The sequence below is a fragment of the Streptomyces hilarionis genome, from assembly GCF_024539675.1.
Taxonomy (GTDB): domain Bacteria; phylum Actinomycetota; class Actinomycetes; order Streptomycetales; family Streptomycetaceae; genus Streptomyces; species Streptomyces hilarionis.
Genome location: NZ_JAHHIT010000009.1, coordinates 42,214 through 132,043, shown reverse-complemented (window position 1 = coordinate 132,043; position 89,830 = coordinate 42,214). Strand labels below are relative to the sequence as shown.

Below are 89,830 nucleotides of genomic sequence, written 5' to 3'. Positions count from 1 at the left end.
CACGCGCCCCGGTCCCCGCCCCCGGACCGTCCTCCGGTCCGCCCTCTGCCGGGGTCCCTGCTCCCGTTCCTGCTCGCGCCCCCGTGCCGGTCCCCGTCCGGGTCGCGGTCGCCTCCAGGTTCAGGAGCTGGACCGCGCTGCGGCTCACCTGGGCGACCAGGGGGGCCGGCAGCCAGCCGGAGGCCACCAGCCGGGCCGCGCCCCCGGGAGCCAGGCGGGCGGACAGCTCGGCGGGGGCCGGCCGTGCGGCCGGGTCCTTGGCGAGACAGGCCTCGACCACGGCCCGCAGCTCGCCCCGCAGAGCGCCCTGCGGGGCTCCCAGCTCGGGCGCCTCGTGCACGACCCGGTAGAGGAGGGCGGCCGAGGAGTCGCCGGGGAAGGGGGGCCGCCCGGTGGCCGCGAACGCGAGGACCGCGCCGAGGGAGAAGACGTCGGCCGCACCGGACGCGCCCCGGCCGAGGATCTGTTCGGGGGCCATGTAGCCGGGCGAGCCGACCGAGACGCCCGTCGAGGTCAGCGAGGCCGTGCCGTCGATCGCGCGGGCGATGCCGAAGTCGATCAGCAGCGGGCCGTCCACGGTCAGCAGCACGTTGGACGGCTTCACGTCCCGGTGCACCAGTCCCAGGGCGTGCACGGTGGCCAGCGCCTCCGCGAGGCCTGCGCCCAGCACGCGCACGCTGTCCTCGGGCAGCGGCCCGCCGCCGGAGGCGACCGCCGCGGCCAGCGAGGGGCCCGCCGCGTAGCCGGTGGCGACCCAGGGCACCGCGGCCTCCGGGTCGGCGTCCAGGACCGGCGCGGTCCACGCCCCGCCGACGCGTCGCGCGGCCTCCACCTCGCGCCGGAAACGGGCGCGGAACTCCTCGTCGAGCGCGAGGTGCGGGTGCACGATCTTGACGGCGACCGTGCGGCCGCCGGCGCTGCGGCCGAGGTAGACGCGGCCCATCCCGCCCGAGCCCAGCCGGCCGAGCAGCCGGTAGGGGCCCACGGTCGTGGGTTCGTCGTCTCCGAGCGGCTGCATGGGCGTCCACCCCTCCCCCGTATGGACCCGCGGGCCCGTCGGCCGTGGCCCGTGGTCCGTGGCTCGTCGTCCGCGGCCCGTGGCCGGATTCCGTGCTCGCGGCTGTGCAGGAGACTACGCAGAACGGGGCTGGAGCAGTTCCACCCTGACGTCGGCGGGGAAGCCCGTCGTGGGGCCGACGCGGCGGGCGAACTCGGTCACGGCCGCCAGCTGGGCCGGGCCGAAGCGGAAGTCCAGGGTGGTGAAGTACTGCTCCAGGACCCGCTCGTCGAACTCCTCCCAGCGGGCCGCCTGCTCCGCGACCTTGCCGACCTCGTCCAGGGAGAGGTTGCGGGAGTCGAGGAAGGCCTGGTGGACCTGGCGGGTGATGACGGGCTCGCGCTCCAGGTACTCGCGCCGGGCCGCCCACACGGCGAACACGAAGGGCAGGCCGGTCCACTCCTTCCAGAGCGCGCCGAGGTCGTGGACCTCGAGGCCGAACCGGGGCCCGTCGAGCAGGTTGGCCCGCAGGGCCGCGTCGCCGATGAGGACGGCCGCCTCGGCCTCCTGCATCATCAGGCTGAGGTCGGGCGGGCAGGTGTAGTACTCGGGCTGGACGCCGAAACGATCCGCCAGCAGGAGCTGCGCCAAGCGCACGGAGGTGCGGGAGGTGGAGCCGAGGGCGACGCGCGCGCCGTCCAGTTCCTCCAGCGGGACCTGGCTGACGATCACGCAGGACATCACCGGGCCGTCGCAGCCGACGGCGATGTCGGGGAAGGCGACCAGGTCGTCGGCGTTCTTGAGGAACTCGACGAGGGTGACGGGGCCGATGTCGAGGTCGCCGCGCACCAGCCGCTCGCTGAGCTTCTCGGGGGTGTCCTTGGTGAGCTCGAAGTCGAGGAGCGTGCCGGTTCTCGCGAGCCCCCAGTAGAGGGGCAGGCAGTTGAGGAACTGGATGTGGCCGACGCGCGGCCGGGTGCGAGAATTGTCCACATCGCGAGGCTAGACCCCTTCGGGTACCCTCGGGACTCCACCCCCCGGGTCAACCCCTTTCAGGGATCTTCAAACATCCGGGTGACGTGATCTTGACCTCTATTGCATCCGGGTGCCTGCGTGCTAGGCTCGCCGCAAGTTGCAGTTTGGTTTCCCTTGCAGTACAGAGCCTGCGGAGCATGTAACCGCGGGCTCTCGTCGTTTTCAGACGTATGCAGTTGTGCGGCACTTGCTTTCACGCTTGCAGGGTTCTGGAGCAGGGCAACCCTTTGGGCCCAAGGAGGGCTTATGGCTACCGGAACCGTGAAGTGGTTCAACGCCGAAAAGGGCTTTGGCTTCATCGCCCAGGAAGGCGGCGGCCCCGACGTCTTCGTCCACTACTCCGCGATCAACGCGCAGGGTTTCCGTTCGCTCGAGGAGAACCAGCAGGTCTCCTTCGACGTGACGCAGGGCCCGAAGGGTCCGCAGGCGGAGAACGTCACCCCCGTCTGATCTCCACACCCTGAGATCGCAGGTCTCTGAGAGCAGTACCCAAGGAGCCCTGTGCCTTTCGGCACGGGGCTCCTGCCTCATGTCAGTGCCGACTCATAGGCTCCCTGCCCATGACCGACACCGCAGCGCCGTCCCCCTCCGCGGCCCCCGCTCCCGCGTTCGTCACCGCCACCCGCGCCTTCTACGACGCCGTCGCCGAGGACTACGCCGAGCAGTTCCGCGGGGAACTCGTCTCCAGGCCGCTGGAGCGGGCCCTGCTGGCCGTCTACGCCGAGCTCGTCGGGGCCGGCGGGCGGGTGGCCGACCTGGGGTGCGGTCCGGGCCGGACGACCGCGCGCCTGGCCTCCCTCGGGCTCGACATGTCCGGGCTCGACCTGTCCGCCTCCATGCTGGCGATCGCCCGGCGCGAGAACCCGGGGATCCCCTTCGCGCAGGGCTCGATGCTGGAGCTGGACTTCCCCGACGGGGCCCTGGCCGGGGTCGTCTCCTTCTACTCCACCATCCACACCCCTGTGGACGAGCTGCCCGCCCTCTTCGCCGAGTTCCACCGCGTCCTGGCGCCCGGCGGCCACCTCCTGCTGGCCTTCCAGGTGGGCGACGAGCCCCGCCGCCACGAGCACCCCTGGGGCCGCCCGGTCACCCTCGACTTCGAGCGCCGCCGTCCGGAGCGGATGGAGAAGCTGCTGGCGGGGGCCGGTTTCACGATGTGGTCACGCACGGTCCGCGAGCCGGACGCCGCCCTGGGCGAACAGGTCCCCCAGGCCTTCCTGATCGCCCGCAGGCCGACCGCCTGATCACCCGGGGCGGCCTCAGAGCGCTCCCGCCAGGTCCAGGGCCGCGATGTGGCCGAAGGTCATCGCGGGGCCGATCGTCGAGCCCGCGCCCGCGTAGCTGTGACCCATGACGGCCGCGCTGGCGTTGCCGGCGGCGTAGAGGCCGGGGACGACCGAGCCGTCCGGGCGCAGGACGCGTGCGCGGGCGTCCGTGCGCAGGCCGCCCTTCGTGCCGAGGTCGCCGGGCACGATCCGGAACGCGTAGTAGGGAGGCAGCCACAGGGGCGCGAGGCAGGAGTCGGGGAGGACGGAGGGGTCCGTGTAGTAGTGGTCGTAGGCGCTGTCGCCGCGCCCGAAGTCGGTGTCGCGGCCCTTGAGGGCGAGGGCGTTGAAGCGCTCGACGGTGGCGCGCAGCGCGGCGGGCGGGACGCCGGTCGAGGCGGCCAGCGCGTCGAGCGTCCAGGCCTTGCGCACCGCCCCCGAGGAGTACCAGTCGGCGGGCAGCGCGAACGTCGGCGCGACGTCCCTGAAGAGGTAGCGGTTGCGGTAGTTCTGGTCGACGACCAGCCAGGCCGGGATGTCGGGGGCGGTGGGGTCGAGGTCGTACATCGTGTGGACGACGTCGCTGTAGGGCCCGGCCTCGTTGACGAACCGGGCGCCGGCCCGGTTGATCATCAGGCCGCCGGGAAGGGTGCGCTCGGCGAGGCAGAAGTAGGGCTCGCCGGGGAGCGGGATCGCGGGCCCCCACCACGCGTCGTCCATCAGCGCGAGCGCTCCGCCCGCGCGCTGCCCGGCGCGGATCCCGTCGCCCGTGTTCTCCTTCGCCCCGACCGTCCACTCGGTCCCGATCGGCTGCCGCTGGTACTGCGCCCGCATCCGCGCGTCGTGCTCGAACCCGCCCGAGCCGACGACGACCCCGCGCCGGGCGCGCAGCAGCCCCGGCACGCCGTCGCGCGTGACGACGACCCCCTTCACCGACGTCCCCTCGACGTACAGGTCGGTCAGCGGGGTGTCGAGCCATACCGGCACCCGGGCCGCGAGCAGACCGGCGCGCAGGCCCGCGGCCAGGGACTGTCCCATCGTGAGCGGCTTCTGGCCGAGCAGGGCGGCCCTGGTCCCCCGGGCCAGGCACTCGGCGGCGACCGCCGCCCCCCTGACGTTCACGGCGGCCAGCGCGAGCCACTTGTAGTCCGCGCTGAACACGACCATGCCCGCCGGCACCGCCATGTACGGCGGGTTCAGACGGGCGAGTTCGGCCCCGAGGACGTTGCCGTCCAGCTGGTCGGGTTCGACGGAGCGGCCGCCGGGCAGGCCGCCCGGCAGCTCCGGGTAGTAGTCGCTGTACCCCTCCATCCAGCGGAAGCGCAGCGGGCTGTGGGCCATGACGTACGCCAGCATGGCGGGCCCGTGCGCGAGGAAGGCGGCCTGCCGGTCGGCCGGGACGTCCGCGCCGACCACGGCCGCCAGGTAGGCGGCGGCCTTCGCGGGCGTGTCCGGCACTCCGGCGGACAGGATGACGGAGTTGTTCGGGATCCAGATCCCGGCCCCCGACCGGGCTGCGGAGCCGCCGAACGTCGGCGCCTTCTCGACCACGACGCAGCCGAGGCCGTGCCCCGCCGCCGTCAGCGCCGCCGTCATCCCGGCCGCGCCGGATCCGACGACCACGACGTCGTACGTGCCGAGGAGGGGCAGGTCGGCGGCGGCCGCCCGCCGGCCGACGGCGGTCAGCGCCAGCCCCGCCCCGGCGGAGGCGCCGAGCACCGCCCGCCGGGAGGGAGGGCCGGCGTGTCTCACAGGGTCCGCGTTCGTGGTCATGGCCGCTCCAGCCCGCCGGGGACGCATGGATGGGTTCGGGTGCGGAGACCGGAATGTCGCGCGGGGGTCTTGTGAAGTCAAGGCCTACGCGGTGGCCGGAACCCACGGCGTCGAGGGGCGGTCCGTCCCGGCGCGGGGGCGGTGGCCGTCACCCGCCACACCCCTCGCACCCGTCCCACGTCTGTGGCACCCGTCCCACGTCTCTCGCACCCGTCCCGTGCCCCTCACACCCCCAGCCCGGCGGGAGCCGGGCCCAGGGGGTCCGCCGTGAGGAGCGCGGGTGAGCGCAGCGCCGTCTCGTACGCCGTCCGCGCGAAGACGAAGGGCCCGAGGGGCAGTTCGCCCCACTGCTCGCGCTCGGGCTGGCGGAAGGAGGACCAGGTGACGGTCAGGGGGGTCGACTCGACGCGGGCCGTCAGCGCCCAGCATCGCCCTATGCCGCAGGAGCAGCCGAGGACGGGGACCCGGCCCGCCGTGCCACGGGCCCCCGCGCGCCCAAAGGGGTCCTCGGGGAGGTCGAGGACGCCCAGACCGTCGTGCTGACGCCAGATCAGCTCGGCCGACTCACGCTCCTGGTCCTCGAACTGGTCCTCCAGCTCCGGTTGCCACAGCTCGCGCGTCGCCCAGGCCGTGCGGGCGCGCAGGTCGACGCCGTCGACGCGCAGGCCCCAGGCGAGCGACGGGCCGCCGTCGCAGGGGTAGTGGAAGAACTCGATGCCGTTCACGGACCGCATGCTTCCCGCGCGCGGCCCGCTCCGCCAGCCCTTTCACCCGGGATACAGGCCCTCCACCTGGTCGGCGAAGTCGCGCATGATCGTCTCGCGGCGCAGTTTCATCGACGGGGTGAGGTGGCCGGCGAGTTCCGAGAAGTCGGTCGGCAGGACGGCGAAGCGGCGGATCGACTCGGGGCGGGAGACCAGCTTGTTGGCCTCGTCGACCGCGCGCTGGAGCACCGCGTTGAGTTCGTCGTCGTCCACCAGGAGTTCGGCGGGCACCGGGTGCTTGCCCTGCATCTGACGCCAGTGGGTGAGGCCGTCGGGGTCGAGGGTGAGCAGAGCGGTGACGTAGGGGCGGCCGTCGCCGAGGACCATGGCCTGGGAGATGAGGGGGTGCGAGCGCAGCCAGTTCTCCAGGGGCGCGGGGGCGACGCTCTTGCCGCCGGCCGTGATGATCATTTCCTTCTTGCGGCCGGTGATCGTCAGGTAGCCCCCGTCGTCCAGTTCGCCGAGGTCGCCGGTGGCCAGCCAGCCGTCGGGGGCCGCGGGCACGACCCCGCCGGCCGCCGGGTCCCAGTAGCCGCGCAGGACGTGCTCGCCGGCGACGAGGATCTCGCCGTCCGCCGCGATGCGGATCCTGGTGCCGGGCAGGGGCCAGCCCACCGTGCCCAGGCGGGGTTTCATCGGCGGCGTGACCGTGGTGGCGGCCGTGGTCTCGGTGAGGCCGTAGCCCTCGTAGATCTCGATGCCCGCGCCGAGGTAGAACGACGAGAGGCGGCGGCCCAGCGGGGAGCCGCCGCAGATGGCGTGGCGCACCCGGCCGCCCATGGCGTTGCGGATGCGGCGGTAGACGAGCGGGTCGTAGAAGGTGCGGGCCGCGCGCAGGGTGGCCGCCGGGCCGGATCCGGTCCCGGTCTTGTGCGCCTCGACCGCCTCGCCGTAGCGGCGGGCCACGCCGACCGCGCGGTCGAAGGACGACACCCGGCCGCTCGCCTCGGCCTTGGCGCGGGCCGTGTTGAAGACCTTCTCCAGCATGTACGGGATGGCCAGGAGACAGGTGGGTCTGAAGGCCGCGAGGTCGGGCAGGAGGTCGTCGGACTTGATGCTCGGGGCGTGGCCGAGCCGCACGCGGGCCCGGACGCAGGCGATCGCGACCATCCGGCCGAAGACGTGGGACATGGGCAGGAAGAGCAGGACGGAGAGCTCGTCGTCCTTCGACTTGAAGACCGGGTAGAGGAGTTCGATCGCGTTGTCGACCTCGGCGAAGAAGTTGCCGTGGGTGAGGGCGCAGCCCTTGGGGCGTCCGGTGGTGCCGGAGGTGTAGATGAGGGTGGCGAGCGTGTCGGGGACGAGCATGCCCCGGCGGATCTCGACCTCGGCGTCCGGGACGCGCTCGCCCGCCTCGATGAGCCGGTCCACGTGCCCCTTGTCCATCACCCACAGGTGGTGCAGGTCGGGCAGCCGGTCGAGTTCGGGGCCCAGGGCGGCCGCCTGGCCGGCCGTCTCGGTGACCAGCGCGACCGCGCCGGAGTCGTGCAGGATCCAGCGGGTCTGGAAGGTCGAGGACGTCGGGTAGATCGGGACGGTGACCAGACCGGCCGCCCAGGCCGCGAAGTCGAGCAGCGTCCACTCGTAGGTGGTGCGGGCCATGATGGCGAGCCGGTCGCCGGGGACCAGCCCCTCCGCGACGAGCCCCTTGGCGACCGCGTGGACCTGGGCGGCGAAGCGTTCCGCCGTGATGTCCGTCCAGTCGCCGTCCGGCCCCTTGCGGCTGAGGACCACCGTGTCGGGGGCGGCGGCCGCGTTGTCGTAGGGCAGGTCGGCGAGCGAGCCGTAGGTCACCGGGCGCGCCAGGGCCGGGACGGACGCCTCCCGGACCGCGCCGTCCAGCCGGCGGGTCTCGGGCTCCACGAGGGCGGGGGGAGCGTCGTGGTCGGCGTACGCCGAGCCGGCGACTGAGGACGGGGTGGACACGGGCGGCTCCCTGGGCGTGCAGCGACGAAACTGCTTGCTGCATGACGTACGTGCTTGGCGCACCGACGCGTTCAACCGGGATGCCCGCCAAGAAGGGGGTTACCGCCGGTTAGGTAGGGGATCGTACGGCTCTCAGGTGTGGGGCGTGTGCGTGTTCCGGGATGTTCCGGGGGCGGGGCTGTGCAACCTCGGGGGTTGTCCGAGCGGCGCTCACGTTCGTTCGAGCACGGCGGTGACGCCCTGGCCGCCGGCCGCGCAGATCGAGATCAGCCCGCGCGCGGGGCCGTCCCGTTCGGCGAGGAGCTTGGCGAGCGTCGCCGTGATGCGGGCGCCGGTGGCCGCGAAGGGGTGGCCGGTGGCGAGGGAGGAGCCGGTCACGTTCAGCCGTTCCCGGTCGACCGGGGCCAGCCCCTGCTTCTCCCAGGCCGCGAGGGTGGCCAGCACCTGGGAGGCGAACGCCTCGTGCACCTCGACCAGGTCGAAGTCCTCGATGCCCAGGCCGGTCCGCTCCAGCATGCGCGGGACCGCGTACGCGGGGGCCATCAGCAGGCCGTCCTCGCCCCCGGCCGCGTCGCCGCGCACGAAGTCCACCGCCGCCGTCTCGTAGGCGGTCAGGTAGGCGAGCGGCTCCAGCCCGCGCGCCTCGGCCCACTCCTCGGACGCGAGCAGGACGACGGCCGAACCGTCCGTGAGCGGGGTGGAGTTGCCGGCCGTCATGGTCGGTTCGGGGCCGTCGGTCCCGAACACCGGCTTCAGCCGGGCCAGTTTCTCGACGGTGGAGTCGGGGCGCAGGTTCTGGTCGCGGGTCAGGTCGCGGAAGGGGACCACCAGGTCGCCGAAGAAGCCCCGCTCGTACGCGGCGGCGAGCCGCTGGTGACTGGCGGCCGCCAGTTCGTCCTGGGCCTCGCGTCCGACGCCCCAGGCGCGGGCGGTGACCGCCGCGTGCTCGCCCATGGACAGGCCGGTGCGCGGTTCGGCGTTGCGCGGGATCTCGGGGACGAGGTGGGAGGGGCGGATGCGGGCGAGCGCCTTGAGGCGGTCCCCGGTGGACTTCGCCCGGCGGACCTCCAGGAGGATGCGGCGCAGTCGGTCGTCGACGCCGAGGGGGGCGTCGCTCGCGGTGTCCGCGCCGCCCGCGATCGCGGACTCGGTCTGCCCGAGGGCGATCTTGTTGGCGGCGGCGATCACGGCCTGAAGGCCGGTGCCGCAGGCCTGCTGGACGTCGTAGGCGGGGGTGCGGGGGTCGAGCCTGGAGCCGAGGACGGTCTCGCGGGCCAGGTTGAAGTCCCGGCTGTGCTTGAGGACGGCACCGGCGACGAACTCGCCCACCACGCCGGGCACGTCGAGCGCGTACCGGTTCACGAGCCCGTTCACGGCCGCCGTCAGCATGTCCTGGTTGGAGGCGGTGGCGTAGGGGCCGTCGGAGCGGGCGAAGGGGATGCGGGAGCCGCCGACGATCGCGACCCGGCGGGCGCGCGGAGGTTCCAGGGGGCTCTTGCGGGCCCCTCTCAGGTAGGTCACCTTCGACGGCTCCGAGGTACTCATCTCGACCTGCTCCTCACCCTTGACCTAGACTTACCCCCGGTAACCTTACTCCGGAGTAAGCAAAAATATCCTGTGCGTCAAGCCCGTGGGAGACGAGACGAACATGGCCGACCGCTACCTGAGCCTCACCGCCACCGCCCCCGGCCGGTTCCTCACCCGGCGGCTGGGCCTTCCGCAACCGGCGGCGCTCAGGCGCTGGTCGCCCGAACACCCCCGTCTCCCCGGCGACTTGCTTCACCTTACGGCCGGTGAGACCGGGATCTGCGACCTCGCTCCGGTCCTCGCCCGCACCGGGCTCCCCCTCGCCGACTCCGCCGAAGGCCGCCCCACGGACGCCGCTCACGCGGGTGTCGTCCTCGACGCCACCGGCGTGCGGGACGTCGACACGCTCGCCGAGGTCCACGCGGCCCTGCACCCGGTCGTGCGGTCGGTCGCGACGAGCGGACGGATCGTGGTGCTCGGCGCGCCCGCGGACGCCGGGGGCGACCACCACCGGGCGGCCGCGCAACAGGCCCTGGAGGGGTTCGTGCGCTCCCTCGGCAAGGAGATCGGGCGCGGCAGGACGGTGAACCTGCTCAGACTGGCCGACGCGGCCGACGCCGAGTCCACCCTGCGCTTCCTGCTGTCCCCCCGGTCCGCGTACGTCAGCGGCCAGGTGATCGCCGCGACGGCCGAAGGGGCCGGAGCCCCCGCCGGCCGGGAGCCCGGGGCCCCCGCCGACCCGGCGCTCCCGCTGGCCGGCCGCACCGCGCTCGTCACCGGCGGCGCGCGCGGCATCGGGGAGGCGGTCGCCCGGACGCTGGCCCGCGACGGGGCCCGGGTCGTCGTGCTGGACGTGCCGCAGGCCCAGGAGGACGCCCGGCGGGTGGCCGGGCAGCTCGGCGGAACCGCGCTCGCGCTCGACATCACCGCCGCCGACGCGGGCGAGCGGATCGCCGCCGAACTCCCCGACGGACTCGACGTGCTGATCCACAACGCCGGCGTCACCCGGGACCGGCGGCTGGTCAACATGCCCGCCGAGCGGTGGAGTTCGGTGCTGGACGTCAACCTCGCGAGCGTGCTGCGCACCACGGACGCGCTGCTCGCGAAGGGCGCTCTGCGCCGGGGCGGCCGGATCGTGGCCACCGCCTCCATCGCCGGAATCGCCGGCAACGCCGGACAGACGAACTACGGCGCGAGCAAGGCGGGGATCGCCGGTCTGGTCCGCTCCCTCGCGCCGCGCGCGCTCGCCGAGCACGGGGTCACGGTGAACGCGGTGGCCCCCGGCTTCATCGAGACGAAGATGACGGCCGCGGTCCCGCTGTTCATCCGCGAGGCGGGCCGCCGGATGAACTCCCTCGCCCAGGGCGGACTGCCCGTCGACGTCGCCGAGACGACCGCCTGGCTCGCCGACCCCGCCTCCGGCGCGGTGAACGGCCAGGTCGTGCGGGTCTGCGGCCAGAGCCTGCTGGGGGCGTGATGACCGGCGCGGTGATCACGCTGTCCCGGCCCCCGTCACTCGGCCCGCTGCTCGCCCTCGGGGCGCTGCGCTCCCCGTTCAAACGACCCCGCCCGGGTGCGGAGTTCCCCGGCGGCGACCGTCTCGTCCTGCCCGGACTGCGCGTGGACCTGGCCCGGCTCGCCGCCTACGAACGCGTCTGCGCCTTCCCCACCGGCGAGGACTCGCTGCCGCTCACCTACCCCCACGTCCTGGGCTTCCCGCTGGCCATGCGGCTCATGAGCGGCCGGGACTTCCCGCTGCCGCTGCTCGGCCTCGTCCACACGTCGATCGAGATCACCCGCCGCGCCGCGCTCCCGGCCACCGGCACCTACGAACTCGCCGTCCACGTCGACCGGTTGGCGCCGCACCGCAAGGGGACGGAGGCGGTCGTCGTCACGGAGCTGCGCGCCGACGGACGGCCGGCCGGCGCCGGACCCGTGTGGACGTCGACGAGCACCTACCTGGCCCGCCATCGCACCGGCCCCGACCCGGCCGAGGGCCGCCCCACCCCCACGGCGGACCGAACCGCACCCGCACCCGCACCACACCGCCCGACGCCCGACGCCGCCCCGACCACGCGCACCCCGGACGTGCCCGAGCCGGCGGGCCCCTTCCCCGGACGGGCCGGGGCCGGTCCGCTGCCCGTGCTCGACGAGTGGCGGCTCGCCGGTGACGTCGGACGGCGTTACGGCTCGACGTCCGGCGACCGCAACCCGATCCACCTGCACGCGCTCACCGCCCGCCTCCTCGGGTTCCCCCGGGCGATCGCCCACGGCATGTGGACCGTGGCCCGCTGCCTCGCCGCCCACGGCGTGCCGCCCGAGGTGCGCGTGCGCGCGGAGTTCCGGGCCCCGGTGCTGCTGCCGGGCACGGTCGTCTTCGCGGCGGACGGCAGCCGCTTCGAGCTGCGCCGACCGGGAGAGGGGGGCCGCGTCCACGTGAGCGGCCGGGTGGACGCGCTCGGCGACGCGCCCTCGGACGCCGTCACGCCCCGCCCTGCCTGAGGGCCCCGCGGGCGCGCGGCGGCCCCGGGGGGCGCGTCGGCGCGGTCCGGGCGGGTGCCCTCAGTCCGCCGGCGGGGTCCAGGGACGGTCGTTCATCAGGTTGCCCAGGCCCGACCAGGCGAAGTTCATCAGGGTGGCGGCCGCCTGGCGGGAGGTGACGCCCGCTGTGGCGTTGGCCCAGGCCGCGAGGGACTCGGCCGCGCCCACCAGGGCCTCGGCGAGTCCGGCGACCTCGCGTTCGGGGAGGTCGGGGTCGATGGGGGTCCCCCCGCACGAGCGAAGCCGGGGCTGGGGGAGGGCCTCGCGGGCCGCGACCATGATGAGCTGCGTGACGAACGCGACGATCTCCTCGCGCATCGCCGCGACCTCGGCGGCGAAGGGCTCGCCGTGCGTGCGGGCCTGGAGGTGCAGGATGGACCAGGCGTGCGGGTGCTGCGCGGTGTGCGCGAAGAACGCCCGCAGCCCTTCCCAGAGTTGGCGGTCGGCGGGCAGGTCCGTGCGGACGCCGACGCGGACCGCCTCGACGAGCGCCTTCGCCTCGCGCCGGATGCAGGCGGTGAAGAGGTCTTCCTTGGAGTTCAGGTACAGGTACACCAACGGCTTGGACACGCCCGCGAGTTCGGCGATCTCGTCCATCGACGCGGCCATGTACCCCCGGCGGCCGAAGGTCTCCACGGCGGCGTCCAGCATCTGCTGCTCACGGACCGCACGCGGCATCCGCTTGGTCTTCACGGCACCCATGCGCACAGCGTAGCCACGGCGGGACGCACCCGGCCCCGCGCGACGGGACGGGGCCCGACCGGCAGAGGGCTCAGGAGGTCTGCGTGCGGCCCTGGGAGGCGGCGGCGTCGTCGGCCGTGGCGTCCTCCTGGGACCGGTTGGCCTCCAGGTTGGCCTTCATGCGGTCCACCCGCCGCACCACGTTCACCGAGGCGCGGTCGCGCTCCTTGCGCAGCACCACGAAACTGATCGGCGCGGAGATCACCAACGACAGCAGCAGGACCCACATGAGGTTGGAGTCGCCGAGGCCGCGCGGGACGACACCCGAGTAGACGAGGCCCCAGACGACCACGAAGCAGCCGGCGAAGACACCGAGGCGCATCAGTGTGTAGCGGAGCATCTCAATCCACTCTTCCGATTCCGACGGGCGGTACCGACACGCGATACCGGCAGGCGAGTCCCAAGGGCCGTCATCCAGTGAAACACGACGGGCCCCCGGTCCCGCAGCCGCCCCCACGGCCGCCCGCGGCCCTCAGCGCAGCGGGAACAGCATGATGACGTCGTCGCGGTCGTCACCCGGGGCGACCCGGATGGCCCCCGGGATCCGGCCGACCTCCTTGTAGCCGCAGGAGCCGTAGAAGTCCTCCAGGCCCAGTCCGCCGCGGCAGGACAGGCGGATCGCGTCGATGCCCTCGAAGCCGCGCGCCGCGTCGGCGGCGGCCGCCAGCAGGTCGCGGCCGTGGCCGCGGCCCTGGTGGCGGGGGTGCACCATCACCGTGTAGAGCCAGACCCAGTGCTTCTGGAGCCGGTGCGTGTTGAAGGAGAAGAACGCCGTCGCGGCCACCTCGCCCGTCCCGTCCCGCCCGACCAGCAGCCGGTGGCGGCCCTCGGCCATCGCCGCGAGGTGCGCGAGGAGCTCGGGACGGACCGCCTCCCGGTCCACCGGCGGGACGAAGCCGACGGCTCCGCCCGCGTTGGAGACGTCCGTCCACAGGTCGAGGACGCCGTCACGCAGGGCCCGGTCGACCGCGGGATCGAGGGTGAAGACAAGGGACACGCCGGGATCGTAACCCCGACGGGACCGCCGCCGCCCTCACACCCGCATGGGCTGCGGGGACTCGCGGCGGGCCGGGTCCGGGCCGTCGTACTCGCGGATGATCTCGTACCGCGTGTTGCGCTCCACGGGCCGGAACCCGGCGTCGCGGATCAGGTCCAGCAGGTCCTCGCGGGTGAGCTTGTTCGGCGTGCCGTAGTTGTCGGCGTCGTGCGTGATCTTGTACTCGACGACCGAGCCGTCCATGTCGTCCGCGCCGTGCTGGAGGGCCAGCTGCGCGGTCTGGACGCCGTGCATCACCCAGAAGACCTTCACGTGCGGGACGTTGTCGAACAGCAGGCGCGAGACCGCGAAGGTCTTGAGGGCCTCCGCGCCGGTCGCCATCTGGGTGCGCGCCTGGAGCCGGTTGCGGACCTTGCCGTCCTTCATGTCCACGAAGTCGTGCTGGTAGCGCAGCGGGATGAAGACCTGGAAGCCGTTCGTCTCGTCCTGGAGCTCGCGCAGCCGCAGGACGTGGTCGACGCGGTGGCGGGGCTCCTCGATGTGGCCGTACAGCATGGTCGCCGGGGTCTTGAGCCCCTTCTCGTGCGCCAGGCGGTGGATCCGCGACCAGTCCTCCCAGTGGGTGCGGTGGTCCACGATGTGCTGGCGGACCTCCCAGTCGAAGATCTCCGCGCCGCCGCCGGTCAGCGACTCCAGGCCGGCGTCGATCAGCTCGTCGAGGATCTCGGAGGCCGTGAGCCCGCTGATCGTCTCGAAGTGGTGGATCTCCGTCGCGGTGAACGCCTTGAGCGAGACGTTCGGCAGGGCCGCCTTCAGCTCGCGCAGCGAGCGCGGGTAGTAGCGCCACGGCAGGTTCGGGTGCAGGCCGTTGACGATGTGCAGCTCGGTGAGGTTCTCGCCCTCCATCGCCTTGGCGAGCTTGACCGCCTCCTCGATGCGCATCGTGTACGCGTCCTTCTCGCCCGGCTTGCGCTGGAAGGAGCAGTAGGCGCAGGACGCGGTGCACACGTTCGTCATGTTGAGGTGACGGTTGACGTTGAAGTGCACGACGTCGCCGTTCTTGCGGGTGCGCACCTCGTGCGCGAGCCCGCCCAGCCAGGCCAGGTCGTCCGACTCGTACAGCGCGACGCCGTCCTCACGGGTCAGCCGCTCACCGGCCCTGACCTTCTCCTCCAGCTCGCGCTTGAGCCCGACGTCCATGCCCACACCTTTCACCGACGACCTGCCGCCGGCTTCCCGACGGCTCTCCTGACCACCCGACCAACCGTACGTCCCCGCCGTCACACCTCTTCCGGCAGCTCCCCGACGCGGTTCTCCCACTTGGTGGAGAGCACGATGGTGGTCCGGGTCCGGGAGACGCCCTTGGTCCCGCTGAGCCGGCGGATGATCCTCTCCAGACCGTCGACGTCCGTCGCCCGCACCTTGAGCATGAACGAGTCGTCGCCGGCGATGAACCAGCAGTCCTCGATCTCGCTCAGGTCCTTCAGCCGGGCCGCCACGTCCTCGTGGTCGGCGGCGTCGGAGAGGGAGATGCCGATGAGGGCGATGACGCCGAGCCCGAGCTGGGCGGCGTTGACCGTGGCGCGGTAGCCGGTGATGACGCCGGCCGCCTCCAGCCGGTTGATGCGGTCGGTGACGCTGGGTCCCGACAGGCCGACGAGGCGTCCCAGCTCCGCGTAGGAGGCCCGGCCGTTCTCCCTCAGGGCCTGGATGAGCTGCCTGTCCACGGCGTCCATGCGAATCGAAGCCTTCCGGTCAGAGTTCCTGAAGAGATGAGAGGTACTGCGACATGCTCAGATGACGCTCACGAGGTGCGGGTTCCGCTCGCGCCGCCCAGCTCGCCGTCCCACCGGCGGTAGAGCCCGTGCGCGGCCCCCGCCGCGTCGAGGACCCGCCCGGCGACGAAGTCGACCAGGTCCTGGATGTGGGTGGCGCCCGCGTAGAAGGCGGGGGACGCGGGCACGACGCTCGCGCCGGCGTCGTCCAGCGCGACGAGGTGACGCAGGGTCTGCCCGTTCAGCGGCGTCTCGCGGACGGCCACGACCAGCGGCCGCCGCTCCTTGAGCGTGACGCTCGCGGCCCGCTGGAGCAGGTCCTTCGACAGCCCGAGGGCGACCCCGGCGACACAGGCGGTCGAGGCGGGCACGATCAGCATCCCCCGCACGGCGTACGACCCCGAGGACGGACCGGCGGCGAGATCCCCCGCGGCCCAGTACCGCACCCGGTCGCCGCTGACGTCGACGTCGAACGCCCCCGGCTTGCCGTCCGCCCCGCGCCCGAGCCATTCGCGCAGGTCGTCCCGCCAGTGCGCGTCCCTGAACGAGATCCCCGTCTCGTCGAGCAGGGTGAGCCGCGAGGCCCGGCTGACCACCAGGTCGACGCTCTCGCCCCCGGCGAGCAGCGCCCGCAGCACGGCGGCGGCATAGGGCGTACCGGACGCCCCGGACACCCCCACGATCCAAGGCACGCGCTGCGTTTCTCCTGCGTTCACACCTTGAGCGTACCGGTGGGCACGGGGGTCTTCAGGACCGGACTACACCGTGAGGCCCCGCACCAGCAGGTCGGCGAGCGCGCAGACGAACAGGCTGATGCCGATGAACCCGTTCGTCGAGAAGAACGCCCTGTTCAGGCGGGACAGGTCGTGCGGGCGCACGATGGAGTGCTCGTACACGAACGCGCCCGCGACGATCAGGAGCCCGAGCCAGAAGAACGCGCCGGCGCCGGTGGCCAGCGCGTACCAGACGAGCAGTCCGGTCGTCACGGCGTGGCAGACGCGCGCCCCCCGGATCGCCGCCGGAACGCCGAACCGGGCCGGGACCGACAGCACGCCGGTCTCGCGGTCGGTCTCGACGTCCTGGCAGGCGTAGATCAGGTCGAAGCCGCCGATCCAGACGCCCACCGCGAGCCCCAGGATCACGGCGTCCCAGGACCACTCGCCGGTGATCGCCAGCCAGCCGCCGATGGGGCCCATCGCCTGCGCCAGGCCCAGGATGGCCTGCGGGAAGTTCGTGAACCGCTTGCCGTAGGGGTAGACCACCATCGGGATCACCGCGACCGGGGCCAGCGCCAGGCAGAGCGGGTTGAGCAGCGCCGCAGAGCCGAGGAACACGGCCACGGCGATGAGCGCGCCCGTCCACGCGTGCTTGACCGACACCGCGCCCGTCACCAGCTCCCGCTGCGCGGTACGCGGGTTGCGGGCGTCGATCTCGCGGTCGATGATCCGGTTGACCGCCATGGCGAAGGTGCGCAGGCCCACCATGCAGACGGTGACCAGCAGCAGTCGGCCCCAGTGGATGTTGCCGTCCAGCTCGAACATCGCCGTCAGCGCCGCGATGTAGGCGAACGGCAGCGCGAAGACGGAGTGCTCGATCATCACCAGGCGCAGGAACGCCTTCGTGCGTCCCGGCTGCTGCGGGAGCGCTGCGGATGCGGAGCTCACAGCCCGTACTCCTTCCAGCGGCGGTCGACCTTGGACGCCGTCTCCGGGTCGGACAGGACCATCTCCGGCCAGCCGCCGTCGCGCGTGTACCCCTCCTCGGGCCACTTGCGCGTCGCGTCGATGCCGGCCTTGCCACCCCAGAACTGCTGGTAGGAGGCGTGGTCGAGGTGGTCGACCGGGCCCTCGACGACGGAGAGGTCACGGGCGTAGTCGGTGTTGCCGAGCGCCCGCCAGGCGACCTCGTGCAGGTCGTGGACGTCGCAGTCGGCGTCGACGACCACGATCAGTTTGGTCAGCGACATCATGTGCGCCCCCCAGACCGCGTGCATGACCTTCTGCGCGTGCTTGGGGTACTTCTTGTCGATCGAGACGATCGCACAGTTGTGGAAGCCGCCGGCCTCGGGCAGGTGGTAGTCCACGATGTCCGGGACGATGATCTTCAGCAGCGGCAGGAAGAACCGCTCCGTGGCCCGCCCCAGGGGGCCGTCCTCGGTCGGCGGCCTGCCGACCACGATGGACTGCAACAGCGGCCGCTTGCGCATCGTCACGCAGTCGATGGTCAGCGCGGGGAACGGCTCCTGCGGGGTGTAGAAGCCGGTGTGGTCGCCGAAGGGGCCCTCGGGGAGCATCTCGCCCGGCTCCAGCCAGCCCTCGATCACGACCTCCGCCTGCGCCGGCACCTGGAGGGGCACCGTCTTGCAGTCGACCATCTCGATGCGCTTGCCCGCGAGGAACCCGGCGAACAGGTACTCGTCGATGTCGCCGGGCAGCGGCGCGGTGGAGGCGTACGTCACGGCGGGCGGGCAGCCGAAGGCGATCGCCACGGGCAGCTTCTCGCCCTTGCGCGCGGCCACCTGGTAGTGGTTGCGGCTGTCCTTGTGGATCTGCCAGTGCATGCCGATCGTGCGCTTGTCGTGGCGCTGGAGCCGGTAGAGCCCGAGGTTGCGGACGCCGGTCTCGGGGTCCTTGGTGTGGGTCAGGCCCAGGTTGAAGAAGGAGCCGCCGTCCTGCGGCCAGGTGAACAGGGCCGGGAGGGCGTCGAGGTCGACGTCGTCGCCGTGCAGGACGACCTCCTGGACGGGCGCGTCCTGGCCCTTCACCTTCTTCGGCGGGACGTGCGTCATCGCGCCGAGCTTGCCGAACGCCTCGCGCACGCCGACGAAGCCCTGCGGCAGCTCCGGCCGCAGCAGCCCGCCGATCTTGTCGCTGATCTCCGCGTACGACTTCAGCCCGAGCGCCTTGAGCAGCCGCCGGTCCGTGCCGAACACGTTCATCGCGAGGGGCATCGACGAGCCCTTCACGTTCTCGAAGAGCAGCGCGGGCCCGCCGGACTTCTGGACCCGGTCGACGATCTCCCCGACCTCCAGATACGGATCGACCTCGGCCTTGACGCGCTTGAGGTCGCCTTCGCGTTCCAGTGCCCTGAGCAGGGAACGAAGATCGTCGTAAGCCATGTGTCCCAGTATCGGCCACCGGCTACCCGGACCCCGTCACCGGGGCCGCCCCCGCCCCGCCGCCGTCTTCCGGGAGAACCCGCCACCATGCTCAGGTATCTGCCGTTCCTGCTGGTCCTGGCACTGTGGATCTACGCCTTCATCGACTGCCTGAACACCCCCGAGGAGGAGGTGCGCGGGCTCCCGAAGGTGGTCTGGGTGATCATCATCCTGCTCTTCGGCGAGGTGCTCGTCGGCCCGGTCGCCTGGCTGGTGGCCGGGAAGACGCGGCACGCGCCGGCGGGCGGCGCCACGCCGTCGCAGTGGCACCGCAACCACCGCACGGAGTTCGTCGCGCCGGACGACAACCCCGAGTTCCTGAAGTCCCTGAAGGACGAGAACAAGAACGAGGACAAGAGGGACGAGAAGCTCCTGAAGGACTGGGAGGCCGACCTGCGCCGCCGCGAGGACGAGCTCAAGCGCCGCGAGTCGGGCGAGGACCCTCAGCCTCCGCAGGCCTGAGCTCGTTCAGCACGAATGGCTGACGGCCTCCACGAAGGCGGCCCAGGCGCTCCGCGCGACGACGATCACCGGGCCGTCGGCCACCTTGCTGTCACGGACGGGGACGACGGAATCGAACCCGGGGGCGACTTCGAGGCAGTTGCCGCCGTTCTCGCCGCTGTAGCTGCTCTTGATCCAGGTCGCCGCGCTGAGTTCGAACCTGTTCATGGTGGCCGTACCCCTCCATCGCGTCGCTGATCAGAACGACGGACTCGCGGGCCGACAGAGCGTCCGCCCTGAGCACATCATAGGTGCGGCTATGACTGGTGAAGACGGCCGGATCATCGTTGAAATGGCCTCGATCCACCGACTCCGAGTACACCCACCGATGGCCGTTGGGCAGCTCGATCAACGACATCGACACGTTGGGGCGCAGGAGTTCCGGGAAGCCCGCTGGAGCCACCTGAATGCGGATATTGGCACGCCGGCCGGCCTCCAGAAGATGCGCGCACTGGTCTCGCATGACCGCCGCGCCTCCCACGACGTGACGCAGGCAGCTTTCGTCCAGAACGACGACGTAGAGCGGGCCGCCGTCAGCCAGGAACCGCTGCTGTCGGCTCAGCCGAGCCCGAACACGTTCCTCGACCTCACGGCCGCTCGTCACGCGTGAGAACAGGGCATGCGCGTACTCCGGTGTCTGCAACATGCCCGGCATCACGCGCTCTTGGTACTCCCAGAGGGACACCGCCTCCGCATCCATCTCCGCCCGACGTCTGAACCAGTCCGGATGCTCCACCTGCGGATACCAGTCGACGCGCCCCCACAGGCGCCCCAACGCCCCGCTCGTGCAGAGCACTTCGTCGCATTTCTTCGCGAACGACTCCTGGGGGACCCGCGTTCCGGACTCCACGCGGGCCACGAGCGACCGGTCGCACGGGATCGCCTTCGCCAACGCGTCCTGCGTCAGCAGCGCCCCCTCGCGAAAGTGGCGCAGCAGCTCGCCGAACAGGGCGGCGTTGGTCGTCACGGTCGTCGTTCCCCTCTGTGACAGGCGTCCACTGTCACGCGCCGGACATTGATACGCACCGTGCCCGCACGCGACGCTCGACACACCCAGAGTCACGAAGTCGGTACGGAGAGGGCACGGACGGGGCATGACCGAAAGCGACGAAAGCATCGCGAGTCAGTTCGAAACAGGAACGGTCGTCTACGACCCTGCTTCGGACAAAGTCGGCGAGTACCGGGGCCAGGCGGGCCCGTACGCGCTGCTGCGTCCGCTCGGCGGCGGCCGGGAGTGGGAGGCCCGACCGGAGTCGCTGCGCACGGCCACCCCCGGCGAACGCCTCGGCGCGGCCGTCCGCGCCGCCAACTCCCGGTCGTTCCCGGGCGCATCCGAGGCCCACTCCCCCGCGCCCGTCCGGGACTGCGCGGCCTGCGCCGATCTGGCCGCCCTGCGCGACGACGCCCGCGCCCGGCACGACGGAAGCGCCGAGACCGACGCGGACGTCCTGCTGCGCCGTCACCAACGCCGCTACCACGCACCCCTGTTGGGGCTGCGGGAGTACGCGCTGGTGCCGGACGTCTCGGCCGGGGCGGAGTACGAGACGTCGTGCACCGAGTGCCGGGCCGGATCCGGGGCCCGGCAGCGCCCGGCAGACGTGGAGGAGTGGCAGCAAGGGCACACCCGGGAGACCGGGCACGCCCGCTACCGCCGGACCGTCGCCGACTACGCGGTGCTCGCCGCACGATGACCGGGTCCGCGCGACGGAGCCCGCCCCACGGCGGCCTCGAAAACCCCGTGGCGGGCCACGGCGACCGCTGCTACCTTTCCGGAAGCCGTGCGAGAGACCGAGGAGGTGGTACCCGTGAACACAACTGCGACATGGGTGCTCTCCTGCGGGGTCACGGTCGGGCGATAGGTCGTCCGGGAGCGCCGACTGCGAGCTCTCCCGAAAGGCACGACCATGCGTTTCACGTCTGAACAGCGTCTCGACGACGGCGTCCTCGAACGCGACTTCACCCTCGGCGACATCCCCGGCGTCCTCTGGACGCCCGCGTCCGCCTCCGAGCCCGCTTCCGCCCCGAAGTCCGCACCGGTGCCGCTGATCCTGCTCGGTCATCCCGGCGGACTGGACCGGATGCGCCCCCGCCTCGCGGCCCGGGCCCGGCACTCGGCGTCGGAGGGGTTCGCCTCGGCCACGATCGAGCTCCCCGGCAGCGGTGGCCGGCCCCGTCTCCCCGTCGTCGAACAGGCGCGCGCCGACCTGCGCCGCGCGCTGGAGGCCGGCGAGCCGGTCCCCGACGACGTCGTCGACCGGCTCGTCCTTCCCCTGGTCGACGAGGGGGTCCCGGAATGGCGGGCCGCCCTGGACGCCCTCCTCGCGCTGCCCGGCATCGACGGCCCGGTCGGGTACTCGGGCGGGGTGATCTCCATCGGCGTCCGGCTGGCCGTGGTCGAGCCGCGCGTCGCGGCCGCCGTCCTGTTCGCGGGGAGTTACGTGCCCCGGGTGATCTTCGAGGAGGCCCGGCAGGTCACCGTCCCGCTGCACGTCCTGCTTCAGTGGGACGACGAGGGCAACGACCGGCAGGCTGCCCTGGACCTGTTCGACGCCTTCGGCTCCAAGGAGAAGGCGCTGAACGCCAACATGGGCGGCCACACCGGCGTCCCCCCGCACGCGGGCGAGGCGGCCGCCCGGTTCCTCGCCCGGCACCTGAGGGCCTGACCCGGGGCGGGGGCCGTCCGGCGTCGCGGCGGACGACGGACGCCGGACGCCGGACGGCCCTCGCCGGCTGGCGGGTCAGAGGCCGATGTCCTCGTGCCAGAGCGCGGGGTTCTTCTCGATGAACGCGCGCATCATCGCGGCGCACTCGGCGTCGTCCAGGAGCATGATCTGCACGCCGTTCTCGGCGAGCCAGTGGTGACCGCCGTGGAAGGTGACCGCCTCCCCGACGACCACCCGCGAGATCCCGAACTGGCGGACCAGGCCCGAGCAGTACCAGCACGGGGAGAGCGTCGTGACCATCGTCGTGCCGCGGTACGAGCGCTGCCGGCCCGCCGCGCGGAACGCGGCCGTCTCCGCGTGCACGGAGGGATCGTCGTCCTGGACGCGCCGGTTGCGGCCGCGGCCCAGCGGCGTGCCGTCCGCGCCGTACAGGGCCGCGCCGATCGGGATGCCGCCCTCGGCGAGGCCGGCCCGCGCCTCGGCGACGGCGGTGGCCAGCCAGGTCCGTGCCGTCGCCCGGTCCAGAAGTTCCATGACCCCATGCTGGGGCGACGGACGGCGCGCGGCAACGCCGGCCACCCGGACCAGCTGACCTGGACGACGGTGGTGTGCGGGGTGCTGTCGGGAGCGCGCTGCTGATGCCGGGTCTGGACGGGGCGGTGCTCGCGGCCCTCCTCATGCAGCTGTTCCGGCTCTTCGACTGCGTGGACGGCGGGGTCGCCCGCTGGACCGGCTTCGGCTTCCGCGCCGCCGAGTCCGGACTCGGCGGGTGGGCGGGGTTCAACGGCTGGGTGTCCCCGGGGCTCGCGACCGCGCCGGGCGTCGTGCCGCTGAAGGCCTCGACCGACCTGGTGGACGTGGCCCGGGCCCGGCGCGGGCTCGCGGTCGCCGACGCGGCCACCGGATCCGTCGGCCCGACCCGCTGGGCGCCGGCCGCCGTCGCCGTCGTCACCTGGCTGATGGCTGCGGCGCACCTGCTGTCGATCCTGTCGTCGTCCCGGCTGCGCTGACGGCGTCCGGACGGTCCGGGCCCGGGCGGTCGAGACCTTCCGGACGGTCCAAGCCGTCCGGGCCGTCCAGGCAGTCCAGGTAGGCGTGCAGCCGGCCCGCGCCCGCGAGCATCGCGCGGGTGCGGGCCGTCAGCGTCCCCGCGCGGGCCGCCAGCGCGGACCGCAGCTCCGCCTCGCTGCCGCCCTCCCGGCGCAGCTCCGCGAGCACCGGCCTGATCTGCGCGAACAGATAGTGACCCCGGCGCAGACTGTGCACGATCCGCGCGTCCCGCACGTCGGACGGCCCGTAGAGCCGGTACCGCGTCCCGCGCTCGCGCGGCGGGGCGACCAGCCCGGCCGCCTCCCACACCCGCAGCGCCGAGGTCCGCACGCCGAGCAGCCGGGCCACCTCCCCGATCCGCAGCCCGCCCGCCGCCCGCGTGCCGTCCGTCCCGGGGGCCTGGCGGGCCAGCTCCTCCATGGCCTCCCCGGTGGCCCGCAGGGCGGCCCGCTCCGCGTGCAGCCCGGCATGGGCCTCGTCGACGAGGGCGAGCGCGCCGGGGACGTCCCCCGCGTGCACGGTCCGCATGATCCGCGCCGCCGTCACCGGCCCGTACCCCCGCACCAGCGCCCGGTACGCCAGCAGCGCCTGCCGGTGTGCCTCCCCGAACACCCGGTACCCGGACTCCGTACGCCCCGCCGCGGGCAGCACCCCCGCCTCCTCGTAGTTGCGGATCTGCTGCGTGGACAGCCCCGCGACCCGAGCGAGATCGACGGTACGCAGGCGTCGGCCGGTCATGGCGGGGCCTCCTGGGGCGGCGAGGGCGGGAGGGAGGGGACGGACGGATCCCCGGGCGACGGACGCCCGGGAATCACCGCCGGCCCGCCAGCCTGCCACTCCCTCCAGGGCGAGGAGCAGATGCTCTACGCGGCCGGAGAGGCCTTCGCGAACGCGAGCGTCCCGCCGAAGCGGGAAAGTCCGTACGGCGAAGGCCGGTTCCCGTGATCCAGGTTCGCTGGTCGCGGGAACCGGCCTTCGCCGTCGTGCGGGTGGGGAGGGGGGTCCGGGTCAGACGCCCGCGTACGAGTGCTTGCCGGTGACGAAGATGTTGACGCCGTAGTAGTTGAACAGCCAGCAGCCGAAGGCGATCAGGGCCAGGTAGGCGGCCTTGCGGCCCTTCCAGCCGGCCGTGGCGCGGGCGTGCAGGTAGCAGGCGTAGGCGACCCAGGTGATGAACGACCAGGTCTCCTTGGGGTCCCAGCCCCAGTAGCGGCCCCACGCGTCGCCCGCCCAGATCGCGCCCGCGATGATCGTGAACGTCCACAGCGGGAAGACGGCCGCGTTGACGCGGTAGGCGAACTTGTCGAGGGAGGCGGAGGCGGGCAGCCGGTCCAGGACCGAGTTGGCGAACCGGCCCGGCTTGCCGCCGGTGGCGAGCTTGTTCTCGTAGGCGTCCTTGAACAGGTACAGGATCGTGGCGACCGCGCCGACGTAGAACACCGCGCCGCAGAAGATCGCGGTGGAGACGTGGATGTACAGCCAGTACGAGTGCAGGGCGGGGACCAGCTGGTCGCTCGCCGTGTACAGGACCGTCACCGCGAGGCCCAGGTCCAGCAGGACCGTGGTGATCAGGAACAGGCCGAGCCAGCGCACGTTCTTGCGCAGGGCCAGGAGCCCGAGGTACACGCCGACGGCCACCGTGGAGAAGGTGATGTTGAACTCGTACATGTTGCCCCACGGCGCGCGCTGCACCGAGGCCGCGCGGGCGACCACGCCGGCCAGCTCGACCAGGAACGCGAGCACCGTGAGCGAGATGGCGATCCGGCCGTACATGTCGCCCTGCTCGTCGCCGCCGTGCGCGCCGGGCCCGTCGGGCACGTCCCGCGCCCCGGCCGTGGAACGCACGACGACCTGCGGCCGCTCCAGGACGGCCGTCCCGCCGTTCTGCTTGACGGTGACGGCCGGGCCCGCGCCCTTCGCCGCGGACTTCGCGTCGGCGGTGAGCGCGGCGGCGGTGCGGCCGACCTTGCTGCGGCTGCCGAAGAGCCATTCGGCGATGTACGCGAAGAAGGCCAGGGTGTAGACGGCCATCGCGGAGTAGATCAGCGTGTTGCTGATGCTCGCGAGATGCTCGTTGGTGGCGGTGGCCAGCTCGGTTGCGGCGGCGAGAGTCATTTCTCAGCCCCTTCGGCAGGTACGGCTTGGGGGTCGGGGGAATCCGAGGGACCGGGGTCGGGGGCCCCGGGGGCTTGGTCGTACAGGCTCCCGGCGAGGTCGCCGAGCTCCTCGGGCACCTTGGCGGACTCGCTGCGGCCGAGGCCCGCCATCTCGACGACCGTGACGCCGTCGTCGCCCTTCACCGCACGCACCCACACCCGGCGGCGCTGGATGAACAGGGAGCCGGCCAGGCCGAAGATCGCGGCGATCGCGCCGCCCAGCGCCCAGCCGCTCGCGGGCTGCTGGGTGATCTGGAAGTTCGCCCACTGCCTGGTGCCCTCGTAGGTGACCGTGCCGGCCCCGCCGGGCAGGGTCATCGTCTCGCCGGGCTTGAGGTTCTCCCTCAGCTGCGCGCCCTTGGCGTCCTTGAACGCCTTCATGTGGGTCTTGTCGAGCTGGTAGACGCTCTTGGGGATGCCCGCGTCGACGCCGAGGTCGCCGTGGTAGGGCGTCAGGTTCAGCACCGGGTTGCCGAGCGCCGGGAAGGAGGAGGCCGTCTCCATCCCCTTGGTGTAGGTCGGCAGGAAGAACGCCGAGATGCCGAGCTGCTCGGTGACGCCCTTGGCGTTGCGGTAGCCGTCGAGGACCCTGATCACGCCGGTGGAGGTGACGTTGGAGTCGAGCGGCAGCAGCGGAACGGCGTCGCTGTAGACGACGTCGCCCTTGCCGTCGCGGACGGTGACGACGGGCGCGTAGCCGTGGGCGGTGAGGTACACCTTCGAGTCGGCGATCACCAGCGGGTGGTTGACCTTGACGACGGCCTTCCGGTCCTTGCCGTACGCGCCCACGCTGTAGGTGAGGGCGGCCTGGTAGGTGCGCGGGGTGCCGGTGTTGGGGCCCGAGGTCTCGTACGTGCCGGTGAACTTGTCCAGGCCGAAGCTGAACGGGTTCAGGTCGTCGGTGCTGAAGAGGCTGCCGGACTTGAAGTCGTTGTACTGGGTGAGGGTGTTGGAGAACCCGTCGCCCTCGACGACCAGTTTGTTGCCCTCGGCCTTGAACAGCTGGCCCCAGGCGAAGGCCACCAGCATCACGATCAGCGCGATGTGGAAGACGAGGTTGCCGACCTCCCGGGCGTAGCCCTTCTCGGCGGCGACGGCGTCCCCGGCGACGTGGGAGCGGAAGCGGCGCTTCTTCAGCAGGGCGAGCGCGGCCTCGCGGACCTGCTCCGGCTCGGCCTCGGTGCGCCACGTGGTGTGGGCGGGCAGCCGGGTCAGCCGCTTGGGCGCGCCCGGCGGGCGGCTGCGCAGCTGGCCGACGAACTGCCAGGTGCGGGGCACGATGCAGCCGATGAGGGAGACGAACAGCAGGATGTAGACCGCGGAGAACCACACCGAGCTGTACACGTGGAAGAGGCCGAGCCGGTCGTAGACCGGCGCGAGCGTCGCGTGGGCCGCGCGGAAGTCGGCGACCTTGGTCTCGTCGGTGCCGGACTGCGGGATGAGCGAGCCGGGGATCGCGCCGAGCGCCAGCAGCAGCAGGAGCAGCAGCGCGACGCGCATGGAGGTGAGCTGACGCCAGAACCAGCGGGCCCAGCCGATCACGCCGAGGCCGGGGGCGGTGGCGAGGGTGTCGGCGGGGGCCGTGGACAGCTGGGAGCCGGCCGCGCCGAGTTCCTGCTCGTCGGAGGCGGCGGTCTCGGTCGGCACGCTGGGCGTGGTCTTGCTCATGGATCAGATCCCCACATCGAAACCGGCGGACCAGGACTGCACGTCCTGCACGAGACGATCCCACGCACCGGTCAGCAGCAGGACCCCGGTCAGGATCATCATGGTGCCGCCGATCCGCATCACCCAGACATAGTGCCGCTTGACCCAGCCGAAGGCGCCGAGCGCCTTGCGGAAGGCGACGGCGGCGACGACGAACGGCACGCCGAGGCCGAGGCAGTAGGCGACGGTCAGCAGGGCGCCGCGGCCGGCGCTGCCCTGCTGGGAGGAGAGGGCCAGCACGGAGGCGAGGGTGGGGCCGATGCACGGCACCCAGCCGATGCCGAAGAGGGCGCCCAGCAGCGGGGCGCCGACGAGCCCGGTCACGGGCCGTCTGTGGATGCGGAACTCGCGCTGGGTCATCCAGGGCATCAGGCCCATGAAGAACGCGCCCATGGCGATCATGAGGATGCCCAGCACCTTGGACAGGACGTCCTGGTGGGCCCGCAGGGTGTCGCCGAAGTAGCCGAACAGCGCCCCGCTGGAGACGAACACGAAGGTGAAGCCGAGGACGAAGAGCGAGGCGCCGGCGACCATCCGCCCGCGGCGGGCGTCGGCCAGGTCCGTTCCGGCGACGCCCGTGACGTAGGAGAGGTAGCCGGGGACGAGCGGCAGGACGCAGGGCGAGAAGAAGGAGACGAGACCGCCGAGCAGGGCGATCGGCACCGCGACCAGCAACGCGCCGTTGAGCACGGTGTCGTTGTAGCCCGTGGCGGCGAGCGTGGTGAGAGCGCTCACGTCACTTCTCCGCGAGGACGGGAGAGATCATGTGGCGCAGCTTCTCCTCGCTGAGGGCGGCCAGCGAGCGGGCGGCGATCTTGCCCTTGCGGTCTATGACCAGCGTGGAGGGGATGGCCTGGAGGCTGAGCGTGCCCTTCTTGAACCGCAGCAGCAGCTTGCCCCTCGGGTCGGACAGGCTGGGGTAGGTGATCCCCTGCTGCTTCTCGAAGGCGAGGGCGTTCTTGTTGCTGGTGTCGAGGGTGTTGATGCCGACGAACTGCACGCCCTGGCCCTTGAGGTCGGTGTAGACCTTCTCGAAGTTCGGCGCCTCGGCCCGGCACGGGGAGCACCAGGATCCCCACACGTTGAGGACGACGACCTTGCCCCGGTAGCTCCTGAGGTCGAGTTGTCCGCCGGCGACGGTCGTGCCGGACAGGTCGGGGGCCGTGTCCCGCTTGCCCTGCGCGACGGTGGAGATGCCGTCCTTGCCCATCACGAAGTTGGTGTCACCGCCGCCTCCCGAGGCGCCCGAGGAGGTGCAGGCGGAGAGCAGCAGTGCGGCGACGGCCCCGCCGACCGCCGTGGTCAGGGCGGCGCGGCGCGGACGGAGCCGGGCGGCGGGCGAGCGCGGAAGGGCGCGGCTGGCGGCACTCATGTGAAAAGTTTCGCATGCCCGTTCTGGGGATCTTGCCCGCCCCCCTTGCGGGGGGAAAACCGCATTTCAGGCGGCGCTAGGGGAGGCGCTGGAGCCGGCTCCGGCGGTGCTGCCGGCACCCGCGGACGAGCCGGAGGACGTGCCCGCGGTGGCGGAGCCCGCGGCCAGGAACGTCTTCCAGCCGCCGGCCGGCTGCTGCCCGACCTCGAGGGTGCGCAGCTTGTCGAGGACCTCCGGCTTCTGGACGTCGATCCAGTCGACGAACTGCCGGAAGGAGACCAGCCGGACGTCCGCGCCCTTCTCCTTCTCGCGCGCGATGTGCTTGAAGGCCTCCTCGACGGCGTCCATGTAGATGCCGCCGTTCCACTGCTCGAAGTGGTTGCCTATGAAGAAGGGGGCGCGGTTCGTCTCGTATGCCCGCTTGAATCCCTGTATGTACGCCTGTGAGGCCTGCTTCCGCCAGCCCGGGTAGTTGTGGGCGGGCGCCTTGGTCGAGTTGATCGACTGGTTGGCGAGGATGTTGTAGTCCATGGACAGCACCTGGAAGCTGTGCCCGGGGAACGGGATGGCCTGAAGCGGCAGGTCCCATATGCCCTGCTTCTTCTTGGGCCAGACCTGGTTGCCGCCCGGCGAGGAGGCGTCGTAGCGCCAGCCGAGCGTGCGGGCGGTGGACAGCAGGTTGTCCTGGCCCAGGAGACAGGGCGTCCGGGCGCCCACGAGCTCCTTGTCGTAGTCGAAGGGCAGCGAGGGCAGGTCGGTCCAGCCGGTGTTGGTCCGCCACTCCTTCACGAACTTCTTCGCCTGGTCTATCTCGCTGCGCCACTGCGCGGGCGTCCACTTGCCGACCGAGCCGTGGCCCTCGCCGCAGAAGTGCCCGTTGAAGTGGGTGCCTATCTCGTGCCCTTCGAGCCATGCCCGGCGCACGTTCGTCAGCGTCGCCTTCACGTGGTCGTCGGAGAGGTAGCCGATGTCGGAGGCGCCGCGCGGGTTGTTCGGCGGGTCGTAGAGGCGCTTCTTCGACTCGGGCAGCAGGTACAGCCCGGAGAGGAAGAACGTCATGCTCGCGCCGTGCTCCTTGGCCAGGTCGAGGAAGCGCGGGAAGAGCCCGTTGCCGACCTCGCCCGCGCCGTCCCAGGAGAACACGACGAACTGCGGCGGTTCCTGACCGGCCTCCAGCGGCACGGGCTTGGCGGGCTGGTGGGGCTGCTTGCCGGTGAAGGACGTCGAGCCGTCGCCTATCGGGCGGGCGGACGGCTTGGGCTTCGGGCTGCCGGAGGAGTCCTTCCCGTCGCCGGAACCGCCCTTGTGGGAAGGCTCGTCCGAACCCGTGAGGCTGCCGCAGCCCACGAGTCCGGCAGCGGCGGCGGCACCGGCGCCGAGTCCGAGTGCTCCCCTTCGGGTGATGGCGCGCATGGCAACCCCGTTCGTCACGTTCTCTGGTGGGCACGTCACCCATTCAGAGGACATGACGAACGAGGAGGTTCCGCCTATACGTCCGGATTCCGTAACAGGGCGGTCGATTCAAGCCACTGTTCGGTCATCAGGTTTCGGTCATGACTGGGTGAGCGGAGCCTACGCCCCGAACGCCTTCCCGCCGCCGGGGGCCCGCCCCTTCACCGGCTTGGCGCCCGCGCGCAGGTGAGCGGGCACCAGGTCGATGGCGGGCTCGGTGTACCCGACGGACACGATCCGGTCGCCGCGGTACGTGAAGGTCGTCAACGACGCGAGCGTGCACTGCCGCTTGCGCGGGTCGTGCCACAGCCGGCGCCGCTCGACGTAGGACCGCACGATCCAGATCGGCAGCTGGTGGCTGACGAGGACCGCCTCGTGCCCGCGGGCCGCCTCCTTGGCCGCGTCCAGCGCGCCCATCATCCGCACGACCTGGTCGACGTACGGCTCGCCCCAGGACGGCCGCATCGGGTTGACGAGGTGCTTCCAGTTCCCGGGCCGGCGCAGCGCGCCGTCCCCCACGCCGAACGTCTTGCCCTGGAAGACGTTCTCCGCCTCGATCAGCCGCGCGTCCGTGCCCAGGTCCAGGCCGTGCGCCTTCGCGATCGGGGTGGCCGTCTCCTGCGCCCGCTCCAGCGGGGAGGCGGCGACGTGCGTGACGTCGCGGGAGGCCAGGTGCTCGGCCACCCGGTCGGCCATCCGCCGGCCGAGGTCGGAGAGGTGGTAGCCGTCGAGGCGGCCGTAGAGGACGCCGTCGGGGTTGTGGACCTCGCCGTGCCGCATGAGGTGGACGACGGTGATGTCCTGGCCGGCGCCGTGGTTGTCGAGGATGCTCATCGCGCGGTGGCCTCCGCAGCCGCTCGGGCCGCCGCCGGGAGGGCGTCGGCGATTCTCTGGACGGCCGCGTCGTCGTGGGCCGTGGACACGAACCAGGACTCGAAGGACGACGGCGGCAGATAGACGCCGTCCGCCAGCAGCGAGTGGAAGAAGGCGGTGTAGCGGAACGACTCCTGCGCCCTGGCGTCGTCGTAGTCGCGCACCGGCCGGTCCGTGAAGAAGACCGAGAACATGTTGGAGGCGCTCTGCAAGGTGTGCGCCACGCCCTCCTTGGCCAGCGCGCCGGACACCAGCGCCTGGATCTGCTCGGACACGGCGTCGACCTTGGCGTACGCGGCGTCGTCGAGGAGTCGGAGCTGGGCGAGACCGGCGGCGGTGGCGACCGGGTTCCCGGAGAGCGTGCCGGCCTGGTAGACGGGCCCGGCGGGCGCGAGGTGCGCCATCACGTCGGCGCGCCCGCCGAACGCGGCGGCCGGGAAGCCGCCGCCCATGACCTTGCCGAAGGTCATCAGGTCGGGCCGCACGCCGTCGATCCCGAACCAGCCCGCCCGGGAGGTCCGGAAGCCGGTCATGACCTCGTCGGAGATGTACAGCGCGCCGTTGGTGGCGCACGCGTCCTTGAGGCCCTGGTTGAACCCGGGCATCGGCGGCACGACGCCCATGTTGCCCGGCGAGGCCTCGGTGATCACGCAGGCGATCTCGCCCGGATGCCGGTGGAAGGCCTCCTGCACGGCCTCCAGGTCGTTGTACGGCAGGACGATGGTGTCGCCGGCCTGGGCGCCCGTCACACCGGGGGTGTCGGGCAGCGCGAAGGTGGCGACGCCCGACCCTGCGGCGGCGAGCAGCGAGTCGACGTGCCCGTGGTAGCAGCCGGCGAACTTGATCACCTTGGAGCGCCGGGTGAACCCGCGGGCGAGCCGGATGGCGGACATGGTGGCCTCGGTGCCGCTGGACACCAGGCGCACCTGCTCCACGGGCTCCACCCGCGCCACGATCTCCTCGGCGAGCGCGACCTCGCCCTCACCGGGCGTGCCGAAGGACGTGCCGCGCGAGACGGCGTCCTGCACGGCCGCGATGACCTCGGGGTGGGAGTGCCCGAGGATCATGGGCCCCCAGGAACAGACGAGGTCGACGTACTCCCGCCCGTCGGCGTCCGTCAGATACGGGCCGGTGCCGGACACCATGAACCGGGGCGTCCCGCCCACGGCGCGGAACGCGCGCACCGGCGAGTTCACCCCGCCCGGCGTGACGACGGACGCACGGTCGAACAACGCCTGCGAGTGGGGCGCATCGTATGAATAGGGCAGTTCGCTCATGACCTGCGGCTTCTCCGACCTTTTCCGACTTGCTGGACTCCGGTTGCCAGTGACCTCCCAGGGTAGGCCAGCGCCCCCGGCGACCCACGGGGGCCGTGCGGGGCGCACCGCCCCTACTGACCGGACGGCCAGTCGCTTCCTCCCGACCGCCGCGCACGCGCTCCGCCGCCCGAGCCGCCGGCCGCTCCACCATCTGCGAAACTGAGTCGGAACGGGCCTGACAGACGTAGCTCTCTGCGACCGTGTGTCGAGGGGCTGCGAAGATCCTGCGGACAGGTGTTTCACCGCACGTTTCGGCGAGCGGCCGTGGGGGAGGTCACTGACACGATGATCGGGTTGCGCGGCGGGGGCCACGCGTCCTAGAAAAGCAGTCGGGTGGAGATATGCATCGCGGTGGCGGACTGGGCGAGGGGACTGACGACCTGGGTCCTCGACGTGCCCGGCGGGGAAGGCACCGGCGCGACGCGGAGGAAGTCAGCGAAGCCCGGCAGACGCAGGCACAGGGTGTACCGAGTGAACCCGAGCGGGTCGACCGGCGAGTCGACCAGCGGGTCGACCGCCTCCGGGCGGGGAGCGGGAACGGTGGTCGGGTGGGGGTGACGTACAAGTACTTCGGCGCGCCCGACGGCGCCACGGCGGCCCGCGTCCCGATCTCGATGCGCCCCGAGGAGCTCGGCGGCGACGAGCTCGGCATGAACGGCATGTTCACCAAGATCAAGCCGGAGACGATGGCCGCGATGGTGCTGACCGGCATCGAAGGCGTCCCCCTCCACAAGGTGCCCCCGCTGGAACTGGTCGTCCTCCACCCCGACTACGCGGTCGTGAAGCTCCCCATGACGGTCGTCGACCCCCTGCGTGACATCGGCGAGGAAGCGGTCGGCGCGGCGGCGTTCATCTGGTCCACGGTGCCGGACCGCGGCGGCCCCCGCGACGCCTTCAACGTCTACCAACTCCTGCACGAATGGCAGGACTTCAGCCACCGCCTGCACGAGGCGGGGCATCAGCCGTACTGCCTGGTGTGGCCCTGAGCGGTTCCGGCGGGGGAAGGCCCGGGCGGGCGTCCCGGCGGTCGCCTCGCGTCCCGCCGGTCCGGCGGCGGTGGGGGCTGCTCGTGCTCGCGGTGCTGGCCGGGTTGCTGGCCATGCACGCTCTGGCGCCCGGCGCCGCCGGCCATCAGCACGTCGGCGGCCGGTCCGTCGCCCACACCGCCGCGCCGCGGACCGCGGTCGACGGGGACGGCGTGCACGACGACTGCGCCGGGGACGGCGGGGGTTGCGGCGGCGGGCATCTCCGGCACGCCGATCCGACCTGCTCGGCCGCCGCGCTGAGCGGGGCGCCCGCGCTGCCCGCGCTCGTTCCCGACCCGGTGGCCGCCCCCGCGCCGACCGGCTCCCTCCGTCCGTGCGCGGCCGACGCGCCCGACGGCGCCCGCGCGCCGCCCTCCCTGGCGGAACTCCAGCTCCTGCGGATCTAGACACCGCACCGCACCGCGTCACGATCGCGACGACGCGGTGCGCCTCGGCATGTCCCGATCCCTTTCCCTCCAGCACAGCAGGAGCTTCAGCATGCGCACCACCCGTTCCCTGACCCGCCGTTCGGTCCTGGCGGCCGTCTCCGTCACCGCCGCGCTCACCCTCGCCGCCTGCGGGGCGGACTCCGACGGCGGCGACGCGGCGGCCTCGTCGTCGTCCACGGCGGCCTCGTCCGCGTCCGCCGGCGCCGTCGGCGCGCACAACCCGCAGGACGTGTCCTTCGCGCAGGGCATGATCCCGCACCACCGGCAGGCCCTGGAGATGGCGGAGCTCGCCGCCGGACGGGCCTCCTCCGCCCAGGTCAAGGACCTCGCCTCACGCATCGAGAAGGCCCAGGACCCGGAGATCCAGACCATGAGCGGCTGGCTCACCTCGTGGGGCGAGAAGGTCCCGTCGACGTCCGACGCCACGGCCGGGTCGATGCCCGGCATGGACCACTCCGGCGGCGGCACGATGCCCGGCATGGACCACTCCGGCGGCGGCGCGATGCCCGGCATGATGGGCGCCTCCGACATGGACGAACTGGCGAAGACGTCCGGCAAGGAGTTCGACGCCCAGTTCCTGGCCATGATGGTCCGCCACCACCAGGGCGCCGTCGACATGGCCGCCGTCGAGAAGAGCAAGGGCGCGTACGGCCCGGCCAAGACGATGGCCGGCTCCGTCGTCACCGCGCAGACCGCCGAGATCGCGGAGATGAACCGGCTCCTCGGCAAGAGCTGACCCGCGGCGGCCGGGGAGGGAGTGGCGCGAGGTACGCGCCGGTCCCTCCCCGGAGGCGGGCGGACGGCTAGCCTCGTCCCGTTATGAGGGGATACGGGGGGATCGCCTGCCGTGTCGACGTGCCGAGGAGGTTCCCATCGCCGGGACGAAACCGGAGGCGACCGCCGCGTCCGCCCCGAGCCAGCCGCCGGAGGCCGACCTGCTGCGCACGATGCTGCGCCGGCCCGAGTACCTCAAAGCGCTGGTCTTCTGCGGCCTGATCGGCGTTCCGGTGGCCCTGATCGCCTTCTGGTTCCTCGTGACGCTCGACCAGCTGGAGCGGCTGGTCTGGACGGACTGGCCCCGGGACCTGGGCTGGTCGCGGGCTCCCTGGTGGTGGGGGTTCCCCCTGCTGCTGGTGGCCGGCGTGGTCGTGGGGCTGGTGGTCTCGCGGCTCCCCGGACGGGGCGGACACATCCCCGCGGGCGGGCTGCACGCGGGCGGGGCCGGCAAGGAGGCCCTGCCCGGCGTGCTCGTCGCCGCGCTCGTCGGTCTCCCGCTCGGCGTCGTGCTCGGCCCCGAGGCGCCGCTGATCGCGCTGGGCGGCGGACTGGCGCTGCTCTTCGCGAGCTTCCTGCGGGCCCCGCAGACGGAGGCGGGCACCGCGCTGCTCGGGGCCGCCGGCGCCGCCGCGGCCGTCTCGGCGCTCTTCGGCAACCCGCTGGTCGGCGCGGTGCTGCTGATGGAGGTGGCCGGGGTCGGCGGACCGCAGCTGTTCGCGGTGATGCTGCCGGTGCTGCTGGCCAGCGGGGTCGGCGACCTGGTCTTCACCGGGTTCGTCCGCTGGACGGGTCTGCGGACCGGCAGCCTCGACATCGGCCTGCCCAAGCCGCCGCCACTGGACTGGGCGGACATCCTGTGGGTGCTGCTGCTCGCGCCGGCCCTCGCGTTCCTGATCCACTGGATCTTCGTGGGCGGCAGGTTCACCGCCGGTTTCGTGGCCGCCCGGACGGTGCGCACCACCACGCTGTGCGCCCTCGGCGTGGCCGGCTGCATCGCCCTCTACGCCGTCAGCACCGGCCGCTCCCCCGCCGAGGCCGCCCTGTCCGGGGAGAACGCGCTCTCCGCTCTGGCGAAGGACCCCGCCGCCTGGTCCGTGGGCGCGCTCGTGGCGGTGCTGGTGTTCAAGGGGCTCGCCTACGCGCTCTGCCTGGGCAGCCTGCGCGGCGGTCCCGTCTTCCCCGCCCTGTTCCTCGGCGGCGCGGCCGGCGCCCTCCTCGCGCCGCTGCCCGGGTTCGGCCTGGTGCCGGCCATGGCGGCCGGGATGGCGGCGTCCGTGACAGCGGCCCTGCGGCTGCCCGTCAGCGGCGCCGTGCTGGTCGTCCTGCTGCTGGGCAACGTGGACACGGTGGCGCTCGTGGTGCTCGCCGGGGTGGTGTCCTTCGCCGTGACCCAGCTGCTGCCGCAGGGGCCGGGCATCCCGGCGTTCAGCGGCCCGTCAGCCGGTCCAGCGCCTCGTCCAGGGTCGTCGCGGCCATGATGAGCGACAGATGGGTGAAGGCCTGCGGGAAGTTGCCCAGTTGCTCCCCGCTGGGGCCGATCTCCTCGGCGAACAGCCCGACGTGGTTGGCGTAGGTGTGCATCTTCTCGAAGGTGTAGCGGGCCTGCGGTAGCCGGTCGGCCCGCGCCAGGGCGTCGACGTACAGGAAGGTGCACAGGCTGAACGTGCCCTCCGAGCCGCGCAGTCCGTCGGGCGAGGCGGCCGGGTCGTAGCGGTAGACCAGGCTGTCCGAAACGAGCCGCTGGTCGATGGCGTCCAGCGTCGACAGCCAGCCCGGACTGCGCGGCGCGATGAAGCCCACCCGGGGCGCGAGCAGCAGCGAGGCGTCCAGGACGTCGCCGCCGTAGTGCTGGACGAGCGCCTGCTCCTTCTGGCTCCAGCCGTGCTCCATGACCTGTTCGAGGATCGCGTCGCGGGCCCGGATCCAGCGCTGGGTGTCGCCCGGCCGCCGGAACTCCTCCACCAGTTTCAGGCAGTTGTCGAAGGCGGCCCAGCACATCACCCGGCTGTAGGTGAAGTCCTTGCGCCCGCCGCGGGTCTCCCAGATGCCCTCGTCGGGCCGGTCCCAGTGGTCGGAGAGCCAGTCCATCAGCCGGGCCAGGCCCTTCCAGCCGTGGTAGCCCACCTGTCGGCCGATCTGCTCGATGCCCTCGGACATGGCGTACAGGGCCTCGCCGTAGATGTCGAGCTGCAACTGCTCGGTGGCCGCGTTGCCTGCGCGCACCGGACGCGAGCCCCGGTAGCCCTCGAAGTGGTCGAGGGTCTCCTCCGTCAGATGGGGGTCGCCGTCGACCCGGTACATGATCTGCAACGGTTCCCCGGTCACGCCCTCGCGGGCCGCCAGCCGTTCGCCGAGCCAGTGCACGAACTGGTCGGCCTCCTCGACGAAGCCCAGGTCCAGCAGGGCCCGCACCGACAGGGAGCCGTCGCGCACCCAGGTGTAGCGGTAGTCCCAGTTGCGTTCGCCGCCCACCTGCTCGGGCAGCCCCATCGTCGCGGCGGCGACCGGGGCGCCGGTCGGGGCGTAGGTGAGCAGCTTCAGGGTGATGGCCGAGCGGTTCACCATGTCCGGCCAGCGGCCGCGGTAGCGGGACGTGCGCACCCAGCGCTGCCAGAAGTCGATGTCGTCCCACATCTGCGCGGTGACCGAGTCGGCGGTCGGCGGGGGCGGGGCCTCGCCGTCGCCGTCGCAGACCGTGAACACGGCGGCCGCCGACCGGCCCGCCTCCAGGGTGACCGTGCCCCGCACGTCGCGCCCGTCGCGCTCCAGCGGGAAGGTGGCCTGGAGGTGGGCGGTCGTGCCCGGGGCCCGGAAGACCGCGCTCGCCGCCGTCCCGCCGCTGCCGCCCGTCGCGCCGTTCGCGCCGGTCAGTTCGAGGGTGTGGTCGCTGCGGGCGTAGTCGAAGCGCGGACGGCACTCCAGGGCGAAGCGCACGGTGCCGCGCACGGTCCGCACGACCCGCACCACCGTGTGCCGGGCCGACGGCGTCCGCTCGCGGATGACCGGCATGTGGTCGATGACCTCGCCGACCCCGTCCGGGGACAGGAAACGGGTCACCACGACGGCGCTGTCCGGGTAGTAGAGCTGCCGACGCGTCACCTCGGAGTGGGTGGGCGCGAACAGGAAGTGGCCGCCGCCGTCGTGGTCCAGCAGGGACGCGAAGACGCTGGGCGAGTCGAAGCGCGGGGCCGCGAACCAGTCGATCACCCCCTCGGAGGTCACCAGGGCGGCGGTCTGGAGATCCCCGATCAGTCCGTGCTCGGCAATGGGCGGGTAGCGGTCCATCTCACGGTCTCCCTCGGGTCGCCCGACGTCGTCTCACGCCGCCTGGGCGCGGACGCGTCCCGCCTCGACGGCGTCGAGGAGGGCCTGGTGGTCCTTCTCGTTCTGGTCCGCGTACAGCTCGGCGAAGGTCGCGAGGGCCCGGTCGAACACGTCGCCGCCGCCGAGGTAGGCGGCGATCGCGATGCGGTCGCCGGAGCGGGCGTGGGCGCGCGCCAGGGTGGCGCCGCACAGCCACGCGAACATGGACATGCGCTTCGGCGACATGTTCTCGGTCACCGCGATGCCCTTCATGTCCCTGAGCTGGCGGACGTAGAAGTCGCGGCGGCGGCCGTCGATGCCCGTGGTGCGCTCCCAGCCGAGGAAGATGTCGCTGGTCGCCTGCATCAGCCGCTGGCCGGCGACGACCCGCTCGCCCTGGGTGCGGAACCCGCAGGCGCCCGCGTAGGGGGCCAGCACGGACTCGTCGGCCTCCTTCGCCTGGAGGAACAGCGGGTCCTCGTCGTCCTTGCCGAGCAGCAGCACGATCCAGCAGCGGGTGCCGACGCTGCCCACCCCGACGACCTTGCGGGCGACGTCGGCCACGCGGTACGTCTCCAGCAGGAAGCGGCGGTCGGACTGAAGGGACTGGCTGTAGCGCTCGACGAGGCGGCTGATCTCGGTCTCCAGGGCGCCGCTCTGGGCCTTCGGCAGCAGGCTCTCGAGGCGGACCAGGAGCGGCGGGTCGTCGGCGATCCTGCGCTCTCCGCCGACGATGTGGGTGAGCTTGTCGAAGACCTGGAGCGTGTCGTTCGAGCGCGCCTTCTCGCGGGTGACGTCCCAGCGCCGGCGGGTGTCGGCGTCGAGGTGCGGGGCGAACGCCTTCTGCAGTTCGTCCGCCTCGAAGCGGGTGTACCAGACCTGGAGGTTGCCCATACCGGCGAACTCCCGCATCCGTTCGCGGTAGGACTGCACGCCGGTGCGCACCACGGAGGCCCGCTCCTTGGCGCTGAAGCCGTTGGCGCGGCCGGCGATGACCAGGCTCGCCGCGAGCCGCTTGACGTCCCACTCCCACGGGCCCGGGTGGGTCTCGTCGAAGTCGTTGATGTCGAACATCAGCCGGCGCTCCGGGGAGGCCAGCAGCCGGAAGTTCAGCAGGTGCGCGTCGCCGCAGCACTGGACCCGGATGCCGGTGCGGGGCGTCTCCGCGAGGTCCGCGGCCATGATGGCGGCGGCCCCCCGGTAGAAGCGGAAGGGCGACTGGCTCATCCGCCCGTAGCGGATCGGCACGAGTTCGGGGAGCCGCTTCGCCGACTGGGCCTCGATGACGTCCACCGGGTCGGTGCGCTTGGGCGGCGGCGAGAACTCGGCGTGCGCGGACCTCGGCACGGCGGTCCGGGCGGACTTGCCGCGTTCGGCGCGCTCCCTCGGGGTGCGGTGGCGCAGTTCGTGGCCGGTGGGCTGGTTCTCGCTCATGGCAGACGCTCCACGATGGGGTCGCCGGGGCGCGGGGAGCGGATGTCGCCGCGGACGCCGACCGGCTGCGGCCGGCGGGTTCACGCCGGCCGGCGGATTCACGAGGGGCCGGCGAAGTCACGGGCGGCCGGCAGGTTCACACGTCCCGAGGCGGCCGAGGACGGGTCGACCGCTGTCCGTCCTCCAACGTATCGCCGGTGGAGGGGCCCGGCGACTCGGGTGGGCCCAGGCGCCGCGCCACCGCGGGTTCGCGGGCGATCACCGCGCCGGCGGTGACGCAGAGGGTGACGGCCACGCACAGCGCGATCAGCCACGACAGCAGCGTGAAGACCGCGCCCAGCGAGCCGTACCTCTGGAGGCTGTGGTTGAGCGCCCTCGGCACGTACAGGTGCGCGGCCGACGTCAGCGCGGTGAGGGCGGCTCCCGTCAGGAGGGCGCCCGGCAGCAGCGGGCGCCACGGCACGCGGGCGGCCAGCAGCAGGTGCTGCGTCCACCACCACAGCGAGGTGTCGGCGACGAACAGCAGCGGCACGCCCAGCCACGGCCCGACTCCGAAGCCGTCCCGCAGGACGCCCTGCACCACGATCATGACCAGCCAGACGGGCAGCCACACGATCCAGCGCCAGGCGGCGGTCCGCGCCGCCGCCTTCGGCAGGCTCCAGGCCCGTTGGCACAGCCGTTGCATGGCGCGGCTGCACGCGGTGGCCGAGATCAGCACCATCAGCCCGCCGACGATGCCGGTGGTCTGGCGCAGATCGTGCGTGTCCCCCGTGAACACCTGCTCCAGCTGGCTCTTGGAGTTTCCGGTCAGCCCGAAGGCCTCGCTCAGGGAATCGGCGAGATGATCGCGCACGGCCTGCGGCGCGACGGCCGCCACCACGAACAGCAGCGGGACGGCGGTGAGGAACGTCTGGGCGGCCAGGCGGGTCGCGGAGTCCAGCACGTTCACCGAGACCAGGTGCGTCACGAGGTGCGTGATGACCGGGAACCGGGACTCGGCCCGGGCGCGCAGGGCGCGCAGCCACGCCCCGGCCGCCGCACCCCGTGCCCGCCATCGCCCGCGGCGCGCCCTGACGGCCGGGCGGTCCCGTCGGGGTCCTGCGCCAGGCTGCATGCTGCCAGCGTGCCCGCAACGGGCCCCCGCGGCCCGTGGCGGGAGTCCGTCCGGAGCCGAACGGGTGAAGCCCGCGCGGCGTGCGGGCGGCGCCGGCCGCGCACCGCGCGAAGTTGTGCCCCCCGGTCGCGCCGATGACGATGAGGAGATGAGCGCGCGCGGCCGCAGGGGCGGCGATGGTCCTTGACCTGGTGGTCATCGCCCTCGCGATCGCGGTCTTCCCACTGTCGGTGACCGCGTTCGTCCTGGTCCTGGCCGCGCGCCGGGGGCTGTGGAAGGGTCTCGCGTTCGTCCTCGCCTGGCTCGCCTGCTTCGTGGCCGTGGTCGCCGCGGTGGTGCTGACGACCGGCGGGAAGCCTCCCGCTCCCCGGTCCGCGCCCTCCACCGCCTCGACCGCCGTCAAGCTCGCCGTGGGCGTGGCGCTGGTCTGGTACGCGGTGCGCCGTCACCGCCGGGGGCCCAGGCCGCGGCCGGCCGGCGGGATGATGGCGCGGCTCGACCGGATCGCGCTGTGGGAGGCGGCGGCGCTGGGACCGCTGTTGCAGCCGTGGGGGCTCGTGGCCGCCGGCGCGGCGACCGTGGTGGACGCCGACCTGTCCCACGCGTCCTCGTTCGCGGCCCTGTTCGGCTACTGCCTGCTGGCCACGAGCGGTCTGCTGGCGATGGAGGTCTACGCGGCGTTCGCCCCCGACGCCTCCCGGGTCCGGCTCGGCAGGCTGCGGGAGTGGCTCCAGACCCACCAGGACCCGGCGCTCGTCGTGCTCCTCCTCGGCGTCGGGCTGTTCCTGGTGGGCCGCAGCCTCTACCAGTTGACGGCCGGCTGACGTCCGCCGGCCGTCGACGTCACGTCACGTCCGTCACGTCGCCCGGCCCTTCCGGGCGGGTCTGCGGGCCGGGGTCGAGGAACTCGCGGATGCCGAAGGCGACCAGCACGATCACGGCCGTCCACAGCACGACCGCCATGGTCGGATAGCTCCAGGTGAACAGGACCACCGCGGCCACCACCAGGATCGCCGCCCCGATCCACGTCTTGAAGCGGTGCACGAACCGGCCCACCGCGCCCAGCCGCAGCCCCGCCGAAGCGGCCACGTCCCGCCCGGCGCCGATCCCCGTGCCACAGAAGTGGCGGACGAACACCGCGCCCCGCGAGGGGCCGACGAGGAACGCGCCCAGGGCCGTGACGACGGCCAGCGCGCCGACCGCCCGGATGCTGGAGCGCAGGAACCGCACCAGCGCGTCGTAGATCGCGCCCGCGGCGTCCGAGTTCGTGCCGGGCGGCAGGTGGTCGAGGTACACCGCGCGGAACACGGCGAGGACCACGCCCAGCAGCACCATGGCGAGGAACACCCCGATCGCCGCCCCGATCAGCGCCCGCCGCCGGTGCACCGCCACGAACACGCCCGCGGCCGCGATCAGCACCGCGACGACCGGCAGCCAGTTGCCGAGGATCTGCAACACCCGCAGGTACGACTTGATCTTGCCGATGTCCTTGCTCTGCACCACGACGAAGTCCGTGTGCACGTCGGGGATCTTCGCCGCCACCGCGAGCCCGGAGTCGACGAGCCGCTGCTTGACCTCGGCGACGACGGGCGCGACGTCGATGGCGACCTGGCCGTCGCGCACCTGCACGGTGCCACCGCCCGAACCGGTCAGCGCCTTGTCGACGGCGCTGTGGGCGCGGCGGTTGGCGTTCGTCCAGACCTTCTCGAAGGCGGGCCCGGAGACCACCCGCATCACGGTGGTGCTCACCAGTTGCTTGAGCCCGCTGTCGATCGGGCCGCTCAGGTTCTTGATCAGGTCCGCGGCCTTGGGCGGCACGCCCTGCTCCGACGCGGCCCGGCTCAGCTGGTCGACCAGGGCGTCCACGTCGATCTGCCGGAGCACGACGTCGGTGACGCGGTGGGTGACGGCCCGCTGGACGTCCGGGTCGGAGGCCAGCGGCGCGACGGTCGCCACGTAGCGGTCGGTGTCGCGGACGATGCTGTTCGCCCAGACCGCGACCACCGCGAGCAGGGACAGCAGGGACGCCACCAGGATCAGCAGGATCGACCCCAGCGCGCGCAGCCAGTGCCTGTGCCGGTGCGGACGGCTCTCCAACTCGCCCAGCCTGCGGTGCAGTTCGTCGAGCTCGCGCGCCTGCTGCGCGATCCGGGTCTCCTGCGCGGAGCCGCCGTAGGGGTCCTCCGGGCGGGGCGGGGGCGCGTCGCTGCCAGTCATGCCTTCGAGGAGACCGTCCGCGGGGCGGGCGGGCGAGCCGGGCGGTCCGCACGGGTGAACGGGCACCGGGTGCGGGGGGCCCGGCCGGGTGATGCAATGACAGTCAGGGGGCGGCACCAGCACAGGCACCAGCACCAGAGGTGAAGCCGTGAGCGAGCAGAGCGACCTGACGCAGCAGACGCCGGCGACCGGGCCGGGCGAGCGGGACGAGCAGGGTGAGCCGATCGACGAGATGGGCCCCGTCGACTACGTGGTGGTGGAGTTCCCCGGCAACCGGATGACGGGCGAGGGCTTCCCGCTGCTGGTCGACCTGGTGGACCGCGGACTCATCCGGATCCTGGACCTGACGTTCGTGAGGAAGGACGCCGACGGCTCGGTGATCGCCCTGGAGATCGCCGACCTCACCGGCGACGGCCGGCTCGACCTCGCCGTCTTCGAGGGCGCGCGGTCCGGCCTGCTGGGCCAGGACGACCTGGAGGCGGCCGCGGCGGCCGTCGAGCCCGGCAACTCCGCCGCGCTGCTGGTGTACGAGAACCGGTGGGCGGCCCCCTTCGCCGCCGCCCTGCGCCGCGGAGGAGCGCAGCTGGTCGCCTCCGGGCGGCTGCCCGTCCAGGCGCTCCTCGCCGCGCTGGAGGCGACCGAGGCCGCCTCGTGAAGCGCCGCGCCGCCTCCTGAACCGCCGCACGGGACGGCCGGGCCGCCGGGTGGACGTCACCCGGCGGCCCGGCCGTTTTCCGCGGGCGGCACGCAGCGGCCCGGCGTGGGCGGCACGCAGGGGCCCGGCGGTGCCGTCGGGCGCGCCGGCGGCGGATGTCCGGGCCGCGCGGGCTCAGGCGCCGCCGCCGACCACCGAGTAGCTGCGCCACGGGGTCTGGCCGGGGGTGAACGGGACGGACATCTGGGTCCCGAGGTAGAAGCTCTCTCCGCCGGTGCGGCCGCTCTGGTCGTCGCCGGCCTTCGTCAGCACGCAGTTCGCGTCGGCGTAGAGCCGCAGGTCGTCGACGGTGTAGTTGCGCACGCTGCGGGCGCCGCCCGGCAGGCGGTGGCAGCCGTCGTCCGGCGGACTCTGGATCTTCACGACCTGTCCGGCGGGGGTCGTGTACTCGACCGTGCCGAGGGCGGAACCACCATTGCTACAACCGGCGACGGCCAGCAGGAGGAACACGGCTCCTCCCGCCCGTCGGCGGGCACGACTGCGACAGATCATGGCGACGGTTCCTCGTCTGTGGGGGAGGCCGGCCAGGAGCCGGGGCCTTCGCATCCCAGGCTGCCGGGACCGGTGGTCGTCGGCATCCGGAGCGGGCCCGGTCGACTGACCGCGCACGGCGGAGAGGAAAGGGCGTGGCGCACGGCCGGAATCGCACGCGTCAGCGTCGCGGTGATTTCCCCGCCACGCGTTCCGGCCGCACCCGTGGGGTGCGGCCGGTAAGGGGACGGCGCGATGCCCGCAGGGCAACCGGTCACATCGCGCGTTCCTTGCGCGGGCCGACACACAGGGCCCAGATCACGAACCCGTCGATGACCATCAGCGTGATGGCCCAGAACGGATACCAGGGCAGCCACACGAAATTGGCGATCAGGTTCAGTCCCGCCACGGTGATGCCGACGACGCGGGCCCACATGGCACCGCTGAACAAGGCCATGCCCGCCAGCACGACCACGATGCCGAGGGAGAGGTGCAGCCATCCCCAGCTGGTCAGACTCCACTGAAAGGTGAAATTGCGGGTGGAGACGAATACGTCGTCCTTCGCGATGGCGGATATTCCCTCGAATATCGCCAGAACGCCGCCGAACATCATCATGATCGCGGCGAAAACCGTCCAGCCGGACACGGCGCCCATTCCCCGGGCGTCGGTCCGGTGCATTCCCGTGCTCTGTGTGGCCATTTGCGGGCTCCTTCAACTGGGCCTCGACGCCGGGACGTCCGCCCGGTCGTGGACACAACTCCAGCGTGCCACCAGTCGGCGTAATCGGCAGATCGGGCGGGAATTCGCGGGCCGCCGCGCACGGTGGTCCAATGGAATGACCTATGGACGAAAGGGGCTGGGCCATGCCGGGTCTTCTTCGCGGAGTCGCGCGCACCGCGGTCGTCGCGGGCACGGCGACCGCCGTCTCCAACCGTGTGTCACGCCGCCAGCAGGGACGCTGGGCGGCCCAGGAGTCCCCGCCGGAGTCCTACGGGACGCCGCAGGGCTACGGGCAGCCGCAGGCCGCGCCGCCACAGCCGCCGCAGTCGGACGATTTCGGGGCGCGGATCGATCAGCTCAAGGAACTCGGCGAGCTGAGGAAGCAGGGAGTGCTGACCGAGGCCGAGTTCGCGGAGCAGAAGCGCCGGCTCCTGGGCTGAGCGGGATCGTCAACTGCCCGGGCACGGGCCGTGGTTGGACACCGCCGCCGGCATGTCAGGATGATGACCCGACAGTCACCCTCCCGGTTCGTCCGGCGGCAGGACATCAGGTCCAGGGCGGAGCCAGGCAGCATGACCCCTCCTCGCGTCGGCGGCGACGCCGACGGCACGTCACCGGCGATCGACACGAGCAAGCCCCACCCCGCCCGGATGTACGACTACTTCCTCGGCGGCAAGGACCACTACGAGGTCGACCAGGAAGCGGCCGAGCGGTTCATCCTCGCGGCCCCGGAGGTCCGGCTGGCCGTGCGGGCGAACCGGCGCTTCATGCACCGCGCCGTGCGGCACGTCGTCCGGGAGGGCGGGGTCCGGCAGATCCTCGACATCGGCACCGGCCTGCCGACCGAGCCCAACGTGCACCAGATAGCGCGCGCCGTCGCGCCCGGGACCCGCGTCGCCTACGTCGACAACGACCCCATCGTCAGCGCCCACTCGCGCAGCCTGCTGGACGACGACGACCACACCTCCGTCGTCCTGGCGGACCTGCGCGACCCGCGAGCCGTCCTCGACCACCCCGACGTGCGCAGGGTCATCGACTTCGACCAGCCGGTGGCCCTGCTGCTGGTGGCCGTCCTGCACTTCCTGACCGAGGAGGAGGACCCGGACGCCGTCGTCGCCACCCTGCTCGACGCGCTGCCGGCCGGCTCCCACCTCGTGCTGTCCCACGCGACGGTCGACATCCACGACGACGCCCGCGAGGACGCGGTGAACGTCTACCGGAACGCCACCGCCACCATGAACCCCCGCGGCCGCGCCCGCGTCCTGCGCTTCTTCGGCGACCTCGCCCTGGTCGAGCCGGGACTGGTCCTCGTCCCCGACTGGCGTCCCGACGAGCCCCCGCAGGCCGACGCCCCGCCGATCGGCATCTACGGCGGCGTGGCCCGCAAGAACGGCTGACGGACGGCGGCCGCGCGGGCCGTCCGGCCCGGGCTCAGAGCCACGAGCCGTCGGGCGGGCCGTCGAGGGTCTGCTCCGCCCAGATCGTCTTGCCCCTGGCGCCGGGACGGGTGCCCCAGCGCCGGCTCAGCTGGGCGACCAGCAGCAGGCCGCGGCCGCCCTCGTCGTAGGTGCGGGCCCGGCGCATGTGGGGCGCCGTGCCGCCGCCGTCGGACACCTCGCAGATGAGCGCGCGGTCGTGGATGAGCCGCAGCTGGACGGGCGGCCGGCCGTGCCGGATGGCGTTGGTGACCAGTTCGCTGACGATCAGTTCGGTGACGAACGCGGCGTCGGTCAGCCCCCAGGCCTCCAGCCGGTCGACCGCGCGCTTGCGGGCCTCGGCCACCGCGGCCGGGTCCGAGGGCACGTCCCAGGTGGCGATGCGGGAGGGGTCGAGCCCCCGGGTGCGGGCGACCAGGAGCGCCACGTCGTCGGACGGCAGCTGCGGGAGCAGGTCGGCGAGGATCTCGTCGCACACCGCGTCCAGCGAGGCGGCGGGCGCGGCCAGGGCCCGGCACAGCCGCGAGGCGCCGTCGTCGACGTCGCTGTCGCGCGAGCGCGAGTCGATCAGGCCGTCGGTGTAGAGGGCGAGCAGGCTGCCCTCGGGCAGGTCGATCTCCAGCGACTCGAAGGGCAGCCCGCCCAGGCCGAGCGGCGGCCCGGCCGGCAGGGCCAGCAGTTCCGCCTCGCCGTCCGGCGTCACCAGCGCCGGCAGCGGATGCCCCGCCCTGGCCAGGGTGCAGCGCCGCACGAGCGGGTCGTACACGGCGTACAGGCACGTCGCCCCGACGTCCCCGGCACTTCCCGCGTCGCCCAGCGCGTCGGTCCCGGTGGCCAGCAGGCCCACCAGGTCGTCGAGGTGGGTGAGCAGTTCGTCGGGCGGCAGGTCGATGTCGGCGAGGGTGCGCACGGCCGTGCGCAGCCGCCCCATGGTGGCCGAGGCGTGGATGCCGTGCCCCACGACGTCGCCGACGACCAGCGCGACCCTCGCCCCGGACAGCGGGATGACGTCGAACCAGTCGCCGCCCACCCCGGCCCGCACGTCGGCCGGCAGATAGCGGGACGCGACCTCCACCGCGGACTGTTCGGGCAGCCGCTGCGGCAGCAGGCTGCGCTGGAGGGCGACCGACGTCGCGCGTTCGCGGGTGTAGCGCCGGGCGTTGTCGATGCAGACCGCCGCCCTGGCCGCCAGTTCCTCGGCGAGGACGAGGTCGTCCGCCTGGAAGGGGTCCGGCCGCCGGTGGCGGGCGAACACGACGACGCCGAGCGTGGTGCCGCGCGCCGACAGCGGCACGGCCATCAGCGAGTGGAAGCCGTAGTCGCGGATGCGGGCGACGCGCAGCGGGTCCCCGGCGACCCACGCGGGCACCGCGCCCCCGTCGATCCGCCGCCGCACGGAACGCCCCGAGCGCAGGCTCTCCACCGGCGGGGAGCCCTCCGGGTACTCGTCCACGTCGCCGAGGGCGAGGACGGCCTCGGGGGCGCCCGGCAGCACCGACTGGTGGGCGACGCGCCGCAGCAGCAGCGGGCCGCCGGCCACCGGCTCCTCCCGCCCCTGCTCGAACGAGGTCAGCAGGTCCACGCTGAGGAAGTCGGCGAGGCCGGGCACCGCCACGTCCGCCAGTTCCTGCGCCGTCCGCGTCACGTCGAGCGTGCTGCCGATCCGGGTGCTGGCCTCCGCGATCAGCTGGAGGCGCTCGCGGGCCCGGTGCTGCTCCGTCATGTCGTGCCCCGCGGCGGCCACCCCCAGCACCCGGCCGTCCGGGTCCTCCACCCGGTAGAGGTGGACCGACCAGGCGTGTTCGCGGGGCTCGCCGGGGGCCCGGGCGTAGTTCTCGACGTACTGCGGCTCGCCGGTCTCCAGGGCCTGCCGCATCCGCCGCTCGACCTCCCGCGACAGGGGCGTGGGCAGGACGTCCGTCATGCGCAGCCCGCGCAGTTCCTCCTCGCTCAGGCCCAGCGCGGCCTGCGCGGTCCGGTTCGAGCGGCGCAGACGCAGGTCGGTGTCGTACACGGAGGTCGCGCAGGAGGGCGACCGCAGGAAGCCCCAGCGCATCAGCGCGTCGTCCTCGGGCCGGGGCGCGGCCGCCGGGGCGCCGACGACCAGCCAGTCGCGGACCCCGTCGTCCCCCGTGCGGCGGTGTGCGAGGACCCTGGCCCGCAGGCGGCGGCCGTCCCGGTGGCGCAGGGCGAGCGTGCCCTGCCATCGGGGCAGCCCGGCCGACGGCCGAAGGTCCGCCGCGGCCGACTCCCCGGCGAGCAGGGTCGCCGCCGGCCGGCCGAGGATCTCGTGCGGGGCGTATCCCAGCAGTCGTGCGGCGCCCTCGTCCCAGCCGGTCACGACACCCTGGTCGTCGACGGTGACGCGTGCGGTGAGCGGCTCACCGCCGGCGTCGGATGCCTCACTCACCTGCTCATCTCACTCTCCGCGCGAAAGCACGCATTTCGGTATTATTCCCACCCCGCCGCGTGCTCAAGCCCGCCGCTTCCCCGTCCGGCGGGCGAGCGCCGGCGTCAGGGGCGGAGCCGGCCGCGGTGCTCGTGGGGGCGGTCGTCGTCCCGGGAGCGGTCCGGGAGACCGCCGCCCGCGGTGAAGCCGATCACGGTGCCGCCGCCCGCGCGGCGGAAGGCGAACGGCGCTCCCCCGTGGGCGAGGGCCACCTCGCGGACGATCGACAGGCCGAGACCGGATCCCGGCAGGGAGCGGGCGTCCGCGGCCCGGTAGAAGCGGTCGAAGACGCGGGTCAGGTCGGCCTCGGCGATACCGGGCCCCCGGTCGCAGACCTCGACGCGCACGACCCCCGGCCGGGCGGGCCCGGTGACGACGATCTCGACGGGCGCGCGGCCGTCCCGGTCGAACTTGGTCGCGTTCTCCACCAGGTTGGACACGGCCCGCTGCAACATCGCCGGCCGCCCGTGGACGGTGGTGTCGCCGCCCGCCCGGATCAGCACCTGCCGCCCGGTGCGGCGCCGGGCCAGGCCCGCGACCTCCTCCGCGACGTCGGCGAGGTCCAGCCGGCGCGGCGGCTCGGCGTCCGACTGGCCGGCCGCGAGATCGACGAGCTCGTTGACCAGGTCGGTCAGCTCGCGGGCCTCCTGGGTGAGGTCCGCGACCAGTTCGTCGCGCGTGTCCGGGGGCAGCTCGTCGATCCGGCGCAGCAGGGAGATGTTCGTGCGCAGCGAGGTCAGCGGGGTGCGCAGCTCGTGGCCCGCGTCCTGGACGAGCCGCCGCTGGTCCTCCTCGGACTGCGCGAGCCGGCCCAGCATGCGGTCGAAGGCACGGCCGAGGCGGCCCACCTCGTCGTGTCCGGTGACGGGCACCTGGACGCCGAGGCGGCGGGTGCGGGCCACGTCCTCGGCGGCGGTGGTGAGGATGACCAGCCGGTGGGTGATGCGCCGGGCCAGCCACCAGCCGAACAGCCCGGCGGCCGTCACGACGGCGATCATCAGGATCAGGGTGCGCTGCTGGAGTGCCCGCAGCAGGTCCTCGGTGTCGCTGAACTCCTGCGCCACCTGCACCGCGCCCCGGCCGCCGCCCAGGGAGACCGTCGCGATGCGGTAGACGTCGCTGCCGACGTTCACGTCCTTGTGGACGGCCATCCCGCCCGCCGCGGGGGCGGCCGCGACCGCGCGGTCGGCGGCCACGACCGGCAGCCCGGGGCTGCCGCCGTCCACGACCGAGCCGTCCGCTCCGAGGACCTGCACGTCCGTGCGGGCCGGCCGCACGATGTCGTGGCCGGGCTCCGCCGAGGAGAAGTCCTCCGGCGCCATCCGGTGGTCGCGCACCTCGTCCCGCAGGTCCTGCACGACCTCGTCGAACACCGACTCCTGGTCGACCCGCACCAGCCGGGCGGCCGCCGAGTACGACAGGACGCCGACGAGCACGGTGACCGCGGCGGTCACGGCCGCGAAGGACACCGCGAACGTGGTGCGCAGCGACACCAGCTTCGGCCGCGGCCGGGACAGCGCCCGGCGCAGCCGGCGCGGACCGCTCACGCCCGCGCCCCTCAGTCCTCCCGCAGCACGTAACCCACCCCGCGCACGGTGTGGATCAGCTGCGGGGCTCCCGGCTGGTCGAGCTTGCGGCGCAGGTAGCCGACGTAGACGGCGAGGTTCTTGGAACCGGGACCGAAGTCGTAGCCCCAGATGCGGTCGTAGATCGTGGAGTGGTCCAGCACGATCCCGGCGTTGCGCACGAGCAGTTCGAGCAGCTCGAACTCGGTCCGGGTCAGCTCCAGCTCCCGCGTGCCGCGCCACACCCGCCGCGCCTGCGGGTCCATCCGCAGGCCGGCCGCCTCGACATGGCGCTCGGGCGACTGCCTGGGGGGCTCGGGCGGGAGCGGCGGCGCGGTCTCGGAGCCGGTGCGGCGCAGCAGCGCCCGCAGCCGGGCGAAGACCTCCTCGACGTCGAACGGCTTGACGACGTAGTCGTCGGCGCCCGCGTCCAGTCCCGCGATCCGGTCGGCGGTCTCCACCAGCGCGGTCAGCATCAGGATGGGCGTCCGATCGCCCTCGGCGCGCAGCACCCGGCAGACCTGGAGGCCGTCGATCCCGGGCATCATGACGTCGAGGACGAGCACGTCCGGCGGGTTCTTGTGGGCCTGCGCCAGCGCCTCGACCCCGTCGGCGACCGCGGTGACCCGGTAGCCCTCCAGGGCCAGGGCGCGTTCCAGGGCGTGGCGGATGGCGCGGTCGTCTTCGGCGAGCAGAACGGTGGGAGGCACCCGTCCAGTCTGCCCTGGCCACCGGCGGCCGGGGCGGCGGGGACCTTCTGCGATCACCCTTCTTACTCGGCTCTCACCGAGGCGCCGGGCGGGTCGTCCGCGCCCGCCCGGCGCTCCTTGCTCACCGTCCGGCCAGCGCCGCGAGCTGTTCGGCGAACGGCACGACCGTGAACCCGCCCGGGGCGGGCTCCGCGGGAGCGGGCGGCACCGCGGGTGCGGAGCGGCCGGCCGTCAGCGAGACCAGCTCCCCCGCCGCCCGCTCGATCCGCTCGGGCAGTCCCTGCGCGCCCCAGTCCTCCGAGGCCGCGTAGACGGCGGTCGGGACGACCACGGCCCGCAGGTAGGAGAAGAGCGGCCGCAGCGCGTGCTCCAGCACGAGCGAGTGGCGGGCGCTGCCGCCGGTCGCGGCGATCAGCACCGGCTTGCCCGCCAGCGCCTCCTGGTCCAGGACGTCGAAGAACGACTTGAACAGGCCGCTGTAGGAGGCGGAGAACACCGGCGTGACCACGATCAGGGCGTCGGCGGCCGTCACCGCCTCCAGGGCGGCGGCGAGCGCGCGCCCGGGGAAGCCGTTGGTGAAGTGGTGGGCGATCTCCACCGCGAGGTCGCGCAGCTCCACGACCTCGACGTCGGCGGAGGCCTGCCGCTGCACCGCCTGCGCCAGCCGGTCGGCCAGCAGCCGGGTGGACGACGGGACGCTCAGCCCCGCGGAGACGACGACGAGCCTCATGCCACGACCTCCTTGGCTTCCTTGTGCGCGAGCAGCGAGCGGTGGGTGGGCGCGTCCGGCACGTCGGCCGGCCGTCCGACGGCGAACTCCTTGCGCAGCACCGGCACGACCTCCTCGCCGAGCAGGTCGAGCTGCTCCAGGACCGTCTTGAGCGGCAGCCCCGCGTGGTCGAGCAGGAACAGCTGGCGCTGGTAGTCGCCCGCGTACTCGCGGAACTTCAGCGTCTTCTCGACGACCTGCTCCGGCGTGCCGACGGTCAGCGGGGTCTGGTCGGTGAAGTCCTCCAGGGACGGCCCGTGACCGTAGACCGGCGCGTTGTCGAAGTAGGGCCGGAACTCACGGACGGCGTCCTGCGAGTTCCTGCGCATGAACACCTGGCCGCCGAGGCCCACGATGGCCTGCTCGGGCGTGCCGTGCCCGTAGTGCGCGTACCGGGCCCGGTACAGCTCGACCATCCGCCGGGTGTGGTCGGCCGGCCAGAAGATGTTGTTGTGGAAGAACCCGTCGCCGTAGAACGCGGCCTGCTCGGCGATCTCGGGCGAGCGGATGGAGCCGTGCCAGACGAACGGCGGCACGTCGTCCAGCGGGCGGGGCGTGGAGGTGAAGCCCTGGAGGGGGGTGCGGAACGTGCCCTCCCAGTCGACGACGTCCTCGCGCCACAGCCTGCGCAGCAGGGCGTAGTTCTCGATGGCGAGGTTGATGCCCTCGCGGATGTCCTTGCCGAACCAGGGGTAGACCGGGCCCGTGTTGCCGCGCCCCATCATGAGGTCCACGCGTCCGTCGGCCAGGTGCTGGAGCATCGCGAAGTCCTCCGCGATCTTCACCGGGTCGTTGGTGGTGATGAGGGTGGTGGAGGTGGAGAGGATCAGCTTGCGGGTCCGCGCGGCGATGTAGCCGAGCATCGTCGTCGGGGACGAGGGCACGAACGGCGGGTTGTGGTGCTCGCCGGTCGCGAAGACGTCGAGGCCGACCTCCTCGGCCTTCTGCGCGATGGCGACCATGGCCTTGATCCGCTCGGCCTCGGTCGGCGTACGGCCCGTGGTCGGGTCCGGCGTGACATCGCCCACCGTGAAGATCCCGAACTGCATGGTCGCTCACCCTCCAAAGTTGTTGACCGTTAAACTACACGGTCCAACAGCGCCCCTGCCACCCCTATTCCGCCCGGTCCCGCCCCCGGCCCGGCTCGGCTCGGGCCCGCACCCCGGCCCCGGCCTCGCGCCCGCTCCCCCGTCACGGCACCAGCACCAGCCGCCCCCGCCAGGCCGCCCTCCGCCAGCCGGGCGTGCGCCGTCGACGCGTCGGCCAGGGAGAACGTGTCGGCCACCCGGAGGGTCAGCTCCCCCGCGTCGACCGCCCGCACCAGCTCCGCCAGCCGTGCCCCGTCGGCGCCCACCTCGACCGCGTCGGTCCGCACGCCCCGCTCGGACGCCGGCCAGGCCTGCGGGATCACCCCCGTGTACACCCCGCCGTCCCGCACCAGGGCCAGCGCCCGCGGGCCCAGCACCGCCGCGTCCAGCACCCCGTCGAACGTCTCCGCGCCACCGGCGAACCGCGTGCCGCCCAGCGACCGGACGAACTCCTCGTCCTCCTCACGGACCAGCGCGGCCACTTTCAGCCCCCGTCGCGCGGCGAGCTCGACGGCGAAGCCGCCGACCGCCCCCGCACCCCCCGTGACCAGCAGCGACTGCCCCGGCGACAGCGCCAGCAGATCCAGCGCCCCGACGGCCGTCAGCGCGTTGAGCGGCAGCGTCGCCGCGTGCACCGCGTCCACCGAGGCCGGCGCGAGCGCCACCGCGTCCGTGTCCACCACCACGTACTCCGCGTGCGTGCCGAGCGGCTTGACCATCCCGTAGTCGAGGGCCACGACCTCGTCCCCCACGCTCCACGCGGAGGCGACGCCCACCGCGTCCACCGTCCCGGCGACGTCCCAGCCGAGCCCGATCGTCTTGCCCGCGCCCCCGAACACCCCGGAGCGGACCCCCGCGTCGACGGGGTTCAGGGCCGCCGCGGCCACCCGGATCCGGACCTGGCGCGCGCCGGGCTCGGGCAGTTCGGCGTCCACGACCTCCACGACCTCGGGCCCGCCGAAGGTCCGCACCACTACTGCACGCATGACAACTCCCTTGCAGGGTCTGCTCCTCGAGGGGACTTCCCGCCCCCTCTCCGTTGCCACAACCCTAGGAAGAGCTACTATCCACGGGGAAGTAGTTACCCGAAGGTGCCTACGTCACCGGCAGGAGAGTCGCCATGGCCACCATGACCGCCGCCCAGCGGCGCGAGCAGGCCCGCACCGAGTACGACGCCTTCATCCGCGGCTGCCCCACCAACCAGCTCCTGGACCGCCTCAGTGACAAGTGGGTGAGCCTGGTCGTCTCCGCCCTCGCCCCCGCGCCCCAGCGCTACAGCGACCTGGCCCGCAGGATCGCCGGCGTCAGCCCCAAGATGCTCACCCAGACCCTGCGCACGCTGGAGCGCGACGGCATCCTGACCCGCACGGTCACCCCGTCCGTCCCCGTCCGCGTCGACTACGAGCTCACCCCGCTCGGGGACAACCTCGCCCTGCTGCTGACGGCGGTGAAGGACTGGGCGGAGACCCACTTCGACGAGGTCCACGCGGCCCGCGAACGCTACGACGCGGACAACGCCGACGCCCGGGAGGCCTCCTAGCCGGGGCCTCGCCCACGAGCCGCCGGCCGCCGCCCCGCTCGTCGGCCGGCCGGCCGCTAGCCGACGAGCGGGACGGCGTCCATGTACGCGTTGGAGGGCTTCTCCACCCTCGTCACGCCCCGCGCGTCGAGGGCCACCCCCGCCGACGACGTCCCCAGCGTGCCGCCCGGATGCCAGGTCCCGTCCACGGTCACCCAGGTGTCGGCCTTAGGCGCCGCCGTCCCGTACACCCGCACCTTCAGCGTGGTCGAGTCCGCCGCACAGCAGCTGATGACGATCCGGGTGAGATACCAGCCGCCCCCCTCGGCGGACGTCACGAACCCGGTCATCCGGACCGTGCGCCCGCTGATCGCCCGCGAACGGTCCTGCTGCACCCGCTGGGTGAACTCGGTGAGCGTGATCGGCAGCGGCGAGGCCGCCGGCAGCGGATCGAAGTCGTCCTCCTGCACCGCCACGACCTTGGCGGGCTCCCGCGAGGCGGTGTACGAGCCGAGCGCGGGCGGCGCGTAGAACAGCAGGCTCAGCACGGGCAGGAACAGCAGCCAGGCGACCCGCGGCACCCGGGAGTGGTCGTGCCCGTGGCCGGCGGCGGCCGGGCCGTGGTCGTCACCGTGGCCGCGGCCTCGGGCGCCGGGAACGGCGGGGCCGCACCCCTCGCCCGGACCGCGATCGTCGCCCTCGCCGTGTCCGCCGTCGCCGGGACCGTGGCCGTCGTCGTCCCCGCCGCGGCCGGAACCGTGGCCGTCGTCGTGGCCGGCGGGCCGGCGGCCGGGCCAGGCCTCCGCCGCCGCCAGACCGATCAGCAGCACCCCGGACACGACCAGCAGCGGCCGCATCCCCTCCTTCACGAACCGCAGGTACTCGTCCGTGAAGAGCGAGGTGCGCAGCAGCCCCAGCCCCGCGAGCAGCAACAGCCCCACCTGCACGAACCGCTTCACAGCAGCACCCCTCCGACCACCGCGCTGCACACCACCGCGACCACGGCGGTGGCCGCCGAGAACCGCACCGCGAAGGCCCGCCCGAACGTCCCCGCCTGCAAGGCGATCAGCTTCAGGTCGACCATCGGGCCCACCACCATGAACGCCAGCCGCGCCACCGGCGAGAACCCGCTGAGCGACGCCGCCACGAACGCGTCCGCCTCGCTGCACACCGCCAGCACGATCGCCAGGGCCGCCAGGAACAGCACCGACAGCCACGGCGAACCCGAGAACGTGTCCAGCACCGACCGCGGCACCGCCACGTTGAAGGTCGCCGCCGCCATCGCCCCCACCACCAGAAAGCCCCCCGCGTGCAGGAAGTCGTGCTGGAAACCGCGCCGGAACTCCGTCCAGCGGCTGTGCCCCGGCCGGTGCCCGGAGTGCCGCACCGCCGGCCGCAGCCACTCCTCCCGGCCCAGCCACAGCCACAGCCAGCCCATCGCCGCCGCCGTCACCAGCGAGGCCACGAGCCGGGCCAGCACCATCCGCGGACTGCCCGGGAACGCCACCGCCGTCGCCGTCAGCACCACCGGGTTCACGGCGGGCGCGGACAGCAGGAACGCGAAGGCCGCGGCCGGGGTCACCCCCCGCCCGATCAGACTGCTCGCCACCGGCACCGACGCACACTCGCACCCCGGCAGCACCACCCCCGCCACGCCCGCCACCGGCACCGCCAGCGCCGCCCGCTTCGGCAGCAGCCGGCCGAAGACGCTCGCCGGCACGAACGCGTTGATCGCCCCCGACAGCGCCGTGCCCAGCAACAGGAACGGCAGCGCCTGCACGGTCACCGCCAGACACACCGTCCGCCACGCCTGGACCGCGGGCTCCTCCAGCGTCCGCCCGACGAGCACCAGCACCGCGCCCGGCACCAGCGCCGCGCCCAGCAGCATCAGCGGCCAGTGCCGCGGCAGCCCCCGCCCCGCACCCGTCTCGCCCGCCCCTTCGGCCGCCACCTCGGACGGCCGTGCCTGCGTCTCCTGCATCCGCCCCTAGACCCGGCCTTCCCGCAACCGCACGACCTGCTCCGCCCCGAACTCCACCGTCCGCCGCATGTGCCGGACGATCACGGCGAGTTCGGCGTCCGCGAGATCCTCGAAGAGCGGCATCCAGTCGCCGCCCAGCCGCTCCCACATCCGCGTGAACTCGTCGGTCCGCTCCGGCACCGTCGCCACGAGCACCCGCCGCCGGTCCGCCTCGTCGCGCTCCCGCGCCACATAGCCCGCCTTCTCCAGCCGGTCCACCAGCCGGGTCGCCGACCCGGTGGTCAGCCCCGTCAGTTCGGCGACCCGCCCCGTCGTCACCGGCCCGCGCTCCAGGACCAGCAGGTTCAGACACTGCAGATCCGTGGGATGCAGCCCGAGACGGTCGGCGAGCGCCTGGTTGAACAGCGCGTAGGCGGCCATGTACCGGCGGGAGACCACGAACAGCTCGTCCAGCAGCCGCGACCGCGCGTTCCCGGACATCTCACCCCTTAGTGGCGCCTGCGTCGACACCGTCCGCGCATCGTACGACGCACCGGTGAGACGGCGGTCGGAAGAAGCAGGCGTCCCCGGGTCCGGCACCGCCGGCGGCGCCTGCCGCCGGTCGCCGGACCGCGCGCGGTCCGACGCCCCGCCGCCCCGCGCCGTCTCCACGTCCGTCGTCACCCCGGACGGCCGGCCCCGCAGCCGCCCTCCACCGGGTGACCACCCCGTCTGCCGACGCCCACGCCCCGCCCACAGGGCGAGACCGGCGGCCGGTCCGGCGTGCCGCCCGCCTATCCTGGCGGCACCGACCCGCCCCGTCCGAGGAGCAGCACATGGCCACCGCCGCACCGTCCGCCGCCTCCCGCATCGCCGTCGTCACCGGTGCGAGCAGCGGGATCGGCGCCGCCACCGCCCGCCAGCTCGCCGCGGCCGGCTACCGGGTCGTCCTCACGGCCCGCCGCAAGGACCGCGTCGAGGCCCTCGCCGAGGAGATCACCCGGGCGGGCGGCTCGGCGGCCGCCTACCAGCTGGACGTGACCGACCGTGCCGCCGTCGACGAGTTCGCGACGGCCTTCAAGACGATCGGCGTGCTGGTCAACAACGCGGGCGGCGCGCTCGGCGCCGACCCGGTGGCCACCGGCGACCCCGCCGACTGGCGCACCATGTACGAGACGAACGTCCTCGGCACCCTCAACGTCACCCAGGCCCTCCTGCCCAAGCTCGACGCGAGCGGCGACGGCGTCGTGGTCGTCATCTCCTCCACCGCGGGGCACGGCACGTACGAGGGCGGCGCCGGCTACGTCGCCGCCAAGCACGGCGCGCACGTGCTCGCCGAGACGCTCCGGCTGGAGATCGTCGGCCGCCCGGTCCGGGTCGTCGAGATCGCCCCGGGCATGGTCAGGACCGAGGAGTTCGCCCTCACCCGCTTCGGCGGCGACGAGGAACGGGCGGCCAAGGTCTACGAAGGCGTCGCCGAACCCCTCACCGCCTCCGACGTGGCCGAGACCGTCGTCTGGGCCGTCACCCGCCCCAGCCACGTCAACGTCGACCTCCTCGTCCTGCGCCCCCGCGCCCAGGCGTCGAACACCAAGGTCCACCGGGAGCGGTGAGGGACGCCCGGCCGCGGCCGGCCCTACGGCGCCTTGCAGCCCGGATCGTCGACGACGACCGCGTGCGCCGGGATGATCACGACCTCGGAGTCGCCGCCGTCGTCCTCCACGTGGACGTCCCGGGTCGTCGCGTAGCCCCGCTTCCCGGGCCCGACGCACTTCGTGGCCAGGTTCCCGAACCCGTCGGGGAAGTTGAACACCTCGGCCGGGGCGTCGTCCCCCTTGCGCCCCGCCACCGGGGCGTCGGCCTTGCCCCGCTCGTCGTAGTACTGCTGCGAACAGCCGCCGAGCAGCACCGCGAGGGCGAGCGCGGCGCCGACGGCCGTCAGCCGCCGCACGACTTGTCCTCGACGATCTGCACATTGGACGGACCCGTCGCGTTCGTCGTCACATACGCCCGGAACCCGTGCCCGACGCACTTCGTGGCGAGGTTCCCGAACCCGTCGGGCATGTTGAACACCTCGGCGGGAGTGTCGTCCCCCGCCTTGCCCTGCACGGGAGCGTCCCCCTTGCCCCGCTCGTCGTTGTACTCGTCGGAACAGCCGGCCAGCGCACCGACGGCCAGCAGCACCAGCCCCGCGCTCCAGACAGCCGCACGCACTCCTGCACGCCCACGATCCATCGCAGAACCCCCGTCACTTCCGTGTCCCCGTCCGCCGGTGTCCCGGTGTCCCGGTGCCCCGGCGCCGGTCCTCGCACCGCCGTTCGAGCGGGCGCGACCGCTCAGCTGAAGACAGCACGACGGCCCGCCCGGTTCCCGCCGCCGGCCGCCGCCCCTGCCCGCTCCTCCCCTAAGGTCCTGCCCGTGGACAGACACATACCGTTCGAGACCCTGCACAACTTCCGCGACCTGGGCGGATACGCGACCGGAACCGGTCACCGGGTCCGCCCGGGGCTGCTGTTCCGCTCGGACTCCCTCGGCAGACTGCGGCCGGACACCCCCGACTGGGACCGCTTCCTCGCCCTCGACATCGGCACGGTCGTGGACCTGCGCCACCCCTGGGAGGCGGAGTCCGCGGGCCGTGTCCCGGAGCACGACTCCTTCGCCTACCACCGCCTGAGCATCGAGCACCGCCCCTACGACCAGGCCGCCGCGACACCCGACGTGGAGCCCGGCCCCTATCTCTGCGCCCGCTACCTGGAGGTGGCCGAGGACGGCGTCGAGGAGATCGCGGCCGCGCTGCGCCTGGTGGCCGAGGCGCGGGGCGGCCTGGTCTTCCACTGCGCCTCCGGCAAGGACCGCACCGGCCAGCTCGCCGCCCTGATCCTCGCCCTCCTCGGCGTCCCGGACGAGACGATCATCGAGGACTTCACCCTGACCGAACTGGCGAGCCGCGCCCTGCTGGACGACTGGCGGGCCCGCAACGACGGCCGCACCCCGCTCTGGCCCGCCTTCGGCCGCGCCCCCGAAGCGGCGATGCGCCTGTTCCTGCGCGAGCTGCGCGCCCGCCACGGCTCGGTCGAGGCGTACGTGACGCACGCCCTGGGCCTCGACGCGCAGGCCCTGTCCGCCGCCCTGCGCGACCGGCTCCTGGAACCCCTCCCCAGCGCCTGGCCCGAGCCCGTGTACCGCAGGGCCTCTCCCGAGGACGCCCCGCTCCTGGTCCGGCTGCGCGACACCGCCGCCCTGTGGCAGCTGGCCCGGGGCATCGAGCAGTGGCGGCCCGGCGAGAAGGACGAGGCCCACTTCGTGCACCGGATGCGCGAGGGAGAGGTCTGGCTGGCGTACACCGGCACGGCGCCCGCCGGCGCCTTCGAACTCTGGTGGGACGACCCCGCCGCCTGGGGCCCCCGCCCGCCGGACGCCGGCTACATCCACCGCCTGATGACGACCCCGCACACCGCCCCGCCCGGCACGGGCCGCAGGATGCTGGCACAGGCCGAGTCCCGCATCGCCGCGACCGGCCGCCCCTACGCCCGCCTGGACTGCCTGACCGCCAACCCCCGGCTGCGCGCCTACTACGAGTCGGCGGGCTACGAGGTCGTCGGCGAACAACAGGCCAAACAGGGCGGCCCGGGCAGCCCCTATGCGGTCACCCTGCTGGAGAAACGTCTCGGCTGAGCGGTGGGCGCCCCGGCCCCGGGCGCTCCGGGGCCCGGGCGCTCCGGGGCCCGGGCGCTCCGGGGCCCGCCCTCAGCCCTTCACGCAGACGACCTGCTTCAGCTTCGCCACGACCTCCACCAGGTCCCGCTGCCGGTCGATGACCTGCTCGATCGGCTTGTAGGCGGCCGGGATCTCGTCCACGACGCCTGAGTCCTTGCGGCACTCCACCCCGCGCGTCTGGTCCTCCAGGTCCTTCGTCGAGAAGCGACGCTTGGCGGCGGTGCGGCTCATGCGCCGACCCGCGCCGTGCGAGGCCGAGTTGAACGCCTTCTCGTTGCCGAGCCCCTTGACGATGTACGAGCCCGTGCCCATCGACCCGGGAATGATGCCGTACTCGCCGGAGCCCGCGCGGATCGCGCCCTTGCGGGTGACGAGCAGGTCCATTCCCTCGTAGCGCTCCTCGGCCACATAGTTGTGGTGTGCGCTGATCTCCTGCTCGAAGACCGGCTTCGCCTTCCTGAACTCCTTGCGGACCACGTCCTTCAGGAGCGCCATCATCAGGGTGCGGTTGTTCCTGGCGTATTCCTGCGCCCAGAACAGGTCGTTGCGGTAGGCCGCCATCTGCGGGGTGTCCGCGACGAAGACGGCGAGGTCGCGGTCGACCAGACCCTGGTTGTGCGGCAGCTTCTGCGCCACCCCGATGTGGAACTCGGCGAGTTCCTTGCCGATGTTGCGAGAACCGGAATGCAGCATCAACCACACAGAACCGGTCGTGTCCGTGCACACTTCGACGAAGTGATTCCCTGATCCGAGCGTTCCCATTTGCTTTGCGGCGCGTTCCGCACGGAACTTGACCGCTTCGGCAATCCCGTCGAACCTCCCCCAGAAGTCGTCCCAGCCCCCGGTGGCCAGTCCGTGGAAGCGGCCCGGTTCGACCGGGGTGTCGTGCATGCCCCGGCCCACCGGGATCGCCTGCTCGATCTTCGAGCGCAGCCGGGACAGGTCGCCGGGCAGGTCGTTCGCGGTCAGCGAGGTCTTGACCGCCGACATGCCGCACCCGATGTCGACCCCCACCGCCGCGGGGCACACCGCGCCCTGCATCGCGATGACCGAGCCGACCGTCGCGCCCTTGCCGTAGTGGACGTCCGGCATGACCGCGAGGCCCTTGATCCACGGCAGGGTCGCGACGTTGCGCAGCTGCTGCAACGCCCCCTCCTCGACCGACCCCGGGTCGGCCCACATGCGGATGGGCACCTTCGCGCCCGGCATCTCCACGTACGACATAACGCCCTCATTCCCCCGAAAATCCTACAGAAGTATCAAGCCGCAAAACCGGCGCCAAGACAGTCGAAAAGGGACGACGGACCGGCATCCACGGTGTCGCGTGCGATACACATTGTCTGCGGGGGCCGCCCCCGTCCGGCAAGCGAATAACCAGCGCGGACACCGGCCCGAAGATCCTGAAGTGACCGTCGAGAGGAGCCGACCGTGCAGCGGAAGGCGTACGTACCCGGCGTCGTGGCGCTCCTCGCGGCACTGCTGGCCGGCTGCACCGGCGGTTCGGACGACGGCGGTTCGACGGACGACTCCAATCCGGGCGAGGCCGGCACGACCTCCGCGGCCGCGCAGCCCGGCCGCTACACCACACTGCCGGAGGCGTGCGGTGTGGTGAGCCGCTCGACCCTCGACTCGCTCCTGCCCGGCGTCAAGCAGCTGCCCGACGAGACGCAGCGCGACACGGCCTACGCGGGCGAGGCGACGCTGACGTACGACACGGACCGCAAGGTCGGCTGCCGTTGGAAGGTGGAGTCCGCGGACGCCACCGACCATCTCCTCGTCGACTTCGAGCGGGTCGTCTCCTACGACAACGCGGTGAGCGACGACTCCCAGGCGGAGGCGCTGTTCGCCAGGAAGGTGACGGCGGCCGACCTGCCGGCGCCGGCCGTGTCGCCGACGGCCGGATCCGCGACGGGGTCCGCTTCCGCCACCGCGACCCCCTCGGCGTCGGGCGCCCCCGCCGCGTCCGCCTCGTCCTCCCCTTCCGCCGCGGGCTCGCCGTCGGCCTCGGCCTCGTCCACCGCGGCGCCGGCCGACCTTCAGCCCCGTCTGCTGGACGACCTGGGCGACGAGGCGTTCGTCGACGACGCGCTCGGCAGCTCGGGTTCGACGGTCAAGCAGCGGACGGTGACTGTGGCGTTCCGCACGTCCAACGTCATCGTGACCATCGAGTACGAGGAGCAGCCGGCGACCGTGGGCGTGACGCCGGACAGTGAGGAAATGCAGGACAAGGCCCGGAAACTGGCCGCGCAACTGGTCGACTCCCTGTCCGGCTGAGGCCACTTCGGCCTCGCCGGCGCCCGGTCCGCGAAGGCCTCGAAGCGGAACCGCACAGCTTCTTCACCGCGTACCGTGGCCCCTCGGACCCGATCCGACCGCAGGAACCACGAGCGTCATGAGTGAAGGAACCATGCAGCGACGAGCCCAGCGAGACGGCCAGTTTGACCAGCGTGAGCAGCGTGACGAGCGAGCGAGGCGCGCCGGAGGTCTCAACCGCCTCCTCGCCGCGGCGGTTGCCGTCCCGGTGATGCTGATCGCCGCGGGCTGCTCCTCGGACTCCGGCTCCGATTCCGGCTCCGCCGACAAGACGCAGGACGCCGCCGCCACCGGCGGCACGGGCACGGACTCGACGGCCGACGCCGCGCCGACCGTGCAGGCGGCCGCGTACAAGACGCTGCCGCAGGCCTGTGCGGTGGTGTCGAAGAAGACGCTGACCGAGCTGGTGCCGAAGGCCGCCGGCAAGAAGGGCGCGTCCAGCGACACGGGCGAGCGGGCGAGCTGCTCGTGGTCGAGCCTGGCCAACAACGGCGTGAAGGGCTCGCAGTTCCGCTGGCTGAACGTGTCGTTGCTGCGTTTCGAGTCGGACGCGACCACGGGCGACGGCGAGTCGCAGGCGAAGACGTACTACGCGAAGCAGGTCAAGGACGCGCAGGCGGTGGCGGGCGCGAAGAACACGAAGGCGACGCCGGCCGCGGGCACGGGCGACGAGGCGACGCTGGTCCGGTACGACCTGAAGAAGGCGGAAGGCGCTTTCCGGCAGCAGACGGTCGTGGCGCGGGTGGAGAACGTCGTCGTCACGCTGGACTACAACGGCGCCGGTCTGGCGGGCGACAAGACGCCCACCGCGGACGCTCTGGCGAAGGCCGCGGAGAAGGCGGCCAAGGAGGCGGTGGCCGCGGTGCGGTCCGCCAACGGCGAAGGCGGCGGCGGGAGTTCGGACTCCGGTTCCGGCGCCGCGCCCTCGCAGTCCCCCTCGTCGACGGGGAAGGCGAAGCCGTCCGCCTCGGCGTCGGCGCCCGCCTCGGCGAGCCCGTCGGCGTCGGCGTCCAAGGCGGCCGCGGCGGCTCCGAAGGCGTCCGCTTCCGCGAAGAGCTGACAGTCCGGCACCGTGTGCGCCGCACACATGTGCCACCCTGTTGCGCGCAAGAACACGCAAGGGGAGGGGAGTACGGGTGGCCGCGCCAATACAGCTGACCCGGATGCACCGCGTTCTCATCGGCGTGGTCGTGACCGGCGCCGTGATCATCGCCGGCATCGGCTTCGCCGGTTCGTACGCGGCCGTCCGGGAGCTGGCCATCGAGAAGGGCTTCGGGAACTTCTCCTATGTGTTCCCGATCGGCATCGACGCGGGGATCTGCGTCCTGCTGGCCCTGGACCTGCTGCTGACGTGGATCCGCATCCCCTTCCCGCTGCTGCGGCAGACGGCGTGGCTGCTGACGGCCGCGACGATCGCCTTCAACGGTGCGGCGGCCTGGCCGGATCCGCTGGGCACGGGCATGCACGCGGTGATCCCGATCCTGTTCGTGGTGGCCGTCGAGGCCGCCCGGCACGCGATCGGGCGGATCGCGGACATCACGGCCGACAAGCACATGGAGGGCGTGCGCATCACGCGCTGGCTGCTCTCGCCGGTGCCGACGTTCCTGCTCTGGCGCCGGATGAAGCTGTGGGAGCTGCGCTCGTACGACCAGGTGATCAAGCTGGAGCAGGAACGTCTCGTCTACCAGGCGAGGCTGCGGTCCCGCTTCGGGCGGGGGTGGCGTCGCAAGGCTCCGGTGGAGTCGCTGATGCCGCTGCGGCTGGCCCGCTACGGCGTTCCGCTGGCGGAGACGGCCCCCGCGGGTCTGGCGGCGGCGGGCATCGAGCCGGCGCTGCTGCCGCCCATGCCGCTTCAGACGCAGTCGCAGTCGCAGGACCGGTCGCAGGGGCCGGCGCTGGCCGCTCAGCAGGAGCTTCAGGAGCTTGCGGCGGCTCCGGCGCGGCAGCAGGAACGACAGCCTCAGCTCCAGGGACCGGGTCAGGGCCAGGGCCAGGGGCAGCAGGACCTGCGGGCGGCGCGGCAGGCTCCGCGGGCGGAGCAGCCGCCGGCGCCCCCGGAGGACGACCAGAACCCGTGGTTCCAGTCTCCGCTCGAGGTGCAGTACCAGGGCGGCTACGACCCCACCTACGACCCCTCGGAGCAGTACGCCCAGTGGTACGAGGAGCAGCAGCAGGCCGAGCAGTACGCGGACCAGTACCAGGAGGAGCCGCCGGCGCAGGAGCCGTCGCCGGAGGAGACCGGGTCGTTCCCGATCCCGGTGGTGCCGGGGCGCAGCCGTGAGCTCGGCGAGGGCGGCGGCAGTCCGGAGCCGACCGAGGACGACTACTACCTGGTCTTCAAGAAGTCGATCGACGGCAGCTACCCCACCTCGGGTCAGCTGAGGAACGACGTGGAGGCGACGTACGGCGTGATGCTCCCGCAGCGTGAGGCCGACCGCATGGTGAACCGCTTCACCAACCGCCACACGGCGGAACTTCAGGACGACCACATCGCCTGATCGGGGCGGACCACGCGAAGGGCCCCCGGCACCGGCCGGGGGCCCTTCGCGTGGTCGGCGCCTACTGCCCGAGCAGGGCCCGGACCCGGTCCTGCCCCACCGCGAGCAGCAGGGTGGGCAGGCGCGGGCCGGTGTCGCGGCCGACGAGCAGGTGGTAGAGCAGGGCGAAGAACGTCCGCTGGGCGGTCTTGATCTCCGGGGGCAGCTCCTTGGGCGTGGCGTCGGCGGAGAACCCGGCCTGCACCTTGGGGACGCCGTAGACCAGGTGCGTCAGTCCGTCCAGCGACCAGTGTTCGGCGAGTCCGTCGAGCAGCAGGCGCAGGGACTGCTGGGAGGCCTCGTCGAGGGACTTCAGCAGTTCGGCGTCCGGCTCCTCGCGCACGATGGTGCGCTGGTCGGCGGGGACGTGGTTGTTGATCCAGGCCTCGGCGCGGTCGTAGCGGGGCCGGGCCTCGTCCAGTGCGGCGATCGGGTGCTCGGGGTCGAGCTCGCCGAGGATCCGCAGCGCCTGCTCGGCCTCCCCGGCGGTGATGTCGGCGACGGAGGCGAGGGTGCGGTACGGCAGCGGGCGCGGGGTGCGCGGCAGCTCGCCGCCGGCCGTGCCCACGGCGCGGGAGTGCGCGGCGACGTCGGCCGGGAGGGCCGTGCCGTCGGCGACCTTGGCGTCCAGCTTGTCCCACTCGTCGTAGAGCCGCTGGATCTCCTGGTCGAAGGCGATCTTGAAGGACTGGTTGGGGCGGCGGCGGGCGTAGAGCCAGCGCAGGATCTGCGGCTCCATGATCTTCAGCGCGTCGCCGGGGGTGGGCACCCCGCCCTTGGAGGAGGACATCTTCGCCATGCCGCTGATGCCGACGAAGGCGTACATCGGTCCGATGGGCTGCTCGCCGCCGAAGATGCCGACGATCTGCCCGCCGACCTGGAAGCTGGAGCCGGGGGACGAGTGGTCGACGCCGGACGGCTCGAAGACGACGCCCTCGTACGCCCAGCGCATCGGCCAGTCGACCTTCCAGACCAGCTTGCCGCGGTTGAACTCGTTCAGCCGGACGGTCTCGGCGAAGCCGCACGCCGTGCAGGTGTAGGACAGCTCGGTGGTGTCGTCGACGTACGAGGTGACGGTGGTGAGGTCCTTCTCGCAGTTGCCGCAGTAGGGCTTGTACGGGAAGTAGCCGGCGCTGCCGGAGGAGCCGTCGTCCTCGGCGGCCGCGCCGGAGCCCTCGGCGGCCTCCAGCTCGGCCTCGTCGAGCGGCTTCTGCTGCTGCTTCTTCGCCGGGGCCTTCTTGGTGCGGTACTGGTCGAGGATGGCGTCGATGTCGCCGCGGTGCCGGACGGCGTGCAGGATCTGCTCGCGGTAGACGCCGGAGGTGTACTGCGCGGTCTGGCTGATCCCGTCGAACTCCACGCCGAGCTCGGCGAGCGAGTCGACCATCGCGGCCTTGAAGTGCTCGGCCCAGTTCGGGTGCGCGGAGCCGTGCGGCGCCGGCACGGACGTCAGCGGCTTGCCGATGTGCTCGGCCCAGGACTCGTCGACGCCGTCGATGCCCTGGGGGACCTTGCGGTAGCGGTCGTAGTCGTCCCAGGAGATCAGGTGGCGGACCTGGCGGCCGCGGCGGCGGATCTCGTCGGCGACGAGGTGCGGGGTCATGACCTCGCGCAGGTTGCCGAGGTGGATGGGGCCGGAGGGGGAGAGTCCGGACGCGACGACCACAGGTTTGCCCGGGGCCCGGCGTTCCGACTCCTCGATGACCTCATCGGCGAAACGGGAGACCCAGTCGGTGGTCTCGGTGCTCTGCCCCACGATCGGCACGTCCTCTTGTTGTGAAGGCTTCCGGGTTTGAAGTGCGTTTCATTGTCCCAGACGGCCCCGCGCCCGGGAAAACCGCTTTACCCCCCGTGGGATACTGGTCGTGCCCATCCCACCCACGAGGAGAACGGCCCCACTCCTATGGCCTCGGTCACGTCCCTCAGTCACTCCGTCGAGCAGCACCTGTCGTCCGCGATCTCCGCCACCCTGCCGGAGGCCGCCGCGGACCCGCTGCTGCGACGAAGCGACCGGGCCGACTTCCAGGCCAACGGCATCCTCGCGCTGGCCAAGAAGGCGAAGGCGAACCCGCGGGAGCTGGCGACGCAGGTCGTGGCGAACGTGGTGAGCGGTGACGTGATCAAGGAGATCGAGGTCTCGGGTCCCGGCTTCCTGAACGTCACGGTCACCGACCGGGCGATCACCGAGAACCTCGCGGCGCGCTACGCGGACGCCGACCGGCTGGGCGTGCCCACGTCCGCACGGCCGGGCACGACGGTCGTCGACTACGCCCAGCCGAACGTGGCGAAGGAGATGCACGTCGGCCACCTGCGGTCGGCGGTCATCGGCGACGCGACGGTGCGGATGCTGGAGTTCACCGGCGAGAGCGTGGTCCGTCGCCACCACATCGGCGACTGGGGCACCCAGTTCGGCATGCTCATCCAGTACCTGGACGAGCACCCGCACGAGCTGGACCACAAGGACTCCCAGGTCAGCGGCGAGGAGGCGATGTCCAACCTGGACCGCCTCTACAAGGCCGCGCGCAAGCTGTTCGACGCGGACGAGGAGTTCAAGACCCGGGCCCGTCGCCGGGTGGTCGACCTCCAGGCGGGCGAGCCGCACACGCTCGCCATCTGGCAGAAGTTCGTCGACGAGTCGAAGATCTACTTCTTCTCGGTCTTCGAGAAGCTCGACATGGAGATCCGCGACGCGGACATCGTCGGCGAGTCGGGGTACAACGCCATGCTGGCGGAGACCTGCCGCCTCCTCGAGGAGTCGGGCGTGGCGGTCCGCTCGGAGGGCGCGCTGTGCGTGTTCTTCGACGACGTCAAGGGCCCGGACGGCAAGCCGGTCCCGCTGATCGTGCAGAAGTCCGACGGCGGTTACGGCTACGCGGCGACGGACCTCTCGGCGATCCGCGACCGTGTCTTCGACATCAAGGCGAGCACGCTGCTCTACGTCGTCGACGCCCGGCAGTCGCTGCACTTCAAGATGGTCTTCGAGACGGCGCGGCGGGCCGGCTGGCTCAACGACGAGGTGAAGGCGCACCAGTTGGCCTTCGGCACGGTCCTCGGCAAGGACGGCAAGCCGTTCAAGACGCGTGAGGGCGAGACCGTCAAGCTGGTCGACCTCCTCGACGAGGCGGTGGACCGGGCGACGGCCGTGGTCCGGGACAAGGCGGAGAAGGTCGGCCTGTCCGAGCGGGAGATCGAGGAGAACGGCAGGTACGTGGGCATCGGCGCGGTGAAGTACGCCGACCTGTCGACGTCCGCGGTCCGGGACTACAAGTTCGACCTGGACCAGATGGTCTCGCTGAACGGCGACACGTCCGTGTACCTCCAGTACGCGTACGCGCGTATCCAGTCGATCCTGCGCAAGGCCGGCGAGGCCCGCCCGGCCGCTCACCCGGAGCTGGAACTGGCTCCGGCGGAGCGCGCGCTGGGCCTGCACCTGGACCAGTTCGGGGAGACGGTCGCGGAGGCGGCGGCGGAGTACGCCCCGCACAAGCTGGCGGCCTACCTGTACCAGCTCGCCTCGCACCTGACGACGTTCTACGACCAGTGTCACGTCCTGTCGCCCGACAACGCTCCCGAGGTCGTGGCGAACCGGCTGTTCCTGGTCGACCTCACGGCCAGGACGTTGCAGCGGGGCATGGGCCTGCTGGGCATCAGGACGCCCGAGCGGCTCTGAGGGCCGACGCACACGCGCGCGCGGCCCGTCCTCTCCCGCGAGGGGGGCGGGCCGCGCCGTTCGTCCGGTTGCGCGGGACCCTGCGGCACGCGGCGCAAGGGCAGGCCCGGGATGAACCGCGCCCGCGCTCCGGTCACCCTCGCCCGGTCGGAACCGACCGCCCACGGGCGCTCGTCCCCCAGGGCACGGGCCGGGACCGCCGGGCCGGGACGCACGAGGGACGAGGAGCGCCGAGGTGGAGGACGAGTCGCCGGCCGACGCGCTGCTCGGGATGCTGGTCGTCGGCGCGCTCGGGGTGCTCGTCCCGGCCTCGGTCCTGCTTCCCGCGATCGGCGCGGGCATCTGGCTGGCCCACCGCGTGCGGGCGCGCAGGCCGCGGCGGAGCCCGCGATCCCGGAATCCCCTGTGACGGCGGCCCGTTGTCCCCTGTGACGGCGGCCCGTTGTCCCCTGTGACGGCGGCCCGTTGTCAGTGCCTGCCCGTACAGTCCCCGGCATGGCGACTCTTCCCAACCCGCTGCCGAAGCTCGCGTCCGACCCGAGCGGGCGTTCCCTCGGGCTGCGGCTCCCGCCCGGGCGGCTGATCGACGCGACCGTCGAGGGGCCGTGGCACGAGCCGTTGCTCTGGCATGCGCAGCGGTCGGCCGCGTCGGGCAACTGGAGCGCGCTCGGCGGCTCTTCGGCGCGGGCGGGGCTCCTGCCCGTGCTCGTCGACCTGGGCGGCGCGCAGGGCGGCCCGGACGACTGGGAGTTGGCGCCCGAGGCGATGTCGTACCCGGGCGACCACGACGCCGAGGACGTGCTCGCGCAGTACTGGCAGGAGTGCGCGGCCGAGGGCGAGGAGTGGCCCGGCCCGGCCGGCGCGCTCACCCTCGCCTGCGATCCGAACGCGCGCGCCGCCCAGGTGGCCGACTCGCTGACCGACGAGGGCGGTTCCCTCCTGGCGGCCCCTCACCTCGCCCTGGTCCCGGCGCGCCGCAGCGCCGACATCCCGGCCGCCGTCGGGTGGACGGGCCCGGCGAACCACGAGGGCGACACGGCCCGCCTCTGCGCGGTGCTGCGCTCGTGGGAGGACCGCTTCGGCATACGGGTCGTCGGGCTCGGCTTCGACGTGCTCGTGGTCTCCGTCGCCGCCCCGCCCGCCACGCTCGCCGACGCCGAGGCCGTGGCCGCCGAGCACTTCGCGTTCTGCCCGGACAACGTCCTCCAGGGCGCGGGAGACCTGGCGGCCTACGCCGAACTCCTGGTCGGCGAGCCCGTCTGGTCCTTCTGGTGGGACTGACGGGACCGGCGGGACCGGCGGGACCGGTCCCCGGGGCGGAGGGGACCGGCGGGGCCGTCCGCGGTCACGCCCTGAGCCCCCGTCCGAGCCTGCCCAGTCCCTCGGCGATCTCGCGCGGCGTCTGCGTCACGAAGCACAGCCGCAGCGTGGAGCGGTCGGGCTCGCCCGCGTAGAAGGGGGCCCCGGGCACGTACGCCACGTCCTGCGCGACGACCTGCGGGAGCAGGGCCGTCGTGTCGTACCGCTCGGGGAGGCGGGCCCACAGGAACATGCCGCCCTCGGGCCGGTTCCACACCGAGCCGTCCGGCAGCGCCTGGCCGAGCCCGGCCAGCATCGCGTCCCGTCGCTCCCGGTAGACGGCCGCCACCCCCGCCACATGCGCGTCGAGGTCCCGGACGGCGAGGTAGCGGGCGGCGGCGAGCTGGTTGACGGTCGGGGTGTGCAGGTCGGCGGCCTGTTTGGCGATCGCGCAGGCCCGTCGCAGCGCGGCGGGAGCCCGCAGCCAGCCCAGCCGCAGGCCGGGGGCCATGACCTTGGAGAACGAGCCGAGCAGGACCGTGCGGTCGAGTGCGTCGGGGTGGGCGGCGATCCACGGGACGCGCCCGCCCTCGTAGCGCAGTTCGCCGTAGGGGTCGTCCTCGACGATCCACAGGCCGTGCCGGGCGGCGACGGAGGCGACGGCGGCGCGGCGCCCGGCCGGCAGGGTGCGGCCGGTGGGGTTCTGGAAGGTGGGGACGGTGTAGAAGAGCTTGGGCCGCTCACGGACCACCAGGTCGGCGAGCGCCTCGGGGTCGGGTCCGTCCGCGTCGGCGGGCACGGCGAGGATCCGCGCCCCCGCGAGGCCGAAGACCTGGAGAGCGGCCAGGTAGCAGGGCTCCTCGACGAGCACGGTGTCGCCGGGGTCGAGGAGCGCGGCCGCCACCAGGGACAGCGCCTGCTGCGAGCCCGTGGTGACGAGGAGGTCGTCGGCGGTCGTGGGCAGTCCGCGGGCCGTCGTCCGCGCGGCCAGCCGCTCCCGCAGACGCGGCTCGCCCTCGGTGGTGGAGTACTGCAACGCCCGGGCCGGGGCCTCCTCCAGCACGTGGCGGAACGCGGCGGCGACGCCCTCGCGGTCGAACAGCTCGGGCGCGGGCAGCCCGCCCGCGAAGTTGATCACCTCGGGGCGGGCGGTGACGGCGAGGATGTCCCGCACGGGCGAGCCGCCGACCGACCGGGCACGGGCGGCGAGCGGCGGGGGCACGGCGGCGGAAGCGGATGCGGGTGCCGGTGCGGGGGCCGCTGCGGATGCGGGTGCCGGGGTGTTCGCGGACGGGGAGGCGGCTGCGGGCGTGGGCGCGGATGCGGGCGTCATGACGGCACCCTAGAGATATGGGTGGCCTCTACACCGGCCTTTTCGGCATGTGGACCGCGGGCCGACGGACGGCTCGACGGCGGGTCGGACGTCCCACGCCGCGTCCCACGCGGGAGCTGTCTGCGCAGCTCAGAGGCTGCGGGGCCGAACCACCGTCCCGACTTTCCCGAGGACTGTGGAAGCCGGGGGGCCGCACGCCACAGGCTTGCCCCATGTCCACGCGCTCCACTCCCCCCGCCCCGTCCGTCCGCCGCGGTGTCCGGCGTCGGGGCCGTCTCCTCGCGGGCGGCGCGCTGACCCTCGTCACGGCGCTCGCGCTCACCGCGTGCCACGACGGCCAGGGCCTGCGCGACGAGGGCCCGTCGGGCGCCGGCCCCCTGAACGGCGCCGCGGCGCAGCCGCGCGCCCACGGGGAGCAGGGCCGCGCGGTGTCGCCCGCGCGGAACCCCGTCGCGGGCCCGGCTCGGCTCGGCTAGCGCAGCTTCCGGGCCGCCTCGGTGGCCCAGTAGGTGAGGATGTTCCGCGCTCCGGCCCGCTTGATGCCGGTCAGCGTCTCGAAGATCGCCCGGTCGCGGTCGACCCAGCCCTTCTCGGCGGCGGCCTCGACCATGGAGTACTCGCCGGAGATCTGGTACGCGGCGACCGGCACGTCCACGGCGTCGGCGACGCGGGCCAGGATGTCGAGGTAGGGCCCGGCCGGCTTGACCATGACCATGTCCGCGCCCTCCTCGAGATCGAGCGCCAGCTCGCGCATCGACTCGCGGACGTTGGCCGGGTCCTGCTGGTAGGTCTTGCGGTCGCCCTTGAGCGAGGACCCCACGGCCTCCCGGAAGGGCCCGTAGAAGGCGGAGGAGTACTTGGCGGTGTAGGCGAGGATCGCCACGTCCTCGCGGCCGATCTGGTCGAGCGCGTCGCGGACGACCCCGATCTGCCCGTCCATCATCCCGCTGGGCCCCACCACGTGGGCTCCGGCGTCGGCCTGCACCTGGGCCATCTCCGCGTAGCGCTCCAGGGTCGCGTCGTTGTCCACGCGCCCTTCCGCGTCCAGCACACCGCAGTGCCCGTGGTCGACGGTCTCGTCCAGGCACAGGTCGGACATGACGAGGAGGTCGTCGCCGACCTCGGCGCGCACGTCCCGGATGGCGACCTGGAGGATGCCGTCCGGGTCGGTCCCGGGCGTCCCGAGCGCGTCCTTCTTCGACTCCTCCGGCACGCCGAACAGCATGATCCCGGAGACCCCGGCCTCGACGGCCTCCAGCGCGGCCTTCTTCAGGCTGTCCCGCGTGTGCTGGACGACGCCGGGCATGGCCTGGATCGGCACCGGCTCGCTCACGCCCTCCCGCACGAACGCGGGGAGGATGAAGTCGGCCGGGTGCAGCCGGGTCTCCGCGACCATGCGCCGCATGACGGGGGTGGTGCGCAGCCGCCGAGGACGCGTACCGGGAAAGGATCCGTACTTCGACATGGCTCCTACGCTACGCCCGCCCCGGCAGCCCCTTTGCCGACGCCCCGTCGGCCCTCCGCCCCGCCCGACCCGACCGCCCGGCCCGACCGCCCGGCCTTCCGCCCGGCTCGACCGCCCGGCCCGCTCCGACGCTCGGCTCGCACGCCCGGCTCGCCCCGCCCCGCCCGACCGCCCGGCTCGCCCGACCACTCGGCGCGCATGCCCGGCACGACCGCCGGCCCGCCCGACGGGCGCATCCCGCACGGCCGGCCGGCGCCGGCGCCGCCGTCACCCGTCCCGGCCTCCGTGCGGCCCCCTCGCCCCTCCCCTGCCTCGGGCCTGGGCCCTGCTCGGCCCCTGCCGCCAAACGCGCGGCGGCCCGCCCCCACCAGGGGACGGGCCGCCGCGTACGCGTTCGCCGGGGCTCAGGTGGCGCGCCGCCGCCGCGCCCCCGGTCGCCGCTCGCTCGGCCGGGTCACCGGGTCCCCCGCCTCCCGCGCGGCCGCCCTGCGGCGCAGACCGAAGTCGGCCAGGGCCTCGGCCAGCTTCAGCACGGACGGCTCGGGGGCCATGACGTCGACCCGCAGCCCGTGCTCCTCCGCCGTCTTGGCGGTCGCCGGGCCGATGCAGGCGATCACGGTCACGTTGTGCGGCTTGCCGGCGATGCCGACCAGGTTGCGCACCGTGGACGACGACGTGAAGAGCACCGCGTCGAAGCCGCCGCTCTTGATCGCCTCCCGCGTCTCGGCCGGCGGCGGCGAGGCCCGCACCGTCCGGTAGGCGGTGACGTCGTCGACCTCCCAGCCCAGCTCGATGAGCCCGGCGACCAGGGTCTCGGTGGCGATGTCGGCCCGCGGCAGGAACACCCGGTCGATCGGGTCGAAGACGGGGTCGTAGGGCGGCCAGTCCTCCAGCAGCCCGGCGGCCGACTGCTCGCCGCTCGGCACGAGGTCGGGCTTCACACCGAAGGCGACCAGCGCCTTCGCCGTCTGCTCGCCCACCGCCGCGACCTTGATGCCGGCGAAGGCGCGCGCGTCGAGCCCGTACTCCTCGAACTTCTCCCGCACCGCCTTGACCGCGTTGACGGACGTGAAGGCGATCCACTCGTAGCGGCCCGTCACCAGGCCCTTGACCGCGCGCTCCATCTGCTGGGGCGTGCGCGGCGGCTCGACGGCGATGGTCGGCACCTCGTGCGGCACGGCCCCGTACGACCGCAGCTGGTCGGAGAGCGAGACCGCCTGCTCCTTCGTGCGCGGCACGAGCACCTTCCAGCCGAACAGCGGCTTGGACTCGAACCACGCCAGCTGGTCGCGCTGGGCGGGGGCGGAACGCTCGCCGACCACGGCTATCACCGGCCGGCTGCCCTCGGGCGAGGGCAGCACCTTGGCCTGCTTCAGGGTCTGCGCGATGGTGCCGAGCGTCGCCGACCAGGTCCGCTGCCGGGTCGTGGTGCCCGCCACGGTGACCGTCATCGGGGTGTCGGGCTTGCGGCCCGCCGAGACCAGCTCGCCCGCGGCCGAGGCCACCGAGTCGAGCGTCGTCGACACCACGACGGTGCCGTCGGACGCGCCGACCTCGGTCCAGCAGCGGTCGGAGGCGGTGCGCGCGTCGACGAAGCGGACGTCGGCGCCCTGCGCGTCGCGCAGCGGCACACCGGCGTACGCGGGCACGCCGACGGCGGCCGCGACGCCGGGCACCACCTCGAAGGGGACGCCCGCGGCGGCGCAGGCGAGCATCTCCTCGGCGGCGTAGGTGTCGAGTCCGGGGTCCCCGGACACCGCACGGACGACCCGCCTGCCGCCCCGCGCGGCCTCCATGACAAGATGTGCGGCATCGCGCACAGCGGGTGTCTCAGCGGTTGTTGACGTGCCGTCAACGAGCGTCGGGAACGGCGTGCCCGTGCCCGGAACGGGGTCCGACGAGGGACCCGTGTCCGCGTTCACGACGGCGACGCCGGGCTTGGCGTGCGTCCGCACGACGTCGAGCACCTCGTGCTCGGCGACGAGGACGTCCGCGTGCGCCAGCGCCTCCACGGCGCGCAGAGTCAGCAGTCCCGGATCCCCGGGTCCGGCACCCAGGAAGGTGACGTGCCCGTGTTCGAGGCCAGCGGCTGGAAGGGCGGTGGGGCTCACTGTGCTTGCTCCCCCATCAGACCGGCCGCGCCCTGGGCGAGCATCTCGGCGGCGAGTTCGCGACCGAGCGCCATCGCCCCGTCGTGCGTCTCGGGCACGGGACCGGTGGTGGACAGCTGCACCATGCGAGAGCCGTCGGTGGTCCCGACGACGCCCCGCAGGCGCATTTCGTTGACAATCTGCCCGTCGGCCAGGAGGTCGGCCAGTGCGCCCACAGGGGCGCTGCAGCCGGCCTCCAGGGCGGCGAGCAGGGACCGCTCGGCGGTCACGGCGACCCGGGTGAACGGGTCGTCGAGCTCACCGAGCGCGGTGATGAGCGCCGCGTCGTCCGCGGCGCATTCGATCGCCAGTGCTCCCTGGCCGGGAGCGGGCAGAACCGTGTCTATCGACAGGAAGTCGGTGACCTCGTCGAGGCGGCCGATGCGGCTCAGGCCGGCCGCGGCCAGCACCACCGCGTCCAGCTCGCCGTCGTGCACGTACCGGATCCGGGTGTCGACGTTCCCGCGGATCGGCACGGTGTGTATGTCCAGGCCGTGGCTGCGCGCGTACGCGTTCAGCTGCGCCATGCGACGCGGCGAGCCCGTGCCGATGCGCGCCCCGCGCGGCAGGTCGGTGAACTTCAGCGCGTCCCGGGCGACGATCGCGTCGCGGGGGTCCTCGCGCACCGGCACGGCCGCCAGGACCAGGTCCTCGGGCTGGGTGGTGGGGAGGTCCTTCAGCGAGTGAACCGCGAAGTCGACCTCGCCCTTGGCCAGCGCGTCGCGCAGCGCGGTCACGAAGACGCCCGTGCCGCCGATCTGCGCGAGGTGCTCACGGGACACGTCGCCGTAGGTGGTGATCTCGACGAGCTCCACCGGCCGTCCGGTCACCCGGCTCACGGCCTCCGCGACCTGCCCGGACTGGGCCATGGCGAGCTTGCTGCGCCTGGTCCCCAGTCTCAGTGGCTTCGTACTCATGCCGCTCATGCCGGCCCTCGGTTCTCTGATGTCTTCTCGGTGCTGTCCTCGGCCCGGGACACGGCGGCCACCGTCTCCTGGTCGAGGTCGAACAGAGTCCGCAGCGCGTCCGCGTACCCCGCGCCGCCGGGCTCGGCCGCGAGCTGCTTGACCCGCACCGTCGGCGCGTGCAGCAGCTTGTCGACGACGCGCTTCACGGTCTGCGTGATCTCGGCGCGGTGCTTGTCGTCCAGGCCGGGCAGCCGCCCGTCGAGCCGGGCGATCTCCCCGGCCACGACGTCGGCGGCCATGGCGCGCAGCGCGACGACGGTCGGCGTGATGTGGGCGGCGCGCTGGGCCGCGCCGAAGGCGGCGACCTCGTCGGCGACGATCCGCCGCACCTGGTCGACGTCGGCGGCCATGGGCGCGTCGGCCGAGGCCTCGGAGAGCGACTCGATGTCGACCAGCCGCACCCCGGCGAGGCGGTGGGCGGCCGCGTCGACGTCCCGCGGCATCGCGAGGTCGAGCAGGAAGAGCACGGGCCGCGGCCGCACGAGCGGGGAGACCTGCTCGGGCCTGCGCCGCTCCGGGATGCGTCCGGTGGTCGCCGCGGTCGCGGCGAGCGCGACGATCAGCTCGGCGTCGGCCTCGGGTCCGCGCCGGCCGGCGAGCCGCCGGTCGACGGTGGCGTTGTCGACCCAGGCGGCGTGCTGCTCCAGCGTCGCCGCGTCCATGCCGGCGACGGCGGCCTCCCCGATCACGGAGAACCCGGTCTGCTGCACGCCGGACTGCTGGACGGCGGCCAGGTCGAGGGGGCAGTTGTCGTCCCCGCCGACGGAGGCGGGGGCCGGCGGCCGTTCGTCGGCCCGCGCGTCCACCTCGTCGAAGGCGACGGGCGCGCCGGTGCGGTCCTCGACCGCCGTCGCGACCGACTCCGCCGTCAGCACCAGGCCCGTGGCCCCGGTGCAGGAGACGGCCACGTCGGCACGTGTCAGCTCGGCCGGCACCGACTCCATCGGTACCGCGCGGGCCGACACGTGCCCACCGTCGGCCTCGGCCAGTATCCGGGCGAGCCGCTCGGCGCGGTCGAGGGTGCGGTTGGCGACGACGACCTCGGCGACCCCGGCCCGCGCCAGGGTGGCGGCGGCCAGCGAGGACATGGATCCCGCGCCGATCACGAGGGCGCGCTTGCCCCGCGCCCACTCCCGTACGTCCTCGCCCGCGGCCAGCTGCTCGAGGCCGAAGGTGACGAGGGACTGGCCGGCGCGGTCGATGCCGGTCTCGGAGTGGGCGCGCTTGCCGACCCGCAGGGCCTGCTGGAACAGGTCGTTCAGCAGCCGTCCGGCGGTGTGCAGCTCCTGCGCCCGGGCCAGCGAGTCCTTGATCTGCCCGAGGATCTGGCCCTCGCCGACGACCATGGAGTCCAGGCCGCAGGCCACCGAGAAGAAGTGGTGGACGGCGCGGTCCTCGTAGTGCACGTAGAGATAGGGAGTGAGCTCCTCCAGGCCGACCCCGCTGTGCTGGGCGAGCAGCGTGGACAGCTCGGCGACGCCCGCGTGGAACTTGTCCACGTCGGCGTACAGCTCGATGCGGTTGCAGGTGGCCAGGACGGCGGCCTCGGCGGCCGGCTCCGCGGCGACGGTGTCCTGGAGCAGCTTGGCCTGGGCGTCCGTGGACAGCGACGCCCGCTCCAGCACGCTCACGGGTGCGCTGCGGTGGCTCAGTCCGACGACGAGGAGACTCATGCCGGCATCACGGCGGGCACGTCCCCGTCGGGCCCCTGGTCGGTGGAGTCGGTCCGGCCCACGGGCGCGGACAGGGCGGCGGCCTCGTTGAGGGCGGCCTCCTCGCCGGCCTTGCGCTGCTCGTGGAAGGCGAGGATCTGCAACTCGATGGAGAGGTCGACCTTGCGCACGTCGACGCCGTCGGGCACGGACAGCACGGTCGGCGCGAAGTTCAGGATGGAGGTGACGCCCGCGGCCACGAGCCGGTCGCAGACCTGCTGGGCGACGGACGGCGGGGTGGTGATGACGCCGATGGAGACGCCGTTGTCGGAGATGATCTTCTCCAGGCCGTCGCTGTGCTGGACGGCGATCCCGGCGACCTGCTTGCCGGCCATGGCGGGGTCGGCGTCGATGAGCGCCGCGACCCGGAAGCCGCGCGAGGCGAAGCCGCCGTAGTTGGCGAGCGCCGCGCCGAGGTTTCCGATGCCGACGATCACGACGGGCCAGTCCTGGGTGAGCCCGAGCTCCCGGGAGATCTGGTAGACGAGGTACTCGACGTCGTAGCCGACGCCCCGCGTGCCGTAGGAGCCGAGGTAGGAGAAGTCCTTGCGCAGCTTGGCGGAGTTGACCCCCGCCGCGGCCGCGAGCTCCTCGGAGGAGACCGTGGGCACCGAGCGCTCCGACAGTGCGGTCAGCGCGCGAAGGTACAGCGGAAGGCGGGCGACGGTGGCCTCGGGAATCCCTCGGCCACGGGTCGCCGGTCGGTGAGTTCGGCCAGTTGCCACGGTGCTCCTGCGGGTAGAGCGGGGCTGTGGGCGGTCGTGCGTTCCCAGACCGCCCCGTCGACAGCAGGCTATGTCTTTGTGAACGCGTGCACAAAGATGGTGTCCGATTTGCCCGGCCAACGTGACCGGGGTCACGCGCGTCATTCCAGGGGGCAAAACCGCCACTCTCCTCGTGAATCCCGCCCCCGCGACCAAACCACCATCGATCCTAAGCGACGTTCGGCGCGCCCTTGTACTGATCGGTCAGTTCCTCAGCCGGCCAGCTCCTTGCGCAGCCGGCCCTCGTCCACCCGCCAGAAGGTGTGCTGTCTGCCGTCCACGAGGACGACGGGGATCTGCTCCCAGTACCGGTCGTACAGCTCCCGGTCGTCGGCGATGTCCTTCTGTTCCCAGGGCACGCCGAGCTCCGCGCACACCTTGTCGACGACACGCTCCGCGTCGTCGCACAGATGACAGCCGGACTTGCGGATCAGCGTGACCGACCGGTCGCCCGGGCCGGGCCTGCGTCGAAAGAGGGGACTCATACCGCCATTCTCGCGCTTCCTTAACGGCAGGGCCGCGGAGAGTTCACACCCTTCGAACCTCTCCGATCCGGAACCACCGAACCGACTGGCTATGCTCACGCCATGGCCGCTCTAGGATGGCTCACCCCCCGTAGGCGCTCCGCCACGGCGCGGAGCGTGTTGGCAGGCGAGGCCTCGGCGGAGGCAGCCCGCAAGTCCACCCAGGCCCTGGACTCCCAGGACGCCCTGGACGCTTCCCCCCGGGAGCCGCAGTTCCCGGTGCACGGCGACGCGATGGCCGCCGCCTTCTTCGACCTCGACAACACCGTCATGCAGGGCGCCGCGCTCTTCCACTTCGGCCGCGGCCTGTACAAACGGAAGTTCTTCGAGACCCGCGACCTGGTCCGCTTCGCCTGGCAGCAGGCCTGGTTCCGGCTGGCCGGCGTCGAGGACCCCGAGCACATGCAGGAGGCCCGCGACTCGGCGCTGTCCATCGTGCAGGGCCACCGCGTCTCCGAGCTGATGTCCATCGGCGAGGAGATCTACGACGAGTACATGGCCGAGCGCATCTGGCCGGGCACCCGCGCCCTCGCCCAGGCGCACCTCGACGCCGGCCAGAAGGTGTGGCTGGTCACGGCGGCCCCGGTGGAGATCGCCCAGGTGATCGCCCGCCGCCTCGGCCTCACCGGGGCGCTGGGCACGGTCGCGGAGTCGGTCGACGGCGTCTACACCGGCAAGCTGGTCGGCGAGCCGCTGCACGGACCCGCGAAGGCGGAGGCGGTGCGCGCGCTGGCGGCCGCGGAGAACCTGGACCTGTCGCGCTGCGCCGCCTACAGCGACTCGCACAACGACATCCCCATGCTGTCCCTGGTGGGCCACCCCTACGCCATCAACCCGGACGCCAAGCTGCGCAAGCACGCCCACACCCTCGACTGGCGGCTGCGCGACTACCGCACGGGCCGCAAGGCGGCCAAGGTCGGCATCCCGGCGGCGGCGGGCGTCGGAGCGGTCGCGGGCGGCACCGCGGCGGCCATCGCCCTGCACCGCCGCCGGCGGTAGGGAGGACGACGGGCAGGGGGACGACGAAGGCGGCCGCGGCGGTACGACAATCGCCCGGCCGCTTCGTCATGCCGCCCGGCAACACTCCACACCCACGAGCAAACCCGGCCAATCCGACGGTCGTACCCCCGTAACCCCGCACGCAGTCGCGTTGTCCGCGGACAGCCACAACACGCCCCGGACTGACCGGAAACCCGAACCCATTCGGTCAACAATCGTTCAGCTTGCGTAACTTGATCGAGCGTCAATAGGTCGCAGAAGCGACGTAATCGATGATTTGAGCAACTCGGTGTAGCAGGGCCTGTACGAAGCGTTATTCTCCTCAGACGCAATCCGGCACCCCTCCCGTCGTCACGACGGGTGAAAGGTTCCGCACTGCACGTGATGGAAGCTCTGCCTCTGGGAGTCCCGTGTACCCACACGTCGGGGTTGACGCCTCGGGCCTGGCTACGCTGCGCGCAACGGTCGCTACGGTCCAGGACCTGTTGCGCGGCTTCGTCCCCACCGCGTACGCCGTCCCCGCCTTCGCCACCGCCGCTCCGGCGGGCCCGTGCTATGCACTGGCGGAAGGCAGCGCCGCGGTCGGCAGACGAGGACGCTCGACCGGCGCGACCACCGCCCGCCGACCGGCCGCCGACAGCGACAGCGCCCGGATGATGGATCTCGTCGAACGCGCACAGGCCGGCGAGGCCGACGCCTTCGGGCGGCTGTACGACCAGTACAGCGACACCGTGTACCGCTACATCTACTACCGCGTGGGCGGCAAGGCGACAGCCGAGGACCTCACCAGCGAGACGTTCCTGCGCGCCCTGCGGCGCATCGGGACGTTCACCTGGCAGGGCCGCGACTTCGGCGCCTGGCTCGTCACCATCGCCCGCAACCTCGTCGCCGACCACTTCAAGTCGAGCAGGTTCCGGCTGGAAGTGACCACCGGCGAGATGCTCGACGCCAACGAGGTCGAGCGCTCACCCGAGGACTCCGTCCTGGAGTCCCTCTCCAACGCCGCGCTCCTGGACGCGGTGCGCCGGCTCAACCCCCAGCAGCAGGAGTGCGTGACGCTCCGGTTCCTCCAGGGCCTCTCCGTCGCGGAGACCGCTCGCGTCATGGGCAAGAACGAGGGAGCGATCAAGACGCTCCAGTACCGGGCCGTCCGCACCCTCGCCCGCCTCCTGCCGGAAGACGCCCGCTGACCGACCCGTCGGCGCACTACTGTCGGCCATACCCAACTCACGTTCAGTGAAAGTCCGTTGACTTCCCGATCCGATCATCCGCCGTCCGTAACCCAAGTGCCGCGCCAGTCGTTGTGCGGGATACAGGCTCCCTGTGGTCACGTCCTGGCCGACCCCGATCACCCGATCGTGTGGAACCGGCCTGGGGCGTGCAACCCTCAGAACCCCCGGGGAGTCGACCGTCATGACGAGAGGAGGTGCCGCCTGTGATCGCGAACGTATCGGCACACCGGCGGGCGAACGCCTTCGCCCAGGCCCTGGAGGAGCAGTACGCCCAGGGCACGGCGGCCGAGCAGACCGAAGGATCACCGCCGGCGCCGGCCGCTGCGGACCAGACCGAGCAGGGCCGCATTCTGGCCCTCGCCACGAGTCTCGCCGAGCTGCCCAAACCGGAACTCGACCCCGAGGTCAAGGTCGTCCAGCGGGCCCAGTTGGTCGCCGCGATGGAGGCCATGCTGCAAGCGGGCACCGCGGGAGGCGAAGCCGCGCAACCCTCGGTGCCGGAGCAACGCTCCCACCGGGCGAAGGGCACACACCGGGCCGGTCCCCTGGGCAAACTGCGACCGCGTTCCCGTCTGGCCAAGGGCCTCACCGCGGGCGGCCTCAGCGTCGGCGTCGCGGCGGGCGCCTTCGGCGGAGTCGCCGCGGCCAGCTCCGACGCCCTCCCCGGCGACGGGCTCTACGGGCTGAAGCGCGGCATCGAGGACTTCAAGCTCACCTACCTGGCCGACGGCGACGACGAACGCGGTCGCACCTACCTCGACCAGGCCTCCACCCGGCTCGGCGAAGCCCGTCGGCTCATGGAACGGGGCCGCAGCGGCGACCTCGACCACGAGTCCCTCGGCGAGATCCGCCGCGCCCTGAACGGCATGCAGCACGACGCCACGGAAGGCCACCGCCTCCTCCACGAGGCGTACGAACGCGACCCGAACTCCCTGGGACCCATCCAGGCCCTCGACGCGTTCACCCGCTCGCACCGCGAGGCCTGGGGCGCCCTGCGCGACCGCCTGCCGGTCCAGCTCGGGGACGTCAGCCAGCAGGTCTCCTCGGTCTTCGAAGCCATAGACGAAGAGGTCGCCCCGCTACAGGCCCTGCTGCCGCAGCCGCCCGCCCCCGGCGGCGGCGCCCGCCACGGCTCCGGTCCGGCGTCCACCGGCGCCTCGGAGACCGGCCGCTCGACCACCCCCGGCGCCCGCCCGGGCAAGGAGTCGACCGAGGGCGGCCACACCACCCCCGGCACCCCCGGCAAGTCGTCCCCCGGCGCCACCGGAGACGCCGACGGCCTGCTCGGCGGCAACACCGGCGGCCTGCTCGACCCCCCGAAGGACAGCGGCGGCAGCAGCGCCCCGTCCCTCACGCCCAGCACCCGGCCGGACGTCACCCTCCCGCCGCTGCTGCCCGGCCTGCTCCCGGGCCTGGGCATCGACAGCGAGGACGCGGACTAGCAAGCCGCACGGCGGTCACGGCGATGGGGCGCTCCTTCCCGGAAGGAGCGCCCCATCGCCGTGCGTCGCACCGCCGCCGCCTAGAAGAACACCGACCGCCGCTGCACCAGCAGCTTGTAGAGCGTGTGCTGGATCTGTTCCCTGACCTGGTCCGTCAGGTTGAACATCAGCATCGGGTCCTCGGCGGCCTCCGGAGGGAAGCCGTCCGTCGGGATCGGCTCGCCGAACTGGATCGTCCACTTCGTGGGCAGCGGGATCGCGCCCAGCGGGCCCAGCCACGGGAACGTCGGCGTCAGCGGGAAGTACGGGAAGCCCAGCACCCGCGCCAGCGTCTTGGCGTTGCCGATCATCGGGTAGATCTCCTCCGCCCCCACGATCGAGCAGGGGATGATCGGAGCGCCCTGGCGCAGCGCCGTCGAGACGAAACCGCCCCGTCCGAACCGCTGCAACTTGTACCGCTCGCTGAAGGGCTTGCCGATGCCCTTGAAGCCCTCCGGCATCACCCCGACCAGTTCGCCCTGGCCCAGCAGCCGTTCCGCGTCCTCGGCGCAGGCGAGGGTGTGACCGAGCTTGCGGGCCAGCTCGTTGACCACCGGCAGCACGAACACCAGGTCGGCGGCCAGCAGCCGCAGATGCCGGCCCGCGGGGTGGTGGTCGTGGACGGCGACCTGCATCATCAGCCCGTCCAGCGGCAGCGTCCCGGAGTGGTTGGCGACGATCAGCGCCCCGCCCTCGGCCGGGATGTTCTCGACGCCCTTCACCTCGACCCGGAAGTACTTCTCGTACACCGGCCGCAGCAGCGACATCAGGACCTGGTCGGTGAGCTCCTCGTCGTAGCCGAAGTCGTCGACCTCGTAGTCGCCCGTGAGGCGCCGGCGCAGGAAGGACAGGCCGCCCGCGATCCGGCGCTCCAGGCCACCGCCTCCCGCGTCCTCGTGCCCCTGTCCCTCACCCGTCACAGGAACATCATCCTGCCCGGCCGCCCGGGTGGGCAGGGGCTGGACCTCTCCGACCTCGCCGATCTCCCGGACGGGCGCGGCCTCGTGCTTCTTGCGCCGGCTCCCCGCGCCCCGGCGCCGGGACGGCCGCGGCGCGGCGCTCCCCCGGGACCGGTCGTCGTCGAACGGAATGACCTTGGCGTCCGCCATCGTTGCTGCGCTCCTCAGTTGGCGCTCGGCGTCGGGGGGTGGGCCGGGGCGGCGAGCGGATCGCCGCCCGCCGGCGCCAGCGCGGCGATCCGGTCGACGGCCCCGGCGACGGCCTCGGGCGGCAGCAGCCCGGGCCCCTGGCTGCGCGCGAAGTCCTCGAACGTCCCGGCCGTGGTGTAGCGCGGCCGGAACCCCAGCGTCTCGCGCATCTGGACCGTCGAGACGACCCGTCCGTGGGTGAGCAGCCGGATCTGCTCGGGCGAGAAGTCCGTCATGCCCAGCGTACGCACCAGGGAGCCCGCCCAGGTGACGGCCGGCAGCAGCAGGGGCACGGTGGGCCGCCCGAGCCGGCGCGAGCACTGCGACAGCAGCAGCACCCCGTCCCCGGCGATGTTGAAGGTGCCGCTGTTGAGCGTGCCCCGCTCCGGCTCGTGCGAGCCGATCCGCAGCACCTCGATGACGTCGTCCTCGTGCACGAACTGGAGCCGGGGGTCGTACCCGAACACCGTGGGCAGCACGGGCAGCGAGAAGTACGCGGCGAGCGGCGTCTCGGCGGTGGGCCCGAGGATGTTGGCGAACCGCAGCACGCACACGGCGACGTCGGGCCGCCGCCGGGCGAACCCGCGCACATAGCCCTCCACCTCCACGGCGTCCTTGGCGAAGCCCCCACTGGGCAGCGACTTGGCGGACGTGGTCTCGGTGAACACGGCCGGGTCGCGCGGCGCGGACCCGTAGACGTTGGTGCTGGACTTGACCACCAGCCGCTTCACGTTCGGCGACTTCTGGCAGGCGCCGAGCAGCTGCATGGTGCCGATGACGTTGGTCTCCTTGACCGTGGTCCGGCTGCCGCCGCCCAGCGCGGTGCCCGTCACGTCCAGATGGACGACCGTGTCGGCGCCGGTCTCCGCGAGCACCCGCGCGATGGTCGGCTGGCGGATGTCGGCCTGGATGAACTCGGCGCCGCCGAGATGGTGCTCGGGGGGCACGGCGTCCACGGCGACGACCCGGTCGACCTGGGGGTCCCGCAGGATCCGTCGTACGAACCGCCCCCCGAGTTGACGGGCCACTCCGGTAACGAGCACGACCTTTCCCAAGATCAGCGCCTTCCTTCCGTCCTGGAACCGCCTGGCTACCCTGCCGCGTTCCCCGTCTGCGGGCCAACTTAGCGGGTCGATATTGCGCTGTGGTGACCGGCCGATGCCCGAAGTGACGGGAACCGTCGGTCGTACGACCTGACCGGCCACGACGCACGTCCAGGCATACGCACGGCGTTCAGCCGGGCGCACACGGCCCGGACATGCGTGTGGCCCCCCACCGATAACACGGTGGGGGGCCACACGACGCCTACGCGGCTCGCGTCGCGAGGAAGTAAGTACGTTCGCTTACTTCTTGTTGCGACGCTGAACGCGCGTGCGCTTGAGCAGCTTGCGGTGCTTCTTCTTGGCCATCCGCTTGCGCCGCTTCTTGATAACAGAGCCCACGACTACCCTCGCTCACTTCTCATCACTCGGTGCTGGGCGCCATGGGCCCATACGACCTACGAGGGGCTAGCCTACCCGCCCGAGCGCTGAGGTCGTAATCGAGGCTCCGGAGGGGTCCGGGACGGCCCTGCGGCCGGACCCCTCCGCCCTGCTGCCCGTCCTGCGGACAGGCCCGGCCGTCAGGCGGTTTCCACCCCCACATAGCTCTCGCGGAGGTACTCGTGAACCGCTTGCTCGGGGACGCGGAAGGACCGCCCCACCCGGATAGCGGGCAGATGACCGCTGTGCACCAGCCGGTACACGGTCATCTTCGACACTCGCATCACCGAGGCGACTTCCGCCACGGTAAGGAACTGAACCTCGTTCAGAGGCCTCTCGCCAGCTGCAGCCATGACACACCTGAACCTTCCGCACTCGACTCGACGGCCACCGGCTTCCCCTTCCGGTGACTCTTCGTCGCTGCGTGCTCACTCCCCAATGTAGGGGCGGGTGATGCGAGTGGGGAAGAGGTGCACCCATCAGCGGCCTACTCGGACAGACACGCTCGATTGAGTACGTAGCGGGTCAGTGGCTCGTAGTAAGCGGGACGTACGGCGTCGTCAAGTGGAACGACCACGGAGACGGTCCCCTCGGCCTCCCCGACGAACGGCGCGGGGTCGTCGGTGTCCGCCAGGCCGATGGCCTCGAACCCCAGCTGACCTGCCCCGCAGACCCACCCGTGGTCACCGATCACCAGCGCGGGGAGCCGTCCGCCGTCCGCCGCCGCCGCCGCGAGAGCCGCCCGAACCGGCAGCGGGGAATGGCTGTGCACACCGGTCGCACAACCGGCGCGTTCGACGCCGGCCTCCCGGACGACGGCGACGCCCCGTACGTACCCGAGGCGGTGGGTGCGTAGACCGAACCGGGTCGTTATGTCGACACAGTGACCCTGCGCCGGGCTGAGGACATCACATCCCGCCGTCGACAAGGCGTCCGCCAGAGCGGCGTAGAAACCCAGCAGCCGGTGCGGATGCCCGGTGCCGAGGAGTACCCGGGAACCACGCTGGGCCACCGAAGCGAGCCGATCCGCGAAGGCGTCCAGCGCGGCCAGCGTCCGTTCGGGATCGATCACATCATGCCCGGAGACGCACCCCGGATCGGCCGAAACCCCGCACTTGTCCGCCATCAGCGCGATCAGCTCCCGCTGCCCCCACCGCCGTTCGGGATCCAGCCCGAGCAGCACCCGGGGATCCCGGGCGGCGAAGAGCCGGTAGCTGCGCAGGCTCTCCTCCCGGGTGGTGGCCACCACCCCGGCCAGCCCCGCAGCAAGCAGATGCGCCCGAAGGTCCGCCGTACTCGACACGGGAGCGATGCTGACGGACAGGGAGCACGCCCGGGGCGCAAACGGGGCCGACACCGCACGGTCGGCGTAAGCCTCCGGCCCACCGCCCCCGCTCTTCGCCCCTACGCCAGCAGCCCGCGCAGCGGGAACACCGCCCGCCGGGTGGCGAGCACGGCCTGGTCCAGCCGGTCGGCGGGGTCGTACCCGGCCTCCCACTCGGCCCACCCCACGGGCCACCGCCCGTCCGTCATCCGCAGGGGCCCCAACTGCCGCGTGCGGGCGAAGACCTCCTGCCGCCAGCCCTCCGGGATCACCGTCTCCGGCGCGACCGGCGTCCCGGCCGCCACCGCCACCAGATGCGCCCAGGACCGCGGCACCACGTCGACCACGGCGTAGCCGCCACCGCCCAGCGCGACCCACCTCCCCCCGGCGTACGCGTGCGCCAGCTCGTGGCACGCCACCTGGACGGCCCGCTGCGCGTCGAGGGACACCGCGAGATGGGCCAGCGGATCCTCGAAGTGCGTGTCGGCCCCGTGCTGCGTCACCAGCACATCCGGCCGGAAGTCGGCGATCAGCTCCGGCACCACCGCGTGGAACGCCCGCAGCCACCCCGCGTCCCCGGTCCCCGCCGGCAGCGCCACGTTCACCGCCGAACCCTGCGCCGCGTCCCCACCGGTCTCCTCCGGCCAGCCCGTCTGCGGGAACAACGTCCGGGGATGCTCGTGCAACGAGACCGTCAGCACCCGCGGATCGTCCCAGAACGCCGCCTGCACCCCGTCCCCGTGATGCACGTCCACATCCACGTACGCGACCCGCTCCGCCCCCAGCTCCAGCAACCGGGCGATCGCCAACGACGCGTCGTTGTACACGCAGAACCCCGACGCACCGCCCGGCATCGCGTGATGCAGCCCGCCCGAGAAGTTCACCGCGTGCAGCGCGTCCCCCCGCCACACCGCCTCGGCGGCCCCCACGGACAGCCCGGCGATCAGCGCCGACACCTCGTGCATCCCGGCGAACGCCGGATCGTCCATCGTCCCGAGCCCGTACGCCTGGTCGGCCGCCCCGGGATCCGCCGACGCCGCCTTCACGGCGTCCACGTAGTCCTCCCGGTGCACGAGCCGCAGCGTCGACTCCCCGGCCGGCTTCGCCGCGACGACGTCCAGCGCCAGGTCGAGCCCCAGGGCCCCCACCAGCCTCCGGGTCAGATCCAGCCGGACCGGATCCATCGGATGCCCGGGCCCGAAGTCATAGCCCGTTACTGCCTCGTCCCACATCAGCTGTGCGCGGCCGCTCATGCCCGCCACCGTATCGGTCCGCCCGAGGAGCGAACGACCGGGCGTACACCAACGTCACCAGCACCAACACCATCGGCACCGCCATCGCCCCGCGGTAGCTCCACGCGTCGCCCAGCGCCCCCACCCGCACCACGGCCGCCGCACCGAACCGCCGCACCCCGAAGTCCCCGATGGCCCGCCCGAGCAGCGTCGTCACCATGTAGACGTTGTACGGGACCGTGGCCAGCTGCTCCGAACTCCCCAGCACGTCCTGCAAGTACTTCGCGCTCCAGTTGGAGACCGTCGAGTCCCCGATGTACGCGAAGGTCATCACCAGGCACAGCGGCAGCAACAGCCGGAAGACGACCGCCGAACCGCCGCCCGCCGCCGACTCCCCTTCTGCGTCACTCCCGTCGGCCCCGACCTCGGCCCCGGCCCCGGCGCGGGAGTCCCCGTCGACGTACCAACGGCTCCCCGCCAGAGCGGCCGGCAGCAACACCGCCACCACCGGCAGATACGACACCCACAGCGCCAGATGCCAGTGCGCGCCCACCCACGCCAGCGAGGCCCCCACGATGCCGCCCAGGCTGTACACGGCGTGGAACCCCAGCATGATGCTGCGCCCGTACGTCCGTTGCAGACTCACCCCGAGCATGTTCATCGAGGCGTCCAGCGCACCCACCGCGAGCCCGAACACCGCGAGCGCCGTCCCCAGCCCCGCCATCCCGTGCCCCGCGCCCACCCCCACCAGGGCCAGCAGCACCACCGGCTGGGACCAGCGCAACAGCACGCTGGGCGGTATCCGCTTCACCAGCTGCTCGGTCGTCACACTGCCCACCCCGGCCAGCACGGGCACGGCCGCGAGGAAGACGGGCAGCAGCGCGTCCGAGACGCCGTACCGGTCCTGGATGGCCGGGATCCGGGTCACCAGCAGCGCGAACGCGGCCCCCTGCGCGAAGAAGCTGAACGCCAGCGAGGCCCTGCCGCGCCGCAGCACATCTGTCATGGCGGCGAGCGTAGGGCCCCGGCGTACTCGTGGGTAGATCCAGCCAAAGATGAGTTCTCCTCAGCTTCGAGGACGTCACCGCGCGAGGGCGACCTCCAGCACCTCGGACCCGGCCTCCGCCGGCTGCCCCTTCCCGGCCTCGTCGGAGACCATCGCCTCCATCGGCCCGGCGCCCAGCGCGCCGCCGACCACGATGCCCAGTCCGATCGCCACCACCATGACCACGGACCCCAGCCACACCATGGTGTCCACCGGCACCGTGTACGCGCCGACGATCCGCACCACGCACTCCGCCAGCAGCACCGCACCCCACACCAGCGAGAAGGCCCGCTCACGCCTGCGGAAGTCCGCCGACGCGACCGCCGCCCCGCTCTCCAGCCGCGCCCAGGCCGCCTCGCGGACCGCGTCGCCCTTCACCAGGAACGGCTTGAGCCCGGCGGTCATCATCGGCCGCCCGAGCGCCACGGAGACGAGGATCCCGATCCCGACCGTGCTGCTGACCCCGCTGTCCTTGGCGAGCATCAGCCGCGGGTCGCCGGAGACGAAGCTCAGCACCAGACCCACGACGTTGACGACGAGGATGAGCCCGGCGAGACCGTTGACCGCCCGCTCCCTCACCGCGCTCCACAGGGTGCGCCCGGCCGGCACCACGCTGCTCCAGGCGAGTGCGGCGAACGTGCTCATCCCGAACGCACCCTTGAAGAGGTAGTACGACCCGAGCGGCACCGCCACGTCCACGATGAGCGGGGCGAAGGCGTTCTGCTTCTTGTGCTGGTTCGTCGTCATGCCCTCAGCTTCGCCGCCAGGAGGGGTCCCCCAGTAGAAACGATCGTCCAGTACCCGGCATGACAATTGTCAGGCCGCGGACGTCCCCGCCGTCAGACCAGCAGGTCGGGCAACTGCCCCAGTTCCGGGAAGAGTCGGGTGGCTCCCGCGAGCTTCGCGGCGGGAGTCATCGCGGTGAACCCGTACACGTCCATCCCCGCCGCCACGGCCGCCTGCACGCCCAGCGGACTGTCCTCGACGACCACGCAGCGCTCCGGCCGGGTGCCCATCCGCTCAGCCGCGTACAGGAACAGGTCGGGGGCCGGCTTGCCCTTCCCCACGTCCTGCGAGCTGAAGACGCGGTCCTCGGAGAACCAGCGGTCCAGACCGGTCTTCCGGTGCCCCACCCGGATGCGCTCATGGCTCCCCGACGAGGCCACGCAGTACGGCACACCGTCCGCGGCGAGCTTGGCGAGGACGTCCTCGGCCCCGGACACGGGCTCCAGCTCGCGCTCGAAGGCCACGAACACCCGCCGGTGGAAGGTGTCGTCGAAGTCCGCCGGCAGCCGCCTGCCCGTGCGTTCCTCGACGAGTTCGTGGATGCGGTGCATCGCGGACCCCATGTAGTCCCGGATGGACTCCTCGTAGGACGTCGGATGCCCCAGCTCCGTCAGATAGGCCGCCAGATGCCTGTTGGAGATCGGCTCGCTGTCCACGAGGACGCCGTCGTTGTCGAAGATCACCAAGTCGTAGCGCATGCCTGAACCCTAAGCGACCCCGGAATACCGCCCCGGAACACCGGCCCCCGCATACTGATCCCGGAAACGCAGAAAACCCCCGCACCAACGGTGCGGGGGTTTCCCATAAAATTTGTTCGGCGGTGTCCTACTCTCCCACAGGGTCCCCCCTGCAGTACCATCGGCGCTGTAAGGCTTAGCTTCCGGGTTCGGAATGTAACCGGGCGTTTCCCTCACGCTATGACCACCGAAACACTATGAAACTGTCAGCCGCACCATACCGTGACCATGGCATGGGGCTGTTCGTGGTTTCAGAACCAACACAGTGGACGCGAGCAACTGAGGACAAGCCCTCGGCCTATTAGTACCAGTCAGCTTCACCCATTACTGGGCTTCCACATCCGGCCTATCAACCCAGTCGTCTACTGGGAGCCTTAACCCCTCAAGGGGGTGGGAATACTCATCTCGAAGCAGGCTTCCCGCTTAGATGCTTTCAGCGGTTATCCCTCCCGAACGTAGCCAACCAGCCATGCCCTTGGCAGAACAACTGGCACACCAGAGGTTCGTCCGTCCCGGTCCTCTCGTACTAGGGACAGCCCTTCTCAATATTCCTGCGCGCGCAGCGGATAGGGACCGAACTGTCTCACGACGTTCTAAACC

General features: G+C 72.7%; 87 protein-coding genes, 2 rRNA genes and 2 pseudogenes (1 of these 91 cut by a window edge). 29 read left to right on the top strand and 62 right to left on the bottom strand.

Annotated features, from left to right (window positions below; genetic code table 11):
• Both KMS84_RS03855 and KMS84_RS03850 read right to left on the bottom strand, forming a co-directional pair.
• Nucleotides 1–1,018, bottom strand: a 1,018-nt coding sequence (locus KMS84_RS03855) for a serine/threonine-protein kinase (RefSeq protein ID WP_256914577.1), incomplete at its 3' end; no start/stop codon positions are given.
• Nucleotides 1,019–1,132: 114 nt separating this feature from the next.
• Nucleotides 1,133–1,990, bottom strand: a complete 858-nt coding sequence (locus KMS84_RS03850; protein WP_256914576.1) for a menaquinone biosynthetic enzyme MqnA/MqnD family protein — start codon at nt 1,988–1,990, stop codon at nt 1,133–1,135.
• 288 nt (nt 1,991–2,278) lie between these two features.
• Here KMS84_RS03850 and KMS84_RS03845 point away from each other — a divergent pair, with 288 nt between their 5' ends.
• Nucleotides 2,279–2,482 carry a cold-shock protein gene (locus tag KMS84_RS03845; protein ID WP_003974443.1) on the top strand — a complete coding sequence of 68 codons (204 nt, stop codon included), beginning with the start codon at nt 2,279–2,281 and terminating at the stop codon, nt 2,480–2,482.
• A 110-nt stretch (nt 2,483–2,592) separates the two neighbouring features.
• Complete coding sequence (locus KMS84_RS03840; RefSeq protein WP_256914575.1) at nt 2,593–3,276, top strand: class I SAM-dependent DNA methyltransferase; 684 nt, start codon at nt 2,593–2,595, stop codon at nt 3,274–3,276.
• A 15-nt stretch (nt 3,277–3,291) separates the two neighbouring features.
• Here KMS84_RS03840 and kstD read toward each other — a convergent pair whose 3' ends face one another.
• The 4 genes from kstD to KMS84_RS03820 form a co-directional block, all read right to left on the bottom strand.
• Nucleotides 3,292–5,070, bottom strand: coding sequence for a 3-oxosteroid 1-dehydrogenase (gene kstD, locus KMS84_RS03835; RefSeq protein ID WP_256914574.1), 1,779 nt, complete (start codon nt 5,068–5,070; stop codon nt 3,292–3,294).
• A gap of 224 nt (nt 5,071–5,294) precedes the next feature.
• A complete protein-coding gene (locus KMS84_RS03830; RefSeq protein ID WP_256914573.1) occupies nt 5,295–5,795 on the bottom strand; it encodes a hypothetical protein in 501 nt (166 codons plus the stop codon).
• A 42-nt stretch (nt 5,796–5,837) separates the two neighbouring features.
• Complete coding sequence (locus KMS84_RS03825; protein ID WP_256914572.1) at nt 5,838–7,760, bottom strand: AMP-dependent synthetase/ligase; 1,923 nt, start codon at nt 7,758–7,760, stop codon at nt 5,838–5,840.
• A 210-nt stretch (nt 7,761–7,970) separates the two neighbouring features.
• Nucleotides 7,971–9,305 (bottom strand): acetyl-CoA C-acetyltransferase, encoded by a 1,335-nt coding sequence (locus KMS84_RS03820; protein WP_256914571.1) that lies wholly within the window; start codon nt 9,303–9,305, stop codon nt 7,971–7,973.
• A 103-nt stretch (nt 9,306–9,408) separates the two neighbouring features.
• Between KMS84_RS03820 and KMS84_RS03815 the strand changes: the two genes are divergently transcribed.
• Together KMS84_RS03815 and KMS84_RS03810 are read left to right on the top strand one after the other, a co-directional pair.
• Entirely contained in the window at nt 9,409–10,764 is a 1,356-nt protein-coding gene (locus KMS84_RS03815; RefSeq protein WP_256914582.1) for a 3-oxoacyl-ACP reductase, read from the top strand.
• Complete coding sequence (locus tag KMS84_RS03810; protein WP_256914570.1) at nt 10,764–11,789, top strand: MaoC/PaaZ C-terminal domain-containing protein; 1,026 nt, start codon at nt 10,764–10,766, stop codon at nt 11,787–11,789. The genes KMS84_RS03815 and KMS84_RS03810 overlap by 1 nt, the downstream gene beginning before the upstream one ends.
• Nucleotides 11,790–11,849: 60 nt before the next feature.
• Here KMS84_RS03810 and KMS84_RS03805 read toward each other — a convergent pair whose 3' ends face one another.
• From KMS84_RS03805 to KMS84_RS03770, 8 genes are all read right to left on the bottom strand, one after another.
• On the bottom strand, nt 11,850–12,530 hold the full coding sequence (locus KMS84_RS03805) for a TetR/AcrR family transcriptional regulator (RefSeq protein ID WP_256914569.1): 681 nt from the start codon (nt 12,528–12,530) through the stop codon (nt 11,850–11,852).
• Between the two features lie 70 nt (nt 12,531–12,600).
• Entirely contained in the window at nt 12,601–12,909 is a 309-nt protein-coding gene (locus KMS84_RS03800; RefSeq protein ID WP_256914568.1) for a DUF4229 domain-containing protein, read from the bottom strand.
• A 132-nt stretch (nt 12,910–13,041) separates the two neighbouring features.
• Nucleotides 13,042–13,566, bottom strand: a complete 525-nt coding sequence (locus KMS84_RS03795; protein ID WP_256914567.1) for a GNAT family N-acetyltransferase — start codon at nt 13,564–13,566, stop codon at nt 13,042–13,044.
• A gap of 36 nt (nt 13,567–13,602) precedes the next feature.
• Nucleotides 13,603–14,766 (bottom strand): aminofutalosine synthase MqnE, encoded by a 1,164-nt coding sequence (gene mqnE / locus KMS84_RS03790; protein ID WP_256904247.1) that lies wholly within the window; start codon nt 14,764–14,766, stop codon nt 13,603–13,605.
• A gap of 80 nt (nt 14,767–14,846) precedes the next feature.
• Nucleotides 14,847–15,302, bottom strand: coding sequence for an Lrp/AsnC family transcriptional regulator (locus tag KMS84_RS03785; protein WP_256914566.1), 456 nt, complete (start codon nt 15,300–15,302; stop codon nt 14,847–14,849).
• 68 nt (nt 15,303–15,370) lie between these two features.
• The gene (locus KMS84_RS03780) at nt 15,371–16,033 is read right to left on the bottom strand and encodes a UbiX family flavin prenyltransferase (RefSeq protein WP_256914565.1); all 663 of its coding nucleotides are present in this window, start codon (nt 16,031–16,033) and stop codon (nt 15,371–15,373) included.
• A 66-nt stretch (nt 16,034–16,099) separates the two neighbouring features.
• Entirely contained in the window at nt 16,100–17,005 is a 906-nt protein-coding gene (gene mqnP, locus KMS84_RS03775; RefSeq protein WP_256914564.1) for a menaquinone biosynthesis prenyltransferase MqnP, read from the bottom strand.
• Nucleotides 17,002–18,459 (bottom strand): menaquinone biosynthesis decarboxylase, encoded by a 1,458-nt coding sequence (locus tag KMS84_RS03770; RefSeq protein ID WP_256914563.1) that lies wholly within the window; start codon nt 18,457–18,459, stop codon nt 17,002–17,004. The genes mqnP and KMS84_RS03770 overlap by 4 nt, the downstream gene beginning before the upstream one ends.
• A gap of 87 nt (nt 18,460–18,546) precedes the next feature.
• Between KMS84_RS03770 and KMS84_RS03765 the strand changes: the two genes are divergently transcribed.
• Nucleotides 18,547–18,960: a PLD nuclease N-terminal domain-containing protein gene (locus KMS84_RS03765; RefSeq protein ID WP_256914562.1), complete on the top strand. Its 414-nt coding sequence runs from the start codon at nt 18,547–18,549 to the stop codon at nt 18,958–18,960.
• 6 nt (nt 18,961–18,966) lie between these two features.
• Here the strand turns inward: KMS84_RS03765 and KMS84_RS03760 are convergent.
• Nucleotides 18,967–19,083, bottom strand: a pseudogene (locus KMS84_RS03760) (DUF397 domain-containing protein); the annotation flags it as partial.
• On the bottom strand, nt 19,052–19,966 hold the full coding sequence (locus KMS84_RS03755) for a helix-turn-helix domain-containing protein (RefSeq protein WP_256914561.1): 915 nt from the start codon (nt 19,964–19,966) through the stop codon (nt 19,052–19,054). The pseudogene KMS84_RS03760 and the gene KMS84_RS03755, both read right to left, overlap by 32 nt.
• Nucleotides 19,967–20,093: 127 nt before the next feature.
• On the opposite strand from KMS84_RS03755, the gene KMS84_RS41075 reads away from it, so the two are divergent.
• Both KMS84_RS41075 and KMS84_RS03745 read left to right on the top strand, forming a co-directional pair.
• Entirely contained in the window at nt 20,094–20,690 is a 597-nt protein-coding gene (locus KMS84_RS41075) for a DUF7848 domain-containing protein (RefSeq protein WP_306425429.1), read from the top strand.
• 213 nt (nt 20,691–20,903) lie between these two features.
• Nucleotides 20,904–21,662: a dienelactone hydrolase family protein gene (locus KMS84_RS03745; RefSeq protein WP_256914560.1), complete on the top strand. Its 759-nt coding sequence runs from the start codon at nt 20,904–20,906 to the stop codon at nt 21,660–21,662.
• Nucleotides 21,663–21,737: 75 nt separating this feature from the next.
• Here the strand turns inward: KMS84_RS03745 and KMS84_RS03740 are convergent, their stop codons facing one another.
• Nucleotides 21,738–22,196, bottom strand: coding sequence for a nucleoside deaminase (locus KMS84_RS03740; protein WP_256914559.1), 459 nt, complete (start codon nt 22,194–22,196; stop codon nt 21,738–21,740).
• A 104-nt stretch (nt 22,197–22,300) separates the two neighbouring features.
• Between KMS84_RS03740 and KMS84_RS03735 the strand changes: the two genes are divergently transcribed.
• Nucleotides 22,301–22,672, top strand: a complete 372-nt coding sequence (locus KMS84_RS03735; RefSeq protein WP_256914558.1) for a hypothetical protein — start codon at nt 22,301–22,303, stop codon at nt 22,670–22,672.
• On the opposite strand, the gene KMS84_RS03730 is transcribed toward KMS84_RS03735, so the two are convergent.
• The 8 genes from KMS84_RS03730 to hemL form a co-directional block, all read right to left on the bottom strand.
• Entirely contained in the window at nt 22,611–23,450 is an 840-nt protein-coding gene (locus KMS84_RS03730; protein ID WP_256914557.1) for a MerR family transcriptional regulator, read from the bottom strand. The two genes, KMS84_RS03735 and KMS84_RS03730, sit on opposite strands and share 62 nt — an antisense overlap.
• Before the next feature lie 270 nt (nt 23,451–23,720).
• Nucleotides 23,721–24,827, bottom strand: a complete 1,107-nt coding sequence (gene ccsB / locus KMS84_RS03725; RefSeq protein WP_256914556.1) for a c-type cytochrome biogenesis protein CcsB — start codon at nt 24,825–24,827, stop codon at nt 23,721–23,723.
• Entirely contained in the window at nt 24,824–26,536 is a 1,713-nt protein-coding gene (gene resB, locus KMS84_RS03720; RefSeq protein WP_256914555.1) for a cytochrome c biogenesis protein ResB, read from the bottom strand. Before resB ends, ccsB begins: the two co-directional genes overlap by 4 nt.
• Before the next feature lie 3 nt (nt 26,537–26,539).
• A complete protein-coding gene (locus KMS84_RS03715; RefSeq protein ID WP_256914554.1) occupies nt 26,540–27,310 on the bottom strand; it encodes a cytochrome c biogenesis CcdA family protein in 771 nt (256 codons plus the stop codon).
• A 1-nt stretch (nt 27,311) separates the two neighbouring features.
• The gene (locus KMS84_RS03710; RefSeq protein ID WP_256914553.1) at nt 27,312–27,947 is read right to left on the bottom strand and encodes a TlpA family protein disulfide reductase; all 636 of its coding nucleotides are present in this window, start codon (nt 27,945–27,947) and stop codon (nt 27,312–27,314) included.
• Nucleotides 27,948–28,013: 66 nt separating this feature from the next.
• The gene (locus KMS84_RS03705) at nt 28,014–29,360 is read right to left on the bottom strand and encodes a polysaccharide deacetylase family protein (RefSeq protein WP_256914552.1); all 1,347 of its coding nucleotides are present in this window, start codon (nt 29,358–29,360) and stop codon (nt 28,014–28,016) included.
• Between the two features lie 159 nt (nt 29,361–29,519).
• Entirely contained in the window at nt 29,520–30,233 is a 714-nt protein-coding gene (locus tag KMS84_RS03700) for a histidine phosphatase family protein (protein ID WP_256914551.1), read from the bottom strand.
• The gene (gene hemL / locus KMS84_RS03695) at nt 30,230–31,549 is read right to left on the bottom strand and encodes a glutamate-1-semialdehyde 2,1-aminomutase (protein WP_256914550.1); all 1,320 of its coding nucleotides are present in this window, start codon (nt 31,547–31,549) and stop codon (nt 30,230–30,232) included. Before hemL ends, KMS84_RS03700 begins: the two co-directional genes overlap by 4 nt.
• Before the next feature lie 590 nt (nt 31,550–32,139).
• On the opposite strand from hemL, the gene KMS84_RS03690 reads away from it, so the two are divergent.
• From KMS84_RS03690 to KMS84_RS03675, 4 genes are all read left to right on the top strand, one after another.
• Nucleotides 32,140–32,577, top strand: coding sequence for a hypothetical protein (locus KMS84_RS03690; RefSeq protein ID WP_010353923.1), 438 nt, complete (start codon nt 32,140–32,142; stop codon nt 32,575–32,577).
• A gap of 83 nt (nt 32,578–32,660) precedes the next feature.
• Entirely contained in the window at nt 32,661–33,023 is a 363-nt protein-coding gene (locus KMS84_RS03685; protein WP_256914549.1) for a DUF6153 family protein, read from the top strand.
• A 91-nt stretch (nt 33,024–33,114) separates the two neighbouring features.
• Nucleotides 33,115–33,801 carry a DUF305 domain-containing protein gene (locus tag KMS84_RS03680; RefSeq protein WP_256914548.1) on the top strand — a complete coding sequence of 229 codons (687 nt, stop codon included), beginning with the start codon at nt 33,115–33,117 and terminating at the stop codon, nt 33,799–33,801.
• A gap of 211 nt (nt 33,802–34,012) precedes the next feature.
• Nucleotides 34,013–35,320, top strand: a complete 1,308-nt coding sequence (locus KMS84_RS03675; RefSeq protein ID WP_256914547.1) for a chloride channel protein — start codon at nt 34,013–34,015, stop codon at nt 35,318–35,320.
• Here the strand turns inward: KMS84_RS03675 and KMS84_RS03670 are convergent.
• From KMS84_RS03670 to KMS84_RS03660, 3 genes are all read right to left on the bottom strand, one after another.
• Nucleotides 35,268–37,127, bottom strand: coding sequence for a glycoside hydrolase family 15 protein (locus KMS84_RS03670; protein ID WP_256914546.1), 1,860 nt, complete (start codon nt 37,125–37,127; stop codon nt 35,268–35,270). The genes KMS84_RS03675 and KMS84_RS03670 overlap by 53 nt on opposite strands.
• Nucleotides 37,128–37,160: 33 nt before the next feature.
• The gene (locus KMS84_RS03665; RefSeq protein ID WP_256914545.1) at nt 37,161–38,579 is read right to left on the bottom strand and encodes a DUF2252 domain-containing protein; all 1,419 of its coding nucleotides are present in this window, start codon (nt 38,577–38,579) and stop codon (nt 37,161–37,163) included.
• A 136-nt stretch (nt 38,580–38,715) separates the two neighbouring features.
• Nucleotides 38,716–39,693: a YhjD/YihY/BrkB family envelope integrity protein gene (locus KMS84_RS03660; protein WP_256914544.1), complete on the bottom strand. Its 978-nt coding sequence runs from the start codon at nt 39,691–39,693 to the stop codon at nt 38,716–38,718.
• A gap of 176 nt (nt 39,694–39,869) precedes the next feature.
• Between KMS84_RS03660 and KMS84_RS03655 the strand changes: the two genes are divergently transcribed.
• Nucleotides 39,870–40,517 carry a GAP family protein gene (locus KMS84_RS03655; RefSeq protein ID WP_256914543.1) on the top strand — a complete coding sequence of 216 codons (648 nt, stop codon included), beginning with the start codon at nt 39,870–39,872 and terminating at the stop codon, nt 40,515–40,517.
• 19 nt (nt 40,518–40,536) lie between these two features.
• Here the strand turns inward: KMS84_RS03655 and KMS84_RS03650 are convergent, their stop codons facing one another.
• Nucleotides 40,537–41,910 carry a hypothetical protein gene (locus KMS84_RS03650; protein ID WP_256914542.1) on the bottom strand — a complete coding sequence of 458 codons (1,374 nt, stop codon included), beginning with the start codon at nt 41,908–41,910 and terminating at the stop codon, nt 40,537–40,539.
• Between the two features lie 232 nt (nt 41,911–42,142).
• On the opposite strand from KMS84_RS03650, the gene KMS84_RS03645 reads away from it, so the two are divergent.
• Complete coding sequence (locus tag KMS84_RS03645) at nt 42,143–42,565, top strand: DUF6325 family protein (RefSeq protein ID WP_256914581.1); 423 nt, start codon at nt 42,143–42,145, stop codon at nt 42,563–42,565.
• Nucleotides 42,566–42,739: 174 nt separating this feature from the next.
• Here the strand turns inward: KMS84_RS03645 and KMS84_RS03640 are convergent, their stop codons facing one another.
• Nucleotides 42,740–43,117, bottom strand: coding sequence for a hypothetical protein (locus KMS84_RS03640; protein WP_256914541.1), 378 nt, complete (start codon nt 43,115–43,117; stop codon nt 42,740–42,742).
• Between the two features lie 253 nt (nt 43,118–43,370).
• Nucleotides 43,371–43,796, bottom strand: coding sequence for a DUF7144 family membrane protein (locus KMS84_RS03635; protein WP_256914540.1), 426 nt, complete (start codon nt 43,794–43,796; stop codon nt 43,371–43,373).
• 164 nt (nt 43,797–43,960) lie between these two features.
• Between KMS84_RS03635 and KMS84_RS03630 the strand changes: the two genes are divergently transcribed.
• Both KMS84_RS03630 and KMS84_RS03625 read left to right on the top strand, forming a co-directional pair.
• Complete coding sequence (locus tag KMS84_RS03630) at nt 43,961–44,257, top strand: SHOCT domain-containing protein (RefSeq protein ID WP_256914539.1); 297 nt, start codon at nt 43,961–43,963, stop codon at nt 44,255–44,257.
• A 132-nt stretch (nt 44,258–44,389) separates the two neighbouring features.
• On the top strand, nt 44,390–45,214 hold the full coding sequence (locus KMS84_RS03625) for an SAM-dependent methyltransferase (RefSeq protein ID WP_256914538.1): 825 nt from the start codon (nt 44,390–44,392) through the stop codon (nt 45,212–45,214).
• 34 nt (nt 45,215–45,248) lie between these two features.
• Here KMS84_RS03625 and KMS84_RS03620 read toward each other — a convergent pair whose 3' ends face one another.
• The 6 genes and pseudogenes from KMS84_RS03620 to KMS84_RS03595 all read right to left on the bottom strand — a co-directional run bounded on the left by KMS84_RS03620 (nt 45,249) and on the right by KMS84_RS03595 (nt 52,820).
• Nucleotides 45,249–47,663 (bottom strand): SpoIIE family protein phosphatase, encoded by a 2,415-nt coding sequence (locus KMS84_RS03620; RefSeq protein ID WP_256914537.1) that lies wholly within the window; start codon nt 47,661–47,663, stop codon nt 45,249–45,251.
• Between the two features lie 104 nt (nt 47,664–47,767).
• A complete protein-coding gene (locus KMS84_RS03615) occupies nt 47,768–49,249 on the bottom strand; it encodes a sensor histidine kinase (protein WP_256914536.1) in 1,482 nt (493 codons plus the stop codon).
• A gap of 11 nt (nt 49,250–49,260) precedes the next feature.
• Complete coding sequence (locus KMS84_RS03610) at nt 49,261–49,977, bottom strand: response regulator transcription factor (RefSeq protein ID WP_256914535.1); 717 nt, start codon at nt 49,975–49,977, stop codon at nt 49,261–49,263.
• A gap of 121 nt (nt 49,978–50,098) precedes the next feature.
• Complete coding sequence (locus tag KMS84_RS03605) at nt 50,099–50,707, bottom strand: CE1759 family FMN reductase (RefSeq protein ID WP_256914534.1); 609 nt, start codon at nt 50,705–50,707, stop codon at nt 50,099–50,101.
• Entirely contained in the window at nt 50,704–51,795 is a 1,092-nt protein-coding gene (locus KMS84_RS03600; protein ID WP_256914533.1) for an LLM class flavin-dependent oxidoreductase, read from the bottom strand. The genes KMS84_RS03605 and KMS84_RS03600 overlap by 4 nt, the downstream gene beginning before the upstream one ends.
• 142 nt (nt 51,796–51,937) lie before the next feature.
• A pseudogene (locus tag KMS84_RS03595) lies at nt 51,938–52,820 on the bottom strand (NADP-dependent oxidoreductase).
• Nucleotides 52,821–52,954: 134 nt separating this feature from the next.
• On the opposite strand from KMS84_RS03595, the gene KMS84_RS03590 reads away from it, so the two are divergent.
• The gene (locus KMS84_RS03590) at nt 52,955–53,374 is read left to right on the top strand and encodes a winged helix-turn-helix transcriptional regulator (protein ID WP_256914532.1); all 420 of its coding nucleotides are present in this window, start codon (nt 52,955–52,957) and stop codon (nt 53,372–53,374) included.
• A gap of 56 nt (nt 53,375–53,430) precedes the next feature.
• Here KMS84_RS03590 and KMS84_RS03585 read toward each other — a convergent pair whose 3' ends face one another.
• Genes KMS84_RS03585 through KMS84_RS03575 form a run of 3 tightly spaced genes read right to left on the bottom strand, consistent with a single transcriptional unit; the run spans nt 53,431 to nt 55,814 of the window.
• Nucleotides 53,431–54,312, bottom strand: coding sequence for a TIGR03943 family putative permease subunit (locus KMS84_RS03585; protein ID WP_256914531.1), 882 nt, complete (start codon nt 54,310–54,312; stop codon nt 53,431–53,433).
• Nucleotides 54,309–55,334 carry a permease gene (locus KMS84_RS03580; protein WP_256914530.1) on the bottom strand — a complete coding sequence of 342 codons (1,026 nt, stop codon included), beginning with the start codon at nt 55,332–55,334 and terminating at the stop codon, nt 54,309–54,311. Before KMS84_RS03580 ends, KMS84_RS03585 begins: the two co-directional genes overlap by 4 nt.
• Before the next feature lie 6 nt (nt 55,335–55,340).
• Nucleotides 55,341–55,814: a MarR family winged helix-turn-helix transcriptional regulator gene (locus tag KMS84_RS03575; RefSeq protein ID WP_256914529.1), complete on the bottom strand. Its 474-nt coding sequence runs from the start codon at nt 55,812–55,814 to the stop codon at nt 55,341–55,343.
• A 335-nt stretch (nt 55,815–56,149) separates the two neighbouring features.
• On the opposite strand from KMS84_RS03575, the gene KMS84_RS03570 reads away from it, so the two are divergent.
• Entirely contained in the window at nt 56,150–56,926 is a 777-nt protein-coding gene (locus tag KMS84_RS03570) for an SDR family NAD(P)-dependent oxidoreductase (RefSeq protein WP_256914528.1), read from the top strand.
• A 23-nt stretch (nt 56,927–56,949) separates the two neighbouring features.
• Here the strand turns inward: KMS84_RS03570 and KMS84_RS03565 are convergent, their stop codons facing one another.
• Nucleotides 56,950–57,264: a hypothetical protein gene (locus KMS84_RS03565; protein ID WP_256914527.1), complete on the bottom strand. Its 315-nt coding sequence runs from the start codon at nt 57,262–57,264 to the stop codon at nt 56,950–56,952.
• Entirely contained in the window at nt 57,252–57,527 is a 276-nt protein-coding gene (locus KMS84_RS03560) for a hypothetical protein (RefSeq protein ID WP_256914526.1), read from the bottom strand. The genes KMS84_RS03565 and KMS84_RS03560 overlap by 13 nt, the downstream gene beginning before the upstream one ends.
• Nucleotides 57,528–57,731: 204 nt before the next feature.
• Between KMS84_RS03560 and KMS84_RS03555 the strand changes: the two genes are divergently transcribed.
• Nucleotides 57,732–58,988, top strand: a complete 1,257-nt coding sequence (locus KMS84_RS03555; protein ID WP_256914525.1) for a GNAT family N-acetyltransferase — start codon at nt 57,732–57,734, stop codon at nt 58,986–58,988.
• 72 nt (nt 58,989–59,060) lie between these two features.
• On the opposite strand, the gene KMS84_RS03550 is transcribed toward KMS84_RS03555, so the two are convergent.
• A complete protein-coding gene (locus KMS84_RS03550) occupies nt 59,061–60,254 on the bottom strand; it encodes an RtcB family protein (RefSeq protein WP_256914524.1) in 1,194 nt (397 codons plus the stop codon).
• A gap of 204 nt (nt 60,255–60,458) precedes the next feature.
• Here KMS84_RS03550 and KMS84_RS03545 point away from each other — a divergent pair, with 204 nt between their 5' ends.
• The 3 genes from KMS84_RS03545 (at nt 60,459) to KMS84_RS03535 (ending at nt 63,841) form a co-directional block, all read left to right on the top strand.
• Nucleotides 60,459–61,304, top strand: a complete 846-nt coding sequence (locus tag KMS84_RS03545; protein ID WP_256914523.1) for a DUF3558 domain-containing protein — start codon at nt 60,459–60,461, stop codon at nt 61,302–61,304.
• 118 nt (nt 61,305–61,422) lie between these two features.
• A complete protein-coding gene (locus tag KMS84_RS03540; protein ID WP_256914522.1) occupies nt 61,423–62,403 on the top strand; it encodes a DUF3558 domain-containing protein in 981 nt (326 codons plus the stop codon).
• Between the two features lie 76 nt (nt 62,404–62,479).
• A complete protein-coding gene (locus KMS84_RS03535; protein ID WP_256914521.1) occupies nt 62,480–63,841 on the top strand; it encodes a DUF2637 domain-containing protein in 1,362 nt (453 codons plus the stop codon).
• 61 nt (nt 63,842–63,902) lie between these two features.
• Here the strand turns inward: KMS84_RS03535 and lysS are convergent, their stop codons facing one another.
• A complete protein-coding gene (gene lysS / locus KMS84_RS03530) occupies nt 63,903–65,645 on the bottom strand; it encodes a lysine--tRNA ligase (RefSeq protein WP_256914520.1) in 1,743 nt (580 codons plus the stop codon).
• A gap of 138 nt (nt 65,646–65,783) precedes the next feature.
• Between lysS and argS the strand changes: the two genes are divergently transcribed.
• The 3 genes from argS (at nt 65,784) to KMS84_RS03515 (ending at nt 68,831) form a co-directional block, all read left to right on the top strand.
• A complete protein-coding gene (argS, locus tag KMS84_RS03525) occupies nt 65,784–67,550 on the top strand; it encodes an arginine--tRNA ligase (RefSeq protein WP_256914519.1) in 1,767 nt (588 codons plus the stop codon).
• A gap of 235 nt (nt 67,551–67,785) precedes the next feature.
• Nucleotides 67,786–67,959: a hypothetical protein gene (locus KMS84_RS03520; RefSeq protein ID WP_256914518.1), complete on the top strand. Its 174-nt coding sequence runs from the start codon at nt 67,786–67,788 to the stop codon at nt 67,957–67,959.
• Between the two features lie 86 nt (nt 67,960–68,045).
• Nucleotides 68,046–68,831, top strand: coding sequence for a DUF4253 domain-containing protein (locus KMS84_RS03515; RefSeq protein WP_256914517.1), 786 nt, complete (start codon nt 68,046–68,048; stop codon nt 68,829–68,831).
• 64 nt (nt 68,832–68,895) lie between these two features.
• Here the strand turns inward: KMS84_RS03515 and KMS84_RS03510 are convergent, their stop codons facing one another.
• Complete coding sequence (locus KMS84_RS03510; protein ID WP_256914516.1) at nt 68,896–70,182, bottom strand: aminotransferase-like domain-containing protein; 1,287 nt, start codon at nt 70,180–70,182, stop codon at nt 68,896–68,898.
• A 212-nt stretch (nt 70,183–70,394) separates the two neighbouring features.
• Here KMS84_RS03510 and KMS84_RS03505 point away from each other — a divergent pair, with 212 nt between their 5' ends.
• Nucleotides 70,395–70,658: a hypothetical protein gene (locus tag KMS84_RS03505; protein WP_256914515.1), complete on the top strand. Its 264-nt coding sequence runs from the start codon at nt 70,395–70,397 to the stop codon at nt 70,656–70,658.
• On the opposite strand, the gene hemB is transcribed toward KMS84_RS03505, so the two are convergent.
• The 6 genes from hemB to KMS84_RS03475 all read right to left on the bottom strand — a co-directional run bounded on the left by hemB (nt 70,655) and on the right by KMS84_RS03475 (nt 77,726).
• The gene (gene hemB / locus KMS84_RS03500; RefSeq protein ID WP_256914514.1) at nt 70,655–71,647 is read right to left on the bottom strand and encodes a porphobilinogen synthase; all 993 of its coding nucleotides are present in this window, start codon (nt 71,645–71,647) and stop codon (nt 70,655–70,657) included. The two genes, KMS84_RS03505 and hemB, sit on opposite strands and share 4 nt — an antisense overlap.
• Nucleotides 71,648–72,051: 404 nt before the next feature.
• Nucleotides 72,052–73,758, bottom strand: a complete 1,707-nt coding sequence (locus KMS84_RS03495) for a bifunctional uroporphyrinogen-III C-methyltransferase/uroporphyrinogen-III synthase (protein ID WP_256914513.1) — start codon at nt 73,756–73,758, stop codon at nt 72,052–72,054.
• Complete coding sequence (hemC, locus tag KMS84_RS03490; RefSeq protein ID WP_256914512.1) at nt 73,755–74,714, bottom strand: hydroxymethylbilane synthase; 960 nt, start codon at nt 74,712–74,714, stop codon at nt 73,755–73,757. Before hemC ends, KMS84_RS03495 begins: the two co-directional genes overlap by 4 nt.
• 5 nt (nt 74,715–74,719) lie before the next feature.
• Nucleotides 74,720–76,438 carry a glutamyl-tRNA reductase gene (locus KMS84_RS03485; protein WP_256914511.1) on the bottom strand — a complete coding sequence of 573 codons (1,719 nt, stop codon included), beginning with the start codon at nt 76,436–76,438 and terminating at the stop codon, nt 74,720–74,722.
• On the bottom strand, nt 76,435–77,202 hold the full coding sequence (locus KMS84_RS03480; protein ID WP_256914510.1) for a redox-sensing transcriptional repressor Rex: 768 nt from the start codon (nt 77,200–77,202) through the stop codon (nt 76,435–76,437). Before KMS84_RS03480 ends, KMS84_RS03485 begins: the two co-directional genes overlap by 4 nt.
• A 251-nt stretch (nt 77,203–77,453) precedes the next feature.
• Entirely contained in the window at nt 77,454–77,726 is a 273-nt protein-coding gene (locus tag KMS84_RS03475) for a glutaredoxin family protein (RefSeq protein ID WP_256914509.1), read from the bottom strand.
• Between the two features lie 102 nt (nt 77,727–77,828).
• Here KMS84_RS03475 and KMS84_RS03470 point away from each other — a divergent pair, with 102 nt between their 5' ends.
• The 3 genes from KMS84_RS03470 to KMS84_RS03460 all read left to right on the top strand — a co-directional run bounded on the left by KMS84_RS03470 (nt 77,829) and on the right by KMS84_RS03460 (nt 81,438).
• Nucleotides 77,829–78,764, top strand: coding sequence for an HAD family hydrolase (locus KMS84_RS03470; RefSeq protein ID WP_256914508.1), 936 nt, complete (start codon nt 77,829–77,831; stop codon nt 78,762–78,764).
• 410 nt (nt 78,765–79,174) lie between these two features.
• A complete protein-coding gene (locus tag KMS84_RS03465; RefSeq protein WP_256914507.1) occupies nt 79,175–79,954 on the top strand; it encodes an ECF subfamily RNA polymerase sigma factor, BldN family in 780 nt (259 codons plus the stop codon).
• Nucleotides 79,955–80,199: 245 nt separating this feature from the next.
• Nucleotides 80,200–81,438 (top strand): DUF5667 domain-containing protein, encoded by a 1,239-nt coding sequence (locus KMS84_RS03460; protein ID WP_256914506.1) that lies wholly within the window; start codon nt 80,200–80,202, stop codon nt 81,436–81,438.
• Between the two features lie 80 nt (nt 81,439–81,518).
• Here KMS84_RS03460 and KMS84_RS03455 read toward each other — a convergent pair whose 3' ends face one another.
• The 11 genes from KMS84_RS03455 to KMS84_RS03405 form a co-directional block, all read right to left on the bottom strand.
• Nucleotides 81,519–82,586 carry a lysophospholipid acyltransferase family protein gene (locus tag KMS84_RS03455; RefSeq protein ID WP_256914505.1) on the bottom strand — a complete coding sequence of 356 codons (1,068 nt, stop codon included), beginning with the start codon at nt 82,584–82,586 and terminating at the stop codon, nt 81,519–81,521.
• Nucleotides 82,587–82,600: 14 nt separating this feature from the next.
• The gene (locus KMS84_RS03450) at nt 82,601–83,680 is read right to left on the bottom strand and encodes an NAD-dependent epimerase/dehydratase family protein (protein WP_256914504.1); all 1,080 of its coding nucleotides are present in this window, start codon (nt 83,678–83,680) and stop codon (nt 82,601–82,603) included.
• A 288-nt stretch (nt 83,681–83,968) separates the two neighbouring features.
• Complete coding sequence (locus KMS84_RS03445) at nt 83,969–84,067, bottom strand: 30S ribosomal protein bS22 (RefSeq protein WP_003948845.1); 99 nt, start codon at nt 84,065–84,067, stop codon at nt 83,969–83,971.
• 179 nt (nt 84,068–84,246) lie between these two features.
• The gene (locus tag KMS84_RS03440; protein WP_004984898.1) at nt 84,247–84,459 is read right to left on the bottom strand and encodes a helix-turn-helix domain-containing protein; all 213 of its coding nucleotides are present in this window, start codon (nt 84,457–84,459) and stop codon (nt 84,247–84,249) included.
• A gap of 134 nt (nt 84,460–84,593) precedes the next feature.
• Nucleotides 84,594–85,409: a phosphatase gene (locus tag KMS84_RS03435; protein ID WP_256914503.1), complete on the bottom strand. Its 816-nt coding sequence runs from the start codon at nt 85,407–85,409 to the stop codon at nt 84,594–84,596.
• 101 nt (nt 85,410–85,510) lie between these two features.
• Nucleotides 85,511–86,683 (bottom strand): acetoin utilization protein AcuC, encoded by a 1,173-nt coding sequence (locus KMS84_RS03430; RefSeq protein WP_256914502.1) that lies wholly within the window; start codon nt 86,681–86,683, stop codon nt 85,511–85,513.
• Nucleotides 86,634–87,668: an MFS transporter gene (locus tag KMS84_RS03425; protein ID WP_256914501.1), complete on the bottom strand. Its 1,035-nt coding sequence runs from the start codon at nt 87,666–87,668 to the stop codon at nt 86,634–86,636. Before KMS84_RS03425 ends, KMS84_RS03430 begins: the two co-directional genes overlap by 50 nt.
• Nucleotides 87,669–87,743: 75 nt before the next feature.
• Nucleotides 87,744–88,454 carry a VC0807 family protein gene (locus tag KMS84_RS03420; protein WP_256914500.1) on the bottom strand — a complete coding sequence of 237 codons (711 nt, stop codon included), beginning with the start codon at nt 88,452–88,454 and terminating at the stop codon, nt 87,744–87,746.
• A 92-nt stretch (nt 88,455–88,546) separates the two neighbouring features.
• Nucleotides 88,547–89,191: an HAD family hydrolase gene (locus tag KMS84_RS03415; protein WP_256914499.1), complete on the bottom strand. Its 645-nt coding sequence runs from the start codon at nt 89,189–89,191 to the stop codon at nt 88,547–88,549.
• 114 nt (nt 89,192–89,305) lie between these two features.
• Nucleotides 89,306–89,422 (bottom strand): 5S ribosomal RNA (gene rrf / locus KMS84_RS03410).
• A gap of 89 nt (nt 89,423–89,511) precedes the next feature.
• Nucleotides 89,512–89,830 (bottom strand): 23S ribosomal RNA (locus tag KMS84_RS03405) (it continues 2,700 nt past the right edge of the window).

What these genes read in the sequence shown, in the direction of transcription:
- KMS84_RS03845 (WP_003974443.1), top strand. Translation starts at nt 2,279, where the DNA reads ATGGCTACCGGAACCGTGAAGTGGTTCAACGCCGAAAAGGGCTTTGGC.
- KMS84_RS03840 (WP_256914575.1), top strand. Translation starts at nt 2,593, where the DNA reads ATGACCGACACCGCAGCGCCGTCCCCCTCCGCGGCCCCCGCTCCCGCG.
- kstD (WP_256914574.1), bottom strand. Translation starts at nt 5,070, where the DNA reads ATGACCACGAACGCGGACCCTGTGAGACACGCCGGCCCTCCCTCCCGG.
- KMS84_RS03820 (WP_256914571.1), bottom strand. Translation starts at nt 9,305, where the DNA reads ATGAGTACCTCGGAGCCGTCGAAGGTGACCTACCTGAGAGGGGCCCGC.
- KMS84_RS03815 (WP_256914582.1), top strand. Translation starts at nt 9,409, where the DNA reads ATGGCCGACCGCTACCTGAGCCTCACCGCCACCGCCCCCGGCCGGTTC.
- KMS84_RS03810 (WP_256914570.1), top strand. Translation starts at nt 10,764, where the DNA reads ATGACCGGCGCGGTGATCACGCTGTCCCGGCCCCCGTCACTCGGCCCG.
- KMS84_RS03805 (WP_256914569.1), bottom strand. Translation starts at nt 12,530, where the DNA reads ATGGGTGCCGTGAAGACCAAGCGGATGCCGCGTGCGGTCCGTGAGCAG.
- KMS84_RS03800 (WP_256914568.1), bottom strand. Translation starts at nt 12,909, where the DNA reads ATGCTCCGCTACACACTGATGCGCCTCGGTGTCTTCGCCGGCTGCTTC.
- mqnE (WP_256904247.1), bottom strand. Translation starts at nt 14,766, where the DNA reads ATGGACGTCGGGCTCAAGCGCGAGCTGGAGGAGAAGGTCAGGGCCGGT.
- KMS84_RS03785 (WP_256914566.1), bottom strand. Translation starts at nt 15,302, where the DNA reads ATGGACGCCGTGGACAGGCAGCTCATCCAGGCCCTGAGGGAGAACGGC.
- KMS84_RS03770 (WP_256914563.1), bottom strand. Translation starts at nt 18,459, where the DNA reads ATGGCTTACGACGATCTTCGTTCCCTGCTCAGGGCACTGGAACGCGAA.
- KMS84_RS03765 (WP_256914562.1), top strand. Translation starts at nt 18,547, where the DNA reads ATGCTCAGGTATCTGCCGTTCCTGCTGGTCCTGGCACTGTGGATCTAC.
- KMS84_RS41075 (WP_306425429.1), top strand. Translation starts at nt 20,094, where the DNA reads ATGACCGAAAGCGACGAAAGCATCGCGAGTCAGTTCGAAACAGGAACG.
- KMS84_RS03745 (WP_256914560.1), top strand. Translation starts at nt 20,904, where the DNA reads ATGCGTTTCACGTCTGAACAGCGTCTCGACGACGGCGTCCTCGAACGC.
- KMS84_RS03740 (WP_256914559.1), bottom strand. Translation starts at nt 22,196, where the DNA reads ATGGAACTTCTGGACCGGGCGACGGCACGGACCTGGCTGGCCACCGCC.
- KMS84_RS03735 (WP_256914558.1), top strand. Translation starts at nt 22,301, where the DNA reads ATGCCGGGTCTGGACGGGGCGGTGCTCGCGGCCCTCCTCATGCAGCTG.
- KMS84_RS03730 (WP_256914557.1), bottom strand. Translation starts at nt 23,450, where the DNA reads ATGACCGGCCGACGCCTGCGTACCGTCGATCTCGCTCGGGTCGCGGGG.
- ccsB (WP_256914556.1), bottom strand. Translation starts at nt 24,827, where the DNA reads ATGACTCTCGCCGCCGCAACCGAGCTGGCCACCGCCACCAACGAGCAT.
- resB (WP_256914555.1), bottom strand. Translation starts at nt 26,536, where the DNA reads ATGAGCAAGACCACGCCCAGCGTGCCGACCGAGACCGCCGCCTCCGAC.
- KMS84_RS03710 (WP_256914553.1), bottom strand. Translation starts at nt 27,947, where the DNA reads ATGAGTGCCGCCAGCCGCGCCCTTCCGCGCTCGCCCGCCGCCCGGCTC.
- KMS84_RS03705 (WP_256914552.1), bottom strand. Translation starts at nt 29,360, where the DNA reads ATGCGCGCCATCACCCGAAGGGGAGCACTCGGACTCGGCGCCGGTGCC.
- KMS84_RS03700 (WP_256914551.1), bottom strand. Translation starts at nt 30,233, where the DNA reads ATGAGCATCCTCGACAACCACGGCGCCGGCCAGGACATCACCGTCGTC.
- hemL (WP_256914550.1), bottom strand. Translation starts at nt 31,549, where the DNA reads ATGAGCGAACTGCCCTATTCATACGATGCGCCCCACTCGCAGGCGTTG.
- KMS84_RS03680 (WP_256914548.1), top strand. Translation starts at nt 33,115, where the DNA reads ATGCGCACCACCCGTTCCCTGACCCGCCGTTCGGTCCTGGCGGCCGTC.
- KMS84_RS03675 (WP_256914547.1), top strand. Translation starts at nt 34,013, where the DNA reads ATGCTGCGCCGGCCCGAGTACCTCAAAGCGCTGGTCTTCTGCGGCCTG.
- KMS84_RS03670 (WP_256914546.1), bottom strand. Translation starts at nt 37,127, where the DNA reads ATGGACCGCTACCCGCCCATTGCCGAGCACGGACTGATCGGGGATCTC.
- KMS84_RS03665 (WP_256914545.1), bottom strand. Translation starts at nt 38,579, where the DNA reads ATGAGCGAGAACCAGCCCACCGGCCACGAACTGCGCCACCGCACCCCG.
- KMS84_RS03660 (WP_256914544.1), bottom strand. Translation starts at nt 39,693, where the DNA reads ATGCAGCCTGGCGCAGGACCCCGACGGGACCGCCCGGCCGTCAGGGCG.
- KMS84_RS03655 (WP_256914543.1), top strand. Translation starts at nt 39,870, where the DNA reads ATGGTCCTTGACCTGGTGGTCATCGCCCTCGCGATCGCGGTCTTCCCA.
- KMS84_RS03650 (WP_256914542.1), bottom strand. Translation starts at nt 41,910, where the DNA reads ATGACTGGCAGCGACGCGCCCCCGCCCCGCCCGGAGGACCCCTACGGC.
- KMS84_RS03645 (WP_256914581.1), top strand. Translation starts at nt 42,143, where the DNA reads ATGGGCCCCGTCGACTACGTGGTGGTGGAGTTCCCCGGCAACCGGATG.
- KMS84_RS03640 (WP_256914541.1), bottom strand. Translation starts at nt 43,117, where the DNA reads ATGATCTGTCGCAGTCGTGCCCGCCGACGGGCGGGAGGAGCCGTGTTC.
- KMS84_RS03635 (WP_256914540.1), bottom strand. Translation starts at nt 43,796, where the DNA reads ATGGCCACACAGAGCACGGGAATGCACCGGACCGACGCCCGGGGAATG.
- KMS84_RS03630 (WP_256914539.1), top strand. Translation starts at nt 43,961, where the DNA reads ATGCCGGGTCTTCTTCGCGGAGTCGCGCGCACCGCGGTCGTCGCGGGC.
- KMS84_RS03625 (WP_256914538.1), top strand. Translation starts at nt 44,390, where the DNA reads ATGACCCCTCCTCGCGTCGGCGGCGACGCCGACGGCACGTCACCGGCG.
- KMS84_RS03605 (WP_256914534.1), bottom strand. Translation starts at nt 50,707, where the DNA reads ATGAGGCTCGTCGTCGTCTCCGCGGGGCTGAGCGTCCCGTCGTCCACC.
- KMS84_RS03600 (WP_256914533.1), bottom strand. Translation starts at nt 51,795, where the DNA reads ATGCAGTTCGGGATCTTCACGGTGGGCGATGTCACGCCGGACCCGACC.
- KMS84_RS03590 (WP_256914532.1), top strand. Translation starts at nt 52,955, where the DNA reads ATGGCCACCATGACCGCCGCCCAGCGGCGCGAGCAGGCCCGCACCGAG.
- KMS84_RS03580 (WP_256914530.1), bottom strand. Translation starts at nt 55,334, where the DNA reads ATGCAGGAGACGCAGGCACGGCCGTCCGAGGTGGCGGCCGAAGGGGCG.
- KMS84_RS03575 (WP_256914529.1), bottom strand. Translation starts at nt 55,814, where the DNA reads ATGTCCGGGAACGCGCGGTCGCGGCTGCTGGACGAGCTGTTCGTGGTC.
- KMS84_RS03570 (WP_256914528.1), top strand. Translation starts at nt 56,150, where the DNA reads ATGGCCACCGCCGCACCGTCCGCCGCCTCCCGCATCGCCGTCGTCACC.
- KMS84_RS03550 (WP_256914524.1), bottom strand. Translation starts at nt 60,254, where the DNA reads ATGTCGTACGTGGAGATGCCGGGCGCGAAGGTGCCCATCCGCATGTGG.
- KMS84_RS03540 (WP_256914522.1), top strand. Translation starts at nt 61,423, where the DNA reads ATGAGTGAAGGAACCATGCAGCGACGAGCCCAGCGAGACGGCCAGTTT.
- argS (WP_256914519.1), top strand. Translation starts at nt 65,784, where the DNA reads ATGGCCTCGGTCACGTCCCTCAGTCACTCCGTCGAGCAGCACCTGTCG.
- KMS84_RS03515 (WP_256914517.1), top strand. Translation starts at nt 68,046, where the DNA reads ATGGCGACTCTTCCCAACCCGCTGCCGAAGCTCGCGTCCGACCCGAGC.
- KMS84_RS03510 (WP_256914516.1), bottom strand. Translation starts at nt 70,182, where the DNA reads ATGACGCCCGCATCCGCGCCCACGCCCGCAGCCGCCTCCCCGTCCGCG.
- KMS84_RS03505 (WP_256914515.1), top strand. Translation starts at nt 70,395, where the DNA reads ATGTCCACGCGCTCCACTCCCCCCGCCCCGTCCGTCCGCCGCGGTGTC.
- hemB (WP_256914514.1), bottom strand. Translation starts at nt 71,647, where the DNA reads ATGTCGAAGTACGGATCCTTTCCCGGTACGCGTCCTCGGCGGCTGCGC.
- hemC (WP_256914512.1), bottom strand. Translation starts at nt 74,714, where the DNA reads ATGAGTACGAAGCCACTGAGACTGGGGACCAGGCGCAGCAAGCTCGCC.
- KMS84_RS03485 (WP_256914511.1), bottom strand. Translation starts at nt 76,438, where the DNA reads ATGAGTCTCCTCGTCGTCGGACTGAGCCACCGCAGCGCACCCGTGAGC.
- KMS84_RS03475 (WP_256914509.1), bottom strand. Translation starts at nt 77,726, where the DNA reads ATGAGTCCCCTCTTTCGACGCAGGCCCGGCCCGGGCGACCGGTCGGTC.
- KMS84_RS03470 (WP_256914508.1), top strand. Translation starts at nt 77,829, where the DNA reads ATGGCCGCTCTAGGATGGCTCACCCCCCGTAGGCGCTCCGCCACGGCG.
- KMS84_RS03455 (WP_256914505.1), bottom strand. Translation starts at nt 82,586, where the DNA reads ATGGCGGACGCCAAGGTCATTCCGTTCGACGACGACCGGTCCCGGGGG.
- KMS84_RS03440 (WP_004984898.1), bottom strand. Translation starts at nt 84,459, where the DNA reads ATGGCTGCAGCTGGCGAGAGGCCTCTGAACGAGGTTCAGTTCCTTACC.
- KMS84_RS03430 (WP_256914502.1), bottom strand. Translation starts at nt 86,683, where the DNA reads ATGAGCGGCCGCGCACAGCTGATGTGGGACGAGGCAGTAACGGGCTAT.
- KMS84_RS03425 (WP_256914501.1), bottom strand. Translation starts at nt 87,668, where the DNA reads ATGACAGATGTGCTGCGGCGCGGCAGGGCCTCGCTGGCGTTCAGCTTC.
- KMS84_RS03420 (WP_256914500.1), bottom strand. Translation starts at nt 88,454, where the DNA reads ATGACGACGAACCAGCACAAGAAGCAGAACGCCTTCGCCCCGCTCATC.
- KMS84_RS03415 (WP_256914499.1), bottom strand. Translation starts at nt 89,191, where the DNA reads ATGCGCTACGACTTGGTGATCTTCGACAACGACGGCGTCCTCGTGGAC.